General features: G+C 44.8%; 82 protein-coding genes and 2 pseudogenes. 40 read left to right on the plus strand and 44 right to left on the minus strand.

All coding sequences use genetic code 11. The features are described from left to right. Positions 1–340 precede the first annotated feature (340 nt). From MKHDV_RS14885 to MKHDV_RS14975, 20 genes and pseudogenes are all read right to left on the minus strand, one after another. A complete protein-coding gene (locus MKHDV_RS14885; protein WP_160716669.1) occupies positions 341–1,801 on the minus strand; it encodes an NAD(P)/FAD-dependent oxidoreductase in 1,461 nt (486 codons plus the stop codon). Position 1,802: 1 nt separating this feature from the next. Further along, on the minus strand, positions 1,803–2,498 hold the full coding sequence (locus MKHDV_RS14890) for a TVP38/TMEM64 family protein (RefSeq protein WP_160716670.1): 696 nt from the start codon (positions 2,496–2,498) through the stop codon (positions 1,803–1,805). Between the two features lies 1 nt (position 2,499). Then, the gene (locus tag MKHDV_RS14895; protein WP_160716671.1) at positions 2,500–3,486 is read right to left on the minus strand and encodes a glucokinase; all 987 of its coding nucleotides are present in this window, start codon (positions 3,484–3,486) and stop codon (positions 2,500–2,502) included. A 187-nt stretch (positions 3,487–3,673) separates the two neighbouring features. Then, the gene (hisA, locus tag MKHDV_RS14900) at positions 3,674–4,408 is read right to left on the minus strand and encodes a 1-(5-phosphoribosyl)-5-[(5-phosphoribosylamino)methylideneamino]imidazole-4-carboxamide isomerase (protein WP_160716672.1); all 735 of its coding nucleotides are present in this window, start codon (positions 4,406–4,408) and stop codon (positions 3,674–3,676) included. Next, positions 4,405–5,055 carry a hypothetical protein gene (locus MKHDV_RS14905; protein ID WP_160716673.1) on the minus strand — a complete coding sequence of 217 codons (651 nt, stop codon included), beginning with the start codon at positions 5,053–5,055 and terminating at the stop codon, positions 4,405–4,407. The genes hisA and MKHDV_RS14905 overlap by 4 nt, the downstream gene beginning before the upstream one ends. After that, complete coding sequence (hisB, locus tag MKHDV_RS14910) at positions 5,055–5,645, minus strand: imidazoleglycerol-phosphate dehydratase HisB (RefSeq protein ID WP_160716674.1); 591 nt, start codon at positions 5,643–5,645, stop codon at positions 5,055–5,057. The genes MKHDV_RS14905 and hisB overlap by 1 nt, the downstream gene beginning before the upstream one ends. Before the next feature lie 88 nt (positions 5,646–5,733). Further along, the gene (gene tatC, locus MKHDV_RS14915; protein ID WP_254060494.1) at positions 5,734–6,852 is read right to left on the minus strand and encodes a twin-arginine translocase subunit TatC; all 1,119 of its coding nucleotides are present in this window, start codon (positions 6,850–6,852) and stop codon (positions 5,734–5,736) included. Then, positions 6,852–7,238, minus strand: a complete 387-nt coding sequence (tatB, locus tag MKHDV_RS14920) for a Sec-independent protein translocase protein TatB (protein WP_160716676.1) — start codon at positions 7,236–7,238, stop codon at positions 6,852–6,854. Before tatB ends, tatC begins: the two co-directional genes overlap by 1 nt. Before the next feature lie 29 nt (positions 7,239–7,267). Further along, positions 7,268–8,818 (minus strand): glutamine-hydrolyzing GMP synthase, encoded by a 1,551-nt coding sequence (gene guaA, locus MKHDV_RS14925; RefSeq protein ID WP_160716678.1) that lies wholly within the window; start codon positions 8,816–8,818, stop codon positions 7,268–7,270. A 21-nt stretch (positions 8,819–8,839) separates the two neighbouring features. Next, the gene (gene guaB, locus MKHDV_RS14930) at positions 8,840–10,297 is read right to left on the minus strand and encodes an IMP dehydrogenase (RefSeq protein WP_160716680.1); all 1,458 of its coding nucleotides are present in this window, start codon (positions 10,295–10,297) and stop codon (positions 8,840–8,842) included. A 346-nt stretch (positions 10,298–10,643) separates the two neighbouring features. Next, positions 10,644–11,219 (minus strand): tetratricopeptide repeat protein, encoded by a 576-nt coding sequence (locus MKHDV_RS14935; RefSeq protein WP_160716682.1) that lies wholly within the window; start codon positions 11,217–11,219, stop codon positions 10,644–10,646. Continuing rightward, entirely contained in the window at positions 11,212–11,346 is a 135-nt protein-coding gene (locus MKHDV_RS14940; RefSeq protein WP_019999436.1) for a CcmD family protein, read from the minus strand. Before MKHDV_RS14940 ends, MKHDV_RS14935 begins: the two co-directional genes overlap by 8 nt. A 42-nt stretch (positions 11,347–11,388) precedes the next feature. Then, on the minus strand, positions 11,389–11,538 hold the full coding sequence (locus tag MKHDV_RS14945; protein WP_216846937.1) for a hypothetical protein: 150 nt from the start codon (positions 11,536–11,538) through the stop codon (positions 11,389–11,391). 35 nt (positions 11,539–11,573) lie between these two features. Further along, on the minus strand, positions 11,574–12,248 hold the full coding sequence (locus MKHDV_RS14950) for a cytochrome c biogenesis protein (protein ID WP_160716804.1): 675 nt from the start codon (positions 12,246–12,248) through the stop codon (positions 11,574–11,576). Between the two features lie 131 nt (positions 12,249–12,379). Continuing rightward, positions 12,380–12,923, minus strand: a 544-nt coding sequence (locus tag MKHDV_RS14955) for a heme exporter protein CcmB (protein ID WP_254060495.1), incomplete at its 5' end; no start/stop codon positions are given. Between the two features lies 1 nt (position 12,924). Beyond that, positions 12,925–13,057, minus strand: a pseudogene (locus MKHDV_RS18995) (heme ABC transporter permease CcmB); the annotation flags it as partial. Further along, on the minus strand, positions 13,051–13,698 hold the full coding sequence (locus MKHDV_RS14960) for an ABC transporter ATP-binding protein (protein ID WP_160716686.1): 648 nt from the start codon (positions 13,696–13,698) through the stop codon (positions 13,051–13,053). The pseudogene MKHDV_RS18995 and the gene MKHDV_RS14960, both read right to left, overlap by 7 nt. Then, positions 13,688–15,601, minus strand: coding sequence for a heme lyase CcmF/NrfE family subunit (locus MKHDV_RS14965; RefSeq protein WP_160716688.1), 1,914 nt, complete (start codon positions 15,599–15,601; stop codon positions 13,688–13,690). The genes MKHDV_RS14960 and MKHDV_RS14965 overlap by 11 nt, the downstream gene beginning before the upstream one ends. Before the next feature lie 72 nt (positions 15,602–15,673). After that, a complete protein-coding gene (locus tag MKHDV_RS14970) occupies positions 15,674–16,087 on the minus strand; it encodes a cytochrome c maturation protein CcmE (protein WP_160716690.1) in 414 nt (137 codons plus the stop codon). A gap of 238 nt (positions 16,088–16,325) precedes the next feature. After that, positions 16,326–17,369, minus strand: a complete 1,044-nt coding sequence (locus MKHDV_RS14975; RefSeq protein ID WP_160716692.1) for a hemolysin family protein — start codon at positions 17,367–17,369, stop codon at positions 16,326–16,328. A gap of 434 nt (positions 17,370–17,803) precedes the next feature. Here MKHDV_RS14975 and MKHDV_RS14980 point away from each other — a divergent pair, with 434 nt between their 5' ends. The 4 genes from MKHDV_RS14980 to MKHDV_RS14995 all read left to right on the plus strand — a co-directional run bounded on the left by MKHDV_RS14980 (position 17,804) and on the right by MKHDV_RS14995 (position 23,217). Continuing rightward, the gene (locus MKHDV_RS14980; RefSeq protein ID WP_160716694.1) at positions 17,804–18,415 is read left to right on the plus strand and encodes an HAD-IIIA family hydrolase; all 612 of its coding nucleotides are present in this window, start codon (positions 17,804–17,806) and stop codon (positions 18,413–18,415) included. Beyond that, on the plus strand, positions 18,416–19,444 hold the full coding sequence (locus MKHDV_RS14985; protein ID WP_160716696.1) for a glycosyltransferase family 9 protein: 1,029 nt from the start codon (positions 18,416–18,418) through the stop codon (positions 19,442–19,444). It begins immediately after the preceding gene. A 1,824-nt stretch (positions 19,445–21,268) separates the two neighbouring features. Further along, positions 21,269–22,234 carry a mechanosensitive ion channel family protein gene (locus MKHDV_RS19250; RefSeq protein ID WP_371416037.1) on the plus strand — a complete coding sequence of 322 codons (966 nt, stop codon included), beginning with the start codon at positions 21,269–21,271 and terminating at the stop codon, positions 22,232–22,234. A 527-nt stretch (positions 22,235–22,761) separates the two neighbouring features. Beyond that, positions 22,762–23,217, plus strand: coding sequence for a DUF3795 domain-containing protein (locus MKHDV_RS14995; protein ID WP_160716700.1), 456 nt, complete (start codon positions 22,762–22,764; stop codon positions 23,215–23,217). A 209-nt stretch (positions 23,218–23,426) separates the two neighbouring features. Here the strand turns inward: MKHDV_RS14995 and MKHDV_RS15000 are convergent, their stop codons facing one another. The 5 genes from MKHDV_RS15000 to MKHDV_RS15020 all read right to left on the minus strand — a co-directional run bounded on the left by MKHDV_RS15000 (position 23,427) and on the right by MKHDV_RS15020 (position 29,156). Next, the gene (locus MKHDV_RS15000; protein ID WP_160716702.1) at positions 23,427–24,149 is read right to left on the minus strand and encodes an energy-coupling factor ABC transporter ATP-binding protein; all 723 of its coding nucleotides are present in this window, start codon (positions 24,147–24,149) and stop codon (positions 23,427–23,429) included. Continuing rightward, a complete protein-coding gene (gene cbiQ / locus MKHDV_RS15005; RefSeq protein WP_160716704.1) occupies positions 24,149–24,916 on the minus strand; it encodes a cobalt ECF transporter T component CbiQ in 768 nt (255 codons plus the stop codon). Before cbiQ ends, MKHDV_RS15000 begins: the two co-directional genes overlap by 1 nt. A 3-nt stretch (positions 24,917–24,919) precedes the next feature. Beyond that, positions 24,920–25,573 (minus strand): cobalt transporter CbiM, encoded by a 654-nt coding sequence (cbiM, locus tag MKHDV_RS15010; RefSeq protein WP_160716705.1) that lies wholly within the window; start codon positions 25,571–25,573, stop codon positions 24,920–24,922. A gap of 172 nt (positions 25,574–25,745) precedes the next feature. Continuing rightward, entirely contained in the window at positions 25,746–27,191 is a 1,446-nt protein-coding gene (locus MKHDV_RS15015; protein WP_160716706.1) for a sodium:proton antiporter, read from the minus strand. 516 nt (positions 27,192–27,707) lie between these two features. Continuing rightward, positions 27,708–29,156, minus strand: a complete 1,449-nt coding sequence (locus MKHDV_RS15020) for a sodium:proton antiporter (RefSeq protein WP_254060498.1) — start codon at positions 29,154–29,156, stop codon at positions 27,708–27,710. Between the two features lie 672 nt (positions 29,157–29,828). Between MKHDV_RS15020 and MKHDV_RS15025 the strand changes: the two genes are divergently transcribed. Then, a complete protein-coding gene (locus tag MKHDV_RS15025; protein WP_160716707.1) occupies positions 29,829–30,419 on the plus strand; it encodes an RNA methyltransferase in 591 nt (196 codons plus the stop codon). Positions 30,420–30,481: 62 nt separating this feature from the next. On the opposite strand, the gene MKHDV_RS15030 is transcribed toward MKHDV_RS15025, so the two are convergent. Next, complete coding sequence (locus MKHDV_RS15030; protein ID WP_160716708.1) at positions 30,482–31,720, minus strand: glycosyltransferase; 1,239 nt, start codon at positions 31,718–31,720, stop codon at positions 30,482–30,484. A 686-nt stretch (positions 31,721–32,406) separates the two neighbouring features. Here MKHDV_RS15030 and MKHDV_RS15035 point away from each other — a divergent pair. From MKHDV_RS15035 to MKHDV_RS15060, 6 genes are all read left to right on the plus strand, one after another. Next, on the plus strand, positions 32,407–33,588 hold the full coding sequence (locus tag MKHDV_RS15035; RefSeq protein ID WP_160716709.1) for a class I SAM-dependent RNA methyltransferase: 1,182 nt from the start codon (positions 32,407–32,409) through the stop codon (positions 33,586–33,588). A 115-nt stretch (positions 33,589–33,703) separates the two neighbouring features. Continuing rightward, positions 33,704–34,192 (plus strand): xanthine phosphoribosyltransferase, encoded by a 489-nt coding sequence (gene gpt / locus MKHDV_RS15040; RefSeq protein ID WP_160716710.1) that lies wholly within the window; start codon positions 33,704–33,706, stop codon positions 34,190–34,192. A gap of 78 nt (positions 34,193–34,270) precedes the next feature. Then, complete coding sequence (locus tag MKHDV_RS15045) at positions 34,271–35,341, plus strand: BMP family ABC transporter substrate-binding protein (protein ID WP_160716711.1); 1,071 nt, start codon at positions 34,271–34,273, stop codon at positions 35,339–35,341. 30 nt (positions 35,342–35,371) lie between these two features. Beyond that, positions 35,372–36,433, plus strand: coding sequence for an ABC transporter permease (locus tag MKHDV_RS15050; RefSeq protein WP_160716712.1), 1,062 nt, complete (start codon positions 35,372–35,374; stop codon positions 36,431–36,433). Between the two features lie 2 nt (positions 36,434–36,435). Then, positions 36,436–37,356, plus strand: a complete 921-nt coding sequence (locus MKHDV_RS15055) for an ABC transporter permease (RefSeq protein ID WP_160716713.1) — start codon at positions 36,436–36,438, stop codon at positions 37,354–37,356. A gap of 2 nt (positions 37,357–37,358) precedes the next feature. Next, a complete protein-coding gene (locus MKHDV_RS15060) occupies positions 37,359–38,894 on the plus strand; it encodes an ABC transporter ATP-binding protein (RefSeq protein WP_160716714.1) in 1,536 nt (511 codons plus the stop codon). A gap of 713 nt (positions 38,895–39,607) precedes the next feature. On the opposite strand, the gene MKHDV_RS15065 is transcribed toward MKHDV_RS15060, so the two are convergent. The 4 genes from MKHDV_RS15065 to MKHDV_RS15080 form a co-directional block, all read right to left on the minus strand. Next, positions 39,608–41,143 carry a phosphoethanolamine transferase gene (locus MKHDV_RS15065; protein ID WP_160716716.1) on the minus strand — a complete coding sequence of 512 codons (1,536 nt, stop codon included), beginning with the start codon at positions 41,141–41,143 and terminating at the stop codon, positions 39,608–39,610. 477 nt (positions 41,144–41,620) lie between these two features. Beyond that, positions 41,621–42,010: a carboxymuconolactone decarboxylase family protein gene (locus MKHDV_RS15070; RefSeq protein WP_160716718.1), complete on the minus strand. Its 390-nt coding sequence runs from the start codon at positions 42,008–42,010 to the stop codon at positions 41,621–41,623. A 69-nt stretch (positions 42,011–42,079) separates the two neighbouring features. After that, the gene (locus tag MKHDV_RS15075; protein WP_160716720.1) at positions 42,080–42,445 is read right to left on the minus strand and encodes a MerR family transcriptional regulator; all 366 of its coding nucleotides are present in this window, start codon (positions 42,443–42,445) and stop codon (positions 42,080–42,082) included. Positions 42,446–42,515: 70 nt separating this feature from the next. Next, positions 42,516–42,920 carry a VOC family protein gene (locus MKHDV_RS15080; protein ID WP_160716722.1) on the minus strand — a complete coding sequence of 135 codons (405 nt, stop codon included), beginning with the start codon at positions 42,918–42,920 and terminating at the stop codon, positions 42,516–42,518. Between the two features lie 332 nt (positions 42,921–43,252). Here MKHDV_RS15080 and MKHDV_RS15085 point away from each other — a divergent pair, with 332 nt between their 5' ends. Together MKHDV_RS15085 and MKHDV_RS15090 are read left to right on the plus strand one after the other, a co-directional pair. Continuing rightward, positions 43,253–43,738, plus strand: a complete 486-nt coding sequence (locus MKHDV_RS15085; RefSeq protein WP_160716724.1) for a DUF1269 domain-containing protein — start codon at positions 43,253–43,255, stop codon at positions 43,736–43,738. 17 nt (positions 43,739–43,755) lie between these two features. After that, the gene (locus tag MKHDV_RS15090) at positions 43,756–43,893 is read left to right on the plus strand and encodes a hypothetical protein (protein ID WP_160716726.1); all 138 of its coding nucleotides are present in this window, start codon (positions 43,756–43,758) and stop codon (positions 43,891–43,893) included. A 254-nt stretch (positions 43,894–44,147) separates the two neighbouring features. Here MKHDV_RS15090 and MKHDV_RS15095 read toward each other — a convergent pair whose 3' ends face one another. Both MKHDV_RS15095 and MKHDV_RS15100 read right to left on the minus strand, forming a co-directional pair. Beyond that, positions 44,148–45,431: a multiheme c-type cytochrome gene (locus MKHDV_RS15095; RefSeq protein WP_160716728.1), complete on the minus strand. Its 1,284-nt coding sequence runs from the start codon at positions 45,429–45,431 to the stop codon at positions 44,148–44,150. A 96-nt stretch (positions 45,432–45,527) separates the two neighbouring features. Continuing rightward, positions 45,528–46,094 carry a NapC/NirT family cytochrome c gene (locus MKHDV_RS15100; RefSeq protein WP_160716730.1) on the minus strand — a complete coding sequence of 189 codons (567 nt, stop codon included), beginning with the start codon at positions 46,092–46,094 and terminating at the stop codon, positions 45,528–45,530. A 286-nt stretch (positions 46,095–46,380) separates the two neighbouring features. Between MKHDV_RS15100 and MKHDV_RS15105 the strand changes: the two genes are divergently transcribed. From MKHDV_RS15105 to MKHDV_RS15130, 6 genes are all read left to right on the plus strand, one after another. Then, complete coding sequence (locus MKHDV_RS15105; RefSeq protein ID WP_160716732.1) at positions 46,381–48,822, plus strand: ATP-binding protein; 2,442 nt, start codon at positions 46,381–46,383, stop codon at positions 48,820–48,822. Beyond that, a partial coding sequence (locus MKHDV_RS15110; protein ID WP_254060496.1) for a sigma-54 dependent transcriptional regulator occupies positions 48,815–49,849 on the plus strand: 1,035 nt, incomplete at its 3' end. The genes MKHDV_RS15105 and MKHDV_RS15110, both read left to right, overlap by 8 nt. Before the next feature lie 1,000 nt (positions 49,850–50,849). After that, on the plus strand, positions 50,850–51,440 hold the full coding sequence (locus MKHDV_RS15115; RefSeq protein ID WP_160716740.1) for a cytochrome P460 family protein: 591 nt from the start codon (positions 50,850–50,852) through the stop codon (positions 51,438–51,440). Between the two features lie 247 nt (positions 51,441–51,687). Beyond that, entirely contained in the window at positions 51,688–53,022 is a 1,335-nt protein-coding gene (locus MKHDV_RS15120) for an ATP-binding protein (RefSeq protein WP_160716742.1), read from the plus strand. Continuing rightward, positions 53,015–53,665, plus strand: a complete 651-nt coding sequence (locus tag MKHDV_RS15125) for a response regulator transcription factor (RefSeq protein ID WP_160716744.1) — start codon at positions 53,015–53,017, stop codon at positions 53,663–53,665. The genes MKHDV_RS15120 and MKHDV_RS15125 overlap by 8 nt, the downstream gene beginning before the upstream one ends. Before the next feature lie 158 nt (positions 53,666–53,823). Next, positions 53,824–55,548, plus strand: a complete 1,725-nt coding sequence (locus MKHDV_RS15130; RefSeq protein WP_160716746.1) for an aldehyde ferredoxin oxidoreductase family protein — start codon at positions 53,824–53,826, stop codon at positions 55,546–55,548. 381 nt (positions 55,549–55,929) lie between these two features. On the opposite strand, the gene MKHDV_RS15135 is transcribed toward MKHDV_RS15130, so the two are convergent. The 6 genes from MKHDV_RS15135 to MKHDV_RS15160 form a co-directional block, all read right to left on the minus strand. Beyond that, entirely contained in the window at positions 55,930–57,330 is a 1,401-nt protein-coding gene (locus MKHDV_RS15135; RefSeq protein ID WP_160716748.1) for a glutamate decarboxylase, read from the minus strand. Between the two features lie 153 nt (positions 57,331–57,483). Further along, entirely contained in the window at positions 57,484–58,071 is a 588-nt protein-coding gene (locus tag MKHDV_RS15140) for a DJ-1/PfpI family protein (RefSeq protein WP_160716750.1), read from the minus strand. Positions 58,072–58,248: 177 nt separating this feature from the next. Beyond that, entirely contained in the window at positions 58,249–58,653 is a 405-nt protein-coding gene (locus MKHDV_RS15145) for a hypothetical protein (protein ID WP_160716752.1), read from the minus strand. 157 nt (positions 58,654–58,810) lie between these two features. Next, positions 58,811–60,034, minus strand: a complete 1,224-nt coding sequence (locus MKHDV_RS15150; protein WP_160716754.1) for a lactate racemase domain-containing protein — start codon at positions 60,032–60,034, stop codon at positions 58,811–58,813. A 10-nt stretch (positions 60,035–60,044) separates the two neighbouring features. Continuing rightward, the gene (locus tag MKHDV_RS15155) at positions 60,045–62,138 is read right to left on the minus strand and encodes a TRAP transporter permease (RefSeq protein WP_160716756.1); all 2,094 of its coding nucleotides are present in this window, start codon (positions 62,136–62,138) and stop codon (positions 60,045–60,047) included. 99 nt (positions 62,139–62,237) lie between these two features. Then, entirely contained in the window at positions 62,238–63,236 is a 999-nt protein-coding gene (locus tag MKHDV_RS15160) for a TAXI family TRAP transporter solute-binding subunit (RefSeq protein WP_254060497.1), read from the minus strand. Between the two features lie 244 nt (positions 63,237–63,480). Between MKHDV_RS15160 and MKHDV_RS15165 the strand changes: the two genes are divergently transcribed. Then, a complete protein-coding gene (locus tag MKHDV_RS15165; protein WP_160716758.1) occupies positions 63,481–64,164 on the plus strand; it encodes a GntR family transcriptional regulator in 684 nt (227 codons plus the stop codon). Positions 64,165–64,297: 133 nt separating this feature from the next. On the opposite strand, the gene MKHDV_RS15170 is transcribed toward MKHDV_RS15165, so the two are convergent. Next, the gene (locus tag MKHDV_RS15170; protein WP_160716760.1) at positions 64,298–64,648 is read right to left on the minus strand and encodes an HU family DNA-binding protein; all 351 of its coding nucleotides are present in this window, start codon (positions 64,646–64,648) and stop codon (positions 64,298–64,300) included. 1,248 nt (positions 64,649–65,896) lie between these two features. Between MKHDV_RS15170 and MKHDV_RS15175 the strand changes: the two genes are divergently transcribed. The 3 genes from MKHDV_RS15175 to MKHDV_RS19255 form a co-directional block, all read left to right on the plus strand. Continuing rightward, the gene (locus MKHDV_RS15175) at positions 65,897–66,763 is read left to right on the plus strand and encodes a hypothetical protein (protein WP_160716762.1); all 867 of its coding nucleotides are present in this window, start codon (positions 65,897–65,899) and stop codon (positions 66,761–66,763) included. A gap of 1 nt (position 66,764) precedes the next feature. Next, positions 66,765–67,607: a DUF350 domain-containing protein gene (locus MKHDV_RS15180; protein WP_160716764.1), complete on the plus strand. Its 843-nt coding sequence runs from the start codon at positions 66,765–66,767 to the stop codon at positions 67,605–67,607. Further along, on the plus strand, positions 67,600–68,848 hold a 1,249-nt coding region (locus MKHDV_RS19255), incomplete at its 3' end, for a polyamine aminopropyltransferase (RefSeq protein WP_371416038.1). The genes MKHDV_RS15180 and MKHDV_RS19255, both read left to right, overlap by 8 nt. 302 nt (positions 68,849–69,150) lie before the next feature. Here the strand turns inward: MKHDV_RS19255 and MKHDV_RS19260 are convergent. The 5 genes and pseudogenes from MKHDV_RS19260 to MKHDV_RS15210 form a co-directional block, all read right to left on the minus strand. Further along, positions 69,151–69,424: DUF4178 domain-containing protein (locus MKHDV_RS19260; protein WP_216846938.1), on the minus strand; the 274-nt coding region annotated here is incomplete at its 5' end. A 1-nt stretch (position 69,425) separates the two neighbouring features. Next, a pseudogene (locus MKHDV_RS19265) lies at positions 69,426–69,709 on the minus strand (DUF4178 domain-containing protein); the annotation flags it as partial. A 57-nt stretch (positions 69,710–69,766) separates the two neighbouring features. Continuing rightward, complete coding sequence (locus MKHDV_RS15200; RefSeq protein WP_160716770.1) at positions 69,767–70,471, minus strand: PspA/IM30 family protein; 705 nt, start codon at positions 70,469–70,471, stop codon at positions 69,767–69,769. 16 nt (positions 70,472–70,487) lie between these two features. After that, on the minus strand, positions 70,488–70,886 hold the full coding sequence (locus tag MKHDV_RS15205; protein ID WP_174239248.1) for a YbjN domain-containing protein: 399 nt from the start codon (positions 70,884–70,886) through the stop codon (positions 70,488–70,490). A gap of 25 nt (positions 70,887–70,911) precedes the next feature. Continuing rightward, positions 70,912–71,904, minus strand: coding sequence for a TrkA family potassium uptake protein (locus MKHDV_RS15210; protein ID WP_256370013.1), 993 nt, complete (start codon positions 71,902–71,904; stop codon positions 70,912–70,914). Between the two features lie 207 nt (positions 71,905–72,111). Between MKHDV_RS15210 and speD the strand changes: the two genes are divergently transcribed. From speD to MKHDV_RS19280, 17 genes are all read left to right on the plus strand, one after another. After that, entirely contained in the window at positions 72,112–72,519 is a 408-nt protein-coding gene (gene speD / locus MKHDV_RS15215) for an adenosylmethionine decarboxylase (RefSeq protein ID WP_216846940.1), read from the plus strand. 842 nt (positions 72,520–73,361) lie between these two features. Further along, positions 73,362–75,761, plus strand: a complete 2,400-nt coding sequence (locus tag MKHDV_RS15220; protein ID WP_160716774.1) for an ATP-binding protein — start codon at positions 73,362–73,364, stop codon at positions 75,759–75,761. A gap of 21 nt (positions 75,762–75,782) precedes the next feature. Beyond that, positions 75,783–76,970, plus strand: a complete 1,188-nt coding sequence (locus tag MKHDV_RS15225; protein ID WP_160716776.1) for a hybrid sensor histidine kinase/response regulator — start codon at positions 75,783–75,785, stop codon at positions 76,968–76,970. Then, complete coding sequence (locus tag MKHDV_RS15230) at positions 76,963–77,124, plus strand: hypothetical protein (protein WP_160716778.1); 162 nt, start codon at positions 76,963–76,965, stop codon at positions 77,122–77,124. The genes MKHDV_RS15225 and MKHDV_RS15230 overlap by 8 nt, the downstream gene beginning before the upstream one ends. A gap of 407 nt (positions 77,125–77,531) precedes the next feature. After that, on the plus strand, positions 77,532–78,365 hold the full coding sequence (locus MKHDV_RS15235) for an AraC family transcriptional regulator (RefSeq protein WP_160716780.1): 834 nt from the start codon (positions 77,532–77,534) through the stop codon (positions 78,363–78,365). 10 nt (positions 78,366–78,375) lie between these two features. Beyond that, positions 78,376–78,978: a LysE family translocator gene (locus MKHDV_RS15240; RefSeq protein ID WP_160716782.1), complete on the plus strand. Its 603-nt coding sequence runs from the start codon at positions 78,376–78,378 to the stop codon at positions 78,976–78,978. A gap of 1,030 nt (positions 78,979–80,008) precedes the next feature. After that, a complete protein-coding gene (locus tag MKHDV_RS15245; protein WP_160716784.1) occupies positions 80,009–80,629 on the plus strand; it encodes a hypothetical protein in 621 nt (206 codons plus the stop codon). Positions 80,630–80,801: 172 nt separating this feature from the next. Then, positions 80,802–81,803 (plus strand): UDP-N-acetylglucosamine 4,6-dehydratase (inverting), encoded by a 1,002-nt coding sequence (gene pseB / locus MKHDV_RS15250; protein ID WP_160716786.1) that lies wholly within the window; start codon positions 80,802–80,804, stop codon positions 81,801–81,803. Between the two features lie 5 nt (positions 81,804–81,808). Then, a complete protein-coding gene (locus MKHDV_RS19270) occupies positions 81,809–82,348 on the plus strand; it encodes a DegT/DnrJ/EryC1/StrS family aminotransferase (protein ID WP_371416035.1) in 540 nt (179 codons plus the stop codon). A gap of 10 nt (positions 82,349–82,358) precedes the next feature. After that, complete coding sequence (locus MKHDV_RS19275) at positions 82,359–82,922, plus strand: DegT/DnrJ/EryC1/StrS family aminotransferase (protein WP_371416036.1); 564 nt, start codon at positions 82,359–82,361, stop codon at positions 82,920–82,922. A 25-nt stretch (positions 82,923–82,947) separates the two neighbouring features. After that, complete coding sequence (locus MKHDV_RS15260) at positions 82,948–83,835, plus strand: aldo/keto reductase (RefSeq protein ID WP_160716788.1); 888 nt, start codon at positions 82,948–82,950, stop codon at positions 83,833–83,835. Between the two features lie 2 nt (positions 83,836–83,837). Next, the gene (locus MKHDV_RS15265; protein ID WP_160716790.1) at positions 83,838–85,139 is read left to right on the plus strand and encodes an aminotransferase class III-fold pyridoxal phosphate-dependent enzyme; all 1,302 of its coding nucleotides are present in this window, start codon (positions 83,838–83,840) and stop codon (positions 85,137–85,139) included. A 12-nt stretch (positions 85,140–85,151) separates the two neighbouring features. Then, the gene (gene pseF, locus MKHDV_RS15270; RefSeq protein WP_160716792.1) at positions 85,152–85,844 is read left to right on the plus strand and encodes a pseudaminic acid cytidylyltransferase; all 693 of its coding nucleotides are present in this window, start codon (positions 85,152–85,154) and stop codon (positions 85,842–85,844) included. Beyond that, positions 85,841–87,274: a UDP-2,4-diacetamido-2,4,6-trideoxy-beta-L-altropyranose hydrolase gene (gene pseG / locus MKHDV_RS15275; protein ID WP_160716794.1), complete on the plus strand. Its 1,434-nt coding sequence runs from the start codon at positions 85,841–85,843 to the stop codon at positions 87,272–87,274. The genes pseF and pseG overlap by 4 nt, the downstream gene beginning before the upstream one ends. Beyond that, positions 87,264–87,950 carry a PIG-L deacetylase family protein gene (locus MKHDV_RS15280; RefSeq protein ID WP_160716796.1) on the plus strand — a complete coding sequence of 229 codons (687 nt, stop codon included), beginning with the start codon at positions 87,264–87,266 and terminating at the stop codon, positions 87,948–87,950. The genes pseG and MKHDV_RS15280 overlap by 11 nt, the downstream gene beginning before the upstream one ends. Positions 87,951–87,967: 17 nt before the next feature. Next, on the plus strand, positions 87,968–88,624 hold the full coding sequence (locus tag MKHDV_RS15285) for a class I SAM-dependent methyltransferase (protein WP_160716798.1): 657 nt from the start codon (positions 87,968–87,970) through the stop codon (positions 88,622–88,624). A gap of 2 nt (positions 88,625–88,626) precedes the next feature. Further along, positions 88,627–88,775: WbqC family protein (locus tag MKHDV_RS19280; protein ID WP_160716800.1), on the plus strand; the 149-nt coding region annotated here is incomplete at its 3' end.

Below are 88,775 nucleotides of genomic sequence, written 5' to 3' on the forward strand. Positions count from 1 at the left end.
TCTGTAGAAAAGGTTCTTAAAAATCTCCAAAGACTTTTAACTGCGAGAAGAGCCCGTTGAATATGTTTTCACGCGGCTTATGCTCCACCACCTTGAATTATAAAAAGGCTGTCCCTCTATATAGAAGGACAGCCTTTTTTGTTTTTAGAAAGGTAATGGTGCATAAGCCGCGAGGCAACGCAAAAAAAGTGTAGAAATCGCAGTTAAAAGTTTTAGGAGATTCTTAAGAAGCCCTTTTCCAAAAGGGTTCTTAAGCCGTCGGAGACATCCCGCTGATAAGCGCTGCCAGAGGCTCGTCGAAGATCTTCCAGAAGCAAACGTCCGCAGCTGTCACTAACGTTTAGGCTTTGCCGCGATATTTAAACAGAGTGCGGAGCACCTTGCGTGTGAACGGAGAGAAAACTTTTTCGCTCAGTATGGAACCGGCGACTTTCTTGTTAATTTCGCCGAGCGTCGGATACGGGTGGATGGCGCCTGCTAGGGTAGATAGCTTCACTTTGCCGCCAAGGATGGCGACCCATTCGTTAATGAGCTCACCTGCGTGTATTCCGACGATTTGAACGCCTATGACGCGCCCTTTGTTGTCTTGTAATAACTTGAGCTTGCCTTCTGGCTGGTTTTCAGCGAGCGCGCGATCGTTTGATGCAAACTCTTCTGTACGGACGGTGTATTCTATTTCTGCATCTTTTGCGCGTTTTTCATTGTAACCGATGGATGCGAGTTCGGGGTCGCAGTAGGTGACCCACGGTATGAGTGTGTAATCGGCTTTGCGCGGCATTTTGAACACAGCATTGGCGATGACAATGCCACCTTCGTATCCTGCGGCGTGAGTGAACTGGTACTTGCCGGTTATGTCACCAACTGCATAGATGTGCGGCACGTTTGTACGCATTTTCTCGTCAACAGGAATGCCCTTTTTAGAAAATTCAACGCCTGCATTCTCAAGATTAAGCGCATGTACTGAAGGTGTTCTGCCTAGAGCTACGAGCAAATTGTCACTGGTGACTTTTTGTGCTGGATGCTCTTTGGTTCCGTAATGAACGGAGATTTGATCACCGTCTTTGGTGATCTCTTCAATACTGCTGTTGGTTATGACGTTGATACCATCTTCGCGCAGGGATTGCTCGACAACTTCTGCCATGTCCGCGTCTTCTTTTGAAAGAATGTTGGCGGAGCGCTGGAGCAGGGTCACTTGAGACCCGAGCCGGTGTAGAGACTGTGCCATTTCCACGGCTATGGGGCCACCGCCGATTACTGTGAGCTTCGGCGGTAATGACTGTTGAAAAAAGACTGTTTCATTTGTGAGATATTCTACTTGATCCAACCCTTTGAACGGTGGTGCAGATGGCGTAGAGCCTGCTGCTATGACAATAATTTTGCCGGATATGTGCTCTGGTGTTCCACCGTCTTGCGGAGCAAGGGCGATTGTGTGCGCATCAGTAAAGGAAGCAATGCCGAAGCGCACAACTGCACCGAGGCTTTCAAAACGCTCAGGTGAATCATGTGGCTGGATTGTTTCTATGACAGATTTAATGTGCGCTGAAATTTTTGAGAAATCGACAGGGTCAAGCTTTGGAGCGGGAAGCCCGTAGCTTTCTGCTTTGGACATTTGATGGCGTACTTTGGCGCATTTTATGAGCGTCTTGCTTGGCACGCAACCGTAATGCAGGCAGTCGCCACCCATCTGTTTTTCTTTTTCGATAAGTAGAACTTTAACACCAAGTTGTGCAGCGCCGGACGCAATGGTTAATCCGGCTGCGCCGCTGCCGATGATGATGAGATCAAAATCGTATTCTGCCATGTTATTTGCTCTCTTTTATTTTGCGGATAAATTTTAAAAGATATTTCGCGATAAGAGGGAAAATTCCGAGAAGGGCAAAGGAGATTAAGTGGATAGGATGAAGGACGTCTGAAACATCATTAATAGTAGCAAGTTGTTTGCCTGCGTTAACAAATACAGCTGTGCCCGGTAGCATTCCCAGCTGTGATACCCAGAAGTATGTCCGTAGTGGCAGGCTTGTGATGCCCATGACTAAGTTTACTGCGAAGAATGGAAATATTGGCACAAGGCGCAACGTAAAGAGGTAAAATGCACCTTCCTTTTCTACGCCTTCATTGATTTTAGCGATTTTGCTGCCGAACGTATTTTGAACCCAGTCTTTCAGAATATAACGGGATGCAAAACAGGCGAGTGTTGCGCCGATAGTAGATGCAAATGAGACAGCAATAAGGGCTGTCCAGAACCCGAACAAGCCACCTGCGGCAAGCGTCATTATCGCTGCACCCGGTATGGATAAAGCTGTAACAAGGATATAGAGGAGGATGAATCCGCCTACTACGAGGAACATGTTTTCCCCATACAACATTCGGAACGCATCTTGTTTGGCCTTGACGTATTCAAGTGTGAGATAATCAGTGAGGTTGAAGTACCAGACTATCGCAAGTATTAACGCAATAGTCGTAACGATGCCGATCCGTTTTGCCTGAATTGCTGTCATGTTATTTTCCTTCGACTGTTGGGCGCGGGGTAGCTTTATGCGTGAGATGGTCTGCCCCGTATTGAGCAGCTCCCCATAGTCCGGCTTCTTCATTCTGGTTAAGTTTTATGGGAACATTGCAAAGCATGTTGTGATATTGCTCGCAGTCGCGGAACGACTTTTCAAACTCATTATGTTTAACAACTACAGGGTTTCCAGCAGCGATGCCACCTGTAATGTACAAACCGCCAAGTGCAAAAGTATCGAGCACAAAGTTATGACATATTCTGCCATAGAATCGCGAAAACCATTCCAGCACAACTGGATATTCAGAAAAGTGCGCTACCACTTTATGAGATGGCGCAATTTCGCCAGTGTGGAATTCAAAAAGATGAGCAAGGCCGGAGCCGGAAAGTATATAGTCTTGAATGACTTTTTCGCAGCCAAGTTTTGCACGTAGAAAATCTGCGTATTCCGCTTCCTCTTTGTTGGTAAACGGAAAAACACTGTGCCCGCCTTCGGACGGTACGGGCAGATATTTTCCGGTGCCGTTGGGAATAAGCAAAGATTTACCAAGACCGGTACCTGCCCCAAGAATTGCTATAGGGCAGTTTTGAACAGGATCTCCGGCAATTACCTCTATGGCGTCTTCAAAAGCAGGGGTAAATGTTGAGTAGGCTTGTGCAAGAAAGTCGTTAATCAACAGTGCATTGTTGCAGCACAGTTTTTTGGGCACTTCGTTGAGATCAATATCCCATGCAATGTTCGGTGGATCACATTTGAACCCGTCTATAACAGGGCCTGCAACGCCAAAGACGACCGCATCTGCTTTGCCCGGTTGTAGTTCAAAGTTGGAACTTGCCAATAATTCCAGTAAATGCACAAAACTATCCGCAGCACTTGTAGAAAGCCAAATGCTACGGTCATGACTTATCGTTTTTCCACGTACAGTAAATGCCGCGAAGCGGCTGTTTGTTCCGCCAATGTCAGCGGCTAATATGCGTTTCATAATGTTGTGCGCCTGATTTTAGCTGAATGTTTTCTGCTGTAGTATACGCGCCTGTGGGGAAATGAACTGTTATACAATGGAAAGTTGCGATTAAAAGTAATAACTACTCTCAATAACCCTGTAAAGGGCAAATAAAAAAGCGAACCTGCATGCAGGTTCGCTTTTTTATTTGTACTGTATAGAATTGCTAGTCTTGAGTTGCAATCCAGTCGGAAGCCTCTTTAAGGTCAAGAGTTCCGGTATAAATAGCCTTACCGGAGATAGCGCCTTCAAGGTTTGCTTCTTTTGTAAGCGGGTAGAGTGCCTTGATATCATCAAGTGTAGCTACGCCGCCTGCTGCGATAACCGGAACAGAAGAAGTCTGTACCAGCTTGGTAAGTGCAGGGAGGTTAACTCCGGTCTGCATACCATCGCGGTCAATGTCGGTGTAGATGATGAATGCTACGCCTTGCTCTTCCATGCGTGGAAGAACATCGTAGATTGTAAGGCCGCTGTCTTCTACCCAGCCTTTAGTTTTTAATATGCCGCCTTCTGCATCAAGAGACACGCCGATTTTACCCGGAAATGTTTTGCAGATAGAGCCGAACAGTTCTGGTTCGGTCAGTGCGATTGTTCCAATGATCAGACGGGAAACACCAGCATCAAGATATGCTTTAGCTGTTTCCAGATCACGAATACCACCGCCAAGCTGAACAGGCATATCAACACTGGAGCAAATATTTTTAATAAGCTCGCGGTTAACTGGTTCGCCGGAAAAAGCACCATCAAGATCAATTACATGGAGCCATTTACCGCCTTGTTCCTGCCATTTCTTTGCCATTGCTACCGGATCGGAGGAAAACACTGTTTCCTGATCGGCTTTACCCTGTTTAAGACGAACTGCTTGTCCGCCTTTAATGTCTACAGCAGGAAAAATTATCACAGACCGAGCTCCGTTATAGCCTGACGCATTCCTTCTTCAGCAAGTTGCTCAGCGGTGATCCATTGACCTTTGCGCTGGAACCATTTTTTAACGTTAAGAAGGTTGTTTGAAAGGCTTTCTTGGGTTTCTTCAAAATGAAAACGAGAGATAGAAGGCTCTTCAACATCAACACGTAATGCATAGAAGTCCATATTAACGCCAGCAGACTGGAATGCGCCGATTTCGCCACCTTCGCGAGGAGTCCAGTCAATTACTTGCGGGATAATAAGAACGTCTGTTTTCATACATATGCCAACCTGATTCCAGAACTTAAGCGCATTAAGTGGAGTCTCGCTGCGCTGTGCAGTGACAATTTCGTAACACTGCCGTGCAGCTGCACCTCTTGTGTATATGCGGCGAGTTTCTGTCCTCAAAATTTTTTCAAAATTAGCATCCAATTGATCCAGAGTTTCAGGGGAAACTTTGAACTGATCAGAAGGGATGTATCCAGCAAGCAGATCCCCAGTGTTGGTTGGCTGGGTAAACATGGCCAGACCCATAGCTAGTGGTGGTAGTTGGGCCGGTGCTTTTGTTTTTGCACAACCGGCAATCACGAACAAGCCAAGAAGGCAAATAATAAGTCCGGTATGACGAAGGTGTTTATGCATTAATCGAGACTCCCTTTGGTGCTGAGTAGTTGGTTTCGATCACAAGAAGCAGCCATACGCAATGCCAGTCCTAAGCCCTTGCATGCTGATTCGAGCAGGTGATGTCCATTTTTACCATAAAGGTAAGAAATGTGCATGTTTATTCTTGCACCATAGCTTACTGATTTAAAAAATTCGCGCCACAGGTCTGACTCATCTCCAGCAATAACAGGAGGCAGTAAGTCGTCGCCTCGGTAGACAAGGTAAGGGCGGCCGGAAATGTCGATGTTCACTTCAGATATTGATTCGTCCATTGGTACTTTAGCCATGCCGATGCGGTTGATGCCTTTTCGGTCACCAAGAGCTTCGCGGAGGGCATTACCAAAGCAGATGCCAATGTCTTCGAGTGTATGATGTGCATCAACGTGTAAATCTCCGTCACAATGAATATGGAGATCAAATCCGCCCCAGAATGCGATAAGAGTGAGCATGTGGTCGGCAAATCCCCAACCAGTTTTCACATCTGCATTGCTGGTTCCGTCCAGAGTAAGAGTAAGTGCTACTTTGGTCTCACTTGTGTCTCTTGTAATGGTTGCGGTACGTTGAGTCATACATTTACCTCAGGTTTAGTCAGTGGATGGTTAAAAGCCGGGCAAAAGCCCGGCCTGTAGTACACCTGAAAAGTGTTGAAGGAGTCTGTTAAGACTCAGCCACTGCTTCATCATCGTCTTCGCTATCGTCGCTTTCTTTCTCAGAACGGCGCTTTTTACCGAAGACAGCAGCGATGACAATTGAGATTTCATAAAGAATCATCAATGGTCCCGCCATAAGAAGCTGGGATACAACATCCGGTGGCGTAAGAAGAGCGGCCAGAACAAATGAGAATAGTATAGCAAACTTACGTGCTTTACGCATCATAGTTGCTGTAACAAGTCCTAATCTGCTCAGGAACAAGGCAAACAGCGGCATTTCGAACACAAGGCCGAAGGCGAAGATAAGCTTCATCGAGAAACTTAAATATTCGTTCAGCTTGAGCATAGCTTGAATGTTGCCAGTGTTGAAGCTCATGAAAAATTCAAAAGCAAACGGGAATACTACAAAGTAGGCAAATGCGCCGCCGCCGATAAAACAGGCAGCAGAGAAGAATGCGATTGGTACAATGTACTTGCGCTCTTCTTCGTAGAGTCCCGGTGCAATAAATGCCCAAATTTGATAGAAAATGTATGGACTGGAAACAAAAAAGCCTGCCAGTGCAGCTACTTTAAGGTAGGTCACAAACGCTTCGTGCGGCGCTGTGTAGATGAAAGAGCTTTGATCCGGCATTACAGCAACCATCGGCAGAACCAGATAGTCAAAAAGCTGCTCGGCAAAGCTGTAACAGGCAAGACAGCCGATGATGATAGCAAAGCTGATACGCTTTAAGCGCACACGCAGTTCATCAAGGTGCTGCAAGAGGGTCATAGCCTCTTCTTCCTCGTCTTCTTCGTCCTCATCTTCCATCGCGTCTATGCGATCAGTCAGAGTAACAGAATCGGAAGGTTCCTGTTCTTCTTCATTAGAATCACCGCCGTCCGAGGCAGCTTGTGCCTCGGACGCGGTGTTATCTATATCTTCATCGTCGTGATCTTCAATGCGATCAGGACGAGGACCGTCTGAGAAGTTCATCTCAGCAGAAGGGTCAGAATCATCGCTTCCTTCTTCGCGCACATCAGAATCATCAATCTTACTGGAAGACTCATCGTTTTCATTGTGCTCGTTGCTGGAAGCAGTTTCGTCTGCTTCAGAAGGCTGAGCGTCATCTTTTTTATCAACGCTCATTACGCCTGTTCCTTCTCGGTCTTCTTGTCAGCATTTTCAGCTATTGGCTGTGCTTCTGCATTATCAGGAGCTACTGCAAGGTTTCCGGTAGAGTCCGGAGTTGATGGCTCAGTAGCCGGTTCAGTAGCCGGTTCAGGAGCAGGTGCTGCTTCTACTTTAGAGTTTTCTTCACCGAAAATTTTCTTTTCAGCAACTTTTTTCTCTTTTGCGTGGTCATCTAAAGCGATTTCAGTGTTGATAGTACGCTGAAAGTCTGTAGATACACGACGAAATTCCGCAAGACCTTTCCCAAGTGTACGAGCCACTTTTGGCAAACTCTTAGGACCCAGCACAATAAGTGCTACAACAAGAATAACCAGTATTTCAGTAGTACCGATTCCAAACATGCAGTCACGCCCAATTAGCTAAGGTTGGCTTATTCCCACTCGATAGTGCTCGGTGGCTTGGATGAGATGTCATATACAACGCGGTTGATGCCATTAACTTCATTGATGATACGGCTGGAAATTTTTTCCAGAAGTTCAGAAGGAAGGCGTGCCCAATCCGCTGTCATAGCATCTACACTATCCACAATTCGAAGGGCAATAACGTTTTCATAGGTTCTGTCGTCGCCCATAACCCCAACAGTCTTAAGCGGCAGCAGAACAGCAAAGCCCTGCCACACTTTGCGATACCATCCGGATGCAGTCAACTCGTTCTGTACGATTTTGTCTGCTTTTCTCAAAATAGTGAGACGTTCATCGGTGATTTCACCGATAATGCGGATGGCAAGGCCTGGACCAGGGAAAGGCTGACGCCAAACTACGGAATCAGGCATGCCGAGTTCGATAGCAACTTTACGTACTTCATCTTTGAAAAGCTCGCGAAGCGGCTCGATGAGTTTAAGTTCCATATCTTCAGGCAGGCCGCCAACGTTGTGATGGCTTTTGATTACTGCAGAAGGGCCTTTGTGAGAGATAGATTCGATTACGTCAGGGTAGAGTGTACCCTGTGCAAGGAATTTAACGTTATCGATGCGAGTTGCTTCTTCATCAAATACTTCGATGAATTCGTAACCGATGAGTTTACGTTTTTTCTCAGGATCTTCAACGCCTACAAGTTTAGACAAGAAGCGTTCGCGTGCGTCAACAACAGTGAGGTTGAGGTCGAAGTGTTCGCGCAGGTAGCTGGAAACTTCTTCAACTTCGTTCTGACGCATGAGGCCGTTGTCAACAAAGATGCAGTGGAGACGGTGACCGATTGCTTTGTTCAGAAGAACAGCAACAACGGTAGAGTCAATGCCGCCGGAGAGGCCACAAACTACTTTGCCTTCAGGGCCAACAGTGTCCTGACAATCTTTGATAACAGAATCAATAAAGCCGGACATAGTCCAGTCTGGTTTGATGCCTGCGATCTTGAAGAGGAAGTTGTTGATCATGATGTCGCCACCTTCGGAGTGATGTACTTCCGGGTGGTACTGAAGCGCGTAGATGTTTTTCTCAGCGCATGCCATTGCTGCAACTTCGAGGGTTTCGGTAGAACCGATAACTTCGAAGCAAGGCGGAACAGCTTTAACCTGATCGCCGTGAGACATCCATACACGTAAGGATTCTTCACGGTTGAGGTCAGCAAAGAGAGGGCAGTCTGCAGTCATGTTGAAATCTGCTGGGCCGTATTCACGGGTTTCAGAGCTTGCAAGCTGGCCACCCATGTTTTGAGCGAGCAACTGCATGCCGTAGCAGATACCGAGTACTGGTACGCCGAGTTCAAGCAGACCCATATCAAGAGTAGGAGCGTCAACGTCGCCTACGCTTGAAGGACCACCGGAAAGAATCACAGCGGAAGGATTCATTGCTTTGACTTCTTCGGCTGTTACGATGCAAGGGTGAATTTCAGAGTATACGCCTGCTTCGCGTACGCGACGAGCAATAAGCTGTGTAAACTGAGAGCCGTAGTCAACAATAATGACTTTGCTAAGTGCGTCCATAAGTTCCTCTAAAAAGAGAGATTAGTTCTCAACTCGGTAGTTGGGAGCTTCTTTCGTAATGATAACGTCGTGAACATGAGATTCACGAAGACCTGCAGCAGAAATTTCCACCATTTTGGAAACCTCAGGCATGTCAACAATAGTTTTTGCGCCAATATAGCCCATACCGGCACGAAGGCCACCTAAAAGCTGGTGTACGGAGTCCTGTACAGGGCCTTTGTACGGTACGCGTCCAACAATGCCTTCAGGAACGAGCTTTTTGCTTTTTTCCTGGAAGTAGCGATCAGAGCTACCGGCTTTCATTGCATCAATGGAACCCATGCCGCGGTAGTTTTTGTAACGACGACCCTGATAGAGAACAGTCTCACCCGGGGATTCATCTGTACCAGCGAAGAGGGAACCGACCATGATAGAAGATGCGCCAACGCACAGAGCTTTTACAATGTCACCGGAGTACTTGATGCCACCATCAGCAATGATGTGACGACCAAATTCTTTAGCTGCTTTGCAGCATTCTTGCACGGCTGTAATCTGTGGAACACCAACGCCCGCAACAATACGAGTAGTGCAGATAGAGCCAGGTCCGATACCAACCTTAACGGTGTCTGCGCCAGCTTCAAATAAAGCTTTTGCACCTTCGTAGGTAGCAACGTTGCCTGCAATAATCTGCGCTTCAGGGAAGGAGGTGCGAATAGATTCTACAGCTTTCAGAATGTTAAGAGAGTGACCATGTGCAGAGTCAAGAACGAGAACGTCAGCGCCAGCATCGAGCAGGGCCTGAGCGCGTTCGATGCAATCTGCACCAACACCGAGTGCTGCTGCAACACGGAGACGGCCGTTTTCATCTTTACATGCTTTTGGATACTTAATTTCTTTCTCAATATCCTTCATGGTGATGATGCCCTGCAAGTGGTTGTCAGAATCAACAACGAGCAGTTTTTCGATACGGTGCTTGTGCAAATGCTCTTTAGCCTGCTCAAGGGTGGTGCCCACAGGAACAGTCACAAGCTTATCTTTAGTCATCATTTCAGAAACGAGAGTTGCGTCAGCGTCGTCAACAAAACGAACGTCACGGTTGGTGATGATACCAACGAGGTTTCCGTTTTCTAAGACAGGAAGGCCGGAAATTCTGTAGGTGGACATAACTTCAAGAGCCTGAGTGATAGTCAAGGAAGGCTCTACAGTCACCGGATCAAGAATCATTCCGGATTCGGACTTTTTAACCTTTTCTATTTCATGGCACTGCTGCTCAAGCGGCATGTTCTTGTGAACAACACCGATGCCGCCGTGTCGAGCCATTGCGATGGCCATTGCAGATTCGGTGACAGTATCCATTGCGGCTGAAATAAGTGGAATATTCAGTGCGATGGAGCTTGTGAGCATGGTGGAAATATCCACCTGATCCGGCGTGGCTTCGGAATAACCAGGAAGAAGCAACACGTCGTCAAAAGTCAGTGCTTTGCCTAAGATTACGCTCATGGTGTGGGTCTCCAAATAAGTTTTGGGTAGCTATTAAAAAAGGCCACAGTCGCGTAAATTCACGCGGTTAACCGGCCTGTAGTTCAGTACGTTCATACCTAGTGTGTTTAGGTGAATAGTACTTTAGGTAATCCCGTTAGCGTATGCGCCCTTCAAGCCCCTGTCAACGGTTGATTATACTTTTTATTAGTAGCGAAACCGAATCGTAGGCACTGTACCATAAATTTCTAAAAAGATTATCTGATACAGCATGAGACAAATACGCCACGTGCACGGCACGTCACGGGTATAAAAAAAGCGCATTGCAAGTGCAATGCGCTTTGTGCGTTACAGTAATTGTGTAGTTCTATTTGTCATCAAGTTCTTTCTGTGCAGCCGCTTTAAGATCGTTATTGGCAGAGGATTCAATAATCTTTTGGAACTGCTCAATACCTTCTGCCGGTTTATCCAGATAGTACTTAAGTAGTACTCCTAAATTGTAACGTGCGGAAGGATCCTCTGCAAGCGTAAGAGAGGTCTCAAAAGCTTTGGCCGCCTTTGTGTAGCTCTCCAGCTTGAAGTTAGCCATGCCGAGCATATAGAACAGGTGCGCGTTGTTCGGCTGGGCCACGATGCCTCGCTGAATAAACTTGCGTGCCTGACTGTACTCTTTATCTTCCATAAAGTGCTGAGCAATTTCTTCAATCAGCTTAACATTGTTTGCGTCGCTTTTGAGCTTGCCCATAAGGTCTGCAATGTGCGCTGAGTTGTCTGGTGTTGCTTCGGCTGCTTTATCGTTACGAACCTGAACAAATTTTGTCAGATTCGGATGTTTGGTACGGTACACACCGGAGGTCACAAGCATTATTGCAAATCCCAAAAGAATTGCAGCAATGAATATTTTTGCAACCGATGTTGGCTGCTTCATTGGAGCATTAGTCATTCAGTAACTCCATTTGACGAACACGTTTGCTCAGCTCGCAATGTTTGCGTGCGATAAAGAAGAGGTAGCCTGCAATGCCTACCCATACTGCAACGTTAGCCATGAGGAGCCAGTTGGAGCTTTCCATGATGAATCTCCTTGAGTGCCTAGTAAATTCAGGCAGTAATATTTATTTGTGTGATGTTAACTTTTCAATACGGTCAGTAAGAGCCACCTGTGACGAACGAATGCCCACAAGGGCGGCGCAAATAAGACCGAAGCAGATCGCACTGACAATCACTGCTACGTTAGTCATGATGAGCAAATTAGAGCTTTCCATGATGGATACCTTATGTGCCTTATTCGTTCAGATGGTTATATTTCGTCGTGAGTTGTCAGGTTATCTATGCGGTCAGAAAGAGCCATCTGTGATGAGCGGATGCCCACAAGAGTAGTCCAGATAAGACCGAAGCAGATAACACAGACAATGGCAGTAATTTTCATTTCCGGCTCCAGCCCACCTGTTTCGCTGTTGAATACAGCAGGGTGGATTGAGCGCCATAAGCGGGCGGAAAGGAAAACAAGCGGTACATCAATGAAGGCGGCAATGCCGACAACAGAGCAGACCACAGCCTTACGTTCTGTTGAAAGAGACATGGAGCGCAGGATTAAGTAACCTGCGTATACGAACCACATAACAAGTGTAGTGGTAAGACGCGGGTCCCATGTCCACCAAACACCCCAGCTATGTCGTCCCCAGATCATACCGGTAACCAGTGCCAATCCGCTGAAAAGAACACCCACTTCTGCTGATGCTGCTGCGACGTTGTCCCAGAAGCGCTTACGGGTTTTCAAATACAGAATGGAGGCAATGAATACACAGAAGAAGCTGAAGAGTGACCACCATGCCAGTGGCAAGTGGGTGTAAAACACCTTCTGCACAATGCCCATAACCTGTTCAACAGGGGCATACTGGTAGATGAGGTACTGGCATAATGCCATTGCGGGTGCGGCTATAAGCGCCACAGGTGCTATCCATTTTGTTCGCATCATATCCTCTGTAACTGTTATCTGCATGTCTGACTGTCTGATTTTATAGCAAAACAGTCAGTAACTGACAAAGTTATTTCCTAATGAGGGTGGGACAACTCAACGCAACGTGTGCGGTGTTGTCATCAACCCTATTCTTCGCCGCTGTAAATATAGCCGAAGAGCAAAAGCCCCGCAGCGCCGAACAGCGCATCAAACGCGCAAACAATGCCTAACCAGTCGCCGAATCCTTCCGGAATAATTCCGGAAAAAGCAGCAGAACCGATACGCACGCCTGCGAGTAGAATAGGAATAAGCAATGGGAACAGAATGATAGAGAGTAATGACTCTTTAGCAGCCTGTCCCTGTGAAAGTGCGCCAAGCAGGGCACCAAGCAAAACTAATCCAAGGTCAATGGCAACAACCATTGCCAGTCCTATATGCCATAATTCGGATACAGATTGACCCAGGAATACAATCGTTGCCGGTAGAAATACCGCTTGAGCACATAACAGAAGAACGAACCCGCCGATTCCTTTGCCGATCCAGACCGACTGCACTGGTGCAGGGGAAAGGAGCAGACCGAATCGTGCGCCGTTTTGTTCTTCCAAACTGAATAATGTATTAAAGACAAGTACCTGACAGAACACTGATGCCAACCAGAAGATGGCAGCAGCAGCCTGTGCACTCATTTTTNCACCAATCTGCTGGGACAAACTGAATACAAAGATAAGCAGTAAGCCGAGTAGAAGCGCTTGAATAAGTCCTGTTCCTCGTGCGAGCACAAGTTTCAGGTCTTTTGCAGCAATGGAAACAGCAGCTTTTAACATGCCGCCTCCGGTGTGTAGCCCTGTGCTTCACCAAAGTATTCAACCTTCTTATCTCGAATGGCGAGTACTTTATCGGCGCGCACAAGGTCAGCAGCAACGGAGTGGCTTATCCACACAAGCCCCGCACCGCGGTCTTTTGCAGCAGCAATTTCGTTGTACAGGATGACCATAGAACGGACATCCAGTCCTGTACCCGGCTCGTCGAGCAGAATAAGGGACGGCTGAAGCAAAAAGACACGGGCAAGATTTAAACGCTGCGCCATGCCGCGTGAGAAACAGCCTGCGCGTTCAAAAGCAAAGCGTTTAAGCTCCACTCGATCAAGTGCGGCAAGCAGTGTTTCTTCGTCATTCTTCTGCCCGTGAAGAGAAGACCAGAATGACAAGTTTTCAAGTGCTGACAAGTCTGGGTAAATGAAGGTCTGATGTCCCACATACCCAATACTGTCGTTTTCTACTGTAAGCTCAACCTTTCCGGCCGTAGGCTCGGAAAGACCTGCCATAATCTTAAGCAAGGTTGATTTGCCCGCACCGTTAGGGCCGGCCAGTATGGTTACTGTGCCCGGTTCAACGGTGCAGGAAACATCCTTGATGATCAGACGGTTGCCGTAAAATTTGGCAACCTTGTCCAGTTTAAGCAGCATCCGTTACCTTTTCAGATTTGCGGAATCTGGTAAACCCGATGAACGGGAAGAGACACATAAGCGTACCACCAATCCAGAACCAGTTAACCATCGGTTCAATACTCAAGGTAACCGTAATGTTGCCCTGAGCGTCTGCACCTAAGAGAGAAGCGTAAAGCTCTTCACCAAGGGACGGGATAATGGATACTTCTGCGAAGGATCTGTCCTTGCCGAATTTATTGTAGAGGCGACGCTGAGGTTCAAGTGTTCCCTTGAGTTTGCCGTCTTCATAAACGTCAATCTCAGCTTGCAGGAAGACATATTCCTTTGCTTCACCTTCATACAATTGTTTGTATTTGAATGTGTACTGATCAAGAGTAACAGTTTCGTTACGACTGATCTGAGTCTGAATTTCCTGCTTGTACGAACCGGAGAATGCAATACCGATAACCATAAGTGCAACGCCGATATGTACGCCGTATGCGCCGATAGCACGGTTGCTTTTGCGTACAGATGCGTCTGTAGCAAACAGCAGTACAATGCCGACAATGCATGCAGCAGCGGAAGCTACAGCAAGAATAGAAACAGGAATCTGGTATCCGGCAACATACATGCCTACACCAGTGGCGAGGAATACGCCGACAACAGCGCCGAGCATTGTAGCACTCTTAACACCGCCGTTCCATTTCATCCACGGACAGATCATCAACAGTACGGAGAGGATAGCTGCCAGTGGCATACAGACTTTGTTGTAGAAGTTCTGATCAAGTCCCTGCGGGTTGCTTGTAAAGAATTTGGAGAATACAGGCCACATTGTAGCAATGAGCATGATAACGCCAAGTGCGATAAGGAACCATGCAGCGACCAGCAGCATACCTTCACGACTGAGAAGATCAGCCATTGGTTTTGCTTTAGGGTTTTTGCTGGTTATTGCCGCAAACAAGGACAGAGCGGTAAAGAAGATAATGAAGATGAGCAGTGGAGTACCAACGCCACCGTCACCGAATGCATGCAAGGATTCAACAACACCACTACGTACAAGGTAGGTTGCAAACACAGCAGAAATAGTAGTGAGTGCAACAAGGAAGGTGTTTGTTCTGTGCAGCTTGCCTCGGCGTGATTCGATAACAGAGGTATGCAGGAATGCAGACCCTACGAGCCAAGGAATAAGCGATGCGTTTTCTACAGGATCCCATGCCCAGTAACCACCCCAACCAAGTTCCATGTATGACCACCAGCAACCGAGAATAATACCTGCGGTAAGGGTGAGCCATGCAAACAGAATCATGTTGCGGGATGCGTCTGTCCAGCTTCCTTCGTCATGTTGGCTTCTGTTAAGAGCCTGAGCGAGAGCGAGACAACTAGGAATGGTGAAACCACCGTAACCAAGAAACAGAAGCGGCGGATGAAAAATCATGCCCGGGTTCTGTAACAATGGGTTCAAGCCGTTACCATCAGCAGGAACTGGGTTGATAAGTAAAAACGGGTTGGACCATGTGGTTAATAGGAATAAGAAGAAACCGATAAACGTGAGAAACAACATCCAGAACCACATTTTAGTGCCGTCTGAAAGTGCTCTGTACGCGTTAGTGTATAGAAAAATGATGCCGCATAAAGCTACAGACCATGCCCAAAAGAGCAAGGAGCCAGCTTGACCAGCCCAGAAGGCGGTAACGCGGTAGAAAAGTGGAAGGTCGAGACTGGTATAACTTGATACATAGTAGTTAGAGAAATCAGAATTAACCAGTGCCCAGAGAAGAATGAATGAACTCACAGTGATGAGAGTTGTAATCATCATCTGTGATTTTTCGATCCAATGCAGCAGGGTAGAGCGTCCCTGCCAAATCTGCAACGCAGCGACAGCGCCGAAGCCAATGGCAAACAGCAAAGACGCCACCAGCAGCAAAAATGCTAAGAGATGCATAATGCTCCTTCAGCCGATAAACGGCGACGTGGGGGAAGTAATACAGGTGGAATCAAACCAGTGTGCAGCCGGTTATTCCCTGTTTTTCTTTTCGTATTTCGATGGACATTTAGTCATCAGTGTACGTGCCTGAAACGCCTTTGTGGCGTTATCGATATTACCTTCAATAATGACTTCAGCACCGGCTTTAAATGTGTCCGGTACAACGCCTTTATAAACAACAGGCAATACAAGCTTCTTATCATTAGCATCTTCAAGAATGAAGTTTACGCCCAGACCTTCCTCATGTCGCTCAATTTTGCCTGACTTAACGGTACCGAAAAGTCGGGCAGAACCAAGCTGGTCCGGCGTCATCGCTAATGCTTCAGAAACTTCCAGGAAGTATACGCTGTTTTGTGAAAAACCGGTGAAAAGCAGATACCCAAGGCCTCCTAAAAAAAGAAGCAGGGCAGCAATATATACGCTTTTTCCGTTTTTCTTTGCCATAGTGTCTCCTGACAGTGTCGAGTTTATGGACAGAAATGTCCTGTGCTATCTGAGCCTTTCTCCCCCGGTTCAGATGCCTTTTTCGAATAATTGGTTTGGTGGTTCATTGCAACAAATAGTTTTTGGGTATCGGAATACTACGCCCTGTTTCTATGTCTCTTAAACAAAGTTTAGCGGCATAAACAGGGCGCTTGAATACGCCTTTTAGTCTTCTAGTATAAAATGATATACATTACTATTAGCGCTTAATCAATTTGCCTTTACCTAGCTGTTTTCTTTTATTTCTTGCATGTCGCTGCATGTCATCAATGCGGTCTGTTTCGTCCACAATTTCTTTACCAAGAATTTCCTCAAGCACATCCTCAAGTGAAACAACACCGCTTATGCCGCCATATTCATCAATGGCAACAAAGAGGTGGTCTCTGCGTTCAAGAAAATTTCTAAGTACTTTATCAAGTGTGACTGAATCGAGCACAAAATGTACAGGGCGCATAAGTTCAGAAAGTTTAGTTTCAGTCCGACCTGCAGCAAGTTCTTCATATATGTAGCGGCGCATAACAATGCCCACTATGTCTTCATTATCTTCAGCATATACCGGAATACGGCTGTGATGCTTAATGTTTAGCTGTTGTTGTGCTTCCTTTACCGTAATCTCCACCGGTAGGGTGAAAGTTACTGTGCGAGGAGTCATAACTTCGTTTACGTGCTTGTTATCGAGTGAAAGAATGTTCTGGATAGATATAGCTTCGCTCGGTTCGATTTCTCCTGCACGGCGTGACATGGTCACGATTGCGCGGATATCATCCTCAGTGGCGTTTGGCCCTTTCTGGGAAGGTGTAAGTTTACGCGTCATCCATGAACAGATGTAAATAACCGGACCGAGTGCAAGAACAAGATAGTTTAACGGTTTTGCAATAAACTTGCTTATCTGGTTGGCGTATGACACCCCGATTGTTTTAGGCAGGATCTCTGAAAATATTAAGATGCTTATAGTAAAGCCAACTGCAAAATATGGCATATATTCTGCGCCGTACACTTTGGTGAACGCGGCACCTGCCAATGTAGCACCGGCAGTGTTGGCGACAGTGTTCAATGTAAGGATGGCTGTGATTGGGCGTTCCACATCACTACGGAGTTTAAATAGCAGATTACCGGCTTTAGAACCGGAGCTACGGAGCCGTTCAATATGACTCCACGGAACGGAGTATAAAACAGCCTCAGTAATAGAGCATGTAGCCGAAACAACAATAGAAAATGTTACGGCAGTTATTAACTCAAACATGTAGTTCCTTCAGATAGATTAAATAAATCGTCACGGTGTTCATATGTGTACCGATAGGTAGTTATCGCATTGTCGTCGCAGGTGCCTGTTTTGGGGAAACGTGCTTACCGTGTTGTATCGGAGCTTCTTATTGCTTCAAAACCCCGCGGAAAGTTTGTATCCATAGTACGTGAGGCTTGCATATGAGTATCCGGCTTGCCCCTTGCCTGCGAGTGCAAGTAATTATTATTAACTTACTAGCGAGATAGCAATATCTTAACGATGTAAAAAAAAAANTATTGTTAGAAAAATATATTAGGCGGTTTAGCTATCATTGTGCCGTTATTCAAGATGTGGTCTCTGTCTCATTTTCTTGCAAAAAACTGAATGCCGTGCGAAAGAGTCGCGAACGCAACTCCAGCATAACTGATAACAGAAACTCAGGGAAAAAATAAATGGCGCAGATTAAAAATATACTGCTTGATCGTGACGGTACAGTGATTGTAGACAAACATTACCTTTCTGATCCGGATGGCGTAGAGCTTGTTCCGGAAGGAGGCAGGGCTCTTGCCGCGCTTCAGCAGGCAGGTATGCGCATGTATGTTCTCACCAACCAGTCCGGCATTGGGCGTGGATATTTTACTGAAGATGATCTGCACGCGTGCACAGTTAGACTTGATGAACTTACAGAGCTGTTCGGCGCTCTGATCGAAGATACAGTTTTTTGCCCGCACGCGCCTGAGGATGAATGTACTTGCCGCAAGCCGCTTACCGGTATGTGGACTCAGCTGAAGGATATGTATGGATTATTGGCGGAAGAGTCCGTCATGATCGGTGATAAGCAAGCGGATGTTGATCTTGGAAAAAATGCCGGATTAGCAGCATCTATTCTTGTTCTCACAGGCAAAGGCGAAAAAGAACGCCAGAAGCTGGAGCTTCCTGAAATCGACGAGACTACAGGATACGTGACAGTTTCTACCGAGAATGGATGGACACTTGCCGTTGCTAAAGATCTTTCTGCTGCGACACGCTGGATTGCTAACGAGCTGGGACAAGGGGACAACTAGATGGGCAGAATAGGTATATGGAATACCGCTTTTCTCGGAGATGCTGTTTTAACGCTTCCGCTCATACGGACAATCAAGGCTGCATTTCCAGATTCTCCGATAGATTTCTATGTCCGTAAGGGCGTGGAGTCTCTTTTTACTGCTCAGCCGGAACTGGACAATGTCTATGGATACGACAAGCGCGGAACACAGAAGTCAATTTTTTCTGCCATGTGCTACGGTCGTGAGCTTGCACAAAAAGAATATTCATTATGGATTTCTGCTCATACAAGTTTGAGAAGTGGCGTGATAGCGCGCTGGACATCTGCACACACCCGTATCGGTTACAACAAGCCTCTGTTCAATAACTGGCTCTACACCACAACAGTGGATAGAAAATTTCCAGAGCTGGAAGAAATTGACAGACTCATGCAGCTTGTTAAGCCGCTTTCTATTACAAAAACTCTCGACTGGCCGGAAATGGTGCTGCCGCAATCAGCGTATGATGAAGTGGATACCTTCTGGAGTAAGCATATAGACTCGCCAGTGCTCGGGGTTCACCCCGGTTCTGTTTGGGCAACAAAACGTTGGCCTGCCGAGTACTATGCAGATGTGGTTGCTAAAGCCATTGATGCAGGTGCGCAGGTTTTGGTGTTTGCCGGACCGGGTGAAGAATCAATGGCTCAGGAAGTTATTGATAAGAGCGGCGCACAGGATTCAGACAGACTTATTGATCTTTCCGGTGCGCTTACACTGGTGCAGTTGGCTGCTTATTTGAATAAGCTGAATTGCTACGTGTCAAATGACTCCGGCCCTATGCACCTTGCGTGGGCACAGCGGACTCCTGTAACAGCTATTTTTGGCCCTACCGTTCGCGAGCTAGGATTCTTCCCGCGTGGAGAGGCTTCCACTGTTCTCGAAACAGACATTGAATGTCGTCCGTGCGGGTTACATGGTCCTAAAACATGCCCTAAGGGTCATTTCAACTGCATGCATTCCATTACTCCAGATATGGTGTGGAATGACGCTAAGAAAAAACTATTCGCATAGACGCTGAAGATATATACAACGTACTTAGCTCGAATGTGCTACACTGCTCTCAATTCTAAGGAGGACTTTATGGCTGTTTGTAGTGAAATGAAAAAAGGCGATGTGTATTATTGTCCGTCATGTCATTTAGAGATCAAGATCGAAAAAAGCTGTGGATGCAAGACTGACGGCGACGTGGAGCAGAGATGTTCAGTGCCGTTACAGTGTTGTGGGAAGCCGCTAAAAAAGAAATAGGTAACATTGGATTCATGCCAATGTAACGATTGAAAGATATAAGAGTAGAGCCTTCAGGCTTTACTCTTTTTTTATGTCATAGGAATAAAAGGTAGAAAAAGAGTATGCTTACAGGATAATACTAGGAGAGCACCCGTGAGTATACGAAATCAAATTTGCATCGCATTGGTACTGATTTTTCTTGGTTGTCTGCTGGTCAACGTAAGTAGGGCAGCAGAGAAAGTACCGCAGATTCCCGCCAATGCTTCAAGTGCTCAGGTCGACGCAATTCTTGCGGGCATGAGTGACCAGCAGGTGCGCGCGTTACTTATAGAAGAATTGCGAAAAGAAGCGGCAGCATCTGCCACTACAAAAAAAGATAAAAACCTTGCGTTAACATTTAATGCAAGGCTCTCACGTGTGCATGACAGGTTTGAGTATTTATTCGGAGATGCTGCACAAACAGCTCAGGGTATACCGGATGTTGTGTTCAAAGCAGTAAGCGGTAGCGGTAAAGTGCCGATGGCAAACTTGGCACGCGGCATTGCCTTACTTACTTTTGTGTGGATAGCAGTACGCCTGCTGTACCGAAGAAAGACCCAGCGTTTACGGAAAATTATTGAAACAACTCCGAAGGAATGGGGCTTTTTTAAAAAAGTTCTTCGGCTTTGCTTGCGAGCAGGGCTTGATTTGCTGGGAATTCTGCTTTCCAGTGTGGTTATTCTCGGACTGTATCTTGTCTATTATGAACAAAGTAGTGCGGCAAAGCCGATAATCGCATCGTGGTTTATTGCTGTACTCTTGGTGGATTTAGTAGGGCTCGTTTCTCGTTTTGTGCTGGTTCCAAAGGCTGAAGGGCTTCGTTATCTTCCGCTATCAAACGAAACAGCCTTGACTATTTATAAGTGGACGCAATGGATAAGCCGTATAGGTGCTCTTGGTTTGCTGATCTCATTTCTTATTCTACTGCAAGGTGAAGCGGAGCGTTGGTATTTGCTCGCGCTTGCCATTACCAGTTTTGTTGTTGTGTGCGGTATTTCGTTACTTATTATATGGGAAGCAAAAANCGGCACAGAGGCACTGCGAGAAAATGCGCAGGAAGGTTCGTTACGATATCAGATTGCTGGCATATGGCATATAATGCTTGTTACAGCTTTGATTCTCGGTTGGCTGTGTTGGCTTATAGTCTTAATGGTTCGAGGCTCCAGTGCCGTTATTCCAGCCATTGCAACCTTATTGAGTGTGCCAACGTATTGTATTGCAAACTGGCTTGCACAGCAGCTTGTCGATTGCATGAGCGGCATGTCCTTAAAGTCAGATGGAGATGTTGTTGCGGGAACTGGTTGTGCAAAAAAAGAGTCAACGCCAGAGCAGCCAGCAGAAGGCGATGCCAGCGTGGAACAACCTTCAGCCGTTAAGAATGCATCTTCCACAGAACAGGTTTCTGAATTTATAGATGAACAGCCTACAGAGCAGCTTACAGAACAGCCTATAGAGCTGGCAGATGAGACAGAACATGAAGAAGTGCACAGTACGCATGTTTCCACAGCCGCACGATTCCGCGATATTCTTAGAGGCAGCTTCCGTGTAGGGATCTTCTTGTTATTGCTTATGGGATTGCTTTTCGTGTGGGGCGTTCCGGTTCGAGTAGGGCTGGATACGGCACGTTCTTTCATAGGTATACTGTTTACTGTCGTTGTTTCCTACATTGTATGGGCGCTAATCAGCGTAGCAATTGAACGAAAGATTAGCGGGCATAGAGCAGACGGAGGGGGCTCCGGTGGCGAAGGTGGCAGTGCGGGCGGCGACAGATTTGCGACTCTCCTGCAATTGTTCCGCAAATTCCTGTTTGGCTTCTTGCTTATTGTTGTATCGCTTATCATCCTCTCATCTCTCGGTATAGACATCACACCACTTCTCGCAGGTGCCAGTGTCTTCGGTCTCGCAATTGGTTTTGGGGCACAAACTCTCGTCAAAGATATTATCTCAGGCATATTCTTCCTTATGGATGATGCGTTCCGTGTGAATGACTACATCCAGGTAGGTAATTCCATGGGAACAGTGGAAGAAATATCTATCCGTGCTTTAAAATTACGGCATCCGCGTGGATCGCTCTTCATCGTTCCGTTCGGAACCATAGGGTTTGTAACAAACATGTCCCGTGGTTTCGCCATCATGAAACTGCCGTATCTCGTTCCGTTCGACACGGATGTGAACAAGATCAAAAAAATTATGAAACGTATCAACAAAGAAGTACGTGAAGATCCAGCACTCGACGCCTTACTCCTTGATGACATCAAGTCACAAGGTGTGAAGTCCATCGAACAGTACGGACTGCGGATGCGTGTGAAGTTTATGACAGTACCAGGTGGGCAGTGGAGTATTCGGAAAATCGTATACGATAAGATGCGCAAGATATTCAAGGAAGAAGGTATCGAGTTTGCGCGTCCGACAGTCGGAGTACATGTGCCTGAGGGGGCGGATATGACTCCAGAAGAAATAAAAGATCTTTCGGCAGCAGCACAGAATATGGCTGACGAAAATGCAGCAGCCGCTAAGGCCAAAGGGACTAAGTAAGTTATAGACAAATATGCCTTAGGGAACTTTTTGTTTGTTGTCTTCGACGAACCTGTGGTGCGGGTCTTCGACGGCGCTTGTCAGCGGGACTTTAAGAACCTTTTTGAAAAAAGGTTCTTAAAAATCTCCAAAAACTTTTATTATGCGATAGTCGCTTATTGTTTTTTTAACTTCACGGCTTAAATCTCACTATCTTTCATGAAATAAAAAAGGGAAGTTCTACATTATGTAGGACAGCCCTTTTTTGTTAGTTAAGTGGGTGGATAATGGTGCTTGTGTATCTGATACAAGAAAGCCAATCTCCGCAAAGTTTCTATTGTGCTAAAATCAGTGTTTTGACGGCATACAATCGTGGAGCAGCGCTTACCATAAACTTTGCTTTGTTTAATTTATGAGTTGCAGAACGAAGATGTAGATAACATTATATTTTTTACCTATAAACTATCTATATGCTATCTAAGAAATATTTTTTGGAACAATTATCCAAAACAACAATTAAGAAAACAGTCTTAATGAAAGGAAGCGTAATGGAAGTTAAAGATCAAACGGCATATTGTGGTATTTATTGTAAAGACTGTATTCATTTAAATAATGAATACAGTGAACTAGCTAAGGGGCTTCAAAAGCATCTTAAAGAGATTGAATTTGACAAGTACGCAGCTATTGACAGTGAGTTTGGTAAGGAGTTCAAGCCTTGGGACAAGTTCTCTATTGTGTTAAGCAAGCTTTCTGACACTCAGTGTGAAAAACCGTGTCGTTCAGGAGGTGGCTGTTCAGGTAAGCCTTGTAAGATTATGGAGTGTTGTCAGGATAAAAACTTTGCAGGTTGTTGGGAATGCAGCGACATTGAGCAATGTGATAAATTTGATTTTCTGGAACCCCGTTGCGGTGATATGCCCAAAATGAATATCCGTGAAATCAGGAAGTACGGAATAGACAACTGGGTAGATAAAAGAGCCAATTTTTATATCTGGCAAAAATGATATTTCGTAGCAGCGGGTTAGATGGGTATGGCTAACAGCTTTTCCCAAGGGGTTCTCCCAGCCGCCGGAACAGTGGCCATGCTCGAGATACGAGAGGTTACGGGCAGCGATAACAACGCGGCAAGCACCGCAGGTTATTCAAAGACAAGAAGGTAAAAAAAGCACCACAGATCTGCCAGAGGCACAAAAACTCAAAAAACTGCCAAAGGCTATTCGTGTTTGTGAGTAACGTTTCCGCCTTGATGCGTGTGGATATGCGTGTGCGGGATGAACTCGGTGGCCTTGGTTTCACCGTTTTCGACACTAAGAAAACTGGTACAAGTTCTGTCGAGAAAATCCCAGTCATGGGAGATAATGCAGAGAGCGATATCGAGGTTTTTGAGAATATGTATGAGCCGTTCACGCGTGTCGGGATCAAGGTCGTTTGTAGGTTCGTCTAGGAGTAGCGCTTTGGGTTGCATTGCTAATACTGAGGCAAGAGCAACCATTTTTTTTTCACCACCGGAAAGCTTGTGGGTGATGCGATTTTCGAATCCTTTTAGGCCCACGAGCGAAAGTTTTTCTGCTGCAATGCGTAGTGCTTGCTCTGGTGTTTTACCGAGATTTAGGGGGCCGAATGCCACGTCGTCTATGACGGTAGGAGAAAAGAGTTGATCATCTGACCGTTGAAACAGGTAACCGATTTCTGAACGTAGGAGTCTGAAATCTTTTTCTGTTTTGAGTTGAGATTTTGCGTAGGTGATGGTGCCTTTGTTGGGCGTAAGAATTCCCATTGCTGCGAGGAAAAGTGTTGTCTTACCACTCCCGTTGTGCCCGAGTACTCCGAGTCTGGAGGTAGGGAACAACTCTAAATTTGCCCCTGTGAGTGCTGGCATAGTGGTGCCTGCATAAGTGTAGTGGATGTCGGTGAGGGAAAGCAATGGGGTGGTCATTAGAGTAACTCCGTAAGCTGGAAATAGTCGGCAGCAAACAGCGCTGTTCCGAGAAATGCAATGATCGCAGCGACGACTGCGTCGGTAGCTTGTGCTTGGGTACGATGCAGGGAATGAAAGGTGCCGTCGAATCCGCGAAGTTTCATGGCGTTGGAAACACGTTCTGCTCTGTCATGACTTTTTACAAGCACCATTGCGATGAGATTTGCGTAAGTTTTATAGGTGTGACTGTTGGTAGTCGGTATAAATCCGCGTAGCGTTGCGGCGGTGGACAGGCGTTTATACTCTTCGAGGATTACGTGGATGTAACGCCAAGTAAAAAGGAATAGCAGGCTGAGTTTTTGTGGTACGTGCAGTTTGGCAAAGCCTGATCCTATGTCTGTGACGTTCGATGTGGCTAGAAGCGCAATAAAAGTTGTGATGATGGCGTTTGATTTGAGCGTGATGAGCAACGTTAAATCAATACCCTCTTGAGTGACGGTGAAACCACCTAGTGAATATACAGGCGTTCCTGCTGTCGAAACAGGCAGTGTAAGCCAAAGAAATGCGATGAATGCGTTGATGAAGAGCAGTCTTCTGCAAAGAGTTTTTATTGGAAGCTGTGCAATGCAGAGAAGAGTGATGCCTATGACCAATGCTACGCAGGCGGTAGATATTGATGTAAGCAGTGCTGTACAGATTGAAAATAGTGTTGCGGCGACAACTTTGGATGCCGCATCCATAGTGTGAAACGGACTTGTGCCCTCGGCAAAGGATTCGAGTGACATACGTTACTCTGTAGCGCTGGATGAGGTCTGTGCGGCCATAACTGGGTCTGGTGCCGTGATCTTGAAGTCGAAAATTTGTGGACTTACCTTAGCGAGGAACCCGACAACTACGGCTGTAATCAGTCCTTCTATCACCATGACAGGAACGCTTGAAATCAATAAAATTTTTGCGGAATTTAGGAAGCTGTCACCACCTAAGGCAAGCGTGCCTGATGTAAGTAAGGCGGAAAAAGCAACTGCTGACATGCCGCATAAAAAAGCGGCCATTCGTAGTGAGAAAGTGCCTTTACTGAGCATGGGACGGAATATGTAAAAACAGAGAACGGGCGGAAGAGCCATGTTCAAGGTGTTTACACCTAGGCTGGTAATGCCGCCAAACTGGAATAGAATTGCCTGAAGTGTGAGAGCAACCAGAATGGCAGGAAACGCAACCCAGCCGAGCATTAAACCGAGTAGACCGTTTAAGATAAGATGACCGGATACAGGGCCAATTGGAATATGAATAAGCGATGCGACAAAGAAAGATGCTGAAAGAATTGCTGTTGTCATGATTCGATCATAATCAAGTTTTTTCAAACCGATACAAACTCCTCCTGCTGATAATATAGCGCAGGAAGCGAGAATGACTGGTGGCAAAACCCCTTCGGCAATATGCATAATACGTGTCCAATGGTCTAATTGGTTGGTGTGATGCATATCGATACCATTCAGAGAAGGTTATCGTCAACGTGTTACGAATTTTAAAAAAAGGCACGCACGGTCGCCTAGCTGACAGACACAAAAAAAAGCCCCCTGCGTGAAGCAAGGGGTTTTTGATTATAGGATCGGTTTAAAAGAATACAAGGGTAACCAAGACGAAGGTCGGAATAAGAATACCGAATGACCATGCCATGTATCCGAAGAAACTAGGCATTTTTACACCCTGATCGTCAGCAATAGCACGAACCATGAAGTTCGGTGCGTTACCAATGTACGTGTTCGCTCCCATGAATACAGCACCGGCTGAGATTGCAAGCAAAGTGCTCGCCATATCAGTCATGAGGTGTGAAGCATCGCCACCGGCAGTGTTAAAGAACACAAGGTAGGTCGGTGCGTTATCAAGGAAGGATGACAGAATACCGGTAAGCCAGAAGTACATGATGTCTACAGGGTTGCCGTTTGCATCTGTCACCAGATTGATGATTCCTGAAAGTGCACCATCTTTACCAGCTTTCAAAATTGCGATTGCTGGAATCATGGACAGGAAGATACCGATAAACAGCTTGCCGACTTCAAGAATCGGGAACCAGTTAAAGTCATTTAATCTGCGGCTTTCATCATCGGTGAGTCTCAAAGAAAGACCAGTGATGAAAAGGAGAAGCAGATCACGAGTAAGGTTCTGTAATTCAACATGTACGTGGTAAATGTTGAATTCGATGTTTGGATCCCACATGCCGGACAGCAGTACAGCACCGATAACACCAAGGAGGAGAAGAAGGTTTACTTTGCCTTCCATACCAAGCTTTTCGGAACTGGAAGCGTCCACACCTTCAGGAACAGGACGACCTTCTTTGCCGAAGAGGTAGGTATCGATGAGGAAATATGCAGTTATGAGAATAGCTGCTGTGAAAAGCATTGGAAGCAGCATGTGGGTTGTTGTCCAGAAGAAGTCAACGCCCTGCAAGAATCCAAGGAAAAGTGGCGGATCGCCCAGAGGTGTAAGTGAACCACCAATGTTAGCTACAAGGAAGATGAAGAAAACAACGGAATGTACTTTGTACTTACGGTGTGCGTTAGCACGCAGCAACGGGCGGATAAGCAGCATTGCAGCGCCAGTTGTACCCATCCAACTGGCTAGTAAGGTACCAATTAAGAGGATAAGTGTGTTTACAATTGGTGTGCCTACCAGAGTACCGGTAAGACGTACGCCACCCGCAACGGTGAAGAGCGCTAACAGGAGAATGATAAACGGAAAATATTCCAATAAAAGCGCATGCAAGGTTTCGTATAAAGCAAGAGAGAAACCAAACTTCAGCGTGAACGGGACAAGAAAGCAAAGAGCCCAGAATAAAGAAATTTTACCAAAGTGGCTGTGCCAGAAGTGTGGCGCAACTAGTGGAAGGACTGCGATAGACAGCAGCATGCAGACAAACGGCAGAACCCACAAACCGGAAAGAACGGCGCCGTCAAGATGCGGTGCACCTGCGGAAGCAGCAAACGCAGCGCATGGCAGCAGAAGCGTTGCAAAGACTGTTAGCAATTTTGCAAACAGAACAGAAGGTTTACCCGTCAACATAAACTCAAACTCCTTTTCTCAAATCCAGCATTGTTTAAAATACATTTAACGTAGGCAATTACTATTAATTTCGAGAAACAGTCAATGGATTCTCGGTGTTAGTGTTTGCTTTAGGTCGTAATAAAAAAGTGTTTAGTCAGCCGAAGTAATGGCTGACTGTTTGATTTTCTAACTAAACGGAGAAGTGTTTGTCAATCAAACTAAAATTGTTTTTTTACGCGAGAAGCTTTAGAACCTGCGACGTTCGGGGATTTCTAACTATATATATAGGGCAGGTTGAGAGAGTGCTGTTTTTAGGTCGAAATATTTTTTTTCGAGAAGAGAAAGTTGGCAATGAAGTGGATTTCAGGTCGACACATTTTTACGACGCATGGCTGAAGAACGCTATTGTGTCGTTTTGAATAATACGGGCAGAGTGTCAGGAAGGTTCAAAACCTAGCAGTGTGTTTTTGCATAGGCAAAAAAAAAACGCCCCCGTGCAGAACACGGGGGCGATACAATCATTCAAGTCTTTACCTATGAAATGAATACAAAGGTAATGAGAACGAAGAGAGGGATGAGGATACCGAAGGACCATGCCATGTAGCCAAAGAAGCTAGGCATTGCTACGCCCTGATCTTCTGCAATGGAACGAACCATAAAGTTTGGTGCGTTACCAATGTAGGTGTTAGCACCCATGAATACAGCACCAGCGGAGATAGCAAGAAGAGTGCTTGCCATGTCGCCCATGAGGTGAACTGCGTCGCCACCAGCAGTGTTAAAGAACACAAGGTAGGTCGGTGCGTTGTCCAGGAAGGAAGAAAGGAGACCGGTGAGCCAGAAGTACATGGTGTTCACAGGTTCGCCGTTGCTGGTAACCATGTTGATTACGGAAGCAAGAGCGCCGTTCTCGCCAGCTTTCAGGATAGCGATAGCTGGGATCATGGACAAGAAGATACCAATGAAGAGTTTACCAACTTCAAGGATCGGGAACCAGTTGAAGTCGTTGAGGCGGCGGGATTCATCGTCGGTAAGTTTAAGAGAAAGACCGGTGATGATAAGAAGAAGAACGTCACGAACAACGTTCTGCAGTTCTACATGAACATGGAAGACGTTGAAGCTAACATGCGGATGCCACATACCGGACATAAGTACTGCTGCAATTACACCAAGGAGGAGGAGAAGGTTAACTTTACCCTCAATGGCAAGTTTAGGAGCAGGACCGCAGTCGTAGATCTGACGGCCGTTTTCGAAACGACAACGACCTGGAGTAGCAGATGCTTCTTCTTTTTCTTCGCAACAATCTGTTGGAGGTACTGGTTTGCCTTCTTTAGCAAAGAGAATGGTGTCGAGGAAGAAGTAAACTGTAAGAAGTATAGCAGCTGCAAACAACATAAGCGGCAACATGTGTGTGGTGGTCCAGAAGAAGGAAACACCTTTCAGGAAGCCGAGGAAGAGTGGTGGGTCACCAAGAGGAGTAAGGGAGCCACCAATGTTAGCTACGAGGAAAATAAAGAATACAACAGAGTGTACTTTGTATTTACGATGAGCATTAGCACGAAGAAGTGGGCGAATAAGGAGCATTGCTGCGCCTGTAGTACCCATCCAGCTTGCGAGAGCAGTACCGATAAGCAGAATTACGGTGTTCACTAAAGGTGTACCAACAAGGTTACCTTTGAGACGAACGCCGCCAGCTACGGTGAACAGAGCCAGAAGCAAGATGATGAACGGGAAGTACTCAAGGAGAAGAGCGTGCAAAGCTTCATAAAGCGCAAGGGAGAAACCGTACGCCATAGTGAATGGCACGAGAAAGCAGAGTGCCCAAAATAAAGAAATTTTACCGAAGTTGTTGTGCCAGAAGTGTGGCGCCGCAATTGGACCAACTGCGATAGACAGCAGCATACATGCAAATGGGAGTACCCATAATGCAGAAAGGGATGCACCATCAAGATGTGGCGCGCCAGCAGAGGCGGACGCGAATGCCATAGCAGGAAGCAACAATCCTGCTAAAGCAAAGCTAAGACCAGCAATAGCTTTAGATTTCAAAAAGGTAAACACAGCGTAAGACTCCTTCATACAAGTTGTGTATCAAAAGATACAAAGCGAAATATACCATTCGAATGCGCAATAAATAAAGACAACTATCGACATTTCGTCGCTGCATGTGGGTGCAACGGGATTTGGTATATTCACGAACTTCTTGGATTAAACTAGAAGACAAGTGGCTCTTTTACTCGGACACAATGCACAATTCAATAGGTTGAGTGTAAAAAAATATAATTTGCAGCGAGTTAGTCCATTTTGTTTTGAAAATCGTTCGGTTAGATCTTCAAGACTTATCGCAAAAAATTATAAATATAACCGGTTTCAGCGCTAAGGTTGCATTGCGTGACAAGAGTTGTAAAAGCCTGTACACCCAGTTCGCGTAACTTTACAAGAAAGAAAATCAATTTAATGCCAATATGCGCATTGGGATGAAGCAGTACTCGAAGATTTTATGTACTGTTTATTTGGTTTTTGCGCGCATGTTTTTTATGATTGCAAAGTCTTATACTGATGAACTACCGCGGTGTTTCGTTGGGTAAGCGTTATTAATACAACAACAAACCTGTTGCTGACATAAATGCGGCGGATATAGACAGGATATATGGTGTGCAGATGACAAAAGAAAGAACGCCTGAAAGAACTGCTAAGCTTGAACGAGTATTGAAACTCCGTCAGAAAGATCTGACCATGGTTATGGCGAATGTACATGATCCGCATAACGTATCTGCTATCCTGCGTAGTTGTGATGCTTTCGGTGTGCCTAAGGTTCACCTTTACTACACAGATACTGCATTCCCGAAACTCGGGAATAAATCTTCTGCATCTGCGCGCAAATGGGTTGATGTAGAACGTCACGATAACGCAGACGATCTTATGAAGTCTTTGCGTGCACAGGGTATGAAAGTTCTCGCAACAAGCTGTTCTCCAAAAGCAAAGCCGCTTCGTGATTACGACCTCTCTGAGCCAACTGCTGTAATCATGGGTAACGAACACCGTGGCACTGACCCTGAACTCGTGGACGTTGCAGACGGTGAAGTCTACATTCCAATGTTCGGTATGATTCAGAGCTTTAACGTATCTGTTGCAGCTGCAGTAATCCTCTCCGAAGCTTCTCGCCAGCGCCAGCTTTCCGGCAAGTACGAAGAGCCGACCTACACTGATGAAGAATACAAAGAAACTCTTGAAGATTGGCTCGAACGCTAATTTTCTATCGAGATATATTTTATAAAAAAACGCCGATCTGTTTTACACAGATCGGCGTTTCTTTATAGCAGTCCTAAATCTTTCAGCCAGCCTTCGTAGAGGGCTTGGAGTTCTGTTTCCTTGGCCTTCCGTGCCCAGTTGGCGAGTCCGGCAGCTTTTTTGGTAAGTGTGCCGATATCTTCAAGCTGAGAATCAATATGCGAGAGCTTGTCGTTAGCCATTTGTAACAGGCTGTCGTTATTTCCGGCCTCTGCTACAGCAGCAAGTTTGCGATAGAGCGGTAGCATCGGGAAGAAGAATGTTTGCAATAAACGGATTCCGCATGCTTCTTCAAACTTTCCTGTTGATTCAAGATACGCAGCAAGCTGAACGTACCCAGTTTGCCAGAGCGGTTCTTCGAGAATGAGTGCGAGGCAGGTTGATGGGTCAGGTGACTGCATCATCTGCTCGTTTAATTCTTGTTCACGCTCCGGTGTAAGGATCATGTAGCTCTCCATCCACGGGGAGATGGTGAACTGGTATCCTTCTTTTTTTGCAATCAGATGCTTGTCAGGACCGAAGCAGCCTTTGCAGCGGTCGTTCAAACGCATTGTGTCGACACTGAGATCATCTTCAACGATGGATGCTGTTGTGTCTGGCTCAAGAAGTGTTGATTGCGGGATGAGGTCGATTGTTTGCTCGTTGTTGCGTATTGCGCAACAGAGATCGAGCACCTCCATACCGGTTTTGTATTTGGTATCAAATTTTTCAATTTCTTTGAAAATCGCTGCACGCATGAATATGCCGTTTGCAGGCACTGCTTGAAAAGAGCGCTGCTTGTTTACGGCTGGATGGGTTGCGGGAAAAGACGCAAAAAGCGGCTGTGCACGAAGCGACGGAGTAAATGTTGTGCCGTAACTCTGTACACGCCCAGATTGTGGACAAATGAGAAGTGGTGCCGCAATGCCTGCGGATGGATTATTTTTAAGATGTTGAAGTAGCGGCGCGATGGTTTCCGCTGTTACCTGAGTTCCGGCTTCGAGGAGGAACAGGTATTCACTATCTGCATTGTCCGCTGCGAGGTTGAATGCGCGAGCTCTGCTGATCGGCGCAGTAAGCTTAATTACTTTCGGGTGTACTGGCAGCAGTGGTGCTACTTCTTCAATAAGCTCAGAGATAACAGGTGTCACTTCACTGTCTGCCACTATGAGCACTTCACACTCAATATCTTTGGGCAGATTAGTTAATGAGGCAAGAGACAAGGCAACAGCTTCGGTTGAACTGGTGCATGAAACAAGTATGGAAAGTGTATTTGTTGTCATAATGTGCATTCTGCAGGGGTATTGAATGTGTATCGTATCGGGCGTCGCCATATATAATGATACAATTTGTAAGCAAAGCTGTGGTAGATGGATACGATCAGGAGGCGCAAGCTGCGGCGTGTGAAAAAGTTACTTTCAACAGATGGTAACCATCCGTGAGGTTATGAACTTTTTGTAGCAGCGCAGCAATGTGCTTGAGTGTCATCTGTCAGTGGCGGCTGAAGCGTGTGCCCGAGTACTGAAATAGTATTCTTCTCTAGTAAACGTATCTGGAAAAACAGGCAACCGCATCGGTGGAAGATGTTGTTGATTGATGTTGTAGAAAGTGATCAGTTGTAGCGAGATGTTTTTTGTTGCAGATACAGCGCTGATGGGGGTTGATACACATTGAGACGTAAAAGTGTCTCAGGCAGTGCGCATTTGCATCTTATTGCGTAGTCATATATATCGTGTGCATCTTAACAACTGATACTGATTTTTTTACAAAAAATATCGGAAAATCAATGAGTAAGATCCACTTCGCAATAAAAACCGTGAGTTGGCGCGAGCCTTCAGTACTTTTTTGCGGAGTAATTGAAAGGGTACAAGGCACAAGTCTTGTTTCGTATCTGGTAATGTTATGCGGACGGAACGTGTAATTTTACCGGATTTTTTATTTGTAGCTGCACGAAGAGTGCAGGAGAATCATGAGTATTTTTAATCGAAAGTCAGCAGTGTTGATTACATGCCCACGTGGCGCAGCACCTATCCTGACTGATGAAATCAAGCAACTTAATTTCCCTGTTAAACACGAACTTACCGCTGCCGTAGAAACATTTACTACAATGGCTGGCTGCATGCGGTTGAACTTGCATTTGCGCACAGCGCAGCGTGTTCAGTTCCAACTGGCATCATTCAAGGCATACACTGCCGACGATGTGTACAAGTACATTCGTAACTACATCGACTGGGATGAAATCATCACCCCTGACGGCTATCTTTCCATCTCATCTTTTGTGCAGAACGATTCAATTCGTGATGCTCGTTATGCCAACGTTCGCGTAAAAGACGGCATTTGCGACTTCATGCGCGATAAGCATGGCCGCAGACCGGATTCCGGCCCTGAGCAGACAGGCACAGTACTGTTCCTGCATTGGGTTCAGAACCGTTGTAAGCTGTATCTTGATACTTCAGGCGAGCCTTTGAACCGCCGTGGATACCGTAAACTTCCTTGGACAGCTCCTATGTCCGAACCGCTTAGTGCAGCATCCTTGATTGCAAGTGGCTGGGATGCAAAAAGCAATTTTGTAAACCCAATGTGTGGTAGTGGCACCCTTGCCATTGAAGCTGCACTTCTTGCTTTAAACAGTGCTCCTGGTCTTATGCGTGAAAACTTTGGTTTCATGCACCTGCCAGACTTCGATCAAGAACGCTGGGATATGCTTTTCAGTGAAGCAGAATCTGCAGAACTCGGTGGGCTTGATTTTAGAATTATTGCTACAGACCAAAGTGCCGAAGCTATTGAAGCTGCTAGAAAGAACGCAATTGCTGCTGGTGTTGATCGTTACATCGAATTCGGTGTGTGCGATTTCCGCGAGACAGAAATTCCTGAAGGCGGCGGTATTGTGATTATGAACCCTGAATATGGTGAACGTCTTGGTGATGTCCGTTACCTTGGCGAAGTCTATAAGGCTATTGGCGACTTCTTCAAACAGAAGTGTCAGGGCTACGAAGGGTTTATCTTTACAGGTAACTTAGATTTAGCAAAACAGGTTGGCTTACGTACCTTTAGGCGCGTTACATTCTTTAGTGCTAAAATTGAATGTAAGCTTCTTGGTTACCAGATGTACTCTGGTTCCAAAAAGGCAAGCAAACAACCAGCTAGCTAGGTTGTTGTAGACTTTTATTTTCAGACTGAGAGGGGCATGCACAAGTCTCTCTTAGTCTGAAAATTCTATTTGTTACCGTAATAGTTCCACTTTTAATACATATTGGATTACTACAGTGTCTGATTCCAACCGCTATTCAAAGGTTACTCCTGTATCTTGGGAGTTGTTGCAACGAGATGCCAAGCAGCTTGCTTGGGATTTGCTTAAAAAAGGTACTTGGAAGGGCATTTACGCTGTAACGCGTGGAGGCTTGGTTCCTGCTGCTATTCTTGCAAGGGAAATGGAAATCTACCAGATTGAAACTATCTGTATCAACAGTTACAGCTGGAAAAATCAGGGTGAGATGAGCGTTTTGAAAGAAGCAGAAGGGGACGGCGAAGGCTGGTTGATTATTGATGATCTGGTGGACACTGGCGGAACAGCACGAGTTGTGCGTGATATGTTGCCAAAAGCACATTTTGCGACTTTGTATGCAAAGCCGGAAGGCAAGCCGCTTGTAGATACATTTATCAGAGAATACTCTCAGGATACTTGGATTTTATTTCCTTGGGATTCTGAAGTGCAGTTTACAGAGCCACTCGCTAAGCGAGTTAGTGATAGCTAATTAGTTGTACTTGGACGTTGTAGAGCATTTCTGCAGCTCCTATTAATATTCGGGATTGATGTTTCTTGGGAGGAAACAATGCGTAAATTTGTGGGTATTGCAATGCTCGCGGCTATGGTTGTTGTTGCTGGTTTCGGCGCAACGGTAGCACAGGCGAAAGATTTGAAAGTTGGTTTTGTATACGTATCTCCAGTTGGTGACGCTGGTTATTCTTACGCTCACGATCTGGGGCGTCAGGCTGTTGCTAAAATGGACGGCGTAAAAACTTTTTATGTTGAATCTGTACCGGAAGGTGCTGATGCAGCTCGTGTTATTAACAATATGGCTCGTAAAGGGTACGATGTAATCTTCGCTACAAGTTTCGGTTACATGGACCCAATGCTCAAAGTCGCAAAGAAATTTCCTAATACCACCTTTATGCATTGTTCCGGTTACAAAACCGCACCGAACATGTCTGCATACTTTGGTCGTATTTACCAGGCCCGTTACCTTGCAGGTCTCGTAGCTGGTTCCATGACTAAATCTAACATCATCGGTTACGCTGCTGCGTTCCCTATTCCAGAAGTTAAACGTGGTATTAACGCATTTACACTTGGCGTTCGCGCTGTGAACCCAAAGGCAAAAGTACACGTTGTTTGGACTAAAACATGGTACGACCCAGCAACCGAAAAAGAAGCTGCTAAGTCTCTTATCGACATCGGTGCCGACGTTATTACACAGCATCAGGACTCCCCTGGTCCACAGGAAGCTGCGCAGGAAGCTGGAATTTACTCCATTGGCTACAACTCTGATATGTCCCAGTTTGCTCCTGATGCACATCTTACTTCTGCAATTTGGAACTGGAGTGCATTCTACCCTGTAGTTATCGAGAAAGTAAAAAAAGGCGAATGGAAAGCTGACAACTACTGGTGGGGACTTTCCGAAGGCGTAGTTGACCTTGCACCGTTTGGTGACATGGTTCCTGAGAATGTTCAGAAAATGGTTAACGCTCGTAAAGCGGAAATCAAAAATGGTACATTCAAGGTGTTTGCTGGCCCTATCAAAGATCAGTCCGGTACTGTTCGCGTTGCAGAAGGCGAAACTGCTTCTGACGCAATGCTTGCTGGTATGGATTGGTTTGTTGAAGGCGTTGAGGGCTCTAACCAGTAGCCGTTGGGCTAATCTGGAGTATCTTAGCATATGCTAGGTTTTACTATTGAAAAACGTCAGGAGCCCCTAAAGTGGGGCTCCTTTTTTATCTTTCTGGGCGCGATGATTTTCTCCCTTGGCGTAAGCGGATTGCTGCTGGCTATTCAGGGAAAACCACCGTTAGAAGCAATGTACTTGTTATGGGACGGAGCATTTGCACATGATTGGGCGCTTGAGGATACAGTCCTCAAAGCTATTCCAATTTTTCTCTGTTCTTTAGGGGTTGCAGTTTGCTTCCGTATGCAGATTTGGAATATTGGTGCAGAAGGGCAGTTTGCCATGGGCGCCATTGGTGCAACTTGGGTTGTACTAAGCATGCCGACTGCGCCTGCTTGGGTGCTTATGCCGCTTATGTTCCTTGCGGCAGCGGTGCTTGGTGCTATCTGGGCTATTATTCCAGCATTGCTGCGTGAAAAGATGGGACTCAACGAGATCATTTCGACGCTGATGTTTAACTACATCGGCATCCTGTTCTTGCAATTTCTTGTCTACGGCGCATGGAAAGATCCGGCAAGTTTCGGCTTCCCGATGACTATTGTATTCCCTGACACAGCGATTATCGGTGAAATGTTCGGCCGGATTCATTGGGGTGTATTAGTCTGTGCGGGTGCAGCCGCTGCATTAACCGTATTTTTAAAGCACACTCGCCTTGGTTTCGAAATCATGGTCAGTGGTGAAAATCCTCGTGCTGCCCGTTACGCCCGTATGCCATACAGTGCGCTCGTTGTGCTGGTAATGGGAATATGTGGTGCGTTAGCTGGCTGGGCAGGGCTTATCGAAACTTCTGCAACGCTTAACCGTCTCCAGCCGACAGTTGTTGTTGGCTACGGCTTTACAGCTATTGTTGTGGCATGGCTTGCTCGTCTGCGTGTTACCTCCATTGCAGGATATTCTATTCTGCTTGCAGGGTTGCGCGTTGGTGTAGAAAATTTGCAGCTTGAGTTGCAGGTTCCAGCGTCATTTACCGGCATTATGCAGGGGCTTATTCTGTTAAGCGTTTTGGCTGGACAGTTCTTTAACTGGTATTCATTCCAGAGAAGCAAGCGAGGATAATCGTGGGCTTAGAACTTATTATTCCTATTCTGGCTGCGACTATTCAGTCCGGTACACCGATTCTGTATGCAACTCTTGGTGAGATGCTGACGGAGCGTTCCGGCGTGCTGAACCTTGGTGTTGAAGGTATGATGATTATTGGCGCATTTTTCGCGTTCCTTGCCTCATACTACACAGGTAACCCTTGGTTTGCTTTTGTTTGCGCTGGCACTATTGCCGGTTTATTCGGGTTAGCACACGCTGTTGTTTGCCTTATCTTCCAAGGTAACCAAGTTGTATCCGGTCTTGCTCTTACTATTCTTGGTGTTGGTCTTGCGGACTTCCTCGGTACAGGTTTCGTAGGAACGTCTGCTGTAGGCTTTTCAGCATTTGATGTTCCGGTACTTTCGTCCATTCCGGCCATCGGCGATATTTTCTTTAAACAGGATGCGCTTGTTTACGTATCCTACTGTTTGCCGTTCTTGTTCTGGTTTTTCATGAACAGAACCCGCTGGGGACTTGCTCTCGGTGCAGCTGGCGAGAACCCTGCTGCATGTTTTGCCGCAGGTCTTAATCCAGTGAAGTTGCGTTGGGTAGGTATTTTCTTTGGCGGCTTCCTATGTGGTCTCGGCGGTGCGTATCTTTCTCTCGCCTACACCCACTTATGGGCAAACAACATGACAGCAGGGCGTGGTTGGATTGCGGTAGCGTTAGTTATCTTTGCATTCTGGCGTCCGGGGCGTGCAATGTTCGGCGCATACCTCTTCGGTGGTATTATGGCGTTCCAAATGCGGTTACAGGCCGTTGGTGCAACATTACCGTCATCATTGCTGCTTATGCTTCCTTACGCACTGACAATTGTTGTTCTTCTTTTTTCCTCAGCTCGAGGCAAGGGGCGTCAGGCTCCTGCGGCTCTCGGCGTGAATATTGAGCCGGGAGAATAGTCGTGGCAGAATACGTTAATAAACGAACCAATCGTGACGCTTTTAGAGGACAGACTCCGTTTGTCCGTCTCCAAGGCATCAGCAAGCATTTTGGTAAAGTGCGTGCTAACCACGAAATTAATCTCGATATTCGCCCCGGAATGATTAAAGCTTTGCTTGGTGAGAACGGCGCGGGTAAATCTACCCTTATGTCTATTCTTTCCGGCAGATTTCAGCAGACTTCCGGTGACATTCTCGTAGATGATACCCCCACAGTGTTTGCGTCTCCAAAAGATGCGATTAAAGCAGGCATCGGCATGGTGTATCAGCATTTCATGTTGGTAGAATCCATGACAGTGGCGCAGAACGTCCTTCTCGGTCAGGAAAAAGCATTTCTCATTAATCCCAAAGAGCAGGAAAAAGAAGTAGCAGCACTAGCGGAGCAATACGGCTTGCCGATTGCTCCTTCCGCAATTGTTTCTTCTCTCTCTATGGGTGAAAAGCAGCGCGTTGAGATTCTCAAGCTTTTGTATCGCGACAGCCGCGTGCTTATCCTTGATGAACCAACAGCCGTTCTTACACCAACCGAGACTGAACAGCTTTTTGATGCCATGTGGCGCATGGCTGACCAAGGTAAATCTCTTGTCTTCATTTCCCATAAGCTTAAAGAAGTTATGGCTGTGGCAGACGAGGTCGCCATTCTCCGTAAAGGTGAAGTGGTAGATGAATTTAAGGAAGCAGACGTTCCGAACGAAACCGTGCTCGCAAACCGCATGGTTGGTCGTGACGTTGAGCTTTCTCTTGATGCGCAGCCAGTAGAACTCGGTGCAACCGTTTTGGATGTACAGGATCTCGAAGGCGACGGACTCGAAGACATCATGCTTTCCGTTAAGAAAGGTGAAATTGTCGCCATCGCCGGCGTAGCAGGGAATGGTCAAAAAGAGCTTGTAGAAGTGATCTGCGGACTCCGTAAGCCGATCAAAGGTGAAGTTTCAATCCTCGGATTGGACTGGCATGACTTCTACCCTCGACCTCCAAGGAAAGGGCGTTCACTCGCCTATATTCCAGAAGATCGTCAAGGTCTTGCGACCTGCAAATTTGTTGACCTCGTTGACAACTTCCTTCTCACAACGCGTCATTCGTTTACAACAGGCCCGTTCTTAAATCGCAGTAAAGCAATCGATCAAACAGTAGAGATTGTAGAGCAGTTTAACGTACAGCCTGGGCACATCGACGCAGATGCACGTTCGCTTTCCGGTGGTAACCTGCAAAAGCTTGTTATCGGGCGTGAATTTTTTCGCCAGCCAGATATCATCGTTGCAGAAAACCCGACGCAGGGACTTGATATCTCAGCGACTGAAGAAGTATGGCAGCGTCTACTTGAAGTGCGTAAGCGCGCAGGTATTTTGCTCATTACATCAGAGCTGAACGAGGCACTGCAACTCGCAGACCGCATCGCAGTTATGTACCGCGGACGCATTATCGATCAGTTCCCAAAATCGAATAGAAAAAAAGTCGACTCAATCGGACTTATGATGGCAGGCGTTACTCCAGAGTAGAGCTTGTTGTTTCTAAGTTTTAGTTTGGTTTGGGCTTTATTGCCTGCGGCGCTTTTTGGCTTTAGACTTTTTGTGTCTCCGACGGGCGGGCTCTGCCTCCACAAGGGACTGGCATTCGTAACACTCGTTTCTCGTGAACGGCTACTGGCGCAAGCACCCGCAAGGGGGACGCCCCCTTAACCGCGAGTTTGTACTACCCGCTGAATTTACTATCTAGTATCTATGAAGAGCAGTCCGCTGAATGTGGGCTGTTCTTTTTTTGGTTATAGAATTGTATGGGATATTTGTGAGAGGGGCGGCAGCTTTTGGTGAAGGGGAGAGGTCTGATATCTCAAAGATCTAGTATTTAGCTTACAGAGTTTCTAGCGGAAAAATGGAAAAGGATGGAGAGGTTATCTCTCCATCCTTTTTTGTGATCTGTGGAAGGTTATTGAAATTTTTCCCGAGAGCTAACATTCTGTGTTGCTATCGTATGATGAGAAGAAATGGTGATGCCATACGGAGGTACCATTTAATACCTACTCACATGACAACTGGGGAATACAACCTCGCAGTCGAGAGGGCGTCCCTCTCGCGGGGTGCAGGGGCAGAGCCCGCCCCTCGGAGAGCCGTCGGAGACTCGCCGGAGGCAAACAAACTAAAAAAATAAAAAAGCGCCGTAGGCAATAAAGGTCAAAAAAAAGAATTCTCAAAAAAGCTCTGTGAGCAACAGTCTAGTTAGCAATCAAGACAGGCAGTGAAGTATTTTTGAGTGTAATTCCCCCGAGGTTCACAGTCCACGGGAATAGAACATCATGCGAGAGCCTTTTGCCTACTTGATCTTTGAGTGCGGCAACGTATGTGGGATTTAGTTCGGCATATTTGTCAGAGTACCAGACAATGAAAGGCACGTTGCGTTGCTCTGGTCTTTTGTCGTTACCGTGCATGAATATGCCATCCTCACCTAGGGATTCACCATGATCTGATGAGTAGATGACGAGCGCGTTTTGCTCTTTAACCATGTCGTAGACGTTTGCTAAGAATCCATCGGTTGCAATAATACTGTTGTCATAGGCGTTTATCACTGTGCCCAGATTGGAATAGCTTTTGTATTTGTCTGGAGTGAATGTGCGGTATTTTGCAGAATATTTTGTCGAATAGTTGAAATGACTTCCGCGGGTATGCACTACGATGACTCTGTTGCCTTGTGTGCTAGCGAGAACTTTTTGGACTACGGGTACCATCATTTCATCTCTGAACTCAGAGTAGTCTGCGGTGGTGAAGTCATTACGGAAAATGGTCTGTTGAGCATTGCCCATGATGCGAGTTGTCGGCATGTCACTGCTGTAGGCAACACGGCTGTTTGCAGAAATCCATGCTGTAGAGAACCCATATTTTACAAACAAATCGAGAAAAGAGTTTGTTTTAATATTAGGTTTTTTACTTGTTGCAGGCGTGAGCATGGCAGGAACAGATACGCGAGTCATTGCCGCAAAAGATTTAATCCCACCGTATGTGATGACATTTTTTTCTTTTGAAAGTCGGGGCGTGGTGTTGCGGCCATATCCATTGATTTGGAAATGGTCAGCCCTTGCAGATTCTCCGATAATAAAAATGAGTGTTAGCGGGTCAGATTGCTTTTGGAATACGTATTCCGATTCAAGCAAAGCAGAACTTTGTGGCTTTGGTCGTGTTTTGTACTGAACCCATCTGATTGAAAAGTTGGCAACTGAATCAATTACACAGAATGGGAACGCATATTTTGTGGCGATAGCAGGACGTAATTGTTTTGCTATCGGATGCTTGCTGAATTTGGACAGTGCGATATTGATAGGAATAAGTAGTAAGAGTAGGATGATTGGCCATTTCAGCTTTGGCGGTGTTTCACATTTTTTTATGCCGATATGTGCTGCTATGGACAGGGCAAGTGCAGTGACAATGGAAAGAATGAATCCCGGGGTGAGGGCTTCATTTGCTTCTCCTGTTGTTGTTTCCAATAAGAGAAAGAGTAGGTTGTCACTGATCTTGATGTTCAGGAACGTATACAAATATGCCCCGACAAGACTCATGCAGAAAATTACTGGCAGCAGAATAGATACAATTTTTTTGAGCCGTATCGCGATTGAAAAGATACTGTAGTTAAAAAGCACTAAGTATGAAAAAGCGAAAAAGGCATACGCAGGAGTAAGGCGTGATAGTGGTACGTACATCATGCATGCGAAAGCTACAGCCAGTAAAGAAAGAGTAATATTCGGACGTGAAGGAGCCATTTGGAATTCCTGAATAGTTGTAAAGAAAATGTACGAAGTAAGGTTTGTTACTTTCCTTATAATGAACAGGAGGTTAATAATAGATTAAGACGCCTTTTGCTAGTGACTAATTGAGAAATAATAACATTTTAGAGGGTAATGTTTCGAAATGTTAATAAAGGGTCATAGAAGTGTTAGAGTTTGGATGAAAAGCGCTTCTGTATCAGCACAAAAGTACTGAGAATAAATATATGTTTTCAGCGAATACAATATGTAAAAAAGGGATGAAGAGTGCTCTCCATCCCTTTTTTGTTTTTTTAAGGCAGTATATTGTTTGGTTATGATTTAGAAAAACTGAGAGGGTCAGAATGCAGCGTAAGTGCTCTTGAGCTGCGAAAGTAAGGAAGGCCGTTGCAGGCGAATAGAGTTCACCTGTCGGGAGCAACACAACTTAAGAAGAAATTGTTGTCGGCATAGCTGTCTAAATAACTTTCTGGGCTACTCAGTCTCAATTATTCCGCGCTCAATGAAGACTTCTTTTACTGTAAACATGGCATTCAGGGCTGCCGGAAATCCTGCGTAAACAGTCATCTGAATAACGGTTTCGACTATTTCATCCGGTTGGCAGCCTACGTTGAGTGCTCCGTGTGTATGCACCCTTAGCTGTGGCTGACAATGGCCGAGTGCGGCAAGTGCTGCGACAGTCACAAGTTCACGTTTTTGAAGGTCTAATCCGGGACGTTGGTAGATATCTCCGAACGGAAATTCGATGGTATATTTGGCAAGATCAGGCGCAATAGATTGTAGGCTGTCTATGACTGTTTTACCTGCTTCGCCGTCGATTTCGTGAAGTTTTTCTAGCCCGGATGTAAAGCGTTGACTGTTCATGGAACTCTCCTTTTGCAGATGTGTTGTTGGTTTCAAACATCAAGCGTACAGGTTCGAGTTTACTCTAAGTCAAGCGTTTTTCGAAGTAATGAGTGTGTCGTAGTACGCAATCTTTTCTTTAAGCTTCGTTAGGTGCAATGCTTCTTGAGTCAGACGTTCTTCAAGGGCTTGCGCATGATCTTTGAGCAATTGCATACGGCTATTCGCCGTGTGTTCACCTTGATCGCGTAGTTCGGCATATATGAGAATTTGTTTGAGGGGCATTCCTGTTTCTTTGAGGCGCGTAATGAACTCCATCCAGAGCAGATCATTTTTTGAGAATATTCTGTGTCCACTGGCATTACGTTCAATGTTTTTGAGTAAGCCAATTTTTTCATAATACCGGATGGTGTGTGGCGACAGGCTGGTAGCTTGGGAAAAATCTTTAATGTTCATAGTCTCGTGTTACCATAAAGAAAGCCCATACAACAAATAGGTTGCATGGGNCGTTTTGTCGGAGATGCAGTTATGAAGGATTTACTGCGTGTACCGGCTTTGAAAATTCTACAAGGTGACCACTAGGATCTTTGACCATTGCAGATTCAAAATTCCATGGTTTTACTTCTGGAGGGTCAACGGTGCTGGCACCGTTAGCAAGAGCCTTGTGGTAGGTTTCGGTTACATTATCAACGTCAAAACCTATTTGTAGTCCCAGTGCTTCGTTGTCTGGATGCGCTCTTTGGTAGCCTTGCGGTACAAGCTGTGTTGCAAGGTCATGCTGGGAGAAAGCCAGAACGGTGGTGCCGGTTTCCATTTCTGCATACAGGTTACTTTCGTGTTTGAACCGGAGTGTCAGGCCCAGTACGTTTTCATAGAACGTAATCGCTGTTTGAACGTCATCTACATAGAGAGTTACATATCCTAACTTCATAATTCCTTCCTCCCGAAAAATCTGAGTTGTTTGTTGCGTGGAATGGTTCACGTTTCGGATTGTTACTATTGTTATCCTAATACAATAAGCAAGAAAAGAGGTTGAGAGCTGGTTCTATCCTCTTGGCGCAAAAAAAGTGCTGAAACATAGTGGCTACGGTATTGCGGTAGCCATTAATTTTAAAATAACCATGCTGTTAATCGCGAATATTCTTTTTCGAGGCAAGCCGTTATGCGTTATACCTGCTGTTTTGCCTTGGTACTTATCATAACGAGTTGCTGGTGCTCACTGTATTCTGTCTGCAATGATCAATATAGGCTTGGAGGTTCAGAATGGCTGATTTGGTGGTAATTGCATATGATACAGAGCTGCGTGCTGAAGAAGTTCGTGCTGAATTATTAAAGATGGCCGGTGAATATCTCGTTGATATCGAAGATGCCGCAATTGCAATCCATAAGCAGAATGGCAAAGTTAAATTGCACCAAATGCATACACTGACAAACGCAGGAGCCATTGGTGGCGGTTTTTGGGGTGTGTTTATAGGGCTTCTTGCATTGCACCCCCTACTTGGATTGGTGGTAGGTGCCGGAGCCGGTGCCGCTGCAGGTGCGTTAAGCGATGTAGGGATTAGCGATAGATTTATGAAAGAGCTTGGCGGTAAACTCACTCCGGGAACTTCTGCTTTGTTTGTTCTGAGCTCAAAAATGACTTCAGGTCGTGTCCTTGATCGGTTGAAAGGAAGCGGTGGGCATGTGATGCAAACATCACTTTCACATGAGGATGAAGATAGGCTGCGCAAAGCCATTACTGATACATAGTCGAAGTGGAGTAACTAATGATGCTTTTTGATGTGCCGTTGGCGCTTGTTTTGTTTTTGGTAGCAGGAATCGCAGTTGGTTCGGATAAACTGAAATTAACTCGACAGAAGTGTCGCATTCCTAATTTGCTTAAGCGTGGTCGAAAGTCTGAATAGGCTATAAATTGTTAGAGGCTCCTTTTGTTTTGTGAAAAGGCGATAAAAAAGCAGGTATCCGTGTGGGCGGGTACCTGCTTTTCATTGATCTCAACTATAGATGTGCTGTGAAGGTAACATGGTTTGTTCTATGTCTGGGTATACTGTCATCAACGCTGTTATGAATCAGGGCAAGGAAGCTGACCTAACCTTTTCGCATAACATCTATAGCTAAGACACGGGCACCATAATGGCGCCCGTGTAAGAGGAGTCTACTAAATTGGACCGGTGCTCATTACTGGGCTGAGGTCTTCAATTTTATTGTTTTTAATACGCCAGTTGTAGAGATCTTCCATATCTTTGTAGACTTGGAATACCTGGAAGAAACCATGCCAGTGTGAGTAGTCAGGGCCGTTCATGGCTGCACCATGACGAGCGCGACGACCACAATGGTGCCACAGGTAGTACATAAGTTCCTGATACGGGTCTTTCCACTTGTCTTCTTTGAGCAGACCTTTCTCGGCAAGCTCTTTCTTCATTTTAACAGCGCCGTCCCAGTACTTATTGTAGAGAGCAACGGTGTTATCAAGAAGCTGTCGTTGTGCTTCGATATGCGTTGCGCCGTGACAGCTTACACATACCTGACGCATTTTTTTATCGCCTTCAATGCCGTCACCGCGTTCGCCGGTACGGATTTCAGAGCGTTTATGAACGAGGTCCCATTTGAGACGTGATGTTACGTTGTGGGTAGACTCAAGTGTGCCGATACCGCTCATGTGACATACTGCACAGGTAGGAGCAGTGTAGTCGCCCGGCTGCCATGCGCCGGAAGCAGCTTCCCAGTTCCATTCATCGCCGTGGGCGTTGAAGATCTGGCCGTGCTTGGATTCTTCGTAGATTTCAATATGTGGATGGTCAGGACCAAGGTGACAGGAAGCACATGCTTCCGGCTTACGAGCTTCTGCAACAGAGAACTGATGACGGGTGTGACATACAGTACAGTTGCCAATGCCGCCGTCAGGGTAGCGTGTTCCAACGCCGCCAGGCCATGTCATGTTTACAGGCTTGTTGTCCGGACCAAGTTCAACTTCGGTACCATGACAAGCCTGACAACCGCCAGCGCCTGAAGCACGGTTTACCATGGAGCCTTTTTTCTCACCAAGGAAGTCTGCGCCTTCTGTGGAAATAAGCTTTTTGAACTTTTCGGATTCGATAATTGGTTTACCGGCAAGTTTAGCGTGAGCAGATTTAGAAAACTCTTCTGCTTCGTGCGGGTGACAACGCGCACAAGTTTTTGCGGAAACCATTGGGGAAATGTAAATGTCTGTGCCTCTAAGGCCTTCACACTGGCTGGCCATAGGGGAATCTTTTTCTACTGCGTGACAGTCGTAACAGGAGATAGCAGCGCTACCCATACGACCGTTTTTCCAGCCTGCAATAATGCCCGGTGTTTTAACAGAGTGACACTCGATACAAGACGCAGCTTCTTTAGTGTAGCCACGTTTTATTACAAGTTTCTTTTCGCCAACTACGCCAGCATTGGCAGCAAGTGCAGTCATAATAACTCCACAGACTACAAAAATGCTTAACAGCGTAAGTTTATGCAGAAATGTCCTCACACGTTCCTCCTTAAAAATAATCAGTATAATGCGTTGTTACTTTTTAGTAGCAAAGTACTCTCTAGTGTGAATTCGCATGTTTTTATGGCCTACATGCTCGTGGCAGCTTGCACACTTTTTGCCGCTGTCGCCGCGTAAGTAATCTCTATGAGCGATAAGACCGCCTTTTGAAATTTCCTTAGGCAACAAGTTAACGTGACATTTGCGGCACGCATTATCATAGGTAAATTTGGTACGGTTACGATCGGCAGCGCCTTCCCAATCATATGTGTACGGATCAATAAGCATGTTGTTGACTACGTCAGATGTTCCGGTGATTGCTTTTGCTGTGAGATATTCCACAAAGGAGCCATGCGGCAGGTGACAGTCTACGCATTGCGCCTGAAACCCTTTGGAGTTCATCCCGCCGTGCTTTGATTCCTTCCACGAAGTCTGGAATGGTTTCATAACGTGGCAGCTCACACAGAATGTATCTGTATTGGTTGCTTCAACCATGTAGCCAGATGCAAGCACGCTGACGACTGTCAGCAAAGCACCCATTATAGCTCCGCTGAGCCAGATGTTGCGCCTTGATTTTTTTCTTACATCTGCCTTTACAGGCATTAAATCACCCCCTTAACAGTTAGTAGAGAGGGGTTCTCCGGAGAGAATTTGAGCGTGGAGCACACGCTACCCTCAGGTTTCTGAGTCATGTTGTTAGGGATATGATTCCAAGAAACGTGCCAGCAATTGTGAATGTTTGGGCAATATAAAATTGTTTTATATTCTGTACTCTTATGATTTTATCAATAAATGGGGCGGGTTGACGCTATTGAGTTTGTCAGAAAAATCTGACAATAATTCAGATAAATCTGAAAAAGATGTCATATTTTTCTGAAGCGGGTGTGCGGTGAAGACAAAGATTTTATTCTTTCCAGGCGTGATATTACTGCTCTGGACAGGGCTGATTATTGCCTTGTTCAGCTGGTTTGTAATGGGTGAGCAGCAGCATATTGAACAGATTGCTTTGCGGCAGGCTAAAGCCTTTTTCAGTCAGGTTGTGACGACACGGGAGTGGAACTCTACACACGGAGGCGTGTATGTAGAGGTGACTGACTCTGTTAAGCCAAATCCGTACTTAGAAGGGAAAGATCGGGATATTGTTACTGTGAACGGGAAAATGTTCACAAAGATTAATCCTGCCTACATGACCCGCCAATTGTCTGAAATTATGTCTACAAGTTCAGGCGTATCCTTCCATATTACCAGCCTTAAACCCAAGCGTGCTGCAAATTTTGCGGATGAATGGGAGAAGAGTGCACTTCTTGCTTTTAAAAACGGCGAGTCGGAGCGCTTTGAATACATTGCGAAAGGAACTGACAAGGCTACGTACCGATATATGGCTCCGCTGTACGCTACTTCTTCCTGCATACAGTGCCATTATGGTGCAGATGCAGCTGTACAGGGTGACATTCGCGGGGGAATCAGTGTTTCCATTGCGGCAAATCCGTTACTGCTCTTGGCAGATGCGAACTTAGACCGCATGGGCTTGGTTTTTCTCGTGGTTGGAATTACGGGCTTTGTCGGTTTTGGCTACAGCGCTGTGCAGATTATCCGCAAGCGTGATGAAGCTGAAACAGCAAGTCGAATCAAATCTATGTTTCTTGCCAACATGAGCCACGATATGCGTACGCCGCTTACCGGTATTATCGGTATGTCGGAATTGCTGCGTATGAAGCCGGAAGCGCATGAGCAGGAAGAATACGCATCGCTGCTACAGCTTTCAGCAAGTAATCTTTTAGAAATTGTAAACGATATTACTGACTTTTCCCGTATTGAATCCGGTAGAATGTTCTTGAAAGAACGTCCTTTTGTTCTGAATGGTCTTGTGCAACAGAGCTTGGACATGGTGCGTTTTGCCTGTTCCCGCAAAGACATTGTTTTGGAAAGTGTGATCATGGACGACGTGCCGGATCAGCTGATCGGAGATGAATTCCGTTTGCGACAAATGCTTGGCAATTTACTTGGGAACAGTGTGAAGTTCACGCAGCATGGCTCCGTAACACTGGCTATCCGCAATCAGGGAATCAAAGACGGCGTATGCACGTTACGCTTTTCTGTTCGAGACACAGGCATAGGCATCAGGCAGTCTCACCTCTCCACTATTTTCGATAGCTTCTCCCAAGGCGAAGCCGCGTTGGAAGACGGGCGTATGGGCACAGGACTTGGGCTGTCTATAACACGTCAGTTGACCGCCATGATGGATGGACGCATCTGGGTAAAAAGTAAGCTCGGTGTAGGATCAACCTTCACGTTTGAAATCCCCTTTGCAATACCGGACGAAGATGAACGTTTGCTAGACGACGGCAAAACCTGTCTTAGCTTATTCGGCAACTCATCACTCCCTGCTGGGTATACTGTTCTTGCTGTAGACGATAATTCGCTGAACAGGGTCTATATCCAGAAAATTTTGGAATCGCACGGGCACACAGTCTTGCTTGCTGAGGATGGTGGAAAAGCACTTTCTCTTCTGCAACAACGGTGTGTCGATATAATATTTATGGACGTACAGATGCCGATAATGAACGGCATTGAGGCAACACAGCAGATACGAAAACGTAACGACCTAGCCGTTGCGGCGGATGTTCCCATTGTGGCGGTAACAGCTTTTACTGTTGATGGTGACAGGGAGCGTTTTCTGCGTGCTGGTATGAGTCATTACGTGAGCAAACCGCTACAAGCGCAAGGGCTGCTTGATGTGCTTGAAGAGGTATTGGGCGAGACTGTCGTTGACTCTACGGAAGATACTTCGACTTCTCATGCCGTGCAGAGCATTGCAGAGTCTTCGACTGAAGAACACGATGGTTCCGGTGTCACTGCAGAGCTTCCTACTGATTCTAAAGACGAGGTGGATACATTGGTTGTTCTGGACATGGAAAAAGCAATGGAAGCAATGGCGGGAAATACAAAGTTATTCACCATATTATGTTCAAGTTTTTTACAGGAATCAGAAGAAAAAGAAGCGAGTCTCGAACAGGCAGTGAACAGGCAGGATTGGCAGGGTGCCATGGTTGCCGCTCACGCCATTAAGAATTCAGCAGGGCTATTATGCGCCATCGCGTTACAGAATGCCGCGGGGACAATAGAAGCTGACTGTCGTGCCATTGTTGAAGTGCACGGCAGCTCTGGTGATTTCTTGGATGGCAAAATGCTGCCAGATGATATGCCATCTTCTGAAAATGCACAGAGTACCAACCATGGTATTAGCAGTGCCGTTTCAGACCTCACAACAGTTATGACGCAAACTCGTGTTGCAATCGCAGATGCTATAAAGGAAGTGGAACGTGGCTAAAATTCTTGTTATCGATGACGAGCTGTTAATCCGCACAATGCTGTCCGAAGTCATCGGCTCCCTTGGGCATGAGGTTGTAGTAAAAGAAAATTTAACCGAGGGATTAGCTACAGCTAAAGAAACCTGCTTTGATGTTATTTATCTCGATGTGCTTCTGCCCGACGGGAACGGACTTGAGTCCATAAATGATATCCGCCTTGCTTCATCGTGCCCTGAGCTAATCATAATGACAGGGCATGCAACGCCTGACGATGCAGAAATAGCGGTGCGTCATGGTGTATGGGAATATCTGCGTAAGCCGTTTACTGTGGAACACATTGTGCGTTCCCTAACACGGGTGCTTGCCTTTCGAGAACAAAAACGCCAGCAGCTGAAATCGTCCTTAAAGCGAGACGAAATTATCGGTAGCAGCCCGTCCTTGATGCAAGCACTTGATCTTGTAGCGCAGGCAGCAGCAACTTCTGTAAACACTCTCGTTCAGGGGAAAACAGGAACCGGCAAAGAGCTGTTCAGTCGTGCTATTCATGACAACAGCAGCCGCTCAAGCAAGCCTTTTGTGGCGCTGGATTGTGCCTCGTTCACAGAAACATTACTTGAAAGCCATCTGTTCGGACATAAAAAGGGTGCCTTCACAGGCGCAACTGCTGACCGTGAAGGGGTGCTACAAGCAGCCGACGGCGGCACATTGTTTCTTGATGAGATCGGGGAGCTCCCGATGCAGCAGCAAAGTGCTTTCCTACGAGTTTTAGAAACAAAACGTTTTCGTCCAGTAGGCGCAACGAAAGAAATTACGAGCGATTTTCGCTTAGTCGTCGCAACAAATAAAGATTTGCGAGAGATGGTTCGACTCGGACTTTTCCGCGAAGATCTTCTGTACCGTCTCCGCGGACTTTCTATTACGTTACCGCCTCTCCGAGAACGCAAAGAAGATTTGTCGGAACTCGTGACATGGTGGCTCGACAAGCGTGCTGAATCACATGGGCAGCAAGTAAAAGTCGTGTCTGACGATTTCATGGAAACCATCATGNCATATGATTGGCCCGGAAACGTTCGTGAATTTATCCACAGCATGGATAGAGCCTGCACAACAGTTGGGCAGGAGTCCGTGCTATACAGCACCCATCTTCCTGTTGAGCTACGTGTAAGTGTTGCCAGAGCGGAGACAGGCAAACAATTAGGGAAAAAGTTTGATGTTCCACCAGCGACAGATTCTTTTTATTCAGCACAGAAACAGCACCCAATGGGAACATCTTCGCCAGCGCAATCTGTTGGCGGGTTCGTGCCTCAGTCGTTAAAAGAGCATCGTCTGACCAAAGAAAAAGAATATATTGAAGGGCTACTGCTGCACACCAATGGTGATATCAAGCTAGCGCACACCCTTGCAGGCGTTTCGCGTGGGCATTTATACGAGCTTATGAAAAAACATGGGTGTTCTAAGTAATAGGGTATTGTGATGAACGGTTGCAGTTGCAGTTGTAGCTGTAGCTGTGGCTGCGGTTGCCTCCGGCGGGCAGGTTCCACCTTGCATCCGCAAGGGGACACTGTCCCCTTGACCCCTTTTAGCGGAGGTTTTTTTGTCCGGTAGGCACTATTTGGTGCACCTCACGCCATTGTTTTGAGGGTAACTGCTTTGTAACTTTATTAAATTTTATTTGTGGGTTGCGAGCTTTAGGGCATTACAACTCTGACGTACAGTAGGCTTTAAAGATATTTTTAAAACTTAGTCTTGTGTCGATGCCTTCTTACCTGTTTTGCCCCAGTATCCCACCGTAAATTTTCATTATAAAGCTAAACTAATAGTCTCCCTAGAAAAGAAAGAACCCATGATAGGGGTTAAGGGGACAGTGTCCCNTTGCGAGAGTGTAGGGGGCGGAGCCCGCCTACTCGCCGAAGGCAACAAAAAATAAAAAAAGATAATAAATCTAAACGTCCATATATACTTGAGACCATCCCCTTTGGATAAGATACTCAGAAAATACAATAAGAAAAGCACCTTGTATGAGAAGAGTAATCCTGTGGGAGAGTCCGTGCAGAATATACGACAAATTTTGATGATGATGTGCCTTGCTGTTTCGTTGGCATGTCCGGCATTGGCTCTGTCAGTGCCTTCGGATGAAGTCGCAACCTTTGAGGAGTGGGAAAAGGCGTTTAATGCGTGGGACGGTAACCGACATAAGTGGAAGCCGCCTCGGATGGCGCCGAACAAGCTGCCGTTTCCTGTAGATTATCGTGATTGGAAAGTTTTGAGTGTCTCGCATCGGGAAGACAGGGCATCTGTTCGAGTAATTCTTGGGAACAATGTGGCGATACGCGCCGCCCGTCAGAAAATGTTCAATCCGTGGCCGGAAGGGACGTTGCTGGTTAAGGTATTGTGGCGTCAACGCAGATTGCCTACCTGGAAAGAATCGTGGGTTCCTTCAGAGATTATTGGTGTTGCAACGATGTATAAGGATACGGAGCAGTTTGAGGATACGCTTGGGTGGGGTTTTGCTTTTTGGGCGACTGAAAAGTTGGAGCTTCCGGAAGATTTCAAGGCAGACGTGCAAGGGTGCGTGAAATGCCATGCTCCGTTGAAAGATAGTGACTATGTATTCACGGTACCAGCTATTTTTCCTTAAAAAATTGTTTTGTGACAGGGTGTTGGAAAGACTGTAGCGGTTTTTAAGGCTGGCTGTTTTGACATTGAATGATAGAAAGAGCAGATGATTTCATAGAGTTGCGACAATGAGTAGCGTTGTCCTTCTGTGAGAGTCTCTGCTCTTTTTTTTGTTTCTGATTCGCGGTATGAGTTCTGTACAGAGTATTTCTTTTGCTCGCGCTAGTTTTGCGTGGCATAAGGTGCGTTGTAACAGGGAGAATTTCAAATTGCCAAGTACTGTTAGAAATCGGGTATATGTTGAAGCCTTATGCGTAGCGGGCATAGCGTTGTGCTTTGCTATTGCTGCTGCGGGTGTCTTGTTCGATGTTGAATTGGGTAAACAGGGCTTGCTTCTTTTAGCATGCGGCGTTTCCGCCGCGGTGTTGGGAGGAGTGGTTTGGTTGCACCGTGCACAACAGGCTGAGATACTGGAAAAGAATAAAGCGTTGTTGTTAGAGCTGGCAGAGTCAAAATTGCAGGCTCATATTCTGCAGCGTAACAAGTCGTTGATGCAGTCCATTTTTAATGCTTCACAGAATGTGTATTACGTTTTTGATGAGTTTTGTGTTTGTCTTGATGTAATTACATCCAGAGACGATTTGTTGAAATTTTGTCATGCAACAGATCCTGTGGGGAAAAAGCTGACTGAGCTTTTCGACGAAAAGCTTTTGGATACCATACGTCGTCCATTACTCAAAAGTCTTGATTGCAAGCGCCTACAAGTAATCGAATACTGTGTAGAACATGCAGGCAAGGAATATTGGCTTGAGGGGAGAGCGCTTGCACTGCCTCAACGTGGGTGTGGACCTCGGAAAATTGTTTGGGTCGCACGTGACATTACAGAAGAGAAACGTAACCGCGAGGCTGTTCGGGTGTTGTCAACTCGACTTGCCTTGTCTGAAGAGCAACAGCGCCGTAAAATTGCTGTTGAACTGCACGATAGTCTGGGGCAAATTTTAGCTATTGTTAAGATGCGCCTTAACTTGCTGCGTCGTTATTTATCGGAAGATGACGAACTTGAATTGCTGGATTCCAGCATGGAGCAATTAGGAAGCGGTATTGAGTTGACACGGACACTTGTGTGGGAATTAAGTCCTCCTACGTTGTACGCATTGGGGCTTGTTTCTGCGGTTGAATGGCTTGGTGAAAAATACGCCAAAGAGCATGGCATTTCGTTCGCAGTGGAAGACGAGATGGAATGTAGCGTATGGGGCAGCGACTTTAAGATCATGACGTTCCGTATTGTCAGGGAACTTATGGCGAACGTGGTAAAGCATTCTGGTGCCTCAGCCTGCACAATCGCATTTTGCAATCGTTCAGACGGCGTTGTTATTACTGTTCATGATAATGGCAAAGGGTTTCCGGACAGGACATCAAAAGAAGGATTTCGCAAAGGATTCGGGCTGCTCACAATTCAGGAGTCAGTTCGTCATCTCGGGGGCGATGTAGCATTTACATCCGACTGTATTGGCGGCAATGTTCTCATCTTTATTCCTTTCAAACAAACTGCACCCGCGCTGGATGTGGAAATGAGTGCAGCAACAGGAACATACAATGGATAAGACTATCCGTGTTGTCATTGCAGATGACCACAAAGTTTTTTTAGAAGGTCTTTGCTCGTTGGTTAAAGACGAAGAAGACATTGAAATTGTAGGCAAGGCCGCCAGTGGAGTAGAGCTGTTGGAACTGGTCGCCAAGTTGCTTCCTGATGTGGTTATTTCAGATATTAGTATGCCGGGTATGAATGGTATTGTCGCAGCGCAGAAAATTACTCAGGAATTCCCTGATACGCGCATAATCGCTTTGTCGATGCATAAGGATACACAGTTTGTACGAGAAATCTTAAAAACCAATGCGTATGGTTTCTTGCTAAAAGACTGTTGTTTCGATGAGTTAGCACATGCTGTACGTTCTGCAATGAAGGGTGAGATTTGTCTAAGCCAACCCCTTAGAGATTCTGTCGTTATGGATTACATAGGAACCCTACGTAAACCTCAGGATGAAGAGGTCGCTTTATCTGCCAGAGAAAGCGAAGTGCTTAAGTTAATTGCTGAAGGCAATAGCACCAAAGAAGTGGCAGAGATGCTGTGCATCAGTGGTAAAACCGTTGAAACACATCGTAGACAGATTATGCAGAAAACAAAATATACAAGCGTGGCAGAGCTTACAAAGTATGCAATTCGTTGTGGATTGACGACTGTTTAAGCACTCAATCAATATTGAGTGAATTAAGCATGTTAAGGAAAAGCCTTACTGCATTTCTACTTTTCCCTGATTGAGAGATTCTTGAATTCGATTTATCTCTATAAGCCTATCTGGACTTATCTGCCGGTGAAAACCGGAGCAATACAAGGAGTTAAAAAATGAGAATTCTTAGAATTAATACTCGTACTCAGGAATATGCTTTTGAAGAGCTTGGAGAGTATGCAGGTCTTGGTGGCCGTGCACTTACTTCCCGCGTTGTAAACAAAGAAGTTCCCGCTGACTGTCATGCACTTTCCGCAGAAAACAAGCTTGTTTTTGCTTCCGGTGTTCTTGCTTGCACAAACGCTGCTAATTCTGGCCGTGTTTCTGTAGGCTCTAAATCTCCACTTACTGGTGGTATTAAAGAAAGTAACTCTGGTGGCCAGTTCGCTAACCAGATGGGTAAAATGGACCTTCAGGCAATTATCCTCGAAGATAAGCCGGAAGATGATTCTGATTTTACCAATATTTTTATTTCTAAGGACGAAGTAAAATTTACTTCTGCTAAAGAAATTGTTGGCATGCAGAACTATCCTGCGCAGGAAAAATTACAGGAAGAGTTCGGCAAAAAAGCTGTTACTTGTCTCTGTGGTCCTGCTGGCGAACATTGTATGCAGGCAGCAACCATCCAGTTCTCCGACCCAGAAGGGCTCCCTACCCGTTCTGCTGGTCGTGGTGGTATGGGTGCTGTGCTTGGTTCCAAGAAAGTTAAATCTCTCATTCTTGACCATGAAGTTAAAGGCAAAGTTATTATGGGCGACGAAGAAGGCTTTAAAGCTGCTCGTAAAGAGTGGACAGACATCCTTCGCAGCCACCCTGTAACAAGTCAGGGACTTCCAGCATACGGTACCGCAATTCTCGTTAACATTGTTAACGAAGCAGGTGCACTGCCAACTAAAAACTTCCGTACCGGTCGTTTTGAAAACGCTGAGAAAATTTCCGGTGAAACTCTTGCGGACACCATCACCAAGCGTGACGGTAAAGTCTCTCATGGTTGTCACACAGGTTGTATTATCCAGTGTTCACAGGTGTACAACGATAAAGACGGCAAAATGCTTACAACCGGTTTTGAATATGAAACCATTTGGGGCTTTGGCGCGCACCTTCTCATCGACGACCTCGACCTTATCGCAACCATGGACCGTACCTGTGACGAAATCGGCATGGATACCATCGAAATGGCTAGCTCCCTTGCAATGGCAATGGAAGGCGGCCTTATCGCATGGGGCGACGGACCAGCAGCACTCGAATACCTCAGAAAAGTTGGTACCGGTGATCCTGTAGGCCGTATCCTCGGTAACGGCGCAGGCTTTACCGCAGCAGCATTCGGTGTTGACCGTATTCCAACCGTTAAAAACCAGTCTATGCCAGCATATGACCCGCGTGCAGTTAAAGGCGTTGGTGTTACCTACGCAACTACACCAATGGGTGCTGACCATACCGCTGGTTACGCAGTATGTCAGAACGTTCTGAAATGTGGTGGCGATGTTGATGGTCACAACAAAGAAGGCAACATTGAAACTTCCAAGAATCTTCAGATTGCAACAGCAGCAGTTGACTCCCTTGGTCTTTGCCTCTTCGTAGCATTCGCTGTTCTCGATGACGAACGCGGTGTACCATGCATGGCGAAACTCGTAGCCGGTCTTCTCGGTTCCGAATACAGCGTAGATGATGTAGTAAATCTCGGTGTAGGCGCACTTCAGGATGAACTTGACTTCAACCGTCGTGCAGGCTTTACCGATAAAGACGATCAGCTCCCACGTTGGTTCACCGAAGAAGCTCTCCCGCCACACAACGTGAAATGGGACTTCACCGCTAAAGAACTTCAGGGCGCTAAAGTTTAGCAACAACCTGATTCAAGTTATGATTACAAAACGCCGGAGGCAACTCCGGCGTTTTTTTGNTTTGCCTCCGGCGGCTGGGCTGAAACTTTTAAAAAAGTTTCCCCCAGACCCCCTTCCAAATTTTTTATTATGTCGAAAGATTTTCGTTAGTGAACTTCTTATGCGGCTTACTATTCATGTTCTTAGTAATTTTTTCAAAGTGTTGCAGTAAACACGTTATTGTCTACCCGAAGGAAAACTAGTTTCCGTTACTAAAACTCAACCCTAATAGGGGTTAAGGGGACGTGTCCCNTTGCGGGGGATGTAGGGGGCAGAGCCCTCCTGCCCGCCGGAGGCAACAAAATCGTAAAACACTGCTTAAAGTTCGCAAAAGCATCGTTGTTAAGAATGGTTAAACGATGTGTGCTTCTTGTCCGGATGACACGGAGGCGAATCCATAAGCTCCGCGATTACTTCTTTAAAATCTTTGAGTAGCAGACAGAGCATGTCTACAGACGTGCCGTGCCGCACTACGATGCGCTGTACAATTGTTTCTTGGCAGTTTGGCGGTAGAGTGTACGTTGGTATGAGCCAGCCGCGTTGGCGCAGGCCGTCGGATAATTGATAGAGGCTGAAGGGCATATTGGCATCTTCTTTAAATTTCCAGCAGACGAGCGGTAGCCCCTTTGAACTATTGTTGAGAAAGTCGAAGAGGTCGAATTGCTCAAGCCCTGCGGCAAAATATTCTGCTGCTGCAAATGCTGATTCTTGTACTTTTATATACCCTTCATAGCCGAGGCGAAGAAGGTTGTAGTATTGCGCTATGACTTCACCACCGGGGCGTGAGAAGTTTAGTGCAAAAGTTGGCATTTCTCCGCCGAGGTAGTTAACGCGGAATATGAGATCTTCTGGAAGATCTTGCTTTGTTGCCCAGATGACCCAGCCGCAGCCGAGGGGGGCGAGACCGAATTTGTGACCGGATGCATTGATCGATTTAACGCGAGGGAGACGGAAGTCCCATTTGATTTCCGTATGCATAAACGGAGCGACAAATCCACCACTTGCAGCGTCTATATGCATAGGTATGTCCAGCCCGGTTTCTTGCTGAAGCTTGTCGAGGGCTGCATGTACCTCTTCAATTGGCTCGTAATGTCCGGTGAAGGTTGTGCCGAGGGTTTGAACCACGCCTATGGTGTTTTCGTCGCAGTAAGCGACAACGTCTTCCGGAGAGGACGTATAGCTCCCTTCCCGTATCGGAAGTTCGCGTAGCTCAATTTCCCAGTAGCGGGCAAATTTGTGCCAGCAGACCTGTACAGGACCACAGACCAAATTTGGTTTGTCGTAGGATTTACCGATTGATTGACGGCGCGCTTTCCAGTTCCATTTTAGTGCCATACCACCAAGCATGGCGGCTTCGCTTGAACCTGTGGTGGAGCAACCTATTGCAGGGGAGCATTGAGTTTCTGCAGGGTCTGAACACTCTTTGGCGTTCCAGAGATTTGAAAGCATAGATATGCAACGAGATTCGATTTCTGCCGTTTGCGGATATTCATCCTTATCAATCATGTTTTTGTCGATACATTCTTGCATGAGCTCATGAACTTCTTGTTCAAGCCATGTGGAACAGAAGGTTGCCATGTTCTGACGTGCATTTCCGTCAAGAAGCAGTTCATCATGAATCATTTGGTATACGGCTTTTGGATTACGTTCTTTGCGTGAGATGCGATGTACGTTCAGGGGCTTAGCCATGGATTCTGAGGTGAAGAGATCATCGATATTAACTTTATGATTATGAAGGGGCATATGTTCCTCTCTACGTTTTTTGAATCTATTTGGGTAATGAATACAATAAAATAGTTACGTAGTGAGGAAAGTATAAGTTACGCCGATGATGTTACAAAAAAAACTGCACAATCGCGTAGGCAACTGTGCAGTTTCTGTTTTTTGGAAAGCGAATTATGGCTCAATTGTAGTGCCGAGTAGATCAAGAAATGCCTTAATAAAAGCTGGATGTGCAGGCCAAGCGGGCGCAGTGACAATGTGTCCGCTGACGCAGGCATTGGAATAGGTCTCGTTAAATAATTCCAGAGTACCGCCGGATTGTAAAATTTCTGGATTGACTGATGGATACGGGCAGCAGGAAACGCCTTTGAGGATATCTGCTGCCACAAGAATTTGTGGGCCATGACAGATAGCACCAAGCGGCTTTTTTGCTTCATTTATCGCGCGAACAATTGTGAGTACCCGTGCATCAAGACGTAAATATTCCGGAGAACGACCGCCGGGAAGGATCAGCCCGTCATAGTTTTCAACGTCCACGGCATCAAAACTTTTGTTTAACAGGAAGTTGTGACCGCGTTTTTCTGTGTAGGTCTGGTGCCCTTCAAAGTCATGAATTGCTGTGGCGACGAAATCTCCGGCACTTTTATCTGGCGAAACGACATCAACAAAATGTCCGGCAAGCAAAAGCATCTGGTAAGGAACCATCACTTCATAATCTTCCACAAAATCACCAACGATCATAAGAATTCGCTTTGCAGGCATCTTAGTCTCCTGATATTTCAATGTATTTATGATGGTAATAGGTACTGCAATTGTTCGAAATAACAATTATTTATGCCCAATAGCATGCCATGAAGTACGTAGAATGAAAAAAGCCCTCAAGGTACTATGTACAAAGAGGGCCTTGTTGCTCTTTAGGAATTTGGCGGACATAAAGTTTTAGCGTCGACCGCGACCGCCGCCGCCACGACCACGACCGCCGCCACCACGCATACGCCTAGGGCCGCCGCCACGACTGCTGCCACCACGCATGCGGCTGCTGCCACCACGAGAGCGACCGCGAGCACGCGTTTGCCTGCTGCTGCCTCTATTTCCGCGGTATTTGGCGCGATTGGGACCTCTGTTCCTAGGTCGGTTATATTTCCGGTTATGATTATGTTTGTTGTAATAGTAGTTTCGGTTGCTGTAATAGTAGTTGTTGCTGTTGTAGCCATATCCGCCATATGGATAGTAGTAGCCACTGCCACCGTAGTAGCCGTAGCCACCACCGGCAGTAACTGTGCACCCTCCCAACAGAGCAAACAGCAGAATGCAGCCGACTAGTAAACTAATCTTTCGAAGCATGTGTCTCTCCTTGGCAGCGTCGCTTCTGAAGCGTTGGCTATAGTGCCTTGGATACGCTGCTGCTAAGTGTGTCTTGCACTATGATAGCAGAGAGAGAGGGCTTAGTTTGAGTATTAAAGCTGTTAGCGAAGTCGTGAGAGCCGCTGATGACGTGAACTTACGAGAATTGTTGTAGAATGTGTGATTCACTAAATTTAAGAGAATGAGCTCTCGTGCGGTGTGTTGATACTCCGGCTGATTCCAGATCATCCAGAAGAGCTTCCGTTGCCCAAAAATGTTGTAGTGATAGTGTATTTGTAATGCGCACTGCCCGTATTGATTTTGGAGCTTTTGCTAGTGCAGCATCGATAACGGCTTTGTCTGTGGGGAGAGTGATCGGTAGTCGTCCGCTTGCCCATACACCGGTTGTAAGTGAGTTTGCGTAGGTCGCAGTGGTATCTATTGAATCAGCAAGGCGTTGCGGAATGAGATCAGCCATGCCGATACCGTGAGCGTTACCTTGTGATTGCGGGGTAAGATTCAACACTACGAGAGTCTTGTATTCCGGTTTGCGTTCGCCTGCCATTCGACGCCATGCGCCGATGACGTTAGTATCCATACCGGTTCCGCTGATGTTTTTTCCCATTTCATCAATAATGAGAAGGTCAATTGAATCAAGTGGGATACGCGGCAGAATGGCAGCTGATACAGAGAGGAGAGAAGAATCTGTTTTTACGACGTCTTCTTTCGTGCATAATTTTATACTGTGGAGTTTCTCGACAGCATTTTCAACGACGGCAAGACCTGCCAGCAGGTTGATATGCTCCAAAATACGCAATGCCGCCGGCTTAATAACAGTTTCTAGTGGAAAGTTATGCAGATTGTCAGCTCCGTGCGGTTTACCAAGTCCAATTGCAAGCATCTTACATAGACCGGACTCCACTTCTCCATGAAAGAGGGTGTGGGGTTTTACGCGATTCATCACAAAAATATAGTCAGCTTCCAGTGCATCTTTCGCCACGAAAACTTCAGCACCTTCTTCCAGAACACCTAAGCTCACAGTTTCTATAGAGGAAACAATAGGGCAACCTGCGGATTCTTCCGTAATACCAAGCTCGGTGAGGATTGCTGTTTGTCCTTCCGCTGTAGACCCACCATGTGAGCCCATTGAAGGGATAATGAATGGACGTAGTCCAAGGGTATTAAGATTGTGCACGACGGCTTGCAGCAGAGGAACAATTCGATCTATCCCGCGTGAACCTACAGTTATCCCGACTGTTGCGCCTTGCGCTATTGTAGAACGATCAAAAGAAGCAAAGACCGCGTCCACGGTCTTTGCAATATTATTAATTTGGGACGTCTCAAATGTTTGTTCAACGTCGTAAAAAAGAGGGTATGTCATTATATTCCTGCTATGCTGCTTCGGTCAGCGCGGATTCTTCCGGTTGTTCATCTAAATCAAAGGCTTTCGTGTACTTAAGTATTGCTGTGAGGGTAGCAAAAATACTTACTCCAATCCAGCATTGAAGCTCCGGCAGTGCATAAAGCAGAACCGCAGTGCAACCGAATGCAAGGCGAAGCAGCGGATGGAGTCTGCGAATATATACGCCTTCAAGCGAGACAGCAGTGCAGAAGAGTGCCAACAGGATAATCCCGACAGTTAAAACGGTTTGCCATAGTGGGCCTAAGAATAGGATTGCCGGTTCATATACAAACATAATCGGGATGATAAAGAGCCCACTTGCCAGCTTGAAAGCATGAATTCCTGTTTGGAACGGGTCTGACTTTGCAATACCTGCAGCTGTGTACGCCGCAAGACATACTGGCGGGGTTACATTTGCAGATTGTGAGTACCAGAAAATAAGCAGATGTGCTGCAAGCATAAAGATTGTGGCGTGCTCTGGTGGTACCTGCGAATTGACAATGGCGAACAAGGCTCCGGCTGTCGTCGGGTCTGAGACCATGTCGAGACTCAGTCCCATAGATTCAATGAACTGTGGGTTAACAGCCTGTACATAACGGAGCTTGATGAGGTTAACCAGAAACGGTGCACTCAGCGTAGCCAGAATGATGTATGAAGCGGTTACGGGTAATCCCATGCCTAAAATGAGTGATGCGACACCAATGAGTCCGATAGTCACAAGTAGGCTTGCCCCTGCAACTGTTGAAATAAGCATAGAAAATTTTACACCAAGACTTACCAACAGAACGATGCCGATAACCACACCGGAGCAGAGCAAAATGATAGCTGTGGCTACCATGTTCTTGCCGCCGAGTGCCAACGCATCGACAATGTCAGCCAAACCCATACGGTGATTCTTCGTCATCCAGCTAGCCCCGACAATAGCACCGATTGCGCAGCAAGCCGCATAGGTCGGTGTGTAGCCGATGCTCATAAGTGTGATGAGCACGCCAATAGGGATGAAGAACGGCCAGCCTTCTTTCAAGACCTCAAAGAAGCGTGGAATATCTTCTTCAGCGGTTGGTTTTAACCCTTCACTGCGGGCACGGGAATGAACAAAAAAGATTACGCTGACGAAATACAGGATTGCCGGAATAAATGAGATGGCGACAATTTTCAGGTAAGAAATTTGCGTCCACTGAGCCATTACAAAAGCACCGGCGCCCATAATCGGCGGCATAATCTGACCGCCGGTACTTGCCGCAGCCTCAACAGCAGCAGCAAATTTCGGACTAAATCCGGTTCGTTTCATCATCGGGATAGTAATGGAGCCAGTGCTCACGGTGTTTGCAACCGCGCTGCCGGAAACAGAACCCATTAGTCCACTGGAAAAGACCGCCATTTTAGCAGGGCCGCCAACGCTACGCCCGACAATTGAAATGGCAAGCTTAATGATGAAATCACCAGCACCGGATTTTACAAGGAACGAGCCGAACAGCACAAACAAAAATACATACGATGCAGAGATTGTTGCAATGCTGCCGAAAATTCCGTCAGGCGCAAAGTACATACGGTACAGTACTCGCGAGGTGGTTACTCCGGGGAAGTTCCAGTTGCCAGAAAGAAATTGTCCCCAGTACAGGGCATAGCTTAAGAAGAACACAGCGAGCAGAGGGATAATTTTACCTGCGGCACGGCGTGCAATCTCCAGCATGAGCAGCAACGTTAATCCTGCAAAGAAGATATCAAGGCCTATCATCTGCTCATTTCGGGCGTGCAGTGCGTCCTCAAAAAATACTAAATAGAGTCCGCAGACAACGCTAAGTACTGCAAGGAACCAATCTAGATATGGCTTCTTGTTGAGACTTTTGAAGTTGAACGGATAAATCATAAAAGCAAGTGGAACAAAGAAAGCAAAATGAAGTGCATTTCTTTGAATCTCCGGCATTAACCATACCGTGTTAGTGAGTACGTGGAACACACTTGCAGCAATACATAGGCAGTAAAAAACAGTAGCAGGGCGGCCTGTTAGTTCGCGTGTGCTGACCATTACTTCACCGGAGTCTTCTGTGGCTTTGACTCCCTTTTTTCTAAACAATCCCATACCTGAACCTTATTCTATACCGTTAGTTGTCAGTAACTTTTGTTGTTTATTATGCCTCCCGCAGGAGGCATCCCCAAACCCTTTAGCGGGGCATTTAACTTATTTGGAAATAAGGCGATCAGGAATTTCAATACCGACTTCACGGTAGTACTTAACCGCACCGGGGTGCAGTGCCACAGGCAGGCCGTAAAGAGCATTGTTGAGGCTCATGTTTTTGGTAGCGGAGTGGATTGTACCGAGAAAATTGAGGTTTTCGTAGATGGTCTTGGTAACCTTGTAGACTACTTCGTCTGGAAGGTCGGCACGTACAGCTAAGAAGTTAGGCTGTGCGATAGTACGGATATCTTTTTCCTGACCTGGGTATGTTTTTGCGGGGATGACGTAGCGGTACCAGATAGGGAATTCTTTCTGGATATGTGCGAGTTGATCATCGGAGAAATCGAGAACTGTTGCGTCTCCGTGGCTCATGGCAAAGAGCTGAGTTATAGCTGCTGCGGGAACACCAGCAGGGATGTTTGCGCCAGCGATGCGGTTATCGAGCATTGCCTGTGTAGAGGGGGTGTATCCAAGAAATTCGAGTTTCAGTTTGCTCGGATCAATTCCAAGAATGCTGAGGAGAGCACGTCCGGAACCTTCTGTTCCGCTTCCGCGTTTGCCAATGGAAAAGCGTTCGGTGAGCGCACCGATATCGGCAATTGTCCCGGTTTTTACGTATTCATTCATTAAGGCAAAGTGTTCAACGTTTGGCCATAGCATGGTTACGGAGCGGAAAGAGTCTATAGGCTTGTCCTGATAAAAACCTTTACCTCGAGAAGCCTGAAATCCGAACAGTGATTGAAGGATTGCGAAATGTGCTTCTTTGTTATTCAACATCTGGATGTTTTCACCGGAACCTGCTGAGTTAATTGCAGTAGCGGTAATGCCGTCATTTTTAGCAAGCTTTAAGCTAATGAGAGTGCCGATGCCAACACCGACAGGATAATAGGTGCCACCTGTTGTAGCGGTTGCAATGATGAGACGTTTATTGTTTTGAGCCATAGCAGGAATGCTCATGGTCAAAAACGCAGCAATGATGATGAGAGAACAGATCTTACGCACAGTCACACTCCTTGATCGCAATAAAAATGTAAAAACAACGGGTCATTAAAAAATTTCTGTCAGGGCTTGACAAGATTGTCAACAATTTTGTTGTATAGGTTGTTATTCATCGGTTGAACGATAGCTGGACATAGGATGTTAGATACTTTACTCAGCTTCTTTCCTTTTGTTGAAAGTTGGGTATTATCCAGACCGCCATTTTTATGGTGGTTATTCTAAAAGATAGTAATGGTAGGAATTTGGTATGAAGGACTGTCCACCTAGCCAGAGTGTTGCTGACCACTTGGAAGATTTAATTCTTTCGGGTCAGTTGTTGCCAAGAGAGCGTCTTGGCGAAACAGACATGGCAGATAGATTTTCTGTTAAGCGTCACGTAATTCGTGATGCCTTCAAGGTGCTCGAGAGCAAAGGGCTTATCGAAATTAAGCGATACAAGGGTGCGCGTGTTGTGAGTCTTTCTGTGAAAGAAATCAGCGACGTGTTTGATATTCGCATTAATTTAGAAAGTTTTGCTTACAGTCTTGCCTTGAATAATATGCATGAAGAAGATTTTGCGGGGCTTGAAACCATTGCGCAAAAATTTCTTGATAGCGTAGACACGGCAAGTATTGAAGAATTGAGCAGGCTCAACACAGAGTTTCATAATATTATTTACAAACGTGCGGATAATATTCCATTGCTCGAGATTATTACAGATCTGCACATTAAACTTTACATCACTCGTTTTGCTGCTTGGGATAAAAGAGAAAATATCATTCAGTCGGGTGAAGAGCATTTAGAATTTATTGATGCACTTAGGAAGAAAGATCTCGAGGTGTTGAACGATCTTGCGCGTAGGCATATTTATAACTCTAAGATTGCGTACGAAAAACGTGTATCGAAAATTACTCCTCTTGCCCTGTGTGAAAAAGAAGTTCGTTTTGAATAAATGAAAAGCTGAATGCACCCACTGGAGCATTCAGCTTTTTTTTATGGATTTTTCGGGGTGATACAAGATTACATAGAAAAAGGCGGCATCATTATGATGTCGCCTTTTTTTGTATGCTGACTCAAGGCAGGGGTTATTCTTTAATAACTGCGTTAAGGCTTGGTGCTGCCTTAAACGTAACAGTTTTTTGGCCATTTACGGTATCAACTTTAAATTCGCCGAATCCACTAAGGTCAATGAGTTGACCGTTTTTTAGACCCATTACGATTGCTGCTTTAATCACATCAAATGCGAGGAATGCTTCATAATCATCAGCAAATTTGTCGCTCATTGCCGTGGTGAGGTTGTTAACGATATTTTTTGTGTATCCAGATATTGGGTCGTGCTTAACTCTTTCACGCACTGCATCAATGTCAGAGGCGACAACTTGGCAGCTTTTGTTTGAGCAGGACATACAAACACCGGGATAATCTTGGTTAGCCATGAAATACTCTCCTTTCTATACAAATGTAGAGCAAGAGTACCACGCAGGATTTGTTTAGGTCTATGTGATAGCGTGTAGATTCTTTTCAGTGAGCAAATGTTTTCTGTTTATCTAGAAACGTGATGGGGCTGGTGCATTTGACAATGTTAAGGAAATTGCCGCAAGCATTGGTGACGTGTGGTGTTGAGAATCTATTTGATGGTGTAAATAGTTTTATCTAGGTCTCAACAGTCATTTGAGGAAACATCTATGAAATTAATACCGTTATATATCAAAATAACAGAGGAACATCCTGCCTATCAGTGGGCAAAATCTTAATCGGATTTCATCAATATTTTTGTAACTAGTGTTACTAATTGTAAAAAAAAATTAAAACAATGCATCTTTTAATTTGTGACACTCAACAGTATCGACGTAGTGCTTTATTCACTTCATTCAATTGTACAACTTGAGGTGTAAACAGTTGCAACATATTGACATTTGTCTTTTTTTTTTTNAACACTGCTTTTTTACTGGTTGTAAACAAATAACTAGCGAAACTGTTAGCTAACTATTAATTCATAAAAGATTAATACATCATGTTTGTCTATGGTGTATTTTAAAATTGTTCAATCCGTTGTCATAGTTAGATCAAACAGTCGACCTCAAGAGCTTCTTTAATGCAACCTTTCTGGGAAGTGTAGAGCTGTTTTTTACATTTAATACGAAATTCAGTTTTTGAAATATGTTGCGTTAGTACTTGAGAAAATAGTTAAGTCACTTCTTATTGTAACTTTTCTTACAGATAAATTTATCTCACAATGTTCTCTAAAAGTGGATGGAGATCACAAAATATGGTTTTGAGCAGTGGTTTTCATTTTGAGAATGACTGTTTTGGTAACGATTGACACTGAGTTCTATTATCCAATTTCTTCTTAGTACGGCTTTGTTGAAAATTCATATTCTAGAGGAATTGGCTATGCTGAAACAAAGTTTTTTGAGTTGACATTGTGGATGCATGAATTGAAACAATACCAAATTGTTGTAGACAAGTGTGATGGTGTGGTTCTGGTGTGGCTGTGAGAATTCATGGACCCTTTATTTCGGGGCATACGGTGCTTTTGCGTCGGGATTGTGTCACAATTTTTTTCTCTTTTTTTTAAGAGAAAAAATGCAATATTACTCACTAGAGATACAAGGTTATCAAAAGTACATGGAAATTGTACGTATAACGGTTGCCTTGCGTTCTAGAAGTGGAGGAACTGGTAAATGAGTGAACAGATGATAATTGCTCTAAGTCTTATATTTTTTGTTGGCTTAGCGCTCTATATAAAATCTAAAAAAGACTCCCCTAGCCATCCTGGCTGGCTCAGAATTGTTCTAAAATATAAAATTATAATGATTGTTTTGTGTTTTATGGGGCCTTTTGCTGTTGCATTTGGACTTCTGGTGGCTACACCAACACCACCACTTACAATCATAAAAGAAGAGTTTAGATCAGTTCCAAATTATTCAGTTGTTCTTGATGCTCAAAAAGTAGATGGCTCTGACTTTTACCAAAAATATACTGTTATCATTCCAGATCTTGAAAACAAAAAATTAGAAAAAATACAGAGGCCTTGGGGGGAAACGTATAAGGGTGATTATAACTCTTCCCAACCTCTTGTGGGCATGACTGTTTGGACTAAAGAAGATGGATTAGGAAGCCCGGCAGCTAACTCTCCTGGTTCCGAGTATGTTAACAACCCAAACTACGGTAAATGGGAACAACGTGATGGTATGAGCCCGGTATGGGTGTGGTTTGCGGGATATGCTCTTTATAACTCCTATAACCCTTCTCGACGCTGGAGCTATGATGATTACCTCACTGAAAGATCTTTTCAAAGAGACAGTGGGCGCAGGAGCGGATACAGCAAAACAGAATATGTCGATGACAGCAGCACATCTCGTGGATCAAGTTCCAAGGGAAAGCCTACGTTATCTACAAAAGCAAGTTCTAAGGGCAAACCTGCTTTTTCTACAAGGGTACAGACAACTAAAAAAACACAGAAATCCACATTTTCATCAAGAGTGCAGAGGAAAATAGGACGCTCAAGTGTAGCAGTACGTTCCCGTGGACGCAGTGGAGGTAAATAGAATGGAACTACAGAATATTTTAGAAAGCGGTGGCTTATTGCTTGGTTTTTTTGCCATTTTTTTTATTGGGAAAATTGTTAACGACAAGCTGCACCCAGAATACAATATACAAGAAGAACTGGTTGAAAAAGACAATCCTGCGTTAGCGCTTACGCTAACCGGATATTATTTTGGGTTAGTTTTAACTATTGGTGGAGCGTTGTCCGGAGAAACCAATGGCTTTATGCAGGATGTTAAAGATTTGGTGTTATATGGCGTTAGCGGGATTGTACTTCTCAATGCGTCTTGGTTTTTATGTGACAAAATCATTCTTCCGTATTGCAATGTAAGCACAGAACTTATCGCCAAACAAAGTCTTAGTGTAGGTGCCATTGCCGCCGCTTGTTCGATTGCGTCTGGATTTATTTTATTCGGTGCAATTCAAGGAGATGGAAGCTTCTTAACAATGGTTGCGTATTGGGCAATCGGGCAATGTCTCTTAATTCTTGCAGCTAAATTATATAATGTGATTACTCCGTTTGACATTCATAGTGAAATTCAAAAAAACAATCTTGCCGTAGGGATTAGCACTGCTGGTGTTATCGTTAGTATTGGTACGCTCATTGGATTAGCTGCAGAAGGGGACTTTGAATCTTGGAGTGAAAGCCTTAGCTCATACATTGTTTATGCTGTATTAGGTCTCGTTTTAATTCCAATCATCCGGATGCTTGCGGATTACATTCTCCTCCCGGGAGCTAGCCTCACAGACGAGCTAGTGAATCAGGAAATACCAAACATCGGCGCAGCCTATATTGAAGCGTTTTCGTATATCGCGGCAGCTTTTGCAATTTATTGGTGTGTCTAATACTCGTTCATTAAGCTTTGTCCTCAAAGCAGCTGTATTCGCAACTGGATTGGCTGGTATTGTAGCAGAGTATGTCCTATCCACACTGGCAACCTATCTTTTAGGAAATGCCATTTTTCAGTGGACTATTGTTATGTCCCTTATGCTTTTTGCAATGGGACTTGGGAGCAGGCTAAGTAAGTCTTTTAACAAAAACCTCATTGATGTTTTTGTGTTTGTAGAGTTCACATTATCTGTATTATGTGCATCAGCGTCCGTACTTTCCTATGGCCTTGCAGCTTATACAGAGAATATTAGCCTTGTTATCTATAGCATTTCAATTGCTATAGGTATGTTAATTGGTTTTGAGATTCCTTTAGTTACACGTATTAATAATAGCTATGAAGAGCTCCGGACAAACATCGCAAACGTAATGGAAAAAGATTACTACGGTGCGCTTGTCGGTGGTCTCTTGTTTGCTTTTGTAGCGCTTCCTTATTTAGGGCTTACTTATACTCCAATTGCTCTTGCCGCAGTGAATTTTATTGTCGCAATAATTTTTATGTGGCGTTTTTCTCACTTATTTACTGCAAGAAAAGCGATTTATGGTGCCTTTTGCATATCTGCAATTCTCTTAGTAGGGATTACTTTATATGCTAAGCCAATCATTATGTTTGGTGAACAACGCCAGTATAAAGATAAGATTATTTTTTCGAAGCAAACTAAGTTTCAAAAAATAGTTATGACGCAATGGCGTGATAACTATTGGCTATTCATCAATGGTCAGGAGCAATTTTCTAGTTTTGACGAAGAGAAATATCATGAGCCACTGGTGCATCCAGCAATGAAGCTTGCCGCGGAACATTCAAATATTCTAATTCTTGGCGGAGGGGATGGACTTGCTCTGCGGGAAATATGGAAACACGATGGAGTAGAGAAGGTAACTCTGGTTGATCTTGATGCTGATATGACAACATTTGCACGAACACATCCAGTACTTACCCGTCTAAATAAGAACTCAATGGCGGACCCTAGATTGCTGTTAGTCCATATGGATGCAGGGAAATATTTGAGAGATAATCATGAAAAATATTCTGTTGTTATTATTGATCTTCCCGATCCTGACACGGTAGATTTGATGCATTTGTATAGTGTTGATTTTTATAATCTAATACGAAGCAAGTTACGTAAAGGCGGTGTTATTGTGACTCAAGCATCAAGCCCCTATTTTTCGCCTAAGGCATTTTTGTGCATAAAAAAAANCAATGGAAGCAGCTGGGTTAAGCACGTTGCCGTTTCATAACCAAGTTCCTACAATGGGTGAGTGGGGATGGATTCTTGCGACCTCTGCAACTCAAGCAACTTCTGAAATAATGAAGAAAAGCCTGGAGGGGAAAGATTTCTCTAACCTCCAGACTCGTTTTATTAATAAGGATGCGACTGCTGCAATGATACGCTTCGGAAAAGGCTTATTTGACTCTGAAGCTGCCAAAGATATTAAGGTGAACACAAGGCATAAGCCTGTCCTTATGACATATTATGCAGAGGGACATTGGGCAATGTATTAGTTGGCTCCAGGGAGTATGTTGGTAAATTGATATTCTTCAACAGGCCAACCAATGCTGGCTGAGAAATCGTTTTCCGCCCATTGTTCGATTGAAAGATAGTGGTCACCGTCATCACTTTCAAAATCCCACGCAAGCATTTCCTTAGGGGGAACATTCATTTTATCTTGACCATTCTGCAAAAAAAGCCCGCCTGAGACTGTTGTTAACTGATATTTAACACCATCGTATTCGATAGTCTTGGGCGGGTCTCCAGTCTCAGCAAGTTTTTTTNCGTACTTTTGCATCTAAACTGCCGTACGATATGTCCTCAAATAAACTCCATTCTTTTACGTCATCTTCTTCCATTTGCAGATACTGAGTCTTCGATGATGAAACCAGTTGCCATTCGAACGAGAAGTCTCCATCCCAATCATATTTATGTGCAGCCTGTACTTTCCATGAGTCGAGATCGTAGTCAACAAAACAGCCTGTGCGCAAGTCTGCTAGCTCAAGGTTCGTCTTGGTGATTTCTTGAGTTGGTGTGCTGTTTTTCTTAAAAAAATCAAAAAGTCCCATATAGTTATCCAAAAAAAGTCCCGCAACACTCGCTGCAGGACTTTCAATAATAAGGTTTTATCCAGCAATTCCCATTTTCGCTTTTAAGGCTGCAAGCTGTTCGGACTGCCCTGCAGAGGGTCCTTGTAAGGCTTTATCGAGCTCGTCATCAACGGAGGTCTCCATGCTTGCAACTTCGCCGTATGCTGTTGCCAGAGCCTCGTCCGCCTCGACTTTTGCTTTCATTTTTTCCAGCATAGCAACAGTGCCACTAGAATCAATCTGTGCAACTTGTTCGTTTATTCGCTTTGTAGCTGCTGCGGTTTTAGAGCGAGCTTTAAGTGTAGTTAGATCATTTTGGTATGATGTGATGGTGGATTTGATTTTATTCACATTGGCTTGCAGCTGAGCTGCAAGTTTCTCGTGATGATCTGCCTCACCTGCAAGGCGAACATATTCTGCTGCTTGCGTTTCTTTTTCATTTAATGCCGAAGTTGCAAGGCGTTCTGCTTCGGCAGGATCAAGCTCGCCATTCTGCATTTTTTGGAGTAGGAGCATGGCTTTTTTTTCATACTCTTGAGCCCGTTTTTGAGCAAATTCTGACTGCTTGCGTGTATTAATGGACATGCCTTTTACTTCGGCAAGGCCTGTCATCGCACTTTTCATGTCTTGCTGAAGATCTCTAATGCCCTGCTCTGTCATTTTGATTGGATCTTCGATTTTATCCATGGCAGCATGAGCTTCTGATTGAGTGAACTTAAACATGCGTTTAAAAATAGACATTTAAAATCTCCGTTCTCTAACTAGTTGAAGCAAAGCTAAGCAATTCTGAACCAAACTCGACAAGGCCAAGCTCTAAAGCTTTTATGGAGCCTTCAAGTTCATTTCGATCGAGATTTTCTAATTGGAGTGTGTCTCGAAAAATAACCTTTGTGCCATCAGAATCCAAAGTGAATGCACCATGGACAAGGTTGCGGTTCATTTGCAGCAGTCTTTTATACAAGAAGGTGTTTTCTTCAACGATAGGAAGAATCACTTGTTCAAGGATTAGAATTGGTGCTTCACAATCAATCACCATATGACAAATCCCTTTTTCTGCATCATTGATTACAACTAATTCATTATTTGTATCTTCAGATGTAATTGCAACGTCCATTTCATGAAGGAAGTTTTTTACCTTCTCAAAGTGCGACAGCATGGAGTCTCCTTTATTTTCAGAAAAATTAAGCCAGAGCATCTCTGCTCTCAGCAACGACAAGTAACATGTCACCTTGTTCGAGTAATAAATCTTCTTTAGGGTTTGTGATAACAGTATCGTCAGAACCCCTTTGAATACCGAGACAAATGACGTTGCGTGATTTTTTCATATCACAAAAAATATTAAAAAATTCTCTATTCACATATGAATCAGGTAGGGGAGTCTTATAGAAAACGTTGCCATACCTGTTACTCACTAATTCCGAGACCATACCTGTAATTCCATGGTCTAAAGCTGCCTGGGCAAGCAATTTGCTTCGGAAGTCGCTGACAACAACAACTTCGTTGGCGCCAGCTTGCAACGCATGGTTTACAGTTATAGAGTCTGCAAGTTCAGCACAAATGTACAAGTTAGGGCATGCTTTCTTAAGCAACAAAATATCCATGACAGTTTTTGCATCACGATAGCCAGATTCTACTGAGTCATCGGAAAGTAGAATTACGGTGCTTGCATTTTCGATATTGGCTTTTTTGATTGTATCATGATTCAAGCTCCCCTTTACAAAGTGGACTTGCTCTTCATATACAGGTGATTGTTCAATTTCTGCAAGAATAACGATGTCTGAATATTCCATTTTTGCATCAGCTTTTAACTCTTTAAGAATATTTGTTCCCTGGCTATTCCAACCACAAAGAACAATATGGTTATCCGTTAAAACATCGCGCATGCCTTTATGCTCCAAAATTTTATTTTCAACAAAAACACTTGCTACTGTTGCTGTGAATAAGCCAACTATTCCGATGCCAGTAAGCATTAACACAACACCGACAAGCTTTCCCCCTGTTGAAGCAGGAGAGATGTCGCCGTATCCTACAGTAGTCATTGTGACCACTGCCCACCATAAAGAATCAACAAAGTTCATTTCTTCTGTGATGGAAAATAAGCCCCCACCAATAGCAAGTAAAAAAAAAGCTGCAGTAGCTACAGTGTGAACTTTTTGCTCGTGTAGCTGTTGCAGTACTTTTTTTAGAAAAAAACGTTAGTGCTTTCAATTTTTCTTTCATGACTCACAACATATATTAGATATGTAAAAAAACTTTGTAAAACAGTATGTCTTGTTTTAAGCAATGTCAACGGACAGTTATGAAGCATTTTACTGGTGTCTATTGCATCTTTTTAGCAAAAAATATAGAAATACTTTTTACAATATTACCCCCAGAAGAAAATGATTGAAAAAGATGTTAATATAAATGCTTGCATGTCATGTGGCGTTCATTGGATAATAGAACTTAGTGGATGTGATTTCTCAACTTTAAATAATAAAAAAGTTATTGCATCAACACTTAATGCAGTATGTGCTGCTGGAGCCTTTACTAAATTAAATTCTGTTGAACACTCTTTTTCACCTCATGGTATTACTATGCTTTATCTTCTTTCTGAATCACATATTTCTATTCATACGTGGCCAGAACATGGATATGCGGCTATCGATGTATTTACATGCGGTACTCCGCCATCTGAAAAGCTTATAGTTGAAGCTCTTCAAGCCAACTTGAATCCGAAACACTATGATATTAAAAAATTACAAAGAGGGTTCGTAAGCTTCCCCGTCAAACAGGTAGTTCCTGCTTAGAGTCATAATCGATAGGTGATAATTAATCAGTAGCGGTAAGTCGGGCTTGTGAACCTTGTGGTCTTTTTTGTTATAAGGTGGCTTTTCATTAGTCGGCAATATCACGAGCATCTGAAAGATTGTTGAATAGGTACATGTTCAATAGTTCCGTATGGTAGGTTTTATCTAATCTTCTTTGTTGAACTTTCTATGTTGTATGTAAGTACCTTCATCTCAAAAAAATTAGTTCAAACCACAGATGACCTCATTTATGCTTAGTGATTAAAGACAAGACGGCTTCATGTTTGCTGGATGGCGTTAAAACTTCTTTTGATCAAATCCTCAAGAGCTTGGTTGTTAACTTCATACTAGCGCACAGTTTGTTGGAGTGAGAAAGCTCATTCCCCATGTATTTTCTCTGCTTCAAATTTGAAATATTTATGCCGCCATATTGTGATTTTCCGTTGTGATAAATGGCATCAGATATTCCATGGGCATTTAAATATCTTTGATTTTGCTGTTTGCTACCCTTTCTTTTAAAATTCCAATAATCTGATTTTCTGTAACTAATGTTTTCTTTATAGATATTTTCTGACTAGGTTGTGCTAAAAAATTATAGCTTGTCTTGCTTCTTTTTAGAGAAGCCTACGTCTGGGCTGGAAGTTTTTGCATGATCTTAGAATTGAAAAAATGAGCTGCCAAACAGCATAATAAAAAANCGGTTCTACCTGTCTGGTGGAGCCGTTTTTGCTATTCTATTTTGCAAAGAATGGAAGAGGCTTCGATTGTTATAATAATGTGATGACTGTGTGTATAACGTACACTGGCAGTAGCCTGAATCGTAGATTTTGAGGGGTAATGGAATGAAACGATGCCACCAACTCTCTGTTGCCTTGGTTTTGTTGGGTGTGATCTGGACCGCCTTCGTCATGCTGCCTTCATCGTTGTATGCGCAGGGTGAACCACGACATGTTCTGCTTTTGAATTCATATCACCAACGAATGACATGGGTGGAAAATCTGACTCGCGCTGTTGAGGATGTGTTGGAGCCTGATAAGAACAATTTGATACTCCATATTGATAATATGGATACCAAAATGGTGTTCTCGCCAGCATATTTTCTTGCTTACAAAAAGATGCTTGCAGAGCGCTATAAAGGTATTTCTTTTAGTGTGATTATTTCTTCAGACAACTATGCTTTCGACTTCCTGCGCTACCATCGTGATGATTTATGGCCGAATATTCCCGTTGTTTTTTGTGGTGTAGCTGATTTGAAGCCATACATGCTTAAGAATGTTTCACTTTTTACCGGAACTGAAGAAACTCCTTCGCCCCGTGCCACCGTGGAGCAAATGCTCCGTAACCATCCTCATATCAAGAAAATATTCGTGATTAATGATTACCTGAAGACAGGTAAAAGTTGGAGGCGGTACATTCTGAAAGAACTCAGAGGTCTTGAAGGGCGTGTGGACTTTGAACATAACATAGAAGAACCAGTTGGCCGTTTGCGCCAAAGACTGCTTTCACTGGGAAAAGACACCGCGGTTTTGCTCGGGGTCTATTTCAGGGACAGCGAGGGACGGCAGTTCTATACATATGAAAGCATCGGTGAACTTCTTACGGCAGATATGCCGGTTCCGGTATATTGTCTTTTAGGGTTCAATTTGCGCAAGGGCGTTATCGGGGGAGATGTAATCAGCGGGTATTTTCAGGGAAAGTCGGCTGCCCAGATGGCAAAGCGTATTTTGGCGGGAACAGATATTAACAGTATTCCCATTGTTCGCACTGGCGCAAACAAGTTTATGTTTCGTTATCCAGAATTGCAGCGTTGGAATATTGCTGAGGACTCTTTGCCTAAGGGAAGCATCATCTTGGATCGTCCCGCTTCTTTTTTTGAGATGTACCGAGAATATATTATTATAATCGAAATCATAATTGGTGTTCTTTTTCTTATTGTTCTTCTTCAGATGATACATATTGCACGGCGAAGAGTTGTTGAAAAGGCATTGCGTAAAAGCCGTAGACGGTTCGCTGTGCTGTTGAAAAATATGCCCGGGATGGCATACAGAAGTGTGTTTGGTTCCGATTGGCTTATGCGTTTTGTAAGTGAAGGAAGCAAGGATCTTGTGGAATATTCTCCTGACGAGTTGCTGGAGGGTGGAGTTGTTTCCTTCTCGTCGCTTATTGCTTCTGAAGACAGAAAAAATGCTAGAAGGATTATTGATGCACAGCTTGAGCACGGTAATAGTTTTACTGTTGAATATCGACTGCATTCTTCATCCGGTGAAGTGCGCCACGTATTAGAACGAGGACGGTATGTGCAGGAGGCAGAAGAAGAGGCGATGCTTGAGGGATTCATAACCGATGTTACAGATCTTAAAAAGTCACAGGCTGAGCTGGCCGCGCTAAACCAGGAGCTGGAGGATCGGGTGCGGCGACGTACGGCAGAGTTGGAAAAGTCTTTGAAGGATTTGCAAAACGCACAGCAACAATTGGTTGAAGCGGAAAAACTGGCGTCGCTTGGTGGGTTGGTTGCCGGCGTTGCTCATGAAATTAATACGCCGTTAGGTATCGGCCTAACAAGTGCGACCTACCTGCAGGAACGCCTTACAAAGCTTGAAGGAGAGTACAAGGCTGGGAGCTTTAAACGTTCAACGCTTGAACAATTTATGCATGTTGCCGATGAGGGCTTGGCCGCTACTGTCAGCAATTTGCGTCGGGCTGCCAACTTGGTGCAGAGCTTTAAGCAGGTCGCTGTGGATCAGACTTCTGAAGTGCTGCGTGAGTTCGAATTGTACGGCTATCTGGGTGAGGTGCTGACAAGCTTGCGCCCACGTTGGAAGCGTTCAACGCATACTGTTGAGTTGCATGCCGAAGGAGATGCCAAGGGAACGATTGTTAAGACATATCCCGGGGTGATTATGCAAGTCATGTCGAATTTGATAAGCAACTCGTTGGTGCATGGTTTTGAGGGAATGCAGAATGGCGTTGTGGAAATTGTGTTGAGGCGTACAAATGGAGACATAAGCATTGATTATCGGGATAATGGAAAAGGCATGACGCCGGAGCAGATACAGCGGGTTTTTGAGCCATTCTTTACGACAAAAATGGGCAGTGGTGGTTCTGGGCTCGGCATGCATATTGTGTGGAATCTTGTAACACGTAAGCTCGGTGGAGTTATCGAATGTCACAGTGAACTCGGACAGGGTGCCAGATTTGTTATCACGTTTCCAATATTACCTGAGCAGGAAACTGAGAGTTAAACCTGAAAAGGGGGATGGCCTGTGGTAGTCGATGAAGATCTGTTATTTGCTGATGAGGAAGATTTTGAACCAGCGATTCGTGAACCGCAGCGGTGGCGAATACTTATTGTGGATGATGAGGAGGAGATTCATGCCGTTACCCGTCTGGTTCTTAACGATTTTACATTCGAAGGGCGCGGACTTGATTTGATCAGTGCCTATAGCGGCAAGGAGTCTATAGAGTTGTTGCGGGATACAGAAGATATTGCCGTGGTGCTTTTAGATGTCGTGATGGAAGATAACCATGCCGGTTTGGATGTCGCAAGGCGTATCCGCGAGGAGTTAAACAACCCCTTTACCCGTATTATCTTGCGCACGGGGCAGCCGGGACAGGCTCCTGAGAATAAAGTTATTTCAGAACTTGATATCAATGACTACAAGCAAAAAACAGAACTCACAGCGCAGAAGTTGTTTGTCACAGTTACCACTGCATTGCGTTCTTTCCGAGATTTAAAGACGATTGATACAAATCGTCAGCGTTTATTACAACTGGCAATGTCTGTTGCTCATCAGATTCGTAACAGGACCATGAGTATCGCCGGGTTTGCGAATATTGCCGTCAGAGAACTTATGGCTGGAGAAGATGTTGTTCCTCAGCTGGATACTATTCGAGTAGAAGCCGCCCGTCTGGAAGCGCTTGTGTCGTCCGTCTCCGACTTTGCTTCACTCTCGCGTGGAGTGAAAGAACATGTGTTGCTGAAAACGGCTGTAGACGAAGCATATGCTGCAACAGAAAAGGAGCTTGCATCTAAGGACATCAGCTTTGCAGACGTTGCAACAGTGAGTGTTGATGTTGATGATCTGACGATTGAGGCAGACAGGAGACTTGTTGTCCGCATGTTGGAAGAGTTGTTGATGAATGCTGTTGTGTTTAGAAAAGAAGATTGCCGCATAGCAATTACTGCTGAGCCTCTTAAAGAGGGGTGTCTCTTTAAAATCGAGGATAATGGCGTAGGGATAAGCTCTGAGATTGTAAGCTATATTTTTGATCCATTTTTTTCTTCTCTTTCTGATGGTGTGGGCATGGGGCTTTGTACGGTCAGGAAAATCGTGGAAGAACATGGTTGGGAAATATCAGTCAGTAGCTCTGAAGGTCAGGGGAGTACTTTTGAGATAGTGATACCGGTTTGTGTCGATAGCGAACCTAACGAAGAGGGCGAGGATGCCTAATCTTTCTGAACAGCGGGTGATTGATGTTGCCATCTTTGTGGAACAGTTGTGGTTATGCGACAGCTCTGTCTGCTGGTTAGGTAGAAGAGAAGATTTTTTTAAGTGGCGGTTGCAAACTGTTGGTGATTGGGAAAAGCTTTTGCTGTTTGCTTGATTCTTGGTTTGTATGCTCAATGTCGTGTTCGCCAAAGATAAAAAGGATACCTGTCGAGGGCATTTCTTGTGTTATCTGGAGCATGCGGCGTGAATTGAATATGTAAGACTGCGGATTGTAAATCAGTAGGGATTCGGTTCAATTCAGATTGGTGGATTTGTATATTTTTAAGGGCTTACGGCATGCCAGCAGGTGTGGTGCAAGTCTTTTTTTGCGTTCTGTCCCTGTCTTCTCCTTTTCCTGTCCTCCAAGTTTCCATGATAGGTGATTCACTATGATCAGCCCAATGTGAGTTGATAGTACTTTGCGGTCCTCTGTGTTATCGGCAAGGTAGTTAATTGAGCAATTTTGTCCAAGATTTTGCCTAATAGATTGTTTAGTCTTTAGGACAAGGCAAAGGATTGAGAATGTCAGCAAAGCAGAAGAATAAATTTCAGTTTTTGAGTGCAGATAAGTGTGCAGGAGTGATGCTGCTAAAAGCAGTTATGACTGATTTCTCATATGGAAAGCATGCACATGAGGAGTTTGCAATCGGGGCTCCCTTAAATGGCATTCAAGAATTTTCATGTAACGGGCAACAGCTTAGAGCATTCCCCGGGAGTGTTATCTTATTTAATCCGGAAGAAGTACATAATGGAAACCCTGCTGAGAATCTGACGTTGCGCTATCAGATGTTGTATTTTGACCCCAGCGAGTTTTATCCGCTTCTGGATTGTGCTGCCACGAAAAATGATAATGCTTTTCGAAGTGAAGAGAATCTTTTTGTTGATCAGGTCTTGCATTCGTTTGTTATGGAGATGTCAAAGCATGTCAGCGAAGCAAAAAACTCTTCACTTGAGTATGAATGGTTCCTTTACCAGTTTGCGAGACGTCTCAGTCAAAGGATGGGGATGTTTCAGCCGGATGCGTGGCGCGATAAAAAAGATAGCCTGTTAGTAAGGGCTAAGGAGTATATTTGCGATAATATTAAACAGGATATGTCGATTGATGACCTCAGTAGCGAGGTACATATGTCCAAATATCATTTTATCCGCCTGTTCCGGAGCCAGTTCGGTTTGCCTCCGCATAAGTTCATACTGAACTATAAAATAAATCTGGTGCGAAAGTCTCTTGAGCTTGGATTGTCTCCTACGGATGTAGCGATGGAGTATGGCTTTTTTGATGTAAGCCATATGACGCGCCATTTTAAAAAATCGTACGGGGTATCTCCAAGGCAATACCAAAAACAAATAGAAGGATAATGGCAACGACATGTTAGGGATAATTTTTTATGCGATTGGAGTAATGTATACTCCAGGTCCTGTTAACATTCTTAGTTTAACTAACGGAATGCAGAGAGCTTCTTATAAGCATGTCCCGTTTTCCTTAGGCGTCGCAACAGCTTTGTGTTTCTGGTTTCTCTTGATTGGATACACCGGAAGTGCATTAATAAGCGAAAAGGAGTTGCCTATTATTGCTGGAGTGGGCGTTTGTTTTATTTTTTATCTTACGTATCAGATACTGTCTTCTTCAGGCAGCGCATTTGATAAAGACAGCGCGGCAGTTAATCTTACCTATAAAGAAGGATTACTGATGCAGTTGTTAAACCCCAAATGCATGTTGGTTGTGTTGCCAATAGCGACAGTGCATTTTCCTGCTGTTGGTATCGAAGGGGGGGGGATTGTCGTATGGTCTGTTTTGCTTGGTTGTCTTGGCTTTGGAGCACCATTTCTTTATTCAGTATTTGGTTCGTTACTTTCTAAAAGTGTAATAAAGACATCTTACCTTACATATGTAAACTACCTCATGGGTGCTATGTTGTTCTTTGTTGCAGTTGATATGGCATATCAGCATATTTATTTGGAATTGATTTAAAAGAAGTCGTATATCTAGAAATTCTCCTTCCATAGCCTTTTTCTATGCTTTGCCCACCGCACCTATTAATTCTTTGGTAACATTTCCTATTTCGCTCGAGCATGCACAGAAGTGTTATAATCTGAATTTTGAATTCTTCTGACAGTGTTCGCTACTTTCCGTATCTTTTTGAAATTATGAGTTTATAGCTTAAAAAAAATGTAGATTAGAAATTATTGATGTCTATGTTTAGATAAAAAAGGGACTTACGTTAAAACGTAAGTCCCTTTTTTTGTTTTTGGAGTTTTATTCTGTTTTCCGATGTGTCGAACGTAAAGGCGAGTGCATGATGAATTTGCACATGGACTAACCTCATGTTTTAAATGAATAAAAATTGTTTTCGTAAGACTCTATATGCTTTTCTCAAGTTCTTGTTTGTTTTTATGACAGAGCTTTAGCTCAAGTATAATTTTATCATATACAGTCCAACTTATTGAGCTATTATGTGTCCAAAATCTCCCATTTGTTTTTTTAACAATGTGTAGCTCAAAGTACATTTAGGCAGTCTTTTTCTTACTTATCATGATCTATCCGCTGGGAGTAAGTTTTGATCAGCACTGTTTTGATCAGCACTGATGAATTGTGAAAGCATGATGTTTGTGAGTATTTCACTACAAAAAGAAAAATATTTTTATATTATCATTGTATAATAATGAGAACTGAAAATAGATGATAGCAACCAGTAGTATTAAGAACATGTTTTTATTCTTAATAAAGTAATAAGTATGATTACATAGTGCAAATTTTTTTACCTTGAAGTTAAATTTAATTTTAATCTTCTTAATAAAATAATTAATACGTGTTTTTAATATCTATGATGATTTATTTTTTACAATAAAAACAAATTCAGTGAGTTCATGAGTAAAAAAAAATGAAAAGTAAAGTAAAAAATGAGAGTAAAAATGAAAGATACAATAGAAAAAAAAATTGAATATTAAAGAGATTGTGCAGCGTATATGGAACAAGAAAAATATTTATTATAGCAACTGTAATGATAAGTACAATGTGTGCTGGAGGTGTTGCGTACAAGGTACTTGTCCCTAAATACTATTCTGAAGTAGCGATTAAAGTCGGTATTCCTCAGAATTCAGAACGTCAGGCGGATCTAGCTTCATACCGTTTCAATCAGATGGCCGAGTACTGTAATACCATTCCTGATGTCTCGTTGAACGCGGATGGAGAAACAGTCTTTATTACATGGACATCGACGTCTCCTGAGTCAGCTAAAAAAATGGCAGATGCTGGAGTCAAAGGTTTGCAGGAGTATGTTCGGAGCGAAAAAAATAATCCATTAATACAGCATCGCAAAGCAATTGAAGAGCAACTGGCAACATTAAAAACAGCTATTAATGTACTGGAAGCGAAGGTTCTTCATTCACAGAGTAAGTCTAAAGAATCTCAATATGAGCTTGATGCGCTATATACAATGTATAAGGCCGCAAGCAAGCAACTTGTAAGTGCCCGTATTGATGAAGTCGGCTCAACTATTTCATTGCACGTGCTTTCTGCTCCTGAATTAGGGCATCAACCTTTAAAGACGAAAAAAGAGTTTATTGTGGGGGCAAGTGCTATTGTGTCCGGAGTCCTTGCAGTGCTGATGGTATTGCTGTGATCTGTCGTTAAAATAGTGACTTATTTGTTTTGATCTAATCAATGTAATTTGAAGTTGTATTATGCTGGAGTCACAGATGGGGAGCTGATGTTTTTTTATGGGTGAGTTGGATTCGTATTGATGTAATTTTTTTATTTTTAGTCATATGAACATTCAAGAAAAGTGGTGATTCATGTTTAATAATAAATCGATCTTAATTACAGGCGGAACCGGTTCATTTGGGAAAAAATATACCAAAACGATTTTAGAACGCTACAAGCCGAGAAGGCTCATTATTTTTTCTCGTGATGAATTGAAGCAGTTTGAAATGCAGCAGAATTTTAACGATCCATGTATGCGCTATTTTATTGGCGACGTACGTGATGGCGAGCGCCTGATGCAGGCAATGAATGGAGTTGATTACGTTATTCATGCTGCAGCGTTAAAGCAGGTACCAGCAGCAGAGTATAACCCCATGGAGTGTATCAAAACAAACGTTTACGGGGCAGAGAATGTAATTAAAGCCGCAATTGCTAATAACGTTAGAAAAGTCATTGCCCTTTCAACGGATAAGGCTGCGAACCCTATCAACCTTTATGGCGCGACAAAGCTTGCTTCAGACAAACTTTTTGTAGCGGCTAATAATAGTGCTGGCGGAAAAGATACACGATTTGCTGTTGTTCGTTACGGCAACGTCGTGGGGTCTCGTGGTTCAGTAGTACCTTTCTTCAAAAAACTGCTCGAAGACGGTGCAACGCATATTCCAGTAACGCATGAAGGTATGACTCGCTTTTGGATTACCTTGCAACAAGGCGTTGATTTTGTATTGAAAAATTTTGAACGGATGCAAGGCGGTGAGATTTTTGTCCCTAAAATTCCATCAGTAAGAATTATGGATTTAGCAGAGGCATACGGCAAAGGTACGCCTGTTAAAATAGTAGGGATCCGCCCGGGTGAAAAGCTACATGAAATTATGTGTCCGGCTGATGATTCGCATTTAACACTTGAGTTTAATGACCATTACGTCATTCGCCCATCAATTGTATTTTATGCAATCGAGTGTGACTACACATGTAACCCACTTGGAGAACATGGAGCGCCTGTACCACAAGGGGATGCTTATCATTCTGGTACAAATCCTGAGTTTTTGTCAGTTGAGAGAATTCTCGACTTTGACCAGTACGCTGAAGAGTAATCCAAATGGAAAATGCAGCGTTTTTACCCTATGGCAGACAGCTTATTGATGACGACGATATTCAGGCTGTAATCTCTGTGCTTCAGTCAGACTGGCTTACAACAGGCCCCCAAGTTGCGCAGTTTGAGCAGGCTATCTGTGAATATACCGGTGCAATGTATGGCGTGGCTGTTAACAGCGGAACTGCCGCATTGCATGCCTCATTACATGCTTTAGGGATAGCAGCAGGTGATGAGGTAGTCGTTCCGGCTATCACCTTTGCTGCTACATCTAACAGCGTATTGTATTGTGGTGCAAAACCGGTATTTGCAGATGTTTTTACCGATACGTTGTTGATTGATGTTGAGTCCATCGAAGCAAATATCACCTCAAAGACGAAGGCAATTATCGCTGTCGATTATGCAGGGCATCCTTGTGATTGGGATGCGTTAAGAGCTATCGCCCAAAAGCATAATCTCAGTCTTGTTGCTGACTCCTGCCACGCGATCGGCGCAGAATACAAAGGCCAAAAAAATTGGTACATTAGCGGACATAACTGTTTTTAGTTTTCATCCGGTGAAACATATCACTACCGGCGAAGGCGGGATGGCAGTTACTAACGACACGGTATTAGCCGAAAAAATGCGTGCGTTTCGCAGCCATGGAATAGCAGTAGATACTCATCAAAGAGATAAAGATAACGCATGGTTTTATGAAATGACGGAGCTTGGCTTCAATTATCGCCTTACCGACATTCAGTGTGCATTAGGATTTTCCCAGTTAGAAAAGTTGGATAAGTGGCTTGTAAAGCGGAATGAGCTTGCACAACTTTATTCTCCCAAGCTGGAGAATGGATGTGCGACTCCGCTAACATGCTCTGATGATGTAACCAATGCATATCATTTATATGTGGTGCGCACTAAATGCCGAGATGAGCTTTTCCTCAAGATGAGGGAAGGTAATATTGGCGTCAATGTGCACTATATTCCTGTCTATTTACATCCATACTACCAATCTCTCGGATATTCCAAAGGCATCTGCCCTAACGCAGAAAAGGCTTATGCAGAAATCATGAGTTTGCCAATGTGGGTAGGGATGCACGAATCGGATATCGATAGAGTGGTTAGGTTCTTCGATTAAAAATCGTAACATTAGTGAGCATACTATGCTGAGTAGGCTTGTTTTAGGGACAGTTCAGTTAGGGCTTGATTATGGTATAGCCAATACTTCAGGAAAGCCGTCGCAAAATATAGCAAATTCAATTGTCGCCACTAGTTATGGTGGTGGGATTCGATGCTTTGATACAGCTTTGGCATATGGTGAAAGTGAGACTGTGTTAGGTCGAGCTTTGAAGGAAGGAGGCATTGGAGATGCTAAAATTATTTCCAAGTGTTCTCCTGAATTATCAGAAAATGCCGGGGACGAGTTGTTACGTGATGTTGAAAGCTCTTTAGATCGCTTAGGAGTGAAATCACTTTATTGCTTGATGCTGCATGATGAAGATCACTTGGATCTACTTCATGGAGAAATCGGCGATGCATTGCAGCAATTAGTAGACCAGAGGAAAGTAAAACGAATTGGTATCTCTGTGTACACGCCTGAACGTGCATTGGAAGCGCTTGAATATTCTATAATTAATGTGCTTCAAGTCCCTGCATCACTTTTTGACAGACGTTTTGAATCGGCTGGTTTTTTCTTCAAAGCTAAGACTTTGGGAAAAGAAATTCATATTCGCAGCACTTTACTCCAAGGTGTGTTGTGCATGGAGCCAGAAAAATTACCTCCGTTTTTGCAGGAACTCAGCCCGTCTTTAACTGAGTTTCGTTCAGTTTGTTTCGAGAGAGAGATTACGCCCGCGGCAGCAGCATTGGCCTGGTGTTTGACATCATATCCGGATGCTTCTGTTCTATTTGGAGCAGAGACAAAGCGGCAGGTTTTGGAAAATCTCGAAGCTGTCCCGTTGGCAAATGAAGATTTTTTGATGGAAAAACTGACTGCTATTCTTCCACCTCAAAAGGAACAAGTGCTCAGTCCGTTATATTGGAGCAGATAAGAATGTCACTATCTATAAGTACACAAGAAAGAGCGAAGATATTTATTCCCGGAATTACTCAGTTGTTATCTAAAAATCCGACCCGTTTTAGTGAGGGCATCTGGCCATCGTACTTTTCAAAGGCAAAGGGTGCATATGTCTGGGATTTAGATGGGGAAAAATATCTTGATATGTCGATTTCGGGCATTGGGGCGTGCATTCTTGGATATGCAGATGAAGATGTAGATGCTGCCGTGTGCGACGCAATACATAAGGGTGTTGCCTCAAGCTTGAATTGTGCAGAAGAAGTCGATTTGGCTGAAGAATTATGCACACTTCACCCTTGGGCAGAACAGGTTCGCTTTACCCGTTCTGGAGGAGAAGCAATGGCTGTCGCTGTGAGGCTTGCCAGAGCTAAAACTGATAAGAGTGTTGTGTTGTTTTGCGGGTATCACGGATGGCACGACTGGTATCTTTCCGCAAATATTGCGAACGAAAGTGCATTAGATAATCACTTGATTGCCGGTCTTTCCCCGCAGGGGGCACCACGAGAATTATGCGGAACTGCTTTCCCGTTTGCATATAATGATACGGCTGAACTGGAACGACTTGCCGAAGAGCATAAAGACAATCTTGCAGCTATTGTAACAGAACCAATTCGAAATTTTGAACCTACCGAAGCGTTTCTTTCATCTTTGCGCAGCACTGCAGACAAGTATGATGTGCCGCTTATCGTTGACGAGATCTCTGCAGGTTTACGCTATAACACAGGTGGAGCGCATCTGACGTTTCCCGGTTTTGAGCCAGATATTGCTGTGTTCTCAAAAGGCTTGGGCAATGGGTACGCCATTGCGGCAGTGATTGGTAAAGAACGTGTTATGCGCGCTGCTGAGTACTCTTTTATCAGCTCTACCAATTGGACTGAAAGAATAGGGCCGGTCGCGGCTCTTGCAACATTGAAGAAGCATCGTGAACTGAATGCAGGTGATCGTTTAGTCGCACTGGGAACGGCTGTTCAGGAAGGGTGGGCACGATTGGCACGAAAGTATGGATTAGACATTCATGTTGGTGGAATGAAGCCAATGGGGCACTTCTCTTTCGAGGAAGAAGAGGCCGTAAAAAATGCATACTATATTCAGTTGATGCTTGAGCAAGGTTTCTTAGCAGGTGAAAGTTATTACGCGATGTATGCTCATACTTTTGAACAGGTAGAGCAGTATCTTGATGCTACTGATGTCGCGTTTTCAGCAATCGCAAACACGAAAGATATTATGTCTAAGCTTGTCGGGAAGCCTACGGTTTCTGGTTTTGGCAGGATAGCATAGGGAGAAGGGCATATGAGCATAGCTGTAATACCTGCTCGAGGCGGGAGTAAGCGAATCCCCAGAAAGAATATTCGATCTTTTTGTGGCAAGCCGATTATAGCCTATTCAATTGATGTTGCTTTACGTTCCGGACTATTTTCTTCCGTGATAGTTTCAACGGATGATGAAGAAATCGCAGACGTGGCGAGATCATTTGGAGCGGATGTTCCTTTTATGCGACCAGCACAGTTAGCAGATGATTTTACAGGAACAGGTGCGGTACTCATGCATGCATTAACGCATTTTCAGGAACAAGGACAAAAGGTTGATGCTATCTGTTGTATTTATGCGACGTCTCCATTCACAATAGTTGAGGATCTTACTCGTGGGCATGATGCGTTAGAAACTGCCCCTGCTGCGTTTACTGTGACGAATTTTGCGGCTCCCCCATTTTGGGCTTTGAAGCAGGATGACCAAGGCCGGATGGCAATGCTTGAACCTGAGTATCTGGATGTCAGGTCGCAAGATCTTCCTGAATTGTTTCACGATACAGGGCAAATATATTGGGGAACCAGTGAGTTTTTCTTAAACGGGAATGACATTCAGGCAGGACGTGCTGTGGGGATTCAAATTCCGCGCTATCGAACTCAGGATATCGATAACATGGATGATTGGGCTAGGGCTGAAATTATGTATCGAGTTCTAAAAGGGGCAGGACAGTTATGAGTGAACTTATTGTTATACGTGCTGATGCTACCCCCAGCATGGGTACAGGACATGTGATGCGTTGTTTAGCCTTGGTGCAGGCATGGGAAAGAATAGGACGTAAAGCTGTCTTTGTTGGGCATATTACAGTTCCTTGGGTTCGGGAGCGCCTAAGTAAAGAAGGTGTTTCTGTTAACTATCTGGAAGGTGATGTAGCGCCGGAGCAAGATGTTTCTGTTCTTCTAGATGAAGTGTCCGGCTATGATGCGAGCTGGGTCGTGCTGGACGGCTATCATTTTTCGCTTGAATGCCAGAAGGCCGTGAAAAATGCAGGCCATCGTCTGCTGGTTATAGATGATTATAACCATCTGCCTGAATATTGTTGCGACATTCTGCTTAATCAAAATATTAACGCGCCAACCATCCAATACCGTGGTGAGATTGGCACTCGTCTGCTCGGTTCTGATTATGTGCTATTGCGGCAGGATATCATTAAAGCACGACATTTATCTAAAGAATGCACTCCTTCTCCGCAAATAAAAAACATACTTCTTACCCTTGGTGGAGGAGATGAGTCGCATACTTTTGACCAGCTCAAGCAGGTACTTCATTCAGCGGAAATGAAAGGGCGCACCTTACGTGTCATCGCCGGTAGTGTTGCAGTAGAAAAATGGAATGAACTGCTGGCAGATTCTCCTGCAACTGTCGAAATAATACAACAGGCACATGACATGTCTCGACATATGCTGTGGGCAGATTTTTGTATTACTGCTGGTGGCTCAACATGCTGGGAATTAGGTGCTCTTAAAGTTCCATTTGTCGTATTCGAAGTTCCGGAGAATCAGAAGGAAATTGCACAATATTTTAAAAACTCTTCGAGAGGGTTAGGGCAGCTTCGGGAAATTATTAGCGGAGAAATTGTTCCGGAGTCTATAGAGATTCCTGTTGACGGTAGTGGTCTGGTGGCAGGAAGCATGCTCCTTTTTCCGTTCTCGATAATGCCGGTAAAGAGTGAACATGCTGAAGAGATATATCCTATCGTCGCAGCTAAAGAAACTCGAAGAAAATTTTTCTCAACTTCTACGTTTTCGTTGGAGCATCATCTTGCATGGTTTGAGGAACGACTAAAGAAAGACGAACCGTTTTATGTTGTAATGAAGGATCAGTCAGTCGCAGGATTTGTTCGCTTCGACAAGGATGGAGCTGATTATGTCGCAAGCATCGCATTAGCAAAGAACGCTCGAGGCGGTGGTAGGGGACATAACGCGTCCATGAGTACAACGGAATGCTTTTTTATGAGAAATCCAGACGCTAAGTTGAGGGCGTATATTAAAAAAACGAATCCCGTTGCAATACAACTTGTTTTAAGTACTGGCTTTTATCTTGAAGGTGATGTCGAGGGTGACAGCACAACAAGCTCTTTTTATAGGTTGAATGGCTATGCTAAGTAATTCCCAAAAAATGTTTGTTGTTGCAGCACATCCCGACGATGAAGTTTTGGGTTGCGGCGGAACTATTGCAAAAGCAGTTGCAGCAGGAATGGACGTTTCTGTTTTGTTGCTGGGAGAAGGGCCAACATCCCGTCAAGATTCTTCATCGGTTTCAGAGCGGACTCATGCCACTGATTCTGCTCAAATTGCCGCACAAATGTTGGGAGTTGCAAACATATATTATGGAGCTCTTCCTGATAACAAGTTTGATACGGTTCCGCTTTTGGACGTCATAAAAATTATAGAAAAACATGCTGAAAACGTTCAACCGGATTTGGTGATCACACATCACAGTGGTGATCTGAATATTGATCATTCCATAACACACCGTGCTGTAATGACAGCGTTTCGCCCTCTTCCAGAAACGAAGCAGGTGGCACTTTTGGGTTTTGAAGTACTTTCCAGCACTGAATATGCAACGCCTAATGCGATGCCAACTTTTGTCCCGAATTTTTACGTAAACATTTCTAAATTTCTTTCTGAGAAGTTTAGCGCCCTGGAAGCGTACCGATCGGAGATGCGGGAATTTCCCCATCCCCGCAGTTTTGAAGCTGTAGAGCATCTTGCTCGGTTACGTGGTGCACACAGTGGGTGTAATGCTGCAGAGGCCTTTGTATTGTACAGAGCGCTATTTTAATTTTTTAGGAGCTAATTATGAGCGAAGCTTTTGATCCAGCGTGGGAGGCCATATACCAGAATGGCCATAATCAAAACTACCCGTGGGATTCTGTAATAACATTCTATTTTCAGTATAGATCATTCTTTGGTGCTGCTCCGAGGGTTCTTGAAGTCGGATGCGGAACTGGAAGTAATATTAGAGCGCTAGCAGGAGAGGGAGCCGTTGTGACGGGTGTCGATGGTTCTGTGACTGCAATTACTGATGCAAAAAAGCGTTTTGAGCAGGCTGGAGTCAACGGTGATTTGTTGGTGAAGGATTTTACTCAAATTACTTACCCTCCTGATTCCTTTGATATGGCGATTGATAGAGGCTCTATTTATTGCTGTTCAAGGGAAGATGCCCGAAAGGTTGTGCAGTTAATAGCGGATTCTATGGTTCAGGGGGGAGTTTTCTTCATGCAGATGTATAGCAAGAAACATTCGTATTATACATCTACTCAAAATGGTCTGAATGAAGAAAGTATAGAGCCGTTAATTGTGGCAGGTGGATGTGGAACATTTTATTCCGAGGAAGAACTTCGTTCTCTTTTCTCTGATGAGTGGGAGTTCGTGGAGTTTGATGAGGTAGTAAAAACGAGCCTTTTTGATAAGTTTGTTCATTCAGCGTTTAACGTCGTAGCTAAGAAAAAATAGCCATGCGAATAATCATCTCTCAACCACGATATCTGCCTGTAATGAGCTACCTACAAAGGTTATACCACGCCGATTTGTTTGTGTTGCTGGATAGTGTGCAGCGGCAAGGGCGGGGATGGGAAAATAGAAACAAGCTGCTTGTGCCTGATTC

It is taken from the genome of Halodesulfovibrio sp. MK-HDV (genome assembly GCF_009914765.1).
Classification (GTDB): Bacteria; Desulfobacterota; Desulfovibrionia; order Desulfovibrionales; family Desulfovibrionaceae; genus Halodesulfovibrio.

Excerpts from the sequence above, each read along its gene's own strand:
- MKHDV_RS14905 (WP_160716673.1), bottom strand. The coding sequence starts at position 5,055 with ATGCATAAACACCTTCGTCATACCGGACTTATTATTTGCCTTCTTGGC.
- MKHDV_RS15220 (WP_160716774.1), top strand. The coding sequence starts at position 73,362 with ATGAAACGATGCCACCAACTCTCTGTTGCCTTGGTTTTGTTGGGTGTG.
- cbiQ (WP_160716704.1), bottom strand. The coding sequence starts at position 24,916 with ATGTCACTCGAATCCTTTGCCGAGGGCACAAGTCCGTTTCACACTATG.
- MKHDV_RS14960 (WP_160716686.1), bottom strand. The coding sequence starts at position 13,698 with ATGCTGCTTAAACTGGACAAGGTTGCCAAATTTTACGGCAACCGTCTG.
- MKHDV_RS14885 (WP_160716669.1), bottom strand. The coding sequence starts at position 1,801 with ATGGCAGAATACGATTTTGATCTCATCATCATCGGCAGCGGCGCAGCC.
- MKHDV_RS15035 (WP_160716709.1), top strand. The coding sequence starts at position 32,407 with ATGAGTATTTTTAATCGAAAGTCAGCAGTGTTGATTACATGCCCACGT.
- guaB (WP_160716680.1), bottom strand. The coding sequence starts at position 10,297 with ATGAGCGTAATCTTAGGCAAAGCACTGACTTTTGACGACGTGTTGCTT.
- MKHDV_RS15285 (WP_160716798.1), top strand. The coding sequence starts at position 87,968 with ATGAGCGAAGCTTTTGATCCAGCGTGGGAGGCCATATACCAGAATGGC.
- MKHDV_RS15075 (WP_160716720.1), bottom strand. The coding sequence starts at position 42,445 with ATGAACATTAAAGATTTTTCCCAAGCTACCAGCCTGTCGCCACACACC.
- MKHDV_RS15240 (WP_160716782.1), top strand. The coding sequence starts at position 78,376 with ATGTTAGGGATAATTTTTTATGCGATTGGAGTAATGTATACTCCAGGT.
- MKHDV_RS15080 (WP_160716722.1), bottom strand. The coding sequence starts at position 42,920 with ATGAAGTTAGGATATGTAACTCTCTATGTAGATGACGTTCAAACAGCG.
- MKHDV_RS15175 (WP_160716762.1), top strand. The coding sequence starts at position 65,897 with ATGAGTGAACAGATGATAATTGCTCTAAGTCTTATATTTTTTGTTGGC.
- speD (WP_216846940.1), top strand. The coding sequence starts at position 72,112 with ATGATTGAAAAAGATGTTAATATAAATGCTTGCATGTCATGTGGCGTT.
- MKHDV_RS14970 (WP_160716690.1), bottom strand. The coding sequence starts at position 16,087 with ATGGCAAAGAAAAACGGAAAAAGCGTATATATTGCTGCCCTGCTTCTT.
- MKHDV_RS15180 (WP_160716764.1), top strand. The coding sequence starts at position 66,765 with ATGGAACTACAGAATATTTTAGAAAGCGGTGGCTTATTGCTTGGTTTT.
- MKHDV_RS15230 (WP_160716778.1), top strand. The coding sequence starts at position 76,963 with ATGCCTAATCTTTCTGAACAGCGGGTGATTGATGTTGCCATCTTTGTG.
- MKHDV_RS19250 (WP_371416037.1), top strand. The coding sequence starts at position 21,269 with ATGGGATTGCTTTTCGTGTGGGGCGTTCCGGTTCGAGTAGGGCTGGAT.
- MKHDV_RS15130 (WP_160716746.1), top strand. The coding sequence starts at position 53,824 with ATGAGAATTCTTAGAATTAATACTCGTACTCAGGAATATGCTTTTGAA.
- MKHDV_RS15095 (WP_160716728.1), bottom strand. The coding sequence starts at position 45,431 with ATGACTGCACTTGCTGCCAATGCTGGCGTAGTTGGCGAAAAGAAACTT.
- MKHDV_RS14935 (WP_160716682.1), bottom strand. The coding sequence starts at position 11,219 with ATGACTAATGCTCCAATGAAGCAGCCAACATCGGTTGCAAAAATATTC.
- MKHDV_RS15140 (WP_160716750.1), bottom strand. The coding sequence starts at position 58,071 with ATGCCTGCAAAGCGAATTCTTATGATCGTTGGTGATTTTGTGGAAGAT.
- MKHDV_RS14975 (WP_160716692.1), bottom strand. The coding sequence starts at position 17,369 with ATGTTTGAGTTAATAACTGCCGTAACATTTTCTATTGTTGTTTCGGCT.
- MKHDV_RS14995 (WP_160716700.1), top strand. The coding sequence starts at position 22,762 with ATGGAAGTTAAAGATCAAACGGCATATTGTGGTATTTATTGTAAAGAC.
- MKHDV_RS15150 (WP_160716754.1), bottom strand. The coding sequence starts at position 60,034 with ATGACATACCCTCTTTTTTACGACGTTGAACAAACATTTGAGACGTCC.
- MKHDV_RS15025 (WP_160716707.1), top strand. The coding sequence starts at position 29,829 with ATGACAAAAGAAAGAACGCCTGAAAGAACTGCTAAGCTTGAACGAGTA.
- MKHDV_RS15020 (WP_254060498.1), bottom strand. The coding sequence starts at position 29,156 with ATGGCATTCGCGTCCGCCTCTGCTGGCGCGCCACATCTTGATGGTGCA.
- MKHDV_RS15165 (WP_160716758.1), top strand. The coding sequence starts at position 63,481 with ATGAAGGACTGTCCACCTAGCCAGAGTGTTGCTGACCACTTGGAAGAT.
- MKHDV_RS15065 (WP_160716716.1), bottom strand. The coding sequence starts at position 41,143 with ATGGCTCCTTCACGTCCGAATATTACTCTTTCTTTACTGGCTGTAGCT.
- MKHDV_RS14950 (WP_160716804.1), bottom strand. The coding sequence starts at position 12,248 with ATGCGAACAAAATGGATAGCACCTGTGGCGCTTATAGCCGCACCCGCA.
- MKHDV_RS19270 (WP_371416035.1), top strand. The coding sequence starts at position 81,809 with ATGGAAAATGCAGCGTTTTTACCCTATGGCAGACAGCTTATTGATGAC.
- MKHDV_RS15155 (WP_160716756.1), bottom strand. The coding sequence starts at position 62,138 with ATGGGATTGTTTAGAAAAAAGGGAGTCAAAGCCACAGAAGACTCCGGT.
- MKHDV_RS14940 (WP_019999436.1), bottom strand. The coding sequence starts at position 11,346 with ATGGAAAGCTCCAACTGGCTCCTCATGGCTAACGTTGCAGTATGGGTA.
- MKHDV_RS15015 (WP_160716706.1), bottom strand. The coding sequence starts at position 27,191 with ATGTTGACGGGTAAACCTTCTGTTCTGTTTGCAAAATTGCTAACAGTC.
- MKHDV_RS15045 (WP_160716711.1), top strand. The coding sequence starts at position 34,271 with ATGCGTAAATTTGTGGGTATTGCAATGCTCGCGGCTATGGTTGTTGTT.
- MKHDV_RS15135 (WP_160716748.1), bottom strand. The coding sequence starts at position 57,330 with ATGCCCCTTCATAATCATAAAGTTAATATCGATGATCTCTTCACCTCA.
- MKHDV_RS15000 (WP_160716702.1), bottom strand. The coding sequence starts at position 24,149 with ATGACCACCCCATTGCTTTCCCTCACCGACATCCACTACACTTATGCA.
- MKHDV_RS14945 (WP_216846937.1), bottom strand. The coding sequence starts at position 11,538 with ATGGAAAGCTCTAATTTGCTCATCATGACTAACGTAGCAGTGATTGTC.
- pseB (WP_160716786.1), top strand. The coding sequence starts at position 80,802 with ATGTTTAATAATAAATCGATCTTAATTACAGGCGGAACCGGTTCATTT.
- MKHDV_RS15125 (WP_160716744.1), top strand. The coding sequence starts at position 53,015 with ATGGATAAGACTATCCGTGTTGTCATTGCAGATGACCACAAAGTTTTT.
- MKHDV_RS15200 (WP_160716770.1), bottom strand. The coding sequence starts at position 70,471 with ATGTCTATTTTTAAACGCATGTTTAAGTTCACTCAATCAGAAGCTCAT.
- MKHDV_RS15170 (WP_160716760.1), bottom strand. The coding sequence starts at position 64,648 with ATGGCTAACCAAGATTATCCCGGTGTTTGTATGTCCTGCTCAAACAAA.
- MKHDV_RS14985 (WP_160716696.1), top strand. The coding sequence starts at position 18,416 with ATGGGCAGAATAGGTATATGGAATACCGCTTTTCTCGGAGATGCTGTT.
- MKHDV_RS15070 (WP_160716718.1), bottom strand. The coding sequence starts at position 42,010 with ATGAACAGTCAACGCTTTACATCCGGGCTAGAAAAACTTCACGAAATC.
- MKHDV_RS15280 (WP_160716796.1), top strand. The coding sequence starts at position 87,264 with ATGCTAAGTAATTCCCAAAAAATGTTTGTTGTTGCAGCACATCCCGAC.
- MKHDV_RS14890 (WP_160716670.1), bottom strand. The coding sequence starts at position 2,498 with ATGACAGCAATTCAGGCAAAACGGATCGGCATCGTTACGACTATTGCG.
- pseF (WP_160716792.1), top strand. The coding sequence starts at position 85,152 with ATGAGCATAGCTGTAATACCTGCTCGAGGCGGGAGTAAGCGAATCCCC.
- tatC (WP_254060494.1), bottom strand. The coding sequence starts at position 6,852 with ATGAGCGTTGATAAAAAAGATGACGCTCAGCCTTCTGAAGCAGACGAA.
- MKHDV_RS15145 (WP_160716752.1), bottom strand. The coding sequence starts at position 58,653 with ATGCTTCGAAAGATTAGTTTACTAGTCGGCTGCATTCTGCTGTTTGCT.
- MKHDV_RS15205 (WP_174239248.1), bottom strand. The coding sequence starts at position 70,886 with ATGCTGTCGCACTTTGAGAAGGTAAAAAACTTCCTTCATGAAATGGAC.
- MKHDV_RS14895 (WP_160716671.1), bottom strand. The coding sequence starts at position 3,486 with ATGAAACGCATATTAGCCGCTGACATTGGCGGAACAAACAGCCGCTTC.
- MKHDV_RS15265 (WP_160716790.1), top strand. The coding sequence starts at position 83,838 with ATGTCACTATCTATAAGTACACAAGAAAGAGCGAAGATATTTATTCCC.
- MKHDV_RS15030 (WP_160716708.1), bottom strand. The coding sequence starts at position 31,720 with ATGACAACAAATACACTTTCCATACTTGTTTCATGCACCAGTTCAACC.
- MKHDV_RS15100 (WP_160716730.1), bottom strand. The coding sequence starts at position 46,094 with ATGCCTGTAAAGGCAGATGTAAGAAAAAAATCAAGGCGCAACATCTGG.
- pseG (WP_160716794.1), top strand. The coding sequence starts at position 85,841 with ATGAGTGAACTTATTGTTATACGTGCTGATGCTACCCCCAGCATGGGT.
- tatB (WP_160716676.1), bottom strand. The coding sequence starts at position 7,238 with ATGTTTGGAATCGGTACTACTGAAATACTGGTTATTCTTGTTGTAGCA.
- guaA (WP_160716678.1), bottom strand. The coding sequence starts at position 8,818 with ATGGACGCACTTAGCAAAGTCATTATTGTTGACTACGGCTCTCAGTTT.
- MKHDV_RS15085 (WP_160716724.1), top strand. The coding sequence starts at position 43,253 with ATGGCTGATTTGGTGGTAATTGCATATGATACAGAGCTGCGTGCTGAA.
- cbiM (WP_160716705.1), bottom strand. The coding sequence starts at position 25,573 with ATGCATATTGCCGAAGGGGTTTTGCCACCAGTCATTCTCGCTTCCTGC.
- MKHDV_RS14980 (WP_160716694.1), top strand. The coding sequence starts at position 17,804 with ATGGCGCAGATTAAAAATATACTGCTTGATCGTGACGGTACAGTGATT.
- MKHDV_RS15245 (WP_160716784.1), top strand. The coding sequence starts at position 80,009 with ATGATAAGTACAATGTGTGCTGGAGGTGTTGCGTACAAGGTACTTGTC.
- MKHDV_RS15260 (WP_160716788.1), top strand. The coding sequence starts at position 82,948 with ATGCTGAGTAGGCTTGTTTTAGGGACAGTTCAGTTAGGGCTTGATTAT.
- MKHDV_RS15235 (WP_160716780.1), top strand. The coding sequence starts at position 77,532 with ATGTCAGCAAAGCAGAAGAATAAATTTCAGTTTTTGAGTGCAGATAAG.
- hisB (WP_160716674.1), bottom strand. The coding sequence starts at position 5,645 with ATGACTCAACGTACCGCAACCATTACAAGAGACACAAGTGAGACCAAA.
- MKHDV_RS14965 (WP_160716688.1), bottom strand. The coding sequence starts at position 15,601 with ATGCATCTCTTAGCATTTTTGCTGCTGGTGGCGTCTTTGCTGTTTGCC.
- MKHDV_RS15050 (WP_160716712.1), top strand. The coding sequence starts at position 35,372 with ATGCTAGGTTTTACTATTGAAAAACGTCAGGAGCCCCTAAAGTGGGGC.
- MKHDV_RS15090 (WP_160716726.1), top strand. The coding sequence starts at position 43,756 with ATGATGCTTTTTGATGTGCCGTTGGCGCTTGTTTTGTTTTTGGTAGCA.